General features: G+C 60.5%; 111 protein-coding genes, 1 tRNA gene and 4 pseudogenes (2 of these 116 running past the window's edge). 45 read left to right on the top strand and 71 right to left on the bottom strand.

What is annotated here, in order from left to right; all coding sequences use genetic code 11:
* The 4 genes and pseudogenes from panC to ACRANW_RS03955 all read left to right on the top strand — a co-directional run.
* A protein-coding gene (gene panC, locus ACRANW_RS03970) for a pantoate--beta-alanine ligase (RefSeq protein ID WP_479433243.1) crosses the window boundary here: on the top strand, positions 1-666 show its 3' portion. The gene continues 198 nt to the left of window position 1, outside the view; the window shows 666 of its 864 coding nt (coding positions 199-864); the start codon falls outside the window, past its left edge; the stop codon is at positions 664-666.
* Between the two features lie 55 nt (positions 667-721).
* Positions 722-795: transfer RNA gene (locus tag ACRANW_RS03965), tRNA-Gly, on the top strand.
* A 74-nt stretch (positions 796-869) separates the two neighbouring features.
* Positions 870-1,139, top strand: a pseudogene (locus ACRANW_RS03960) (DUF6538 domain-containing protein); the annotation flags it as partial.
* A gap of 120 nt (positions 1,140-1,259) precedes the next feature.
* Positions 1,260-2,375 carry a site-specific integrase gene (locus ACRANW_RS03955; RefSeq protein ID WP_479434002.1) on the top strand — a complete coding sequence of 372 codons (1,116 nt, stop codon included), beginning with the start codon at positions 1,260-1,262 and terminating at the stop codon, positions 2,373-2,375.
* Here ACRANW_RS03955 and ACRANW_RS03950 read toward each other — a convergent pair.
* Both ACRANW_RS03950 and ACRANW_RS03945 read right to left on the bottom strand, forming a co-directional pair.
* Positions 2,372-3,007: an HNH endonuclease gene (locus ACRANW_RS03950; protein ID WP_479433242.1), complete on the bottom strand. Its 636-nt coding sequence runs from the start codon at positions 3,005-3,007 to the stop codon at positions 2,372-2,374. The two genes, ACRANW_RS03955 and ACRANW_RS03950, sit on opposite strands and share 4 nt — an antisense overlap.
* Positions 3,008-3,410: 403 nt before the next feature.
* Complete coding sequence (locus ACRANW_RS03945) at positions 3,411-4,001, bottom strand: recombinase family protein (protein WP_479433233.1); 591 nt, start codon at positions 3,999-4,001, stop codon at positions 3,411-3,413.
* 103 nt (positions 4,002-4,104) lie between these two features.
* Between ACRANW_RS03945 and ACRANW_RS03940 the strand changes: the two genes are divergently transcribed.
* Complete coding sequence (locus ACRANW_RS03940; RefSeq protein WP_479433234.1) at positions 4,105-4,308, top strand: hypothetical protein; 204 nt, start codon at positions 4,105-4,107, stop codon at positions 4,306-4,308.
* A 3-nt stretch (positions 4,309-4,311) separates the two neighbouring features.
* On the opposite strand, the gene ACRANW_RS03935 is transcribed toward ACRANW_RS03940, so the two are convergent.
* From ACRANW_RS03935 to ACRANW_RS03905, 7 genes and pseudogenes are all read right to left on the bottom strand, one after another.
* On the bottom strand, positions 4,312-4,566 hold the full coding sequence (locus ACRANW_RS03935; RefSeq protein ID WP_479433235.1) for a hypothetical protein: 255 nt from the start codon (positions 4,564-4,566) through the stop codon (positions 4,312-4,314).
* Positions 4,567-4,644: 78 nt separating this feature from the next.
* Complete coding sequence (locus tag ACRANW_RS03930) at positions 4,645-5,118, bottom strand: hypothetical protein (RefSeq protein WP_479433236.1); 474 nt, start codon at positions 5,116-5,118, stop codon at positions 4,645-4,647.
* Between the two features lie 304 nt (positions 5,119-5,422).
* Positions 5,423-5,737 (bottom strand): hypothetical protein, encoded by a 315-nt coding sequence (locus tag ACRANW_RS03925; RefSeq protein WP_479433241.1) that lies wholly within the window; start codon positions 5,735-5,737, stop codon positions 5,423-5,425.
* Positions 5,737-6,717 carry a phage Gp37/Gp68 family protein gene (locus ACRANW_RS03920; protein ID WP_479433240.1) on the bottom strand — a complete coding sequence of 327 codons (981 nt, stop codon included), beginning with the start codon at positions 6,715-6,717 and terminating at the stop codon, positions 5,737-5,739. The genes ACRANW_RS03925 and ACRANW_RS03920 overlap by 1 nt, the downstream gene beginning before the upstream one ends.
* Positions 6,718-7,672: 955 nt before the next feature.
* Entirely contained in the window at positions 7,673-8,884 is a 1,212-nt protein-coding gene (locus tag ACRANW_RS03915; protein WP_479433239.1) for a DEAD/DEAH box helicase, read from the bottom strand.
* 77 nt (positions 8,885-8,961) lie between these two features.
* A complete protein-coding gene (locus ACRANW_RS03910; protein ID WP_479433238.1) occupies positions 8,962-9,804 on the bottom strand; it encodes an NYN domain-containing protein in 843 nt (280 codons plus the stop codon).
* Between the two features lie 154 nt (positions 9,805-9,958).
* Positions 9,959-11,713, bottom strand: a pseudogene (locus ACRANW_RS03905) (class I SAM-dependent DNA methyltransferase); the annotation flags it as partial.
* 6 nt (positions 11,714-11,719) lie between these two features.
* Here ACRANW_RS03905 and ACRANW_RS03900 point away from each other — a divergent pair.
* From ACRANW_RS03900 to ACRANW_RS03890, 3 genes are all read left to right on the top strand, one after another.
* Positions 11,720-12,190, top strand: coding sequence for a hypothetical protein (locus ACRANW_RS03900; protein ID WP_479433237.1), 471 nt, complete (start codon positions 11,720-11,722; stop codon positions 12,188-12,190).
* 208 nt (positions 12,191-12,398) lie between these two features.
* Entirely contained in the window at positions 12,399-12,872 is a 474-nt protein-coding gene (locus tag ACRANW_RS03895; RefSeq protein ID WP_479433236.1) for a hypothetical protein, read from the top strand.
* 78 nt (positions 12,873-12,950) lie between these two features.
* On the top strand, positions 12,951-13,205 hold the full coding sequence (locus tag ACRANW_RS03890; RefSeq protein WP_479433235.1) for a hypothetical protein: 255 nt from the start codon (positions 12,951-12,953) through the stop codon (positions 13,203-13,205).
* Positions 13,206-13,208: 3 nt separating this feature from the next.
* Here ACRANW_RS03890 and ACRANW_RS03885 read toward each other — a convergent pair whose 3' ends face one another.
* Complete coding sequence (locus ACRANW_RS03885) at positions 13,209-13,412, bottom strand: hypothetical protein (RefSeq protein WP_479433234.1); 204 nt, start codon at positions 13,410-13,412, stop codon at positions 13,209-13,211.
* Positions 13,413-13,515: 103 nt separating this feature from the next.
* Here ACRANW_RS03885 and ACRANW_RS03880 point away from each other — a divergent pair, with 103 nt between their 5' ends.
* The 3 genes from ACRANW_RS03880 to ACRANW_RS03870 all read left to right on the top strand — a co-directional run bounded on the left by ACRANW_RS03880 (position 13,516) and on the right by ACRANW_RS03870 (position 15,594).
* Complete coding sequence (locus ACRANW_RS03880) at positions 13,516-14,106, top strand: recombinase family protein (protein WP_479433233.1); 591 nt, start codon at positions 13,516-13,518, stop codon at positions 14,104-14,106.
* A 211-nt stretch (positions 14,107-14,317) separates the two neighbouring features.
* The gene (locus tag ACRANW_RS03875; protein WP_479433232.1) at positions 14,318-15,244 is read left to right on the top strand and encodes a DUF6538 domain-containing protein; all 927 of its coding nucleotides are present in this window, start codon (positions 14,318-14,320) and stop codon (positions 15,242-15,244) included.
* Positions 15,148-15,594, top strand: a complete 447-nt coding sequence (locus ACRANW_RS03870) for a DUF6538 domain-containing protein (protein WP_479433231.1) — start codon at positions 15,148-15,150, stop codon at positions 15,592-15,594. The genes ACRANW_RS03875 and ACRANW_RS03870 overlap by 97 nt, the downstream gene beginning before the upstream one ends.
* A 231-nt stretch (positions 15,595-15,825) precedes the next feature.
* Here the strand turns inward: ACRANW_RS03870 and ACRANW_RS03865 are convergent, their stop codons facing one another.
* Positions 15,826-16,389: a fasciclin domain-containing protein gene (locus ACRANW_RS03865; RefSeq protein ID WP_479433230.1), complete on the bottom strand. Its 564-nt coding sequence runs from the start codon at positions 16,387-16,389 to the stop codon at positions 15,826-15,828.
* A 254-nt stretch (positions 16,390-16,643) separates the two neighbouring features.
* On the opposite strand from ACRANW_RS03865, the pseudogene ACRANW_RS03860 reads away from it, so the two are divergent.
* Positions 16,644-17,425, top strand: a pseudogene (locus tag ACRANW_RS03860) (IS5 family transposase).
* Positions 17,426-18,065: 640 nt separating this feature from the next.
* On the opposite strand, the gene ACRANW_RS03855 reads toward ACRANW_RS03860, so the two are convergent.
* Both ACRANW_RS03855 and ACRANW_RS03850 read right to left on the bottom strand, forming a co-directional pair.
* Complete coding sequence (locus ACRANW_RS03855; RefSeq protein WP_479433229.1) at positions 18,066-19,295, bottom strand: tyrosine-type recombinase/integrase; 1,230 nt, start codon at positions 19,293-19,295, stop codon at positions 18,066-18,068.
* A gap of 263 nt (positions 19,296-19,558) precedes the next feature.
* On the bottom strand, positions 19,559-20,164 hold the full coding sequence (locus ACRANW_RS03850; protein ID WP_479433228.1) for a recombinase family protein: 606 nt from the start codon (positions 20,162-20,164) through the stop codon (positions 19,559-19,561).
* A gap of 169 nt (positions 20,165-20,333) precedes the next feature.
* Between ACRANW_RS03850 and ACRANW_RS03845 the strand changes: the two genes are divergently transcribed.
* The gene (locus ACRANW_RS03845) at positions 20,334-20,567 is read left to right on the top strand and encodes a hypothetical protein (protein ID WP_479433227.1); all 234 of its coding nucleotides are present in this window, start codon (positions 20,334-20,336) and stop codon (positions 20,565-20,567) included.
* Between the two features lie 124 nt (positions 20,568-20,691).
* Here the strand turns inward: ACRANW_RS03845 and ACRANW_RS03840 are convergent, their stop codons facing one another.
* The 3 genes from ACRANW_RS03840 to ACRANW_RS03830 all read right to left on the bottom strand — a co-directional run bounded on the left by ACRANW_RS03840 (position 20,692) and on the right by ACRANW_RS03830 (position 24,446).
* Positions 20,692-21,960, bottom strand: coding sequence for a hemolysin family protein (locus ACRANW_RS03840; RefSeq protein WP_479433226.1), 1,269 nt, complete (start codon positions 21,958-21,960; stop codon positions 20,692-20,694).
* Entirely contained in the window at positions 21,957-23,270 is a 1,314-nt protein-coding gene (locus ACRANW_RS03835; RefSeq protein ID WP_479433225.1) for a hemolysin family protein, read from the bottom strand. Before ACRANW_RS03835 ends, ACRANW_RS03840 begins: the two co-directional genes overlap by 4 nt.
* A gap of 78 nt (positions 23,271-23,348) precedes the next feature.
* Positions 23,349-24,446: an AI-2E family transporter gene (locus ACRANW_RS03830; RefSeq protein ID WP_479433224.1), complete on the bottom strand. Its 1,098-nt coding sequence runs from the start codon at positions 24,444-24,446 to the stop codon at positions 23,349-23,351.
* A 228-nt stretch (positions 24,447-24,674) separates the two neighbouring features.
* On the opposite strand from ACRANW_RS03830, the gene ACRANW_RS03825 reads away from it, so the two are divergent.
* A complete protein-coding gene (locus tag ACRANW_RS03825) occupies positions 24,675-26,477 on the top strand; it encodes an SLC13 family permease (RefSeq protein ID WP_479433223.1) in 1,803 nt (600 codons plus the stop codon).
* Between the two features lie 28 nt (positions 26,478-26,505).
* On the opposite strand, the gene ACRANW_RS03820 is transcribed toward ACRANW_RS03825, so the two are convergent.
* Complete coding sequence (locus tag ACRANW_RS03820) at positions 26,506-27,891, bottom strand: class I SAM-dependent methyltransferase (protein WP_479433222.1); 1,386 nt, start codon at positions 27,889-27,891, stop codon at positions 26,506-26,508.
* A 189-nt stretch (positions 27,892-28,080) separates the two neighbouring features.
* Between ACRANW_RS03820 and otsB the strand changes: the two genes are divergently transcribed.
* From otsB to ACRANW_RS03805, 3 genes are read left to right on the top strand one after another with little or no spacing between them, the layout of a single operon-like run.
* Positions 28,081-28,821 carry a trehalose-phosphatase gene (otsB, locus tag ACRANW_RS03815; protein ID WP_479433221.1) on the top strand — a complete coding sequence of 247 codons (741 nt, stop codon included), beginning with the start codon at positions 28,081-28,083 and terminating at the stop codon, positions 28,819-28,821.
* Complete coding sequence (locus ACRANW_RS03810; RefSeq protein ID WP_479433862.1) at positions 28,818-30,611, top strand: glycoside hydrolase family 15 protein; 1,794 nt, start codon at positions 28,818-28,820, stop codon at positions 30,609-30,611. Before otsB ends, ACRANW_RS03810 begins: the two co-directional genes overlap by 4 nt.
* Positions 30,608-32,029, top strand: a complete 1,422-nt coding sequence (locus ACRANW_RS03805) for an alpha,alpha-trehalose-phosphate synthase (UDP-forming) (RefSeq protein WP_479433861.1) — start codon at positions 30,608-30,610, stop codon at positions 32,027-32,029. The genes ACRANW_RS03810 and ACRANW_RS03805 overlap by 4 nt, the downstream gene beginning before the upstream one ends.
* Here the strand turns inward: ACRANW_RS03805 and ACRANW_RS03800 are convergent.
* The 12 genes from ACRANW_RS03800 to pepN all read right to left on the bottom strand — a co-directional run bounded on the left by ACRANW_RS03800 (position 32,026) and on the right by pepN (position 45,300).
* Positions 32,026-32,451: a Na+/H+ antiporter subunit G gene (locus ACRANW_RS03800; protein ID WP_479433220.1), complete on the bottom strand. Its 426-nt coding sequence runs from the start codon at positions 32,449-32,451 to the stop codon at positions 32,026-32,028. The two genes, ACRANW_RS03805 and ACRANW_RS03800, sit on opposite strands and share 4 nt — an antisense overlap.
* On the bottom strand, positions 32,448-32,717 hold the full coding sequence (locus tag ACRANW_RS03795; protein ID WP_479433219.1) for a K+/H+ antiporter subunit F: 270 nt from the start codon (positions 32,715-32,717) through the stop codon (positions 32,448-32,450). The genes ACRANW_RS03800 and ACRANW_RS03795 overlap by 4 nt, the downstream gene beginning before the upstream one ends.
* A complete protein-coding gene (locus ACRANW_RS03790) occupies positions 32,714-33,202 on the bottom strand; it encodes a Na+/H+ antiporter subunit E (RefSeq protein WP_479433218.1) in 489 nt (162 codons plus the stop codon). The genes ACRANW_RS03795 and ACRANW_RS03790 overlap by 4 nt, the downstream gene beginning before the upstream one ends.
* Entirely contained in the window at positions 33,199-34,716 is a 1,518-nt protein-coding gene (locus tag ACRANW_RS03785; protein WP_479433217.1) for a monovalent cation/H+ antiporter subunit D, read from the bottom strand. Before ACRANW_RS03785 ends, ACRANW_RS03790 begins: the two co-directional genes overlap by 4 nt.
* A complete protein-coding gene (locus tag ACRANW_RS03780; RefSeq protein ID WP_479433216.1) occupies positions 34,713-35,108 on the bottom strand; it encodes a Na+/H+ antiporter subunit C in 396 nt (131 codons plus the stop codon). The genes ACRANW_RS03785 and ACRANW_RS03780 overlap by 4 nt, the downstream gene beginning before the upstream one ends.
* Positions 35,105-37,945 carry a monovalent cation/H+ antiporter subunit A gene (locus ACRANW_RS03775; RefSeq protein ID WP_479433215.1) on the bottom strand — a complete coding sequence of 947 codons (2,841 nt, stop codon included), beginning with the start codon at positions 37,943-37,945 and terminating at the stop codon, positions 35,105-35,107. Before ACRANW_RS03775 ends, ACRANW_RS03780 begins: the two co-directional genes overlap by 4 nt.
* A 152-nt stretch (positions 37,946-38,097) precedes the next feature.
* On the bottom strand, positions 38,098-38,649 hold the full coding sequence (locus tag ACRANW_RS03770) for an adenine phosphoribosyltransferase (protein ID WP_479433214.1): 552 nt from the start codon (positions 38,647-38,649) through the stop codon (positions 38,098-38,100).
* An 87-nt stretch (positions 38,650-38,736) separates the two neighbouring features.
* Positions 38,737-39,594, bottom strand: coding sequence for a cytochrome c1 (locus ACRANW_RS03765; protein ID WP_479433213.1), 858 nt, complete (start codon positions 39,592-39,594; stop codon positions 38,737-38,739).
* A gap of 54 nt (positions 39,595-39,648) precedes the next feature.
* Entirely contained in the window at positions 39,649-41,019 is a 1,371-nt protein-coding gene (locus ACRANW_RS03760; RefSeq protein WP_479433212.1) for a cytochrome b, read from the bottom strand.
* A gap of 67 nt (positions 41,020-41,086) precedes the next feature.
* Positions 41,087-41,650 (bottom strand): ubiquinol-cytochrome c reductase iron-sulfur subunit, encoded by a 564-nt coding sequence (gene petA / locus ACRANW_RS03755; protein WP_479433211.1) that lies wholly within the window; start codon positions 41,648-41,650, stop codon positions 41,087-41,089.
* Positions 41,651-41,879: 229 nt separating this feature from the next.
* The gene (pgeF, locus tag ACRANW_RS03750) at positions 41,880-42,665 is read right to left on the bottom strand and encodes a peptidoglycan editing factor PgeF (RefSeq protein WP_479433210.1); all 786 of its coding nucleotides are present in this window, start codon (positions 42,663-42,665) and stop codon (positions 41,880-41,882) included.
* The gene (gene pepN / locus ACRANW_RS03745) at positions 42,634-45,300 is read right to left on the bottom strand and encodes an aminopeptidase N (protein ID WP_479433209.1); all 2,667 of its coding nucleotides are present in this window, start codon (positions 45,298-45,300) and stop codon (positions 42,634-42,636) included. The genes pgeF and pepN overlap by 32 nt, the downstream gene beginning before the upstream one ends.
* A 52-nt stretch (positions 45,301-45,352) precedes the next feature.
* Here pepN and ACRANW_RS03740 point away from each other — a divergent pair, with 52 nt between their 5' ends.
* Positions 45,353-46,147 carry a Rossmann-fold NAD(P)-binding domain-containing protein gene (locus ACRANW_RS03740; RefSeq protein WP_479433208.1) on the top strand — a complete coding sequence of 265 codons (795 nt, stop codon included), beginning with the start codon at positions 45,353-45,355 and terminating at the stop codon, positions 46,145-46,147.
* Here ACRANW_RS03740 and ACRANW_RS03735 read toward each other — a convergent pair whose 3' ends face one another.
* Together ACRANW_RS03735 and ACRANW_RS03730 are read right to left on the bottom strand one after the other, a co-directional pair.
* The gene (locus tag ACRANW_RS03735) at positions 46,148-47,071 is read right to left on the bottom strand and encodes a DMT family transporter (protein ID WP_479433860.1); all 924 of its coding nucleotides are present in this window, start codon (positions 47,069-47,071) and stop codon (positions 46,148-46,150) included.
* A 20-nt stretch (positions 47,072-47,091) separates the two neighbouring features.
* A complete protein-coding gene (locus ACRANW_RS03730; protein ID WP_479433207.1) occupies positions 47,092-48,111 on the bottom strand; it encodes a threonine aldolase family protein in 1,020 nt (339 codons plus the stop codon).
* A gap of 53 nt (positions 48,112-48,164) precedes the next feature.
* Between ACRANW_RS03730 and ACRANW_RS03725 the strand changes: the two genes are divergently transcribed.
* The gene (locus tag ACRANW_RS03725) at positions 48,165-48,482 is read left to right on the top strand and encodes a GNAT family N-acetyltransferase (RefSeq protein ID WP_479433206.1); all 318 of its coding nucleotides are present in this window, start codon (positions 48,165-48,167) and stop codon (positions 48,480-48,482) included.
* Here ACRANW_RS03725 and ACRANW_RS03720 read toward each other — a convergent pair.
* Positions 48,428-50,005 (bottom strand): PH domain-containing protein, encoded by a 1,578-nt coding sequence (locus ACRANW_RS03720; RefSeq protein ID WP_479433205.1) that lies wholly within the window; start codon positions 50,003-50,005, stop codon positions 48,428-48,430. The two genes, ACRANW_RS03725 and ACRANW_RS03720, sit on opposite strands and share 55 nt — an antisense overlap.
* 10 nt (positions 50,006-50,015) lie before the next feature.
* Positions 50,016-50,573, bottom strand: coding sequence for a PH domain-containing protein (locus ACRANW_RS03715; RefSeq protein WP_479433204.1), 558 nt, complete (start codon positions 50,571-50,573; stop codon positions 50,016-50,018).
* A 141-nt stretch (positions 50,574-50,714) separates the two neighbouring features.
* On the opposite strand from ACRANW_RS03715, the gene ACRANW_RS03710 reads away from it, so the two are divergent.
* The 4 genes from ACRANW_RS03710 to ACRANW_RS03695 are packed head-to-tail and all read left to right on the top strand — an operon-like array spanning position 50,715 to position 55,163.
* Positions 50,715-51,620, top strand: a complete 906-nt coding sequence (locus tag ACRANW_RS03710; RefSeq protein WP_479433203.1) for an ATP-grasp fold amidoligase family protein — start codon at positions 50,715-50,717, stop codon at positions 51,618-51,620.
* A 45-nt stretch (positions 51,621-51,665) separates the two neighbouring features.
* A complete protein-coding gene (locus ACRANW_RS03705) occupies positions 51,666-53,000 on the top strand; it encodes an acyl-CoA dehydrogenase family protein (RefSeq protein ID WP_479433202.1) in 1,335 nt (444 codons plus the stop codon).
* Between the two features lie 29 nt (positions 53,001-53,029).
* A complete protein-coding gene (locus ACRANW_RS03700; protein WP_479433201.1) occupies positions 53,030-54,250 on the top strand; it encodes an acyl-CoA dehydrogenase family protein in 1,221 nt (406 codons plus the stop codon).
* Between the two features lie 13 nt (positions 54,251-54,263).
* Positions 54,264-55,163, top strand: coding sequence for an SDR family oxidoreductase (locus tag ACRANW_RS03695; RefSeq protein ID WP_479433200.1), 900 nt, complete (start codon positions 54,264-54,266; stop codon positions 55,161-55,163).
* A gap of 170 nt (positions 55,164-55,333) precedes the next feature.
* Here ACRANW_RS03695 and kynU read toward each other — a convergent pair whose 3' ends face one another.
* The 6 genes from kynU to dksA all read right to left on the bottom strand — a co-directional run bounded on the left by kynU (position 55,334) and on the right by dksA (position 60,407).
* Positions 55,334-56,569 carry a kynureninase gene (kynU, locus tag ACRANW_RS03690; protein WP_479433199.1) on the bottom strand — a complete coding sequence of 412 codons (1,236 nt, stop codon included), beginning with the start codon at positions 56,567-56,569 and terminating at the stop codon, positions 55,334-55,336.
* Positions 56,566-57,357: a tryptophan 2,3-dioxygenase gene (locus ACRANW_RS03685; RefSeq protein WP_479433859.1), complete on the bottom strand. Its 792-nt coding sequence runs from the start codon at positions 57,355-57,357 to the stop codon at positions 56,566-56,568. Before ACRANW_RS03685 ends, kynU begins: the two co-directional genes overlap by 4 nt.
* 41 nt (positions 57,358-57,398) lie before the next feature.
* Positions 57,399-57,806, bottom strand: coding sequence for a DUF4112 domain-containing protein (locus tag ACRANW_RS03680; protein ID WP_479433198.1), 408 nt, complete (start codon positions 57,804-57,806; stop codon positions 57,399-57,401).
* Between the two features lie 38 nt (positions 57,807-57,844).
* On the bottom strand, positions 57,845-59,308 hold the full coding sequence (locus tag ACRANW_RS03675; RefSeq protein ID WP_479433197.1) for an ABC transporter substrate-binding protein: 1,464 nt from the start codon (positions 59,306-59,308) through the stop codon (positions 57,845-57,847).
* 78 nt (positions 59,309-59,386) lie between these two features.
* Positions 59,387-59,764: a PilZ domain-containing protein gene (locus ACRANW_RS03670; RefSeq protein ID WP_479433196.1), complete on the bottom strand. Its 378-nt coding sequence runs from the start codon at positions 59,762-59,764 to the stop codon at positions 59,387-59,389.
* A 184-nt stretch (positions 59,765-59,948) separates the two neighbouring features.
* Positions 59,949-60,407, bottom strand: coding sequence for an RNA polymerase-binding protein DksA (gene dksA, locus ACRANW_RS03665; protein WP_479433195.1), 459 nt, complete (start codon positions 60,405-60,407; stop codon positions 59,949-59,951).
* Positions 60,408-60,681: 274 nt separating this feature from the next.
* Between dksA and ACRANW_RS03660 the strand changes: the two genes are divergently transcribed.
* Positions 60,682-61,011, top strand: coding sequence for an SEL1-like repeat protein (locus tag ACRANW_RS03660; protein WP_479433194.1), 330 nt, complete (start codon positions 60,682-60,684; stop codon positions 61,009-61,011).
* On the opposite strand, the gene ACRANW_RS03655 is transcribed toward ACRANW_RS03660, so the two are convergent.
* From ACRANW_RS03655 to ACRANW_RS03635, 5 genes are read right to left on the bottom strand one after another with little or no spacing between them, the layout of a single operon-like run.
* Positions 61,008-62,147: a GNAT family N-acetyltransferase gene (locus ACRANW_RS03655; protein ID WP_479433193.1), complete on the bottom strand. Its 1,140-nt coding sequence runs from the start codon at positions 62,145-62,147 to the stop codon at positions 61,008-61,010. The genes ACRANW_RS03660 and ACRANW_RS03655 overlap by 4 nt on opposite strands.
* The gene (locus ACRANW_RS03650; protein ID WP_479433192.1) at positions 62,144-62,872 is read right to left on the bottom strand and encodes a glycerophosphodiester phosphodiesterase family protein; all 729 of its coding nucleotides are present in this window, start codon (positions 62,870-62,872) and stop codon (positions 62,144-62,146) included. Before ACRANW_RS03650 ends, ACRANW_RS03655 begins: the two co-directional genes overlap by 4 nt.
* Positions 62,869-63,324 (bottom strand): RidA family protein, encoded by a 456-nt coding sequence (locus ACRANW_RS03645; RefSeq protein WP_479433191.1) that lies wholly within the window; start codon positions 63,322-63,324, stop codon positions 62,869-62,871. The genes ACRANW_RS03650 and ACRANW_RS03645 overlap by 4 nt, the downstream gene beginning before the upstream one ends.
* Positions 63,325-63,326: 2 nt before the next feature.
* Positions 63,327-63,947 carry an HAD family hydrolase gene (locus ACRANW_RS03640; RefSeq protein WP_479433190.1) on the bottom strand — a complete coding sequence of 207 codons (621 nt, stop codon included), beginning with the start codon at positions 63,945-63,947 and terminating at the stop codon, positions 63,327-63,329.
* Positions 63,944-64,192: a DUF3572 family protein gene (locus tag ACRANW_RS03635; protein WP_479433189.1), complete on the bottom strand. Its 249-nt coding sequence runs from the start codon at positions 64,190-64,192 to the stop codon at positions 63,944-63,946. The genes ACRANW_RS03640 and ACRANW_RS03635 overlap by 4 nt, the downstream gene beginning before the upstream one ends.
* Before the next feature lie 82 nt (positions 64,193-64,274).
* Here ACRANW_RS03635 and ACRANW_RS03630 point away from each other — a divergent pair, with 82 nt between their 5' ends.
* From ACRANW_RS03630 to ACRANW_RS03585, 10 genes and pseudogenes are all read left to right on the top strand, one after another.
* Positions 64,275-64,637 carry a response regulator gene (locus tag ACRANW_RS03630; RefSeq protein ID WP_479433188.1) on the top strand — a complete coding sequence of 121 codons (363 nt, stop codon included), beginning with the start codon at positions 64,275-64,277 and terminating at the stop codon, positions 64,635-64,637.
* Positions 64,638-64,910: 273 nt separating this feature from the next.
* Positions 64,911-65,153, top strand: a complete 243-nt coding sequence (locus ACRANW_RS03625; protein ID WP_479433187.1) for an acyl carrier protein — start codon at positions 64,911-64,913, stop codon at positions 65,151-65,153.
* Positions 65,154-65,155: 2 nt separating this feature from the next.
* Positions 65,156-66,394 (top strand): serine palmitoyltransferase, encoded by a 1,239-nt coding sequence (gene spt, locus ACRANW_RS03620; protein ID WP_479433186.1) that lies wholly within the window; start codon positions 65,156-65,158, stop codon positions 66,392-66,394.
* Positions 66,395-66,546: 152 nt separating this feature from the next.
* Positions 66,547-67,014, top strand: a complete 468-nt coding sequence (locus tag ACRANW_RS03615) for a hypothetical protein (protein WP_479433185.1) — start codon at positions 66,547-66,549, stop codon at positions 67,012-67,014.
* The gene (locus ACRANW_RS03610) at positions 67,014-68,351 is read left to right on the top strand and encodes a DNA-packaging protein (RefSeq protein WP_479433184.1); all 1,338 of its coding nucleotides are present in this window, start codon (positions 67,014-67,016) and stop codon (positions 68,349-68,351) included. The genes ACRANW_RS03615 and ACRANW_RS03610 overlap by 1 nt, the downstream gene beginning before the upstream one ends.
* A gap of 14 nt (positions 68,352-68,365) precedes the next feature.
* Positions 68,366-68,584 (top strand): hypothetical protein, encoded by a 219-nt coding sequence (locus ACRANW_RS03605; RefSeq protein WP_479433183.1) that lies wholly within the window; start codon positions 68,366-68,368, stop codon positions 68,582-68,584.
* A pseudogene (locus ACRANW_RS03600) lies at positions 68,580-68,885 on the top strand (non-contractile tail sheath protein); the annotation flags it as partial. The gene ACRANW_RS03605 and the pseudogene ACRANW_RS03600, both read left to right, overlap by 5 nt.
* A gap of 262 nt (positions 68,886-69,147) precedes the next feature.
* Positions 69,148-71,331 (top strand): phage tail protein, encoded by a 2,184-nt coding sequence (locus ACRANW_RS03595; protein ID WP_479433182.1) that lies wholly within the window; start codon positions 69,148-69,150, stop codon positions 71,329-71,331.
* A 61-nt stretch (positions 71,332-71,392) separates the two neighbouring features.
* Complete coding sequence (locus tag ACRANW_RS03590) at positions 71,393-71,812, top strand: DUF2793 domain-containing protein (RefSeq protein ID WP_479433181.1); 420 nt, start codon at positions 71,393-71,395, stop codon at positions 71,810-71,812.
* Positions 71,813-71,980: 168 nt separating this feature from the next.
* The gene (locus ACRANW_RS03585) at positions 71,981-73,105 is read left to right on the top strand and encodes an OmpA family protein (protein WP_479433180.1); all 1,125 of its coding nucleotides are present in this window, start codon (positions 71,981-71,983) and stop codon (positions 73,103-73,105) included.
* A gap of 296 nt (positions 73,106-73,401) precedes the next feature.
* Here the strand turns inward: ACRANW_RS03585 and ACRANW_RS03580 are convergent, their stop codons facing one another.
* From ACRANW_RS03580 to ACRANW_RS03550, 7 genes are all read right to left on the bottom strand, one after another.
* Positions 73,402-74,958, bottom strand: coding sequence for a spinster family MFS transporter (locus ACRANW_RS03580; RefSeq protein ID WP_479433179.1), 1,557 nt, complete (start codon positions 74,956-74,958; stop codon positions 73,402-73,404).
* Positions 74,959-75,010: 52 nt separating this feature from the next.
* On the bottom strand, positions 75,011-75,709 hold the full coding sequence (queC, locus tag ACRANW_RS03575; protein ID WP_479433178.1) for a 7-cyano-7-deazaguanine synthase QueC: 699 nt from the start codon (positions 75,707-75,709) through the stop codon (positions 75,011-75,013).
* 44 nt (positions 75,710-75,753) lie between these two features.
* A complete protein-coding gene (locus ACRANW_RS03570; RefSeq protein ID WP_479433177.1) occupies positions 75,754-76,173 on the bottom strand; it encodes a DUF3617 domain-containing protein in 420 nt (139 codons plus the stop codon).
* A gap of 85 nt (positions 76,174-76,258) precedes the next feature.
* On the bottom strand, positions 76,259-77,146 hold the full coding sequence (gene hslO, locus ACRANW_RS03565; RefSeq protein WP_479433176.1) for an Hsp33 family molecular chaperone HslO: 888 nt from the start codon (positions 77,144-77,146) through the stop codon (positions 76,259-76,261).
* A gap of 66 nt (positions 77,147-77,212) precedes the next feature.
* Positions 77,213-78,175, bottom strand: coding sequence for an ornithine carbamoyltransferase (gene argF, locus ACRANW_RS03560; RefSeq protein ID WP_479433175.1), 963 nt, complete (start codon positions 78,173-78,175; stop codon positions 77,213-77,215).
* Positions 78,172-79,371: an acetylornithine transaminase gene (locus tag ACRANW_RS03555; RefSeq protein WP_479433174.1), complete on the bottom strand. Its 1,200-nt coding sequence runs from the start codon at positions 79,369-79,371 to the stop codon at positions 78,172-78,174. Before ACRANW_RS03555 ends, argF begins: the two co-directional genes overlap by 4 nt.
* Before the next feature lie 134 nt (positions 79,372-79,505).
* Entirely contained in the window at positions 79,506-80,261 is a 756-nt protein-coding gene (locus ACRANW_RS03550) for a cold-shock protein (protein WP_479433173.1), read from the bottom strand.
* A gap of 259 nt (positions 80,262-80,520) precedes the next feature.
* Between ACRANW_RS03550 and ACRANW_RS03545 the strand changes: the two genes are divergently transcribed.
* From ACRANW_RS03545 to ACRANW_RS03530, 4 genes are read left to right on the top strand one after another with little or no spacing between them, the layout of a single operon-like run.
* Positions 80,521-80,952, top strand: a complete 432-nt coding sequence (locus ACRANW_RS03545; protein ID WP_479433172.1) for a protein tyrosine phosphatase family protein — start codon at positions 80,521-80,523, stop codon at positions 80,950-80,952.
* Between the two features lie 11 nt (positions 80,953-80,963).
* On the top strand, positions 80,964-81,374 hold the full coding sequence (locus ACRANW_RS03540; RefSeq protein WP_479433171.1) for a hypothetical protein: 411 nt from the start codon (positions 80,964-80,966) through the stop codon (positions 81,372-81,374).
* 11 nt (positions 81,375-81,385) lie between these two features.
* Positions 81,386-82,357, top strand: a complete 972-nt coding sequence (locus tag ACRANW_RS03535) for a sterol desaturase family protein (RefSeq protein WP_479433858.1) — start codon at positions 81,386-81,388, stop codon at positions 82,355-82,357.
* Positions 82,358-82,381: 24 nt separating this feature from the next.
* Positions 82,382-83,971 carry a GMC family oxidoreductase gene (locus tag ACRANW_RS03530; RefSeq protein WP_479433170.1) on the top strand — a complete coding sequence of 530 codons (1,590 nt, stop codon included), beginning with the start codon at positions 82,382-82,384 and terminating at the stop codon, positions 83,969-83,971.
* Between the two features lie 253 nt (positions 83,972-84,224).
* On the opposite strand, the gene ACRANW_RS03525 is transcribed toward ACRANW_RS03530, so the two are convergent.
* The 16 genes from ACRANW_RS03525 to ACRANW_RS03450 all read right to left on the bottom strand — a co-directional run bounded on the left by ACRANW_RS03525 (position 84,225) and on the right by ACRANW_RS03450 (position 99,036).
* Positions 84,225-85,592, bottom strand: coding sequence for an ammonium transporter (locus tag ACRANW_RS03525; RefSeq protein WP_479433169.1), 1,368 nt, complete (start codon positions 85,590-85,592; stop codon positions 84,225-84,227).
* Between the two features lie 12 nt (positions 85,593-85,604).
* On the bottom strand, positions 85,605-85,943 hold the full coding sequence (locus tag ACRANW_RS03520; protein WP_479433168.1) for a P-II family nitrogen regulator: 339 nt from the start codon (positions 85,941-85,943) through the stop codon (positions 85,605-85,607).
* Between the two features lie 175 nt (positions 85,944-86,118).
* Entirely contained in the window at positions 86,119-87,000 is an 882-nt protein-coding gene (locus ACRANW_RS03515) for an alpha/beta fold hydrolase (RefSeq protein ID WP_479433167.1), read from the bottom strand.
* A gap of 38 nt (positions 87,001-87,038) precedes the next feature.
* A complete protein-coding gene (locus ACRANW_RS03510; RefSeq protein ID WP_479433166.1) occupies positions 87,039-88,571 on the bottom strand; it encodes a peptide chain release factor 3 in 1,533 nt (510 codons plus the stop codon).
* Positions 88,568-88,933 (bottom strand): hypothetical protein, encoded by a 366-nt coding sequence (locus tag ACRANW_RS03505; RefSeq protein ID WP_479433165.1) that lies wholly within the window; start codon positions 88,931-88,933, stop codon positions 88,568-88,570. The genes ACRANW_RS03510 and ACRANW_RS03505 overlap by 4 nt, the downstream gene beginning before the upstream one ends.
* Positions 88,933-89,679 (bottom strand): SDR family NAD(P)-dependent oxidoreductase, encoded by a 747-nt coding sequence (locus tag ACRANW_RS03500; protein WP_479433164.1) that lies wholly within the window; start codon positions 89,677-89,679, stop codon positions 88,933-88,935. Before ACRANW_RS03500 ends, ACRANW_RS03505 begins: the two co-directional genes overlap by 1 nt.
* Positions 89,676-92,063, bottom strand: a complete 2,388-nt coding sequence (pheT, locus tag ACRANW_RS03495; protein WP_479433163.1) for a phenylalanine--tRNA ligase subunit beta — start codon at positions 92,061-92,063, stop codon at positions 89,676-89,678. The genes ACRANW_RS03500 and pheT overlap by 4 nt, the downstream gene beginning before the upstream one ends.
* Positions 92,060-93,160, bottom strand: a complete 1,101-nt coding sequence (gene pheS / locus ACRANW_RS03490) for a phenylalanine--tRNA ligase subunit alpha (protein WP_479433162.1) — start codon at positions 93,158-93,160, stop codon at positions 92,060-92,062. Before pheS ends, pheT begins: the two co-directional genes overlap by 4 nt.
* A 214-nt stretch (positions 93,161-93,374) precedes the next feature.
* Positions 93,375-93,734 (bottom strand): 50S ribosomal protein L20, encoded by a 360-nt coding sequence (rplT, locus tag ACRANW_RS03485; protein ID WP_479433161.1) that lies wholly within the window; start codon positions 93,732-93,734, stop codon positions 93,375-93,377.
* Positions 93,735-93,781: 47 nt separating this feature from the next.
* Positions 93,782-93,985 carry a 50S ribosomal protein L35 gene (gene rpmI, locus ACRANW_RS03480; protein ID WP_479433160.1) on the bottom strand — a complete coding sequence of 68 codons (204 nt, stop codon included), beginning with the start codon at positions 93,983-93,985 and terminating at the stop codon, positions 93,782-93,784.
* A gap of 238 nt (positions 93,986-94,223) precedes the next feature.
* On the bottom strand, positions 94,224-94,682 hold the full coding sequence (locus tag ACRANW_RS03475; protein WP_479433159.1) for a hypothetical protein: 459 nt from the start codon (positions 94,680-94,682) through the stop codon (positions 94,224-94,226).
* A gap of 92 nt (positions 94,683-94,774) precedes the next feature.
* Positions 94,775-95,545: a histidinol-phosphatase gene (hisN, locus tag ACRANW_RS03470; protein WP_479433158.1), complete on the bottom strand. Its 771-nt coding sequence runs from the start codon at positions 95,543-95,545 to the stop codon at positions 94,775-94,777.
* Positions 95,542-95,889, bottom strand: a complete 348-nt coding sequence (locus ACRANW_RS03465; RefSeq protein WP_479433157.1) for a ribose-phosphate pyrophosphokinase — start codon at positions 95,887-95,889, stop codon at positions 95,542-95,544. Before ACRANW_RS03465 ends, hisN begins: the two co-directional genes overlap by 4 nt.
* Complete coding sequence (locus ACRANW_RS03460) at positions 95,889-96,824, bottom strand: ribose-phosphate pyrophosphokinase (protein WP_479433156.1); 936 nt, start codon at positions 96,822-96,824, stop codon at positions 95,889-95,891. The genes ACRANW_RS03465 and ACRANW_RS03460 overlap by 1 nt, the downstream gene beginning before the upstream one ends.
* 108 nt (positions 96,825-96,932) lie before the next feature.
* Complete coding sequence (locus ACRANW_RS03455; protein ID WP_479433155.1) at positions 96,933-98,183, bottom strand: mechanosensitive ion channel family protein; 1,251 nt, start codon at positions 98,181-98,183, stop codon at positions 96,933-96,935.
* Between the two features lie 244 nt (positions 98,184-98,427).
* Entirely contained in the window at positions 98,428-99,036 is a 609-nt protein-coding gene (locus ACRANW_RS03450) for an HNH endonuclease (RefSeq protein WP_479433857.1), read from the bottom strand.
* Between the two features lie 177 nt (positions 99,037-99,213).
* On the opposite strand from ACRANW_RS03450, the gene gluQRS reads away from it, so the two are divergent.
* From gluQRS to ACRANW_RS03430, 4 genes are read left to right on the top strand one after another with little or no spacing between them, the layout of a single operon-like run.
* Complete coding sequence (gene gluQRS, locus ACRANW_RS03445) at positions 99,214-100,059, top strand: tRNA glutamyl-Q(34) synthetase GluQRS (protein WP_479433154.1); 846 nt, start codon at positions 99,214-99,216, stop codon at positions 100,057-100,059.
* Between the two features lie 25 nt (positions 100,060-100,084).
* A complete protein-coding gene (locus ACRANW_RS03440) occupies positions 100,085-100,327 on the top strand; it encodes a hypothetical protein (RefSeq protein WP_479433153.1) in 243 nt (80 codons plus the stop codon).
* A 27-nt stretch (positions 100,328-100,354) separates the two neighbouring features.
* Positions 100,355-100,921, top strand: a complete 567-nt coding sequence (locus tag ACRANW_RS03435; protein ID WP_479433152.1) for a cob(I)yrinic acid a,c-diamide adenosyltransferase — start codon at positions 100,355-100,357, stop codon at positions 100,919-100,921.
* Positions 100,922-100,980: 59 nt separating this feature from the next.
* Positions 100,981-101,850, top strand: a complete 870-nt coding sequence (locus ACRANW_RS03430) for a 3-hydroxyacyl-CoA dehydrogenase NAD-binding domain-containing protein (protein ID WP_479433151.1) — start codon at positions 100,981-100,983, stop codon at positions 101,848-101,850.
* Positions 101,851-101,854: 4 nt separating this feature from the next.
* On the opposite strand, the gene ACRANW_RS03425 is transcribed toward ACRANW_RS03430, so the two are convergent.
* Positions 101,855-102,286, bottom strand: a complete 432-nt coding sequence (locus ACRANW_RS03425) for a hypothetical protein (RefSeq protein ID WP_479433150.1) — start codon at positions 102,284-102,286, stop codon at positions 101,855-101,857.
* A gap of 129 nt (positions 102,287-102,415) precedes the next feature.
* Here ACRANW_RS03425 and ACRANW_RS03420 point away from each other — a divergent pair, with 129 nt between their 5' ends.
* Positions 102,416-102,793: a hypothetical protein gene (locus tag ACRANW_RS03420; protein WP_479433149.1), complete on the top strand. Its 378-nt coding sequence runs from the start codon at positions 102,416-102,418 to the stop codon at positions 102,791-102,793.
* Positions 102,794-102,819: 26 nt separating this feature from the next.
* Here the strand turns inward: ACRANW_RS03420 and mutS are convergent, their stop codons facing one another.
* Positions 102,820-105,486 (bottom strand): DNA mismatch repair protein MutS, encoded by a 2,667-nt coding sequence (gene mutS / locus ACRANW_RS03415; RefSeq protein WP_479433148.1) that lies wholly within the window; start codon positions 105,484-105,486, stop codon positions 102,820-102,822.
* Positions 105,487-105,636: 150 nt separating this feature from the next.
* On the opposite strand from mutS, the gene ACRANW_RS03410 reads away from it, so the two are divergent.
* On the top strand, positions 105,637-107,898 hold the full coding sequence (locus ACRANW_RS03410; RefSeq protein WP_479433147.1) for an NADP-dependent malic enzyme: 2,262 nt from the start codon (positions 105,637-105,639) through the stop codon (positions 107,896-107,898).
* A gap of 42 nt (positions 107,899-107,940) precedes the next feature.
* Here the strand turns inward: ACRANW_RS03410 and ACRANW_RS03405 are convergent, their stop codons facing one another.
* Positions 107,941-108,441, bottom strand: coding sequence for a YciE/YciF ferroxidase family protein (locus ACRANW_RS03405; RefSeq protein WP_479433146.1), 501 nt, complete (start codon positions 108,439-108,441; stop codon positions 107,941-107,943).
* A gap of 256 nt (positions 108,442-108,697) precedes the next feature.
* Between ACRANW_RS03405 and ACRANW_RS03400 the strand changes: the two genes are divergently transcribed.
* Positions 108,698-110,044 carry a metal-dependent hydrolase family protein gene (locus ACRANW_RS03400; protein WP_479433145.1) on the top strand — a complete coding sequence of 449 codons (1,347 nt, stop codon included), beginning with the start codon at positions 108,698-108,700 and terminating at the stop codon, positions 110,042-110,044.
* 511 nt (positions 110,045-110,555) lie between these two features.
* On the opposite strand, the gene tnpC is transcribed toward ACRANW_RS03400, so the two are convergent.
* Positions 110,556-111,160: the end of an IS66 family transposase gene (gene tnpC, locus ACRANW_RS03395; protein WP_479431270.1), read on the bottom strand. 934 nt of this gene lie beyond the right edge of the window; only the last 605 of its 1,539 coding nucleotides appear in the window; its start codon lies beyond the right edge, outside the window; it ends in the stop codon at positions 110,556-110,558.

Genomic DNA, 111,160 nt, shown 5'->3' with positions numbered 1-111,160 from the left:
GATCTGGACGCCTATCCCCGCCAACTGGCTGACGATGCGGCCATGCTCGCGGCCGAGGGCTGCGCGTTGCTCTGGGCGCCCGACGTTGCGGCGATGTACCCATCCAGATTTGCCACCAATGTCAGCGTGACAGGCGTGAGCGACGGGCTGTGCGGCGCGGCCCGCCCCGGCCATTTCGACGGCGTGGCGACGGTGGTGTGCAAACTGTTCAACCAGGTCGCACCTGACATGGCGTTCTTCGGCGAAAAGGACTTCCAGCAGCTTGCGGTGATCCGCGCCATGGCGCGCGATCTTGATCTCAGTTTCCCGCACGCCGACGCGATCATCGGTGTGCCGACCGTGCGCGAGGCCGATGGATTAGCGATGTCGAGCCGCAATCGCTACCTCGCACCCGATGCTCGCACCGCCGCCGCTGCCCTGCCCCGCGCCATTCGGTCAGCAATCGCTGCGATCGAGGGCGGCGCGGATGTATCAGGCGTGCTGGCCAACGTCGAAGCTGAGCTCATCGCAGAAGGCTTCACAGGGGTCGATTATGCCGTTCTGGCAGACAGCCGCTCGCTTGCGCCACTGACGGACCTGAACGCGCAGCCTGCGCGTCTGCTTGTGGCGGCTCGGATCGGCGGCACCCGGCTGATCGACAACATGGCGGTGAATGCGGCCATCTGATACGGGACGATATTGACGTGCCTGCATTTTCGGTGGCATGGGCCGTGTCGAGCGGGCGGGTATAGCTTAGTGGTAAAGCACCAGCCTTCCAAGCTGGCTATGCGGGTTCGATTCCCGCTACCCGCTCCAAGCCTCAACAAACCCCTGAAATAGCTGCGAAAACTGCCTCACAGCAGGGGGAATCTGGCGCGTGGGTCACAGGAGTGGGTCACAATGGTGCGCCCGATTCGTCGTCAACGCTCTCAAATCGTTCAAGAAATCGTCCTGAACAGTGGGTCACACGGTTGGGTCACAAACGGTCCACACGCGGACTGTCTCAGCGAGGATCGATTTATCAGTTTCGGGTGAGGGTTCCTGCTGATTTGAGGGCGGTTCTGGACAGCACTCACGTGAAGCGCTCACTGGGGACGGACAGCAGATCGCTGGCGATCAGGTTGAGCAGGAAGGTCGCCGCTGAGATCGAAGCTATCTTTGAGGCAAAGCGTCTTGAAATCGGGTTGCGGGCTGAGGGTCGGTTGCTTCCCTTATCATCACCGCCTGCCACGGTTGAGAAGACGATTGAGCGACGATCTGAATCAGCGTCCGCAAAGACGATGGGTCTGACGCTTTCCCAAACATATGACCGATACCTTGCCGACCCGACGAAGCGGCGATCAGCGCGGACAATGCTCGCGCACCATACGACGCGGCGGGTGGTTGAGGATGTCCTCGGGGCTGACACTCCCATCGCCAATATCACGCGCGACCAGTGTCGTGACTTGCTCGAAACCCTGCGCTGGCTGCCCGTCAACATGAACAAGAAGTTCGGCGACGTGCGCGTGCGCGACGCCGCGAAGGCTGCTCGATCAGACCTTTCAATCCGAACGATCAACGCGACGAACCTGAACGCCTACATGGCGCGCTTCGCCACTATGATGAACTGGGCGGTCACTGAGGAACTCATTGGGCGGAATCCTGCGCGAGGACTCCAAGTTGCGGACACGATTCACCCGCAAGATCGCCGCAAGCCTTTCGAGCCATGGCAGTTGCAGCGCATCTTCAACGCACCGATCTACACGGGCTGCAAGGACGAGGAGAACGGCTATTCGGTTGTCGGCTCACACATTGCGGTCGGCGCTCGGTTCTGGGTTCCGCTGATCTGCCTGTTCTCAGGTATGCGGCTCAATGAGGCATGCCAACTGGATGTCACGGATGTCAGGGAGATAGAGGAAGTCCTCTGCTTCGTTATCACCGAGCAGAGTCTTGTCGGCTCGCGGGACAAGTCGCTCAAGACTAAATCCAGCGAGCGGATCGTCCCCGCCCATCCAGAGCTATTGGCGGTTGGGATCGCGGCATTCGTTGAACGGAAACGAAGCGAAGGCTCGACAAAACTGTTCGACGACCTTGCACTAGGTAAGCGCGGCTTCCGATCCGTTGCGTTTTCTCGGTGGTTCACGCGTTTCTTAGTCAGCATCGAAGCAACCTCAGGTCGAACTTGTTTCCACTCTTTCCGTCATGGCTTTCGAGACGCATGCCGCAATGCTCAGATCGACAGGGATGTCGCGCTACGACTGGGCGGTTGGATCACTGGTGGATCACACAGCGAGACCGCCGACGATTATGGGTCTGGCCATCGACCGCAAGTGCTTTACGATGCGATTTCAGAGGTCAGATATGCTGGTGTAGAACTCGTTCACCTAAAGAACTTGCGAACGTGTCAGTATTGTTAGCCTCGGCTCGTCACACGCACCTTGAGCGCATCGATGTCCAATTTCGACCGCACATGATGCATTCTCCGATGACAGTTAGGGCAAAGCGCGACACAATTTTCGATCGTATCACCGCCGCCGTGAGCTAACTGATTGATGTGGTGGCACTCAAGATATGGCCGCCCACCAACCGAAAACGGAGCGCCTTCGCCACAAAGGTCACATTTTCCTTTGGCAAGTGCCTTCACATACGCGCTCACATAAGGTGAGCGTTGAACATACTTGTTGGATTGGCGGGATGTAGCAGGTTTCTGCCTCTGCGTCTCCAACGCTTTTTTCGCTAAGTCAGCCAAGCTAAGTTCTGAAATTTCCCGCTCAATCTCAAGGGCTGCTTCGTCGTATTTCGGCACAATAAAGAAGCCCAATTCGTTAAGTATGTCGTTCGTTGGCCATCCCCCGCCTCTGGACCTCGGATTCTCAAAGCCAGCCTCGATTTCGGCACGCTCGCGGATAACCTTAGGTGGAAATCGATCCCCAGTTACTGGATCGATCACATCCCATTTCTTCGATTTCTTAGAATCCTTAAACCCATGTTTTCTGACGTGAGCAAATGCCAATCTCACGTGCTTCGCTTTAAGCTCCATATAGCTCATGCCCCTGTTTCATTTCGTTTACTTCAAGGAACCCTCACCCGAAACTGATAAATCGATCCTCGCTGAGACAGTCCGCGTGTGGACCGTTTGTGACCCAACCGTGTGACCCACTGTTCAGGACGATTTCTTGAACGATTTGAGAGCGTTGACGACGAATCGGGCGCACCATTGTGACCCACTCCTGTGACCCACGCGCCAGATTCCCCCTGCTGTGAGGCAGTTTTCGCAGCTATTTCAGGGGTTTGTTGAGGCTTGGAGCGGGTAGCGGGAGATTGCCCTGAGGCTCGATTGGATTCCCGATCTGGATGACGGTTTTCTACCGTTTCTGGATCATTTGGATGGGGAGACGGTGAAGGGAACCGAACCGCTGCACGGTCGGTAGCTGGCTGGTTATCGTCGTCGATCATGCGGCTTGAGCCATCTTCGTTTTGATGCGGTGGACGGTTCCAACACCGACCTTGTGACGCTTTGCGGTAGCGTTGATGCTGATCCCTTGGGAGAGCGTCCGCTGGATTTTCTCAACGATGATCGGGGGCAGCGCTGGGCGTCCCGCCTTTTTGTTCGAGCGCGCCAAGCCAGCCATGATGCGGCTGCGGATCATCTCACGCTCAAAATCGGCGAACACGCTCAGCATGCCGAACATGGCGCGACCACTGGGCGTGCTGGTGTCGAGCGCCTGCTGGTGAAGATACAGATCGACCCCCTTGGCATTGATCTCATTGAGGAAGGTCACAAGGTCTTGCAGCGAGCGTCCGAGACGATCCACCGACCAGCTTGCGACCAGATCGATCTCGCGGCGGGCAATGGCTTTCATCAGCGCATCGTAAGCGGGACGCTGATCCCGACCTTTGGCACCGCTGATCCCTTCATCACAAAACTCGGCGACGATCTCCCAGCCATTGCGCTCGGCGACGGCAATGAGTTCGCGGCGTTGGTTTTCGGTCGTTTGGGTATCCTGCGATACGCGCAGATAAAAAGCTGTTCGTTTGCCCATTCCAGAAGATTCTCATATTTCTGCAACGCGTCAAGCAGTTCTTTTAGTTCGTCTTTTTCCTGATCCTGCGATAAATCACGGACTGCACCAGCGGGAGACAAGCATGCCGAAGACGCCGATCTACAACGCCCGCAAGCTCGTCATGGGCTACATCGAGGACGACGGCAAAGGCAGGCAGACCGCTTTCGATGAGAGGATGCTGATCGTCGGATATTATGAAGCGTCCTCGAACCAGACCTTCAACAAGAACCGCACCCTCTACGGGCAGGGCAACCAGTTGATGGCGCTGATTCCGCAGCGACCATAGCCCTCATAACTCGCAGTCGATGATCTCGACGGGCTGGGCGAGATGCTCATCATAAGCATCCCTGACCTGATGCTCGTTGGCACCATCGGGCAAGACCGTCTCAGCCATCATCATGTTCAGATAGCCGATGAGGTCATCGAGGGCATCGCGGCGACTAAACGAAGCAACCACACGGCGGCATGGGGGCAGGTCTCCGACGATGCTGATGTAGATCGTTTGGCAGGCGTGGAAGGTGGACTGGTCGGGGGGATATTCCATGTAATCTCTCAGGATGGATTATGTCCTGAGTTTACCAAAGGGGTGGTCGCGTCCGCATTATTCATCTGATGTGGCGTGCTATTTTCCCAACTCGCCAGCCTGAACAGGGGTGAAGTGCAGGCTTAGGAGTTCGCCATCACCATAGCGGATCGGGGCGAAGCGGGCTTCGATGTGCGTGATCCGACCAGTCTCGATCATCCTCGGGATCGCCCAGAAGGGCGCGGTCGGCATGTAGACCATGCAGCCCCGATAATCCTTGCGCAGGTTCATCATCAGCAGGAACGGACGATCCTTCACGACAGAGGGCTCGCTGTCCTCGAACGCATGCGCGCACCCCAGCGTGATCTCGACCTTCTGCCCGAGGTGCTTCTTGTGGCGCTTGCTGATGTCCTCGATGATCGCGGTGATGTCGATCAGCGCCTCGTCCTGCACTGGCATGTCGTGCGTCCGATTTTGCGCGATGTAATAGGACTGCGTGAAGCTCTCGATCCGCGCGACCAGTAGCTCGGGGTCAGGTGGCGGGATTTTCCTGCGCGCCATGGCGGTGATCATAGCCCGTCTTCGCCATCCGTGCCCCGCACCATTTCAACTGGTTTGCGAACAACCGAACTCGGCATCCCAAAATCGCGCATCAGAGCCATTTCTTGAGCCCAATTGCAGGATGGGTTTTGGAATCCGCGTCCGCAGCCCGACTATCAGAGTGGCGGAACGACTGTGCAGGGTGAGGAGGCGAGGGAAGAGGTCGAACACATCACTTCATTCATCCTCTGCATCAACGCACTGGACCTTCTTCAAAAACCCCGTTCGAGCGGTCAAAAAGCTCCCACCAATAATCCTTCATCATTGTTTTGAAGGTCTAAATTTTGCCTTCATCGTCGGTGACGAGAGCTATTTCGCCACATTCATCATGCCAGACCGTATCAATTCCGATTTTGTGCGCGGCAATCTGAAATTCGTCTACTCCAACTTGTCCTGTGATGATGAAACGCTGTGGACCTTGCAAACGCAAATCATGCTCCGCAAGTGCGTGATCATTATCAAGGAAAGGATCGTCGATCTTTTTCTGAGCTATCTTCTTTGCTGCGGCTCTGATCTTTAAAGCAGCCATTGCTTCGTCAAAATCATTGACCTCGGCTGAGTAGCCATAAGAGGTTTTTTTGAAATCTGCCATCAGACATCCTTCCCGTAAAATGTAAGATTTGTCTTGAAATTTGGATTGTCTGCCAACGGGTCACCACTCCCTCCAACAGCCGCCAAAACCGCGTCGATCTCGTCCTCGAATGCTTGCGAGCCGACCCTGAACGGTGCGCTTGACACCATGTAACGATCCGAAGGCGTCACATGCGCAAGCTCACCCACTCTTTTCCATCGCGGATCAGGGCGCGGCATCTGATCATAGGCGGAGGCGGGCATCTCGAAGATTTCCTCACCGTCGAGAAGGTGACCGTTTAACTTCTTCGAAGCCTTCACACCTCGCGCATCGAAAGACCCCCACTGCTTGAAGAAAAAAGGAACTCCTGCCGCGCGGCAGCGATCTCGAAGGTCTCGAAACCAGTCGATGTTCGGCGCGCGGACACTCCTTGCCACCCCGCTTTCGCCACCCGCGATAACCCAATCGAGTTCGTCAATTGGTAAGCTCGGCAAGGCGCTTAACAGCGGCTCGGCGGAGACGAAACGAACCTTGGCAGGAACTTTCATCAACTCGCGAGATCGGGGGATCGCGTATTTGTCACTTTCGATTGATGTCCCCGCCCACATGTTATCAGCCCAATTCAGACTGAGCTTCCGTGTGAGCTTGACCATACGAGATGGTCTCTTGGTCAAAATCTGGAAAACGTGATGTGGGGATCGATTCATCACATCGAAGTTTTCAACGATCCAATCGTCTTCCATGTCCTCGTGGAACATGTCGCTCATCGAGTTAACGAAGAACACGGTTGGCTTTCTGGTTTTGAGTGGCTTGTTGATGATATGCTCAGGGGCTCGGTTGATCTTGCCTGTCCAGTCCATCTTCTCAACCACCCCCGAATAATGGGGATGATTAAAGCGGCTCGCCATTCTGATCGCGTAGCAATTATCGCATCCCGCACTGATGCGGGAGCAACCAACCTGTGGATTCCAAGTTGCATCTGTCCATTCGATAGTGCTCATTGTTGTGCGTCCTTACTCATTTCGGCTACCCTCTGCTGCCTAAATCGAAATACAATCCGATCACCTGATCGCGCTCTTTGTATTTGGTTGGTAGTTTCGGCTCAAGTCAAACTTACACAGTTCGGCAACCTATGAGTGACGCGTTTCAATTTAGACCACTCTTACAACTTATAATCGATTATAAATTCACAGATGAAAATTAAATTCCGCCAGATGTATTTTATCTCTTGGTGAGCAAGCGACATGAAATGCTTTGTCGTCACTCGGTTAGAGATTTTTTGAATGTTTCAGAAATATTTTGATGACACTGAAATAAGCGAGGTGCAGGATGCGTCTCGACTTGCGTAATACGGTCGGTGGACATCAAGCTTTTCTAAATATTCACACCACTCCTGCGCATGAATATTCATAATCTCGGCAAGTAGCCTGAAAGGTTTTGAAAATTTACGTCTTGATGCGATCAGACAATTAGACTTAGCCCTCACAACGATTTTGTGGTGCTAAGCTCGTATAAATGCGACCGCGCCTCCGCACTGACATCGGAAATGTGGTCTACTTTGACAGAAGTGGTTGCCGTCCAGCGAGGCGGCTGTGATCGGTCGGGTGCCCACAAATCATTGATTGAGTTCATTTTCTGGACAAATCTCGATTTTGTGAGATTTGCTTCTCATGGAACTCGACGACATCACTCAATACCGCTCATTGGGGTGGGATTTTGACATGACCCTGCACGGGCATCCCAAATCTCAGAAGTTCTGGGAATACATCTACGAAAACCCCCACTGCCAAACGCACCACATCGTGACGTTCAGGACTGGGCGGTTGCTCGACCGCATCTGGCGCGATCTGTCCAACGCGGGATGTCGTCTGCTGCCCTTCCAGTTTCGCGGTGTGCATGGCGTGCCCGACGCGCTTTATGAGGCGTGGGTTCACGGATGGGACGGGCGCATGGAATTCATGTTCTGGAAGGGGAAAATCTGCAAAGAACTCGGGATCGAATGCCTAATCGACGACGCGACGTTGGAGGTCTTCGCGGGCTGCTCGGAGCACAGCATTGCCTACGTCCATCCCGACTGCGTGAGCATCGGAGGCTTATAATATGCCCCTCAGATTGGGCGACCTGATGGTTCGTTCTCGAAGGCTTGCGGACATTGCCAGCCTGCCTGAGGATCGTGGCCAAGAGCTTCCATACGTCCAGTTGAGGTGATGGCGGGCGTTCACGGTTGGTGCGATGCGCAGGGTCTTTCAGCGCAGCGAGAACCTTGCCCCGCCGTGCAGGATCGCTGTCATCGACGAGATCGGCGATTCTGACGATCCGACCGTCCGCCAGCTTCACATGGTGGAATCCAGTGTCGGCATCGGCACCCTGCCATTCCCCGAGATTCTCCATGATCTCCTCGACCTCTTTGATCTTGTCCTTCGTGCTTTCGCGCGAATTGACCGAAGGGATGTGGACGATGGTTTTCTTGGCAGGGTCGAGCACAGCCTCAATCGCATTGAGGTAGCGGCCCGTGTAGAAGAAATATCCGATGTTGAGCGCCTTGAGGTGCTCATAGCCGTTCAACTGTTCGTAGTAGGTGTAGGTGACGGTTTCGAACTTCGCCTCGTCTTCGGGCATCAGGACGGGAACGGCATCGCCACGGAAATAGCTCCCTGTCATAGCGACGATGTGCGCCTTGTCGCGGCGCAGGAACTGGGCAAGCTGACTGCCGAGGCGGCTGTCCTCGCTCGCCGACACATGGTGGAATTCGTCCACTGCAATCAGGCGATTATCGAAGGCTTCGACCCCAAGCTGCTCTACAGCGAAACGGAAGGTCGCATGGGTGCAGACGAGCACCTTATCGTCACTGGCGAGAAACTGACCTACGGCTTTGATCTTGGAGGGATCGACGCGCTCTTCATCTGGGCCTGCTGCATTGCAGAGATTCCACTTTGGGCGCACCTCCCAATCGGCCCAGAACCCGAACTTCGATAGCGGTTCATCCATGAAGGAGCCGCCGATCGATTTCTCGGGAACGACGATGATCGCCTGATCCAGCCCCTGATTGTGCAGCTTGTCGAGCGCGATGAACATCAGCGCCCGAGACTTGCCCGAGGCAGGCGGCGATTTGATCAGCAGATATTGCTCACCGCGCTTAGCATAGGCGCGCTCCTGCATCGGGCGCATGCCCATCTCATTGGCATTGGTGGATGCGCCTGTGCGGGCGGTCTGGAATGATACGGCGGGAATGGGCTTGGATGTGGTCATGATGCTGCGCCTCCCACATTTCCGTTAACTGCTTCGTTGAGCGCTGGATTTGCTCGGCGCACCACCTCGCCGGGGCGCGCAAGGACGGTTTGCAATCCATCAATATGCTCGAAGAGTTCCTCGCTTACCTTTTGCCAAAGGGGGTCAAGGATGAACTGGACGCCTTCCCTTCGGGCCAGCTTAGCCGCAGGCACAAAGTCGGCGTCCCCAGCGATCAACACGATCGTATGTGCCAACTTCTTGAGCGTAACCGATGCGATATCCAAACCGATCCGCATATCAACGCCCTTCTGGCGCAAGTCGAGCTTGACCATCCAGTCTTCAAGTTTCGCCCATTCGGCGGCTTCCTTGAGGAGCCCATCTGCGGTTTCCTGATCGAGGATTAGGCTGCCATCCTCAGCACGCGGCAATTCCGCCAGCGTTGCAAGACGCGGCTTCACCCTCAGAAGCTTGGCAAGCATCTTATGATCGAGAGTCCACCCGCTGATATTGCTCAGAGTTCCGAGGCGAAGTGCCATATTCCGCTGCTTTTTCAGATGATGGAAAAGCTCAATCTGGAAGGCGGCCAAATCACTCTTTTTGAAATTGATTTGCTTGCCTGAGATTGGATGGTGAGCCTGTCCCTCGAACGGCGGCGCATCGTAATAGAAGATGCGATAGACGTGCCGATGCCAGTTGCTGTCATCGTCGCCCGTGAGCTTCTGAATATGCTTGCGGCAGATCGAGCGGATTACCCCGCACATCGCGACGGGCGTAAGCTTTTCTGGTTGCTCAACAATTCGGGCAAGGCGTTTCGTGATGAAACCCCCGTCGATCATGATTGCGATGCCGCGATCCATCAGCGCGCACCCGCCATAAACGACGAAGCCCCAAGATTTCGGTAGCACTCTGGATTTCCGAGTGAACCTACTCTCAAGGGGCGGATTACCATTCGATATATGAGAGACATTGCTACTTTGCAAACGGATTGCAGTTTCGTTTCATTTTTTCCGTTCACGCCGCTTTCCCCTTTGTGGTCATCTTGGTGTAGAGTTCGAACAGTTTTTCGAGGCGTTCGGTGTCGTTGCGGAAGCGGCGTCCGATGTAGATGCGTTCGAGGGTTTCGTCGTTCTCATCGTGGGCGCGGCGGAGGTCTGCGGGCATGGTGTCGGGATCGTAGAGATCGGCGATGGTGGCGGGGAAATGCGCCTCGCGCGCGAGCAGGATGTTCTCGGCGCAGCGGGTGAGGTCGGACTTGTTCTGCTCGGTCAGTTTGGGGAGCGGGAAAGTGTTCCAACCGAGGGTGTTTGAGTAACGGAAGCGAGTTTCAAGCTTCCCGCAAACTGTCGAGACCCAGACAAGATGTAATCTAGATGCTATCAGCGCAAGATTCCAAAGTGGAGCATCGTAGATCGCAAACGCACTGTCTGCGACTATTGAACGCTCTGGCAAAAGGCCCACAGGAAGATATTCGCGACGCTCAGAGCTTACCCTTGGAATTATCATCGCTAGGCGATCGGAAACACCCTGAATCTGTCGGAATCTGTGCGGAAACTCAGCCGCTGGCCTTGTTTCAGCAGCCTTGCTCTCCGCTCGAAGACGCCTAACCTGCTCAATCCGCGTTGCAATGGGGTCAATTTGGCCAATGCTCGGCAAATCACAATCTTCGATCCACAGGCAATAGCGTTGTGTTCCTCGGATGAACTCCGCAGAACCGAAGTAGGGACGGATCACCGATGCGGCCTCGCGGTATTCGCCAATGAGTGCGGTCATCGCACCAAAATCGAGAAAAAAATTGCCGCCGTCTGTTGGCTTGTTCCCCCAGACCATCAGCGCTCGGTCACTAGGGCTTCGGTTAACTTTCTCGACAATGAGGTTAGGGCCGCCAACCAAGTATGCGTTAATGCTGTCAGCGGACTTCGCAACCACATCACCATCGTCGCCAACGACGTAAATTGTCTTTCCTGCACTGCTCTGCAACCGCATTCCGATTATCGCAACGGTGACGCCCGCATTGTGGCTCGCGAGATTTTTCCACTTGAAACTGGGATAAACAAAAGAAATTTCAAGATTTTTCTTGAACAATATGGGCCACAAAACTGGGACCTGCTCTCCTTGGCTAATGGAATTGGTTGCCACAAATGCGAATGCCGCTTCTGATTTGTTCAGATAAGCCGCAGCCTGTGCAAACCAACCCGCAACATAATCGAGTGATTTCCAGTTTTTTGTGTAGTCAGAAAAGAGATCAGCAAGGTCAGCTTTTTGCTCTTTGTCTTGCCATGTGCTGCCGAGATACGGCGGGTTGCCACAAATGTAGGTCTCACCGCCTGCGTTCTCAAAATCGATCTCAGACTGGTCGAGCGGCGTTTGAAACAGATCATCCCCACGCACCTTCACACCTGTGCCTGTCGGAGGGCAGATATCCAGCCAATTGAGCCGCAGCGCATTGCCGCAGGTGATCCAATTCTCGTTGTTCAGCGGCAGGAACTCAGCCAGCGCCTCCTTCTGCCCGCGATAGAGCACATCGCACTGATACTCGGCGATAATGAGTGCGAGGCGGGCGATCTCGGCGGGGAAATCGCGCAGTTCGATTCCGCGAAAATTGGTCAACGGAATCTCGGTCTTGCGGTCGGGCTCGCCGCGCCGCTGGTTGATCTCAGCCTCAATCTCCCGCATCGCCTTGTAAGCGATGACGAGGAAGTTGCCGCTACCGCAGGCGGGATCGAACACCCTGATTTTCGCCATGCGGGTGCGGAGATTCAGGAGCTTGACCATGTGGACATCATCATCGCGCTCGGCATGGCGAAGGAAGGGTTCGACTGGATATGGTGCGAGCACGCCCTGACTGTCGGCTATCGGTCGAGCCTCACCGAAATCATCCAGATCATCGGGCGCGCCACTCGTGACGCGCCGGGGAAAGAAAGCGCGACCTTTACTAACCTCATCGCCGAGCCCGACCCATCAGAAGCGGCGGTCGCGGGCGCGATCAACGACACGCTCAAGGCCATCGCTGCCAGTTTATTGATGGAGCAGGTGCTGGCACCCCGCTTCACATTCACGCCGAAGGATTGCGGGCCGCTCGAAGACTTCGACTACGGTCCCGCAGGATACAAGGAAGGCGAGACCAACGTTGGTGTTCGCGAGGGCACCCACCAGAACTGGTTCGAATCCGCGACATCAAGATGTCTCGCCTTCTCCCAGTTCGGATTCGAACGAGTTCAGTTAAGGAAATGGGGGTTTAGATGAATGAAGTGATGTGTTCGACCTCTTCCCTCGCCTCCTCACCCTGCACAGTCGTTCCGCCACTCTGATAGTCGGGCTGCGGACGCGGATTCCAAAACCCATCCTGCAATTGGGCTCAAGAAATGGCTCTGATGCGCGATTTTGGGATGCCGAGTTCGGTTGTTCGCAAACCAGTTGAAATGGTGCGGGGCACGGATGGCGAAGACGGGCTATGATCACCGCCATGGCGCGCAGGAAAATCCCGCCACCTGACCCCGAGCTACTGGTCGCGCGGATCGAGAGCTTCACGCAGTCCTATTACATCGCGCAAAATCGGACGCACGACATGCCAGTGCAGGACGAGGCGCTGATCGACATCACCGCGATCATCGAGGACATCAGCAAGCGCCACAAGAAGCACCTCGGGCAGAAGGTCGAGATCACGCTGGGGTGCGCGCATGCGTTCGAGGACAGCGAGCCCTCTGTCGTGAAGGATCGTCCGTTCCTGCTGATGATGAACCTGCGCAAGGATTATCGGGGCTGCATGGTCTACATGCCGACCGCGCCCTTCTGGGCGATCCCGAGGATGATCGAGACTGGTCGGATCACGCACATCGAAGCCCGCTTCGCCCCGATCCGCTATGGTGATGGCGAACTCCTAAGCCTGCACTTCACCCCTGTTCAGGCTGGCGAGTTGGGAAAATAGCACGCCACATCAGATGAATAATGCGGACGCGACCACCCCTTTGGTAAACTCAGGACATAATCCATCCTGAGAGATTACATGGAATATCCCCCCGACCAGTCCACCTTCCACGCCTGCCAAACGATCTACATCAGCATCGTCGGAGACCTGCCCCCATGCCGCCGTGTGGTTGCTTCGTTTAGTCGCCGCGATGCCCTCGATGACCTCATCGGCTATCTGAACATGATGATGGCTGAGACGGTCTTGCCCGATGGTGCCAACGAGCATCAGGTCAGGGATGCTTATGATGAGCATCTCGCCCAGCCCGTCGAGATCATCGACTGCGAGTTATGAGGGCTATGGTCGCTGCGGAATCAGCGCCATCAACTGGTTGCCCTGCCCGTAGAGGGTGCGGTTCTTGTTGAAGGTCTGGTTCGAGGACGCTTCATAATATCCGACGATCAGCATCCTCTCATCGAAAGCGGTCTGCCTGCCTTTGCCGTCGTCCTCGATGTAGCCCATGACGAGCTTGCGGGCGTTGTAGATCGGCGTCTTCGGCATGCTTGTCTCCCGCTGGTGCAGTCCGTGATTTATCGCAGGATCAGGAAAAAGACGAACTAAAAGAACTGCTTGACGCGTTGCAGAAATATGAGAATCTTCTGGAATGGGCAAACGAACAGCTTTTTATCTGCGCGTATCGCAGGATACCCAAACGACCGAAAACCAACGCCGCGAACTCATTGCCGTCGCCGAGCGCAATGGCTGGGAGATCGTCGCCGAGTTTTGTGATGAAGGGATCAGCGGTGCCAAAGGTCGGGATCAGCGTCCCGCTTACGATGCGCTGATGAAAGCCATTGCCCGCCGCGAGATCGATCTGGTCGCAAGCTGGTCGGTGGATCGTCTCGGACGCTCGCTGCAAGACCTTGTGACCTTCCTCAATGAGATCAATGCCAAGGGGGTCGATCTGTATCTTCACCAGCAGGCGCTCGACACCAGCACGCCCAGTGGTCGCGCCATGTTCGGCATGCTGAGCGTGTTCGCCGATTTTGAGCGTGAGATGATCCGCAGCCGCATCATGGCTGGCTTGGCGCGCTCGAACAAAAAGGCGGGACGCCCAGCGCTGCCCCCGATCATCGTTGAGAAAATCCAGCGGACGCTCTCCCAAGGGATCAGCATCAACGCTACCGCAAAGCGTCACAAGGTCGGTGTTGGAACCGTCCACCGCATCAAAACGAAGATGGCTCAAGCCGCATGATCGACGACGATAACCAGCCAGCTACCGACCGTGCAGCGGTTCGGTTCCCTTCACCGTCTCCCCATCCAAATGATCCAGAAACGGTAGAAAACCGTCATCCAGATCGGGAATCCAATCGAGCCTCAGGGCAATCTCCCGCTACCCGCTCCAAGCCTCAACAAACCCCTGAAATAGCTGCGAAAACTGCCTCACAGCAGGGGGAATCTGGCGCGTGGGTCACACCAAGGTGTCACACTTTGCTGACTCGGAATCCTTATCAACGCTCTCAAATCGTTCGGGAAATCGTTCCCGCGACTGTCACACCGGATCGTCACACCAAAGGTCTGCGCGGGGATTGTGGCTGAGAGGGGCGGTGTATCAATTTCGAGTCAAAGTGCCTGTCGATCTTCGGGAATCTCTGGGGCGGGTTGATGTGAACCGCTCGTTGAGAACTGACAGCAGATCGCTCGCCATCAGGTTAAGCCGCAAGGTCGCTGCGGAGGTTGATGCGATGTTCGAGGCAAAGCGTCTTGAAATCGGGCTGGCGGTTGAGGGTCGGCTGCTCCCCTCATCCAAAGTGCCGTCGCCAGTTGAGAAAACGATTAAGCAACGATCTGAAAGAGCGTCTCCCGCGACGATTGGTCCGACGCTTTCGCAGGTCTACGACCGATACCTTGCCGATCCTACGAAGCGTCGCTCAGCGCGCACAATGCTCGCGCACCAGACAACGCGCCGCGTGGTGGAGGATTTGCTCGGAGCCGATACACCGATTGCGAAGATTACCCGCGACCAGTGCCGAGACCTGCTCGAAACCCTGCGCTGGCTCCCCGTCAATATGGCAAAGAAATTCGGCGGCGTGCGCGTGCGCGATGCCGCGAAGGCTGCGCAATCAGACCCCTCAATCCGAACGATCAACGCGACAAACCTGAATGCCTACATGGCGCGCTTCGCCACCATGATGAACTGGGCGGTCACTGAGGAACTCATAGGGCGCAACCCTGCGCGAGGGCTTCAAGTCGCGGACACGATTCACCCACAAGATCGCCGCAAGCCCTTCGAGCTATGGCAGTTGCAGCGCATCTTCAACGCGCCGATCTACACGGGCTGCAAGGACGAGGAGAATGGCTATTCGGTCGTCGGCTCACACATCTTCGGGTGAAGGTTCCCGTCGATCTCAGGAAGGCATTTGGGCGCGAGCATGTGAATCGTTCCCTGCGAACGGACAGCAGATCGTTGGCGGTCAGGTTGAGCCGCAAGGTCGCTGCTGAGGTTGATGCGATGTTCGAGGCAAAGCGTCTTGAGATCGGCTTGGAGGTGGAGGGTCGGTTGCTCCCCTCAGCCTCAGTGCCCGCGACAGTTGAGAAGTCGATTGAGCGACGATCTCAGGAAGCGTCTCCGAAGACGATCCTTGCCAGTAGGGTGCGTCCGCGCCCCTTGCTGATTGCTGTGGCGATAGTGTTGATCGCGACCAGCAGTTACAGCATCTACCGCGCGTGGCCGATCATCTAGCCCCTTGAAAAGCAGCATAGACACCGATCCGATCGTCATTTGCCAGCTGACCGGTGTAATCAATCTTATTGGCGCGCTTGCCTATGCAGCGCGGATCGCCGGGGTCGGGAGTCCACAAAGCAAAACCCCGCCCGGCCTTGAGGTAGGCCGGACGGGGCAGAAAAAGCGCTGCTCATCTCCGAGGGGGGAAGGGAGATGAAGACGTAGCGGCGCTCGGGGGTTACCAGTTTATCAGCCGGGCATGAACACGCCGTCGGTCACGTGCACGACGCCGTTCGAGGTCATGACGTCAGCCTTGGTCACCATGGTCTTGCCGCCCGCGGCATCGGTGATCACGACGCTTTCGCCTTCAAGCGTGGCGGTGAGGTCGGTGCCGGCCACGGTCGGGATGGTGGCCGAACCGCCGCCTGCGTTGATCTGCTCGATCAGGTCAGCAGCCGTCACCTTTCCTGCCACGGCGTGGTAGGTAAGGATGGTGGTTAGGGTCGCCTTGTTTTCCGGCTTCACCAGTTCATCGACCGTGCCGGCCGGCAATTTGGCGAAAGCGGCATCGGTCGGTGCGAAAACGGTCAGTGGGCCGGGGCCAGAGAGTGTGTCGGCAAGACCGGCAGCTGTCACGGCTGCGACCAGGGTGTTGTGCATGCCAGTGGACTGCGCGGTTTCAACGATGTTGGCTTCGGCCTTGGCAGCGGCATGGCCGGCGTGGTTATCGGCGATTGCAGGTGCGGCAACGAGGCCGGTGGTGGCCATCAGGCCGGCTGCGATAAGCGCGTTGAACGTGATCTTCGAGGTCATTGGAAACTCTCCGTAATGGGGAAATTTAGTTCTGCGTCTCTCATTATTGTGGCGAGTTAATGGGTATCACCCGTCATAGTTTCGCTGGTGCGCGCAATTTTTGGATGAACTGCCGCCCGCACGCGGTGAAGCGACTGGATCAACGAAGTCCGTCACCGTCTAGGCCGTGTTGACAAAAGGGATTCCCAAATTCGCTTTGTTCTGATTGTGCTTTGCACAGCTTCGCTTCCAAGACTGCTTTTTGAGGAGCAGTCATGGGTCGCGGAGACTTGTCGGATGCGGAATGGGAACTGATCGGGCCGCTGCTGCCGCCTGAGCGTGGCCGCTGGGCGCGTCCCGCAGGGGATAATCGGCGCTTTCTCAATGGCATGTTGCACGTGTTGCGGGTCGGCTGCCCTTGGCGCGACATGCATGAGCGATACGGAAAGTGGAACTCGGTCTATGTCCGGTTCCGGCGCTGGGCCGAACAGGGTGTCTGGGATGCGCTGTTGCAAACGCTGGTTGATCTCGGGCTGACCGACGACTGGCAGCACATGATCGACAGCACCAGCGTTCGCGGCCATGTATCGGCGGCGGGCGGAAAAGGGGGGCTTTTGCGAACGCTCTTGGTCGATCACGCGGCGGCTTTACGAGCAAGATCCACGCCCGCTGTGACAATCAGGGACTGCCTCTCGGCTTCATCCTAACCGACGGCGAAGCCTCCGATTACACCGCAGCCGAGCCATTGATGGAGATCCCGGTCGCCGCGCCCAAGGCGCTGCTTGCCGACAAAGGCTACGACGGTGATCGCTTCAGGGAGAGCCTGCTGATCCGGGGCATCCTGCCGATCATCCCGCCCCGTTCGAACCGCAAGGTGCCCGAGCATCCCGACTATCGCCGCTACCGGGACCGCAACCGCGTCGAGCGCATGTTCGGCAAGCTCAAGCAACAGCGCCGTATCGCCACCCGCTACGACAAGACCGTCCTCTCCTTCGAGAGCTTCCTCAACCTCGCCGCCACACGCCTGTGGCTGAAGTCTTTTGTCAACACGGGCTAGGAGAAGCTTTCGGCGCTGGCTTGCCCGTCTCCTCTTGACCTCAACATCTATCATAAAGGTCAAGTGCTCGGTTCGACAAAAGCGGACAGTCGCAAACCCACCCATCTGCGGCCATGAGCGTGGCCAGTGCGCGATCCCAACAGCTGCATGGCGGCTTTCGGTGAAACCAGACTTTGCCGTTGATGCTCGGGAATGACCGGGTCTGGTCGAGAGCTGCCACTTTCGACTGGCTGATCGAGCTGCTGTTGTCTGCCCCGTCCAAGCATTCCATTCGGCAAGTGGCGAATCGCTGACATTTTGCGTGCCGTTCAACCGCCAGAACTCGATCCCGGCTTTTCAGCCCAACCTGCCGGAGGCTCCGTCCTGGGCGAATGTCTGAGAGTTCCGAGCTCAAGGCGTCAGAGGCATTGAATCCGAACCGCGCAATTGAGGAACAGTGAGCACACCCTACCCCGCGAATTCGGGTTGCATATCTCTGATATTTCGATGGAAACACGGTTTGTGCACAAATGATCCGCCTGCGAGTTATGCGGGTTTGCGGCGAGTTGCGGGCAACTCGCTTGGCCATAACAATCTGAATAGAAGTCGAAATTCTTCGATTACATGCGGATCGTAGACGAGTTGCGGTTTTCTTTGCCGATCACCGCTTCCCCGCCTTGATCGGCACGACCTCGGCACCCTTGCGCAGTTGGTCGAGGTGGTCGCTCCACCATTGCGCCATGGCCACGCGCTCCTTCCAGTGTGCGCCCCGGTGGTACGCGGCGCGGATCCTGTCGCTATCGCCATGGGCTAAGGCACGCTCGATCGCGTCGGGGTGCCACTTGCCGCTTTCGTTGAGAAGAGTTGAGGCCATTGCACGGAAGCCATGGGCGGTCATCTCGTCGGTGGAGTAGCCCAAACGGCGCAGGCCTGCGTTGATCGTGTTGTCACTCATCGGGCGCTTGCGGGAGCGGATCGAGGGGAAGACGTAGCCATCGGGACCGGTCAGCGTGCGGAGGTCTTCGAGGATCGCAATGGACTGGCGTGAGAGCGGGACGAGGTGATCCTTGCGTATCTTGGTTTTGCCCGCAGGGATGGTCCACAACGCGCCTTCAAAATCGAATTCGCTCCATTCTGCATGACGAAGTTCGCCGGGGCGGACGAACACATGCGGGGCCAATTGCATTGCAAGCTTGGTGATGGGTTGCCCCTCATAGCCGTCGATGGCGCGCAGCAACTCGCCCACCCGCGCCGGGTCAATGATCGCGCCGTAGTGGGTGACCGTCGGCGCGGTCAGCGCGCCGCGCAGGTCGCGGGTCGGGTCCGAGGCGAGGCGGGCGGTTGCCACCGCATACCGGAACACCGCACCCGCCAGCTGAAGGGTGCGGCGGGCACTTTCTAACTGGCCTTTGCGCTCGATCTTGCGGACGGCAATCAACACGTCGGCAGGTTCGATGTCGGTGATGGGAAGCTTGCCGATCGATCCCTTGAGCAGCGATAGCAGGTATTCGCTGCGCGTGGCCGTGCTCACCGCCCAGGCCTTTTGACCATCGCGCCGCCGTTTCGCACAGAACTCAGCGGCAATAGCGTCAAAGGTCGTTTCGGCCTGAATGCGCGAACGCACCTTCTCGCGTTGCTTTTCGCGACCGGGATCTTTGCCAGCTGCCACTAGCTCACGGGCGGCATCACGCCTCCGCCGCGCCTCCGCGAGCCCGACCTGAGGGTAGATGCCGATCGCCAGCTTCTTCTCCTTGCCGTCGATGCGGTATTTGACCCGCCACAGCTTGCCGCCGGAAGGCTGCACCAGCAGGAATAGGCCTAGAGTGTCGCCTACCTTATAGGGCTTCTCGCGCGGTTTGGCGTTCCGGATCGCAACATCTGTCAGCGGCATGGCCCTCGGTCCTTTCCCAGCAGGTGGCCCCCACGTGGGGGCCAATCCAATTGCCCGAAATGCCTTGGCCCCGCGATGTGGCCCCCAAGGGCCCCGGATGCAGCGGGAAGAATAGGGACATTCTCGGACGACCGAGGGTCCAAATCCCTCGGATTTCCAAGGGTTTTATAGACTTTCTGGGGCTGTTTGGGAAGGGAGGGCTGGAGCGGGTAGCGGGAACCGAACCGCCGCCATATCGGTGGGGGGCTGGCCGTCGTCCTCGATCATGCGGCTTGAGCCATCTTTATCTTGATGCGATGGACGCTTCCGACACCGATCTTCAACGCATTCGCGGTCTCGTTGATGCTCACGCCTTGGCAAAGCGACTGTTCAACCTTGTGGACGATCTTGGGATCGAGGGGTTTGCGCCCGAGCGTCTTCCCCGATGCCCGAACGCGGGCGAGGGAGGTTTTTACACGCTCGCTGATCATGGCTCGTTCGAACTCAGAGAAGACTCCCAACATCTGGAACATCGCCCGCCCGCTCGGCGTGCTGGTGTCGAGGGCTTGGACATGCAGGTAGAGATCGATCCCCCTGACATTGAGGTCTCCAAGCAAGGACACGAGGTGCTGCAATGATCGACCCAAGCGGCACACTGACCATGCCGCGACCATATCGAACTCCTTGCGAGTGATGGCCTTCAACATCGCGTCGAGACCAGCGCGCTGATCCCTGCCCTTCGCGCCACTGATTCCTTCATCGGAGTAATGTGCGACGATTTCCCACCCCATCCTTTCGGCTGCAAGGTTCAGGTCACGAAGCTGGTTGTCGATGGTCTGCTTGCCATCCGAGGTCGAGACTCTGGTGTAAATCGCTACGCGTTTGGTCATCCATACGGACTCCCACAGATCGAGAATCCGTCAATGTTTTTCCAATGACATCCATATCTGGAATGGTCTTTTCGGCTGATTCCAGACCGACCCCGAATGACGGTTTTCCGCCACTTCCACGACCACGATTCCAGCAGGGTTATTGGAATGGGTCGAGGGGTGAAGGTCAGTGGGGGGATTTCGCGATGGTCGTGCCAATCAGGGCGAAGTTGCGTTCGGTGGGCATGCAGAACAAACATTTGCCATCGCTGGCGTCTGCCCAGATGTTTCCGATCATTCGCTTATCACCTTCGCTGGGGTAAAGGTGGCCGCCCTTGTATTCAACGACAAGGATGCGACCATCATGGAGCATCGCCACAAAATCGGGATAGAACTTGTGCTGGGGCAGTTGGAGCCAAAATGACCCACTCTTGCCTTCCACATTCCTAATCCAGAATCGCACCTGATCCATGCGGTCGAGGTGAACAGCGCAATCGAACTCCTCACCACTTGGTTTGAGGTCGCCGATCAGGTGGGTGTAGTGCTTGTTAAACTTCGTAGTGCCCTTCTGTCTGTTCGATGGTCAGATGATATACCGGCAGATCGATTGTCTCGCCTTGTTCCGGGACAATCCCGCGCCGTGCCAGGGCAAGCCCGGCGATGGTAACGATGTCACCTTCTTCCAGCGCGATCGCGTAATCCTCCGCCAGTTCGGCCAGGGTGACTTCTCCGTCGAGCAGGAAACCGCCATCGGCCAATTTGCGAATCCACTCGGAATCCGGTCCCAGATCCTCATCGATCAAATCTTCCACCAGATCGTCCAGCGTCACAAAACCCAGCGTGCCGCCGTGTTCGTTGACGACCAGCGCGGCGTGAATGCGTTGCTTCTTGAACAGGGCCAGCAGCTCAGTCGCCGACGTGGTCGCCGCGACCCGTGGCAGGGGCCGAGTCATGGCCGACAAGGTCTGATCGCTCCCAGATGTACTTGCGCGGATGAAGTCCTTCACATGAAACACGTCGCCGATATCATCCAGCGACGTTGCGTAAACCGGATAGCGGGTTTGCTGTGACGCGGCGATCAGTTCGACCAGATCGGCCAGCGGGGTGCCCAGCGCGATGGCCTTCATGCGCGATCGCGATGTCATCAGTTCTTCGGCGGTGCGGTCTTCCATCTCAAAAATGTTTTCGATCAGAATCCGCTGCCCATCCTCAAACTGGCCACTGGCGGCAACTTCGTCGGTCGCGATTTCCAGCTCCTTGCTGGTGTAGAGTGAGGCGCTTTTGCCGGGATCGGGGATGCCCAGCATCCGCATCAGCGCAAAGGCAATCTGGTTCAACGCGAACACCATTGGCCGGAACAGAAACCCGAAAAAACGCATCACCGGATTAACGGACAGGCTGGTCTGTTCGGGAAGTTGCAGGGCAAGCGCCTTGGGGATCATCTCGCCGAATACGACGTGGAGATAGGTGATGCCGCCCAGCGCGATGATGAACCCGGCCAGGTGCGATTGATCATAGGACATCCCCCAGCGCTCCAGCGCAGGATAGATCCACGCGGCAACGGCTGGCTCGCCGTACATACCCAGTCCAATACTGGCGAGCGTGATGCCCAATTGGGCGATGGCGATGTAGGAATCCTTGCCGCCCTTGCGATCGAACACGCGCACCAGCCAGCCAGCCGCCCCGCTACCGCCCTTGGCGAGCGTGTCCAGGCGGCTGCGGCGCGATCCGACCAAGGCGAACTCGGCGGCCACGAAGACGCCGTTGATCCCGACAAGCACGATGATGATGATGATCGGCAGGAGATATTCGCTCATGTCTCCTGCTCCGCCTGCACGTCCTGGCGAACCAGCACCCGATGAACGGCATAGCCTGCCATCGCCTCGACAGTCAGGGTGTAGCGCGTGCCGGCCAGCGGCACGACGTCGCCAGCCGACGGCAAACGGCCCAGCTCGTGCCAGACCAGCCCGCCGATCGTGTCGGCGCGGTCGTCGGGCAGATCGATATCGTAGCGGTCGGCCAGCGCAGACAGGCTCACATCCCCGCGCACGCTGCGTCCGTCGGCTTTGGCGATGACCGGATCTTCTTCCTGATCGAATTCATCCTGGATCTCACCAAACACCTCTTCCAACGCATCTTCCAGCGTTACCATGCCTGCGACGGATCCGTATTCGTTGACGACGATGGCCGTGCGCCTGCCATTCTGGCGCAGGATTTGCCACAGTTTCGGCACGGTCATCATCTCGGCCACCACAAGCGGTGGCCGTATCACGGTTTCGACCAGCGTAGTCGCATCGCGCTCGAAGGCTGCGAACAGCGCGCGGATATGCACAATGCCGGCAATGTCCTCGGAGCTCGCGCCTGTCACCGGGAACCGCGAAAACGGCTCCTCTGCCACCCGCGACAAGGCTGCACCGACAGTTTCCTTGGCGGCAACCGTGATCATTCGTGTGCGCGGTGTCAGGATTTCGCGCACCGTGCGCCCGCTTACTCCCAGCGCACCGGCCAGCATCTTGCGTTCATCGGCATCGATCAGGCCGCCAGCCGCGCTTTCGCGGTACAGCCCTTCAAGTTCCTCGGGCGAATGGACGTGGGAGTGGCCGTGATCGCCGTTAAGCCGAAACAGGCGCATCACCGCAAAGGCTGTTCCGTTGAACACAAAAACCAGGGGTTTGAACACCAGCAGGCTGATGGTCATCGGCCACATCGTCGCCATTGCCAGCTGCTCGGGATACCGCAGCGCCACAGTCTTGGGCAAAAGCTCGCCAAACAGGACCTGCAGCACTGTGACCACCATCAACACGATGACAATCGCGGCCACAGCCCCGCCGATCAGGCCGAGCCAGGGAGTCAGCAAGGGCGTAAGCTGCGCCTGCCCGTAGGCACCGGCAATCAGGCTGCTGAGCGTGATGCCCACCTGGCAACCGGCCACATAATTGTCCAGCCGCTTGGGATCCTGCAGGATGGCCAGCAAAGCAATGGCCGAATGGTTACCATTGGCGGCGATTTCCTGCACCCGCGACTTGCGCGAGCCGACCGTGGCAAATTCTGCCGCGACATACAGGGCATTGGCCGCCACCATCAGCATGATGACAGCCAGTGGTAGCAAGACGTCAGCGATACTCATCAAGATCCATTCACATATCGCGCGGCAGCGGGACAGGTTCTACAGGTCTGCATAACGCCTTGCTGGCCTCAAGCCTGTCTATTCCGTTTCATCCAGCGGCATAGGCTTAGCCAAGATCGCTCTGACATACACCCGCTGAACGAACACGAAGGTGACAATCGTCAGCGGCGCTGCGAGCAGCACCCCGAGAAATCCGAACAGCAACCCGAACGCCAAGACCGCAAACAGCAGCACCGCCGGCGGGATATCGACGGCGTGTTTCTGGATCATCGGTTGCAGGACATTGCCCTGCAATTGCTGAACGCCAAGAAACAGCAGCAATGTCCACAAAGCGGTGATCGGCGAAACCGTGAAGGCCAGAAGAACCGCCGGAACGCCGGCAATGATCGGGCCGACCATCGGGATAATGTCAAGCAATCCGGCAATCGTGCCAAGCCCGCCGGCAGCCGGCACGCCCAATAAGGCCAGGCCCGCCCAGGTCAACGCGGCCACCACCAGCGACGAAATCGCCTGTCCCATCATCCATCCGCGCAGGCCCGCTGCCGCATCATCCAGTGCCTGTGCCGCAACCGGTTCAGCCTTTGCCGGAACCAGCAGCAAAAAGCCGCGCCGATAGACATCCGGGTTGGCAGCCATGAAAATCGCCCCGACAAGCACCAGCACAAAATCCGCAAGGCCATTGCCCGCAGCCACGGCAAACCCGCCCGCCTGGCTCACCAGGCGCGACATATCATCGCTGCCGATCTGGGCCAGCTCGTCCAGACTGGTGCCCGGAATGTAACGTTCCACAAAACCGCGAAGCCCTTCGATGGCCTGGGGCAGGGTTTGCCGGATCGTGTCGAACTCATAGGCGATCTGCGTGCCGAACAACGCAAAGGCGCCAATAAACACGCCGAGAAAAGTGAAGATCGCCAGCGCCAGCCCGAGCGAGCGGCCCATTCCGGTTGCACGGCAAATCCGGCCCGTGATCGCATCGAACACAGCGCCCAGAACGATGCTCGCGAAAACCAGCAAGAAAAAGCGGTTGAGCTCGACAACAAGCCAGCCCAATCCCGCGATCAAAAGCACTATCACGGCAGCCAGCGCAACAGCGCCGGGCCTGAGGACGAAAGGTTGTGCCTCGCCCAGGTGGGAGCGCGCCGTGTCGATGGGCGGCTGATTGGTCGGGTGATCCATCCCGAGTTAATAGCCTGCGCAACATCGCTTGGGGAGGCGCGATTTGCAGGCGCGACCGTCGGATCACGAATCTAGACGGTTTGCTTATCCAGACTAATAACCCTTGTTGGTAGCAATGGAGCGCTCCGTGTGCCGTGCGAAAAAAGACATGCCCTGTTGCGGCAGAATTTATCTCCGGCTCCGAAACGCCTTGTGTTTTCGTGCCGATTTGCCGAATCGTAGGCATCCATGATGCCCGGTATCCCCAACCCGCACGCGATCGCGGCGCTCGTCGTCACCGCCGCCATGTTCATCGCTTTTGCGCGCGGCCGGTTATCGGTCGAGATCGTCTCGCTTGTCACGATCGCGGTGATCGCGGTCGGACTTTATTTCTTCCCCTTGCCTGGCGCCAGCCAGACAGACGGCCTGACGCTCGCCTTCGCCGGCTTTGGCCATTACGCACTGATCACCATTTGTGCCTTGATGATCATGGGCCGCGGACTGGTGGTGACCGGGGCGCTTGAGCCTGCAGCGCGGTTTCTTGAGCAGGTGTTCAAATACAATCTCCAACTTGGTCTGCTGGTTTCGCTAGTGCTCGCGATGCTGCTGTCGATGGCGGTCAATGACACGCCGGTGCTGGTGTTGCTGCTGCCGATCTTCGTCACGCTGGCAGCGCGGGGCGCGATGCCGGCATCCAAGACCCTCATTCCACTGAACGCGGCGGTCCTGATCGGAGGAATGGCCACCACGATCGGCACATCGACCAATATCCTGGTTGTCTCCATCGCGACCGATCTTGGGATGCGCCCGATCGGTGTCTTCGATTACACCCCGATCGTGGCGGTCGCAGCGCTTGTCGCGCTGCCCTATATCTGGCTGGTCATGCCGCGCCTGCTGCGCGACAATTCCGCTGACGAGGCGGGCATCAAGCGTCGCTTTCTGGCGCGGATGACCATCAATGAAGACAGTATCCTGAGTGGCAAGGAACTGTCCGAGATCCTTCCCCGCCTGCCTGACGACATCGAGTTTCACGATCCGCCAACGGGCCCGATCCGGCCGCTGCAACGCCTGCGCATCTCAGGGCCGCATGAGGCGCTGGAAGAAGCCTTGCGGCTGCTGAAGGGCGAAGCCGCGCCGGCCTGGGTGCTCGATCAAATCAAGCGCAAAGGGCAGGAAGGCGGCCAGGACATTGTGGTGGTCGAGATGGCCGTTACCAGCGATTCGCGCCTGATCAATCGCTCGCTTCCCGATGCAGGGATCGCCGATCTTTACGGTGTTGCGGTAATCGGCGTCCATCGATCAGACCGCCGGAGCGCCGAAAAAGCCCGCGATGGTGAAGGCGCAGACCTGCGCTTTTCCGAAGGAGACGTGCTGCTGGTGACGGGGCTGCCGGCTGAGTTGCAGTTGTTTGCGCAAGCCGATGGCCTGCTGGTGCTGGAGGGCATGAAAGAGCTGCCGCGCCGCTCAAAAGCGATCCTCGCCGGAGCGATCATGCTGGGATCGGTCGGCACCGCTTCGGTTGGCCTGTTGCCGATCGCCATCGCATCACTGGGCGGCGCGATCCTGATGTTCCTGACAGGATGTGTCAAATTCGACCGGGTCGGGCGGGCGCTTTCGGCCACTGTCATCGTACTGGTCGCTGCCAGCATCGCGATCGGGCGGATCGTTGATGAAAGCGGCGCGGCCATGTGGCTGGGGCAATTGCTATCTTTCGGGTTGCAATATCTTCCCACGGCTGGCGTGCTGGCCGCAATCATGCTGTTCGTGGCCTTGCTCACGAATTTCGCGTCGAATGCCACGGCGGCAACCGTCGGCACGCCAATTTCCTTCGCCATTGCGAGCCAGCTCGGCCTGCCGCCCGAGCCTCTGGTTCTCGCGGTGCTGTTCGGCGCAAACCTGTGTTACGCAACGCCGATGGCCTATCAGACCAACATGCTCATCATGGCGTCAGGATCGTACGAGTTTCGCGACTACATGCGAACCGGCGTCCCGCTGGTGGCGATCATGGTGACGACGCTTTCGATTCTGCTGGTGCTGACCTACAAACTGTAGTTGCCTGGCAGCACAACAAATCCCGCGATCAGGCGACCCGCGCTTGCGCTGCTGCGGCGGTCACGCCCACTGGGCGCAGGATCAGAGTCACGCGGTCGTGACCCACGGCGACATTCAACACATCCCCCGCCTGCACTGCGACCGGATGGGGGAAGGTGTGCAGCACTTGCAGCCAGCCGCCATCTGTATAGCCGTCCGGGTGATTATCGAATGTGATCCCGTCAGCCAGATCAACATGCATCCACTGGACGATACCCGCTGCGATGCCATCCGCCATGACATCGATGCTGAGCAGTTGCAGATCGCTGGGGTGGCGCGTGCGAGTGAGATCGATCCGCAGCAACTCAACGTCACCAGACAGACGCCTCCAGTCGGTCATGGTACCGTGGATCGGCAGCTTCTGCGCCGCCAGCGCGCCAAAACGCGAGACATCGAAACCCGATACCGTTTCAACGAAGACATAATCGGCCAGCACCCGGCTTTCGACCAGGCAGCCAATCGCCGAAGCCGCACGCGGAATAACGATGGCGCCGGGCTTGAGCAGCCGCGCATGGGCATCTTCAAAGGTATCGATCACGCGTTCGGTCAGCAGCTCGCTGGAGAGGATCTCCGAGACCAGAATATCGGCACGTGCGTCCAGATGTTCGCCCACCTGCAATTCGTTGGACGCGGCGGTGTGAACGGTGATGCGATCGGGATAACCGTTGTCCGCGATGATCCTGCGGGCCATCTGCGCGATGATCGGCACCATTTCGCAAGCGGTGACGCGCTGCGCCGCGGCGCGGGCGGCCATCATCGAAAGCAGACCGCTGCCGGTGCCGATATCCAGCACCCTGACGTCCGGTCCGGCGGCGGCAACGGCAGCGACGATTGCGGCCTCAAAGGCATCGTTGCGCCGCGTGTCGTTGAGCATCGGGATATGCCAGAAAGGCACCAGTTCGGCGCTCAATCGGCGGATTTGGTGCTCGATATGGATATTGCCCGGCTGCAACCCCAGTGCATGCGTGAATTGCTCCAGCGCCTCGTTCTTGCGTCCGGCATCGGCCAGCATCACTGCGAGGTTATTCGCGGCGACAGGATTGTCAGGATCGGCCGCGCAGCTGGCTCGCAAGGCCTTGATCGCATAGTCATAGCGGCCGAAAGTGCCATGGATCAGGCCCATTTCGTGATGCGCGACCGCATGATCGGGAACCAGCGCCAGCAACCTTGCCCACACCGCCAGCGCTTCGTCATGATCGCCGCGCTGGCCCAGGATCCCTGCAAGGATCGGAAGGACTTCGCCTACGCGATAATCCTGATCGATAACCATCCGGTAACGCAGCTGCGCCGCATCAAGATTGCCGGCTTCGTGCAATTGCATCGCTTCTTCCAGCAAAATGCGGGCGGCTGCAACGTCTGGCGAAAGTTCAGTCATGTGGTTCCCCCGACGAGCGTGATCGCCCGGCTAGCCAGGAATATTAACCATAAATGTAAAAGTCAGATCGCGCCTGCCTAAGGGCCTTTCCGGAGCAACGTGGCGCTGCTGTTCGGTGAACGGCCAAAGTTTGCTGCATCTGCGAAGACGCCGTTTGACGCATCGACTTCTAGGCTTATGGTCGCGCGGATGGGATTGCGCCTTCGCCTGCCTGACCCGCCACCGCTTGCCAGCCTGATGACGGCCGGACCCGTGGCGCTGTTCCTCGATTTTGACGGAACCCTTGTCGAGATCGCCGATGATCCCGATGCCGTGGCTGTCCCCACACGCTTGGCCGAGCGGCTTGAACGCCTCGCGAGGCGCCTCAATGGGGCACTCGCCGTCGTATCGGGCCGCAGCATTGCCAATCTGCACGATTTCCTTGGGCCGGCGGCGCTGCATTTCGCCGGATCGCACGGCGCTGATGTGCGCGCAGCATCAGGCGCGGCGTTGCGCGTGGCCGAACCCCTGCCCATCGCGGTCGCGGACAAGCTGCGCGCCTTCGCGGGCAAAGCCGGGCTCCTTTACGAACACAAGGCGCATGGCGCCGCGCTGCATTTTCGCGCGCACCCCGATCTGGAGGACAGCGCGCACGATTTCGCGGCCAAGCTGGTCAAAGCACACGGCCTTGCGATCAAGACCGGCAAATGCGTGGTCGAGCTGGTCTGGCCCGGCGCGGACAAGGGCGGCGCTGTTGATCTTTTCCTGACACAACCCGCTTTCGCTGGTGCCATGCCGGTGTTTATCGGCGATGATGTCACGGATGAAGATGGCTTTGCCGCCTGCCAGCGGCACGGCGGCTTCGGGATCGCGGTAGGCGAGAGGCCCGCCGCCGCAGCCCGCTATTCCCTTGAAACAGTAAAGGACGTGCACGCGTGGCTGGAGATATGACGCCCGATCTGGAACTCTGGCCGATCGGCAATTGCCAGGTCAGCGCGCTGATTGACCGTGAGGCTGCGATTGTGTGGTCATGCGTTCCACGGGTCGATGGCGATCCGGTGTTCTGCGCGCTGCTCAACGATGACAACCGTGATGATGGCATCTGGCGGTTCGAATTGGTCGGCCAGGTCAGCGCAACACAAGAATACATCCGCAACACGCCTATCCTTGTGACCCGGCTGGAGGCGGCGGATGGCAGCGCGGTTGAAGTGCTCGATTTCTGCCCCCGCCATGAAGGCAAGGGACGAATGTACCGCCCGGTTGCGATCAGCCGGATTGTCCGCCCCGTGGCGGGCAGTCCGCGCATCCGTGCTGTCCTGCGTCCAATGCGCGATTTCGGCGCGGCGCGGGCAGAGAGCACGCATGGTTCCAACCACATCCGCTTCCTGATCGGCCCGCAGGCGCTGCGCCTCAGCACCGACGCGCCGGTCGGCTACATCCTCGAACAGCGCAGCTTTCGGGTAGAACACGATCTGCACTTCTTCCTCGGCCCGGACGAACCTTTCGATGGCAACCTGCGCGAAGAAATCCGCCGGATGGAGCAGGCCACCCGCAGCTATTGGCAGCATTGGGTGCGCAGCCTGGCCACGCCGGTCCAGTGGCAACAGGAGGTCATCCGCTGCGCCATCACGCTGAAACTGTGCCAACATGAAGAAACGGGCGCGATTGTCGCGGCGCTGACGACCTCGATCCCCGAAGCCCTGCATTCGGAACGCAACTGGGATTACCGCTACTGCTGGATCCGCGATTCCTATTACACCGTGCAGGCGCTGAACCGGCTGGGTGCGCTTGATGTGCTGGAGAAATATCTCGCCTATCTGCGCAATATCGTCGACGGGGCCAAGGGCGGGCAGATCCAGCCGCTTTATTCAGTTATGGGGGTGGCCGAGCTCAATGAAACCACTGCGCCCGCGCTTTCCGGTTATCGCGGCATGGGGCCGGTGCGGGTCGGCAATGCGGCCTACAAGCAGATCCAGCATGATTGTTACGGCCAGATCGTGCTGCCGACTGTGCAGAGCTTCATCGACCAGCGGTTGCTGCGGATCGCCGACGACTGCGATTTCGAAAGCCTGGAACAGGTGGGCGAAATGGCCTGGGCAATGCACGACCAGCCTGACGCGGGCCTGTGGGAATTTCGCACCCGGCAGGAAGTCCACACCTATTCCGCCGTGATGAGCTGGGCCGCCTGTGACCGGCTGGCGATGGCGGCCAATTGGCTCGGCAAGGCAAGCCGCGCACAATTGTGGCAGGAGCGCGCCGACGCGATCCGGGCCAAGATCGAAGCGGAAGCCTGGGTCGAAAACGGCGCAGAAGGCGGGCATTACGGGGCCAGCTTCGAAAGCGACTATCTTGATGCAAGCCTGCTTCAAATGGTTGAATTGCGCTTTCTTGCGCCGGACAATCCGCGCTTCCTGTCGACCTTCGCGGCGGTCGAACAGCAGCTGCGGCGCGGCGATTTCATGCTGCGCTACGCGGCAGAGGACGATTTCGGCGCGCCCGAAACGGCGTTCAACGTCTGCACTTTCTGGCTGATCGAAGCGCTCCATCTGGTCGGCCGCACCGATGAAGCGCGGCGTTTGTTCGAGACGATGCTCAGCCATACGACCCGTTCAGGCCTGCTGAGCGAAGACCTCGATTACAAAGATGATGAGCTGTGGGGGAACTTTCCACAGACCTACTCACTAGTCGGTATCATTAACTGCGCCGGACTTTTGTCCAAACCATGGAGTGATGTCCGATAGCCCGCCTGATTATCATATCAAACCGCGTGGCCGTGCCCAAGGCGCGGGGCGCCGCCGGCGCGCAAGGCGGCCTTGCCGGCGCGCTGAATTCCGCGCTCAAGGACAATGGCGGGATCTGGTTCGGGTGGTCAGGGCAGGAAAATGACGATCCGGCCAATTCCATCCACCTTGAACGCGAAGACGGCGTGACGACAGCCACAGTCGATTTGTCCGGCCGCGATATTCATGAATATTATAACGGCTATGCCAATGCGACGCTGTGGCCGCTTTTCCATTACCGGCTCGATCTGACGCAATACGAGCGTGAGACCGCCAAGGGCTATGAGCGCGTCAACGAACATTTCGCCGAACGCGTCTCACCGCTGATCGAGCCTGACGATCTGGTGTGGGTGCATGATTATCACCTCCTGCCGCTGGGTGAACGCCTGCGCGCGCGCGGCGTGACCAATCGCATCGGATTTTTCCTCCATATCCCCTGGCCGCCGACGCGGCTGTTCGTGTCCCTGCCCTTCCATGAACGGCTGGTGCGCACGATGCTCGATTACGACCTCATCGGCTTCCAGACCGATGAATGGCGTGAGAGCTTTCTGCATTACTGCCGCGAGGAGCTGGGCGCACAGGTCGACGGCGCGACAGGCACGATCCAGTTCGAAGGCAAGACGGCGATCGCCCGCGCCTATCCAATCGGGATCGATTGGGATCATTTCCAGGCCCAAGGCGCAACCGACGAAGCCCGCATCGCCGAGCAGCGGCTGATCGAATCCACCCGTCACCGCACAGCCATGATCGGGGTCGACCGGCTCGACTATTCCAAGGGCCTGCCGGAACGCATTGATGGCATTTCGCGCTTCTTCGACCAGAATCCCGAACGTATCCGCGACCTCGTGTTCATTCAGATTGCCCCGCCCAGCCGTGAGGACGTGAAGAGCTATCAGGATATCCGGATGCTGCTGGAACAGAAGACCGGGCAGATCAACGGCGCACAAAGCGAGGTCGATCTGGTGCCGATCCGTTACGTCAACCGCGGCTATTCTCACGCTGAACTGTACGGATTTTTCCGCGCATCCAAGATCGGTCTGGTCACGCCGCTGCGGGACGGGATGAACCTTGTCGCCAAGGAGTATGTCGCAGCGCAGGACCCCGAGGATCCCGGCGTGCTTATCCTGTCGCGCTTTGCTGGCGCGGTGCAGCAGTTGGGTGTGGAGGATCGCGGCGCCGTGCTGGTCAATTCCTACAGCCCGGATGATATATCCCACGCGATCCGCGTGGCGCTCGACATGCCACTGGCCGAGCGCAAGGCGCGCTACGAAACGATGATCACAACGATCCGGGATGATAATGTGCAGGCCTGGACCAGCCGCTTTTGCGCCGATCTCGCCGCCACGCGGTCGGATCGCTGCAAGCTGGCATTGAGCTAGTCCCCGACGAAATCGCCCGGTGTCCCTTCGTGTGGGGCTTCGTGCGTGGCCCAATCGGCGCGGCCGGGGGGCCGCACCGGGGTACCGGCCGGCCCATCACCCTCAATCGCTTCGCCTTGCCGAAGCCGGTGCAGGTGAACCTTGGCAATCATGTTGGCGGTGATCGGTGCGGTGACAAACAGAAAGACCGAGACCAGCAGTTCATGCGTGGACCATACGTCCCCGACCAGATAAAACCAGGCGACCGATGCCACCAGCATCGCGCCAATACCCAAGGTTGTCGCCTTGGTCGGACCGTGCAGGCGTTCCATCAGCGTGGGCAGACGCACCAGACCCCAGCTGCCAATCAGCGCAAAGGCACTGCCGAGCACGATTAGCCCGCTGACGACCAGATCGGCCATAGAAAGCGCCGTGCCGCTCATTCGATCACATCCCCGCGCAACACGAACTTGGCGTAGGCTGCCGTTCCGACAAAGCCGACCATTGCCAGCAACAATGCCGCCTCGAACGACGCTCCGCTGCCTTCGGCAATGCCGGTCAGTACGATGATCCCGATGACGTTGATAACCATCGTATCGAGGGCCAGAATACGATCTGCTACCCCCGGACCTTTGAACAGACGCCACAGGTTCAGCGCAAGCGCAAGGCCAAGCGCACCAAAGCCGAAGGCGAGCGCGTATCCGATCATCGGAACACCTCCTTCAGTCGCGCCTCATACCGTGTTTTGACCTGCGTTATCGCGGCCTCTGGATCAGGCGCGTGAAGCGCATGGACGAGAAGGTAATTGCCACATGCGGAAATATCGGACGACACCGTCCCCGGCGTTAGGCTGATCGTGCCGGCAAACACCGTAATCGCTTCGGGCGAAGTCAGTTCAAGTGGAACGACCAGCCATGCAGGGCGCAAGGCGCGGTTCGGCTTGAACAGAATGATCGCGGCAACCTCGAAATTGGCGACCACGACATCCCACAGCACAATCCCGAGATAAACCATGGCGGGCACGAACCGCACCGGCGGTCGCTCCGGCCACCACGGCGCGGTGAAGATGGGTACAAGAACGCCGAACACCAGCCCAAGGAACAGCGTGCCGAAGGTGAAATCGCTCACCATCACCACCCACATGAGCACAAGCAGCACACTAAGACCGGGATGCGGCAGAAGGCGGTTCATCATGGCGCAGCCTCCCCCAGCACAGCGCGGGCGGTTTGGGCTGGATCAAGCACCTGCGCGGCGGCGGCATCAGCATAGGCGCTCACCCAGCCTGCTCCAACCGACAGCGCGGCGAGCAACGCGAGCGCAATGGCCGGCGCGGCGAGATCAGCGCGGGTGGCAGGCCCAGCGGGAACCTCGCACTCGGCCGATTTCCAGAACACCGCGCTCCCCACCCGCGCAAAGCCGACGACCCCGATGAAAGTGGTCCCAAGAATGACGCCCCACGCCCACCCCCAGTTTGGCAGGGACGCGACCGAATTCAGGATCAGCAATTTGCCGATGAAGCCCGACAAGGGCGGCAGGCCGGTGGTTGCGATTGCGGTGGCCATGAACAGCAAAGCCACCCCGCCGCGCCCCGGAAAGGCCGGACCGGGCACTGCGTTATCGCCAAAAGCCCCGCGCCGCCGTGCCGTGGCATCTGCCACCATGAACAGCGCCGCAGCCGCCAAGGTCGAATGGACAAGGTAGTAAAGGCCTGCGCCAAGGCTCCCCGCGCTCCACCCCGCGACCGCGATCAGCAGCGTGCCGGTTGATCCGATAACGGCGTAGGCCGCCTGTTCGGACATGCTACGGGCGACGAACACGCCAGCAAAACCGATGATCGCACTCCCGATCGCCGCGGGAAGCAGGTAAGGCGCAGGCACCCAGGCCGCCGCGCCCGCGCCCTCACCAAACACCTGCGGCACCACCCGGATCAGCGAATAGACGCCGACCTTGGTCATGATCGCAAACAGCGCCGCGACCGCCGGGGTCGATACCGCATAGGTCCGCGCCAGCCACAGGTGGAGCGGGGCGACGGCGGCCTTCAACGCAAACACGCTCACCAGCAGCAACGCCGCGATCCGCAGCAGACCCTGATCCGCCGGCGCGATGGCGGCCACCCGCGCGCCCATGTCCGCCATGTTGAGCGTGCCGGTCAGTGCATAGAGAATCCCCAGCGCGATCAGGAACAGCGATGATCCTACCAGGTTGACGACGACATATTGCACCCCGGCTTTCAGCCGCGCCGGCCCTTGGCCATGCAGCATCAGACCGTAGGACGCGATCAGCAGGACTTCAAAGAACACGAAGAGATTGAACAAGTCTCCTGTCAGAAATGCGCCGTTGAGGCCCATCAGCTGAAATTGGAACAGGGCATGAAAATGCCATCCCTTGCGATCCGCCCGCGTGAGCACGGCGTGCAACAATACGACCAATGCCAGGCACGCTGTCAGAACCAGCATCATCGCCGCCAGCCGGTCTGCCACCAACACGATACCGAACGGCGCGGGCCATTCACCCAGCGCATAGGCAATCACGGTGCCATCGCTGACCCAACCCATCAGCGTCAGTGCGCATCCCAGCAAGGCGAGGCACGAGATCAAGGCAATTGCGACGCCCAGCATTGGTCGACGCCGCATGACCAGCAGCACAATCGGAGCCGCGAGCGCAGGAATAACAACCGGCAGGATCGGAAGATGAACGGCGAGCGTCACGGGGGACCCTCCTTCCCGTCATCATCGGGCGCGTTGGCCAACCCGTCCTGCGCGTCGCACGAAACCGTATCGCCATCGACATGGTCGCTGCCGGTTTCAAGGAAGCTGCGAAGGGCCAGGATCACCACGAAGGCGGTCATGCCGAAGGTGATCACGATGGCGGTCAACACCAGCGCCTGCGGCAGGGGATCGGCATACTCGCTGACCGCTGCATCCCAGATCGCAGGCCGGCCTATCACCAGCCGGCCCGAAGCGAACAGGAACAGGTTAACCGCATAGGAGAACAGCGTAAGGCCGAGCACTACCTGAAACGTACGCGCCCGCAACGCAAGGAAGATGCCGCCTGCGACCAGTACGCCAATCGCGCTGGCCATCAGAAATTCATAGCTCATGTCCGGCCCTCACCCGTCTGGCGCGACGCATGAGCGCGTGCGGCGCGCTGCGCGATGTGGCTCAATTGCGCCAGTGCCAGCATCACTGCGCCGAACACGGTCAGGAACACCCCGATATCAAACAGCAGCGCGCTGGCGAGTTCGAATTTGCCGATCAGCGGCAGATAGAAATAGCCGAATGTCGATGTGAGGAAATTAGCCCCGAACACCAAGGCACCCAGTCCGGTTGCCATGGCGACGAGCACACCCCAGGCGATCAGTTGATGCTCGCCAAAGCGCTTGCGTTCATTGGACCAGTCGAACCCGGCGGCGAGATATTGGATTAGAAACGCAATCGCGACCACAAGTGCGGAGATGAATCCGCCGCCCGGCTGATTGTGGCCACGCAGAAACAGGTAGATCCCCACGGTTAGCGTCAGCGGCAGGACGATCCGGCTGGCCACGACCAGCATGATCGGGTGGCGTTCGGGCGAGTGAGTCATGTCTTCGCGCCACGCCCGAAGCCGCGCACCCGCCGCGCCCACTGCTGTACTGTCTAGCAGCGCAAAAATGCCAAGCCCGGCGATGCCCAGCACGATGATCTCGCCCAGCGTGTCAAAGGCGCGAAAATCAACCAGCGTGACGTTGACAACATTGGTTCCGCCACCGCCAGACTTGGCATTGGCGAGGTGGTAAGCAGCGATGCTTGGCCCCGGATCACGGGTCAGCATCGCCCACGCGATCCCGCCTATCAGAACGCCGCCGCTTATGGCCAGCGCGCCATCCCGCCACTTGCGCGGCGCAGTCGACAGCAGCGGCGGGCTTTTTGGCAGAAGGTTCAGCGCGAGCAGCAGCAGCAGGATCGTCACCACCTCGACGGAGATCTGGGTAAGCGCGAGATCGGGTGCAGAAAATTGCACGAAGGCGAGACTGATGATGAGGCCGATGACGCTGACATAGATCAACACCCGAAAGCGATTGCGCAAATCATTCACCACCGCCGCGGTCGCCGCGATCAGCAGCACCCAGGCAACAATGGCGACAGGGTTGGCCGGCAGAAGCGTCCTGTCGCCGGTAAGAACGCCGCCGGCCTGCGCGCCGTCGATCACGAGCAGCACGATCACAACAAAGCTCATCAGCAGCATCCGCTGCAGCGATGGCGTATGCGTAGCAACCATCGCCTTCCTCACCCACGTGTCGGTGAAGGCGAAGACCCGTTCGAACATGCGCTTGGCGTCAGGCAGAACGGCGCGCTCCCACACGGAGAGAAGCGGCCGATGCTGCCACAACAGCAACGCCCCGCCTGCTACCGCGATCAGGCTGAGGATCAGCGCGAGATTGACGCCGTGCCACAATGCCAGATCAAAGTCCGGTACGGGCGCTCCGGTCACCGACGCTGTCACCGCGCCAACCAGCGGCCCGGCCAGCAGCATCGGGATCAGGCCCAGCAGCACCGCCAGAATAGTCAGAAAGGCCGGCGCCGCCCACATGCCTGGGCCGGGATCATGCGCGCGAGCGAAAGGCTCAGCCTCGCGAGGGCGCCCAAAAAACAGGTGTACCGCGAGACGCAATGAATAGCCGACCGAAAAGGTTGCGCCCAGCGTCGCCAGCACAGGCAACAACCACGGCAGGCCAAACAGCGTAAGCTTGGGCGTTTCGTAGAGCATGAGCTCCTTGGAAATGAAGCCGCCCAAGGGCGGAAGCCCCGCCATCGAGGCCGCCGCGAGCGTTGCGACCAGCGCCGTGATCGGCATCGCCTTGGCAAGGCCGCCCAGCCGCCGGATGTCACGCGTGCCGGTTTCGTGTTCAACGATCCCGGCGCTCATGAACAAGGCGGCCTTGAACGCGGCGTGGTTGAGGATGTGGAGCACGGCAGCCAGGGCGGCTGCCTTAAGCGAAAAGCCGAGCAGCATCACCAGCATTCCCAATTGGGAGATGGTTGAATAGGCAAGAATGCTTTTCAGATCATGCCGGAACAGCGCAACCACCGCGCCGAAGATCATTGTCGTCAAACCAACGGTTGTGACGATCACCGTATAAAGCTCGGTTCCCGCCAGCACCGGCCACAGGCGGGCAAGCAGGAACATACCGGCCTTCACCATGGTCGCAGAATGCAGATAGGCGCTGACAGGGGTGGGTGCGGCCATCGCGTGGGGAAGCCAGAAGTGGAATGGAAACTGCGCGGACTTGGTGAAACATCCCAGCAGGATCAGCCCAAGGGCGGCGGGATAAAGCGGAGAGGCGCGCACCACGTCTCCGCGTTCCAGAATTGTTGCCAGATCGAACGAGCCGGCCACCGATCCCAGCAGCACCATGCCCCCGATCAGCGCAAGGCCGCCGCCACCAGTAACTGCCAGCGCCATCCGCGCCCCCTGCCGGGCTTCAGCCTTGTGCTTCCAGAACCCGATCAACAGGAATGAAGCCAAGCTGGTCATCTCCCAGAAGACCAGCAGCAACAATACATTTCCGGCAATCACGATGCCCAGCATCGCGCCTTGAAACAGCATCAGGCTGGCAAAGAAACGGCCTGTCGCTTCGCTCGCGTCGAGATAGAAATGCCCGAAGATCACAACCAGGAGGCCAATGCCGAGGATCAATCCGGCGAACATCAGTCCAAGAGGATCGACCATCAGCGTCAGATCAAGGCCCAGGGCCGGTACCCAAGCCCAATTTGCCGAAGGGACATCACCGGCAATGACAGGCGACGCCAGCGTTGCCAGCAGCGCAAGCCCGCCCGCACTTGCCCCGGCCGCAAGGCCCGAATGCACCGCACGGTGTGACCGGTGAAGCAGCGCGATCGCTAGCGCGGCGACAAAGGGGAGCGCCACCAGCATCAAAAGCGTCAAGGCATTAGCCATTGGCGGTCCCGGCGGTCCTTCTTGAGGTGAATTGACGTTGTGACACCGCCCTTATCGACGCCCCTGAGCGGCATAGACGAGGGCGTGACGGGAACACAACCCCAACCCACCGCCCTGACGCATTGCCCCGCCTTGAGAAGCATGCAGCGGCGTTAATCGCCCTCGAATTGCATGAGCGCATTGACCACAATCCCTGCATCGCGCAACCGCGCTGCCCCGCCAAGATCGGGCAGATCGATGACAAACAGCGCCTGCGTCACCACTGCCCCGGCCATTCGCAACAGTTCGGCCGAGGCCAGTGCAGTTCCACCGGTGGCGATCAGATCGTCAACCATCACGACATTTTGTCCCGGTTCAATCGCGCAAGGGTCCATTTCAAGCCGGTCGGTCCCGTATTCGAGCGCATAGTCAATGCCGATGGTGTCGATGGGGAGCTTGCCGGGCTTGCGCACCGGCACAAAGCCAATGCCGAGTTGCACCGCAACGGCCGCGCCGAAAATAAACCCGCGGGCCTCCATGCCCGCAATTTTGTGCGCAGTCGCCGCCTTGGCCAGAATGGCGAGATGATGCACGCTTGCCGCCATTCCCTGATGATGGCCGATCAGCGTGGTGATATCCCGAAACTGGATACCGGGCTGTGGAAAGTCCGGCACCGTCCGTACCAAGGCCTTGAGCTGGTCGGGAGAGAGATGCTGCGTGGTCATAAGAGCCCCTTCGGGCCCCTCAAAGCAGAGCGCCCCGCCATCCGCAAGGGATGACGGGGCGCCAAAGCGTACTCAAAACAACAAGACCTAGCTCTTCTTCGGCTTCAAACCTGCCCAAATCTGTTTGTAGGACAGGAAGGCCAGCACGGTTGCAAACAGCAGAAAGCCTATGACGAACCAACCCGTCTGCTTGCGCTGGACCAATGAAGGTTCTGCAGTCCATGTCAGGAAAGCGGCAACGTCAGCGGACATCTGCGAAATCGTCGCATTCGTACCGTCGGCGTAGGTCACCTGATCATCCACTACGATCGGGGGAGCCATGGCGATGTTCACATTTGAAAAGTGCTTGTTGAAATACAAGCCTTCGGGCGTTTCAAATCCAGTCTTCGCCGCCAATTCCGGATCGGCCTCGCCATAGCCAGTCAGCAACGAATAGACATAATTCGACCCATCATGGCGTGCCTTGGTCATCAACGACAGGTCTGGTGGAATTGCATTGTTGTTGGCCGCCGCCGCTGCAATCGCGTTGGGGAACGGCATCGGGAAGTAGTCGGTCGGGCTACCGGGCCGGGTTGTCGTCTCACCGGTGCCCGGATCGATGCCCGGCACGGTCCAGCTTGCCGCTTCGGCATCAACTTCGGCCTCGGAATAGCCAAGCTGCTGCAAATTGCGAAACGCCACAAACTTCAGGCTGTGGCAACCCGAGCAGACTTCCTTGTAGACCTGATATCCGCGTTGCAGCTGGGCATAGTCCCACTTGCCAAAGGCACCATCGAACGAAAAACCGTTCGCAGGGCCTTCGCCATGCTCGTAAAAGGCATAGGACGGCTGCTTTTCTGGCGCCGGACCGAAAGCGTAATTGTAAGCACCGGGCGCAAGCGACCAGAATACCAGCACCATGGTGATGGCAAGGCCTGCAATGATGCCGCCAAGACGAATAGACATAACCGAACTCTTTCTCGTTATCGGTTCAAAGTGCTTTGGGACTGCCCCGGCCGATTACTCGGCAGGTTGCAGCGATCCATCGGTGGCATTGCCCGGGAGATCATTAATGACCGCCTTCGGCTTCACTTTACCACCACCAGACGTTCCGCCTGGCTTGTCCCCACCGACCACCGCTTCGGTGATCGAGAAAGGAAGCGGCTTGGGCACTTCAATCTGGCTGATGATCGGCAGGATCACCAGGAAGTGCATGAAGTAGTACGCAGTCGCAAGCTGGCTCAGCACCACATAGGGTTCTTCTGCCGGCGCACCGCCGCAGATCGTCAGAACGATCATTGTCGGGATCAGCCCAAACCAGAAGAACTTCCGGAACATCGGACGATAGTGGCCCGAACGCACCGGGCTCTTATCCAGCCAGGGAAGGAAGAACCACACGAGGATCGAAGCAAACATCGCGATCACGCCGAGCAGCTTTGCCGGAACAAGCGTGAACCCGAAGACGGCAAGATCACCCGTAAATGCGCGCAGAATGGCGTAGAACGGGAGGAAGTACCATTCCGGAACGATGTGCGCCGGGGTCGAGAGCGGGTTGGCTTCGATGTAATTGTCCGGGTGACCAAGAGCGTTCGGAAGGAAGAACACCATAGTGGTGAACGCGATCAGGAACACGCCAAGCCCAAACCCGTCCTTCGACGTGTAATAGGGGTGGAACGGAACGGTGTCCGATTCCTGCTTCACTTCGACGCCGGTCGGGTTCGACGAGCCCGGTATGTGCAGCGCCCAGATGTGCAGGATCACAACACCGGCAATCACGAACGGCATCAGGAAGTGCAGCGAGAAGAAACGGTTCAGCGCGGCGTTGTCCGGCGCAAATCCGCCCAGCAACCAGACCTGAAGCGGCTCACCCACAAGCGGAATGGCGCTGAACAGGCCGGTAATCACCTGCGCGCCCCAGAAGCTCATCTGGCCCCACGGAAGCACGTAGCCCATGAAGGCGGTCGCCATCATAAGCAGGAAGATCACCACGCCCAGCAACCAGATCATCTCGCGCGGCGCCTTGTACGACGAATAGAACAAGCCGCGGAAAATGTGCAGATAGATGACGATAAAGAAGAAGCTCGCCCCGTTGGCATGGGCGTAACGCATCATCCAACCGTAATTGACGTTGCGCATGATGTGCTCAACCGTCCCGAACGCAACTTGCGCGTTGGCGGCGTAGTGCATTGCTAACACGACACCGGTGACGATCTGCAACATCAAGCAGAAACCGGCCAGAACGCCGAAATTCCACATATAGTTGAGATTGCGCGGCACCGGATAACCGGCCCCGATCGCGTTGTAGACAAGCCGCGGAAACGGCAATTTTTCATCAAGCCACTGTGTGAAAGCGGACTTTGGTTCATACTGCTTGGCCCAGGCGAAACTCATAGCGTTCTCTCGGCTTTTTCGAAGTTAAAGGACAGGACGGTTATCATTATCATACAGCTACGAAAGATTATCCGACCCGGACGACCGTGTCAGACGTAAAAGCATATTCCGGCACCATCAGGTTGAGCGGCGCAGGACCTTTGCGGATGCGTCCGGCCACATCATAGTGCGAACCGTGACAGGGGCAGAAATACCCGCCAAACTCACCCTTGTTCTCACCTTCGGCCGCACCCAGCGGCACGCAGCCGAGGTGGGTGCACACGCCCATGGTGATCAGAATATCCTCGTGACCTTCCTTGGTGCGCGATGCCAGCGTGGCGGGATCGCGCATGTCCACTGCGTCATCGGCCTTGGCAGCCGCAATTTCCTGCGGTGTCAGGCGCTTCACAAACAGCGGCTGCTTGCGGAATGTCGTCTTGATGCTCTGACCCGGCGCAATCGCACTCACATCGACATCAGTGCTGCTTGCAGCGAGCACGTCTGCAGAAGGAGCCATCTGGCTCACCAGCGGAAACAGCAGCGTTGCGCCGCCGACGCCCGCTGTGCTGAGTGCGGCAATATGGATCCAGTCACGGCGGCGTACGCCATCGTCCGTGCTCAGTGCGCTGGTATCGGCTGTGTTGATAGCCATTTCGTCTTACCCTGCTCGTTCGGCCGCAGCGGGATCAAACCCGCGCAGCGTGGTGTTCCAACGACGGGGTCTGTGCCCCGTCTTCCTTCCGTCGATTGATCCCCGTTTCGGGCTCGATCGCGCCCACAGACGCGCCTCACCTAAAACTTACGCAGGGCCATTAACGGCAATCGTCAGTAAATCCAATAGCGTTTTCAACAAGCCGCATTCGCCTGCATGCAAGCCCTTGTCATGGCAAGGCGATCATACTGATCTGTCTGCCATAATTGGCCTCACCCGCCTGGCTGGCGCGTCGATAGGAGTGATAACGCGCGACATCGGAAAATGTATCCCGGCCGATATCCGCAATTTTGCTGAGCCCGGCCATTGACAGCCTGTAGGCGATAAAACCCGGAAGATCGAAATGCCAGCGCGCCGTGCCATTGCGTGCCGAAGCGGGCGCAAAGAACGACGCGGCCTCAGCAGGGAACTGCGCGCAAAAAGGCGCATCCACTTCATAGCTGGCCTGCGCAATCGTCGGACCGATCACGGCGGCAATATCGGCCCGGCACGCGCCGAGGGTCTTCATGGCGGCGATGGTATTTTCCAGCACGCCGCCCACCGCGCCGCGCCAGCCGGCATGCGCGGCGCCGATCACGCCCGCCCTGGAATCAGCGAGCAGAATCGGTCCGCAATCAGCTGTCACGATGCCCAGCACGGTGCCAGGTATCGCCGTCACCACGGCGTCCGCCACCGGGCGTCCTTTGGCAACATCGTCCCACACATCGCTCACCACGACCACATCGGGCGAATGAACCTGATGCGGCGCAGCCAGCCGCCCACCGCTACGAATCGCATCAGCCGCTGCTGCGCGCACAGCCTGCACGTCAGCGGTGTCCCCCGGACCACCAAAGCCGAATTGATATTGCCCCCCTGCGCTGCCAAAAAAGCCATGCGCGAAACCTGCAAGCAACGCCGACCGCTCGACCTGAAAGTCCACGCCGTCAGCCTTCCAGACTGCGGCTGACCTGTTCATAGGTGTCGCGTGACAAGTTGCCCGCCGCCATGATCCGTTCCAATTCGGCCTTCATCAGCGCCGCCCGGCCCGGTTCGATCCGCCGCCAGCGGCCAAGCGCAGGCACAAACCGCGCGGCGGTCTGGGGGTTGATCGGATCAAGCGCGAGAATCACGTCGGCAACCATCCGATAGCCTTCACCCGTCGCGGCATGAAAGCCCTTGGGATTGCCCGAAAACGCCATGTGGAGCGCACGCACACGGTTGGGGTTCTTGAGCGTGAAGTCGGGATGCTCTGCCAGCTTGCGCACATGCTGGATCACATCCGGGTGAAGCGACAGCGCCTGCAACGTGAACCACTTGTCCACCACCAGAGCATTGTCACGGTAGCGCGTGTAGAAATCGGCAATCCGGTCCTCTCGCGCCTGCCCGTCGAGACCGCACAGCACCATCAGCGCGCCCTGCCGATCGGTCATATTGTCCGCCGCGTCATACTGCGCTGCGGCGAGCGTGCCTGCGCGAACCGGATCAGCGGCGGCGATGAGGCCCAGCGCGATCGTCTTGACCTTGCGCGCCCCGCGTCCGGCCGGATCACCCAGCGCAAGCGCCGATGTGCGCGCATGAAGCGCCGCCAGTTCTGTGGCCAGCGCGGTGCCGATGGCCGCCTTCAGCTTCTCGCGCGCAGCATGAATTGCGCCTGGATCGGCCTTGCGATCCCCTGTCGCCATGACCTCGAACAGATAGGTTTCCGATGGCAGCACCATCAACTCGCCGCGCATCGCGTCATTGAGGGCATCATCCGCAAGGCTTGAGCGGAAGGCGCCGATGATCGCCGCCTCGCCTGCGGCCATTTCGTCATCCGACACCGATCCGCTGGCCACGCCAACGAGATGCCCGACCGCAAGCTCCTGCAAGGCTTCGGAACGCGCGAAGGGATCATCATCATGCGCAGCAAGAAACACCAGATCCTCGCGCGCCAATTGCCGATCAATCACCACCGGAGCGGTGAAGCCACGGTTGATGGAAATCACCGGATCAGGGCCAGTCAGTGGCAGAGTGAAGCTCTGCTCGGCCTCGCTCAGCACGATCAGCTGCTCTGTCCCCAGTGCACCGTTCTGGCGCGCGTGCACCGCCACGCGTAGCGGGATCGGCATGGGGTGCTTGTCCAGCTGGCCGGGTGTTGCAGGCACTGTCTGCCTGAGCGTCAGTGTCAGCGTATCACCGTCGACCGCTTGCGAAACAGCCACGCGCGGCGTTCCGGCCTGCGAATACCAGCGACGGAACTGCGTGAGATCGGTGTTCGCCCCGTCCTCGATCGCGCGCACGAAATCCTCGCAGGTCGCCGCTTCGCCATCGTGACGATCAAAATAGAGGTCGGTGCCCGCACGGAAGCGTTCGGCGCCCACCATGGAGCGCATCATGCGGATCACCTCGGCGCCCTTGTTATAGACCGTGGCGGTGTAGAAATTGCTGATTTCACGATAGGAATCCGGCCGGATCGGGTGCGCGAGCGGCCCGGCATCTTCGGGGAACTGGGCCGCACGCAGGATGCGCACATCCTCGATCCGCTTGACCGCCTCACCCCGCATATCCTGGCTGAACAACTGGTCGCGCAGCACCGTGAAGCCTTCCTTCAACGACAGCTGGAACCAGTCGCGGCAGGTGATGCGGTTGCCTGACCAGTTGTGGAAATATTCGTGCGCGATCACGCCTTCGACCGCGTCAAAATCGCCATCGGTGGCGGTGTCGGGGTCGGCCAGCACGTATTTGGTGTTGAAGACGTTGAGACCCTTGTTCTCCATCGCCCCCATGTTGAAATCGCTGACCGCGACGATGTTGAAAAGATCGAGATCATATTCGCGGCCGAACACCTGTTCGTCCCACGTCATCGAGCGATGGAGCGATTCGAGCGCGTGGTCGGTGCGGCCAAGATCTTCCGCGCGCACCCAGACATTGCATTCAACCTTGCGGCCCGAGCGGGTGGTGAAGGGCTTGGAATTTGCCACCAGATCGCCCGCGACCAGCGCGAACAGATAAGACGGTTTGGGCCAGGGATCGTGCCATTCGGCCCAATGGGTGCCGTTTTCACGCGTGCCTTCTGCCACCTTGTTGCCATTGCACAGCAGGATCGGGAAGGCAGCCGGATCGCCCTCCATCTGCACCTGATACACCGACAGCACATCGGGCCGGTCGGGGAAGAAGGTTATGCGCCGGAAGCCTTCCGATTCGCATTGGGTGCACAGCATCCCGTTCGAGGCATACAGGCCCATCAACTGCGTATTGGCGCTCGGCAGAACCGCGTTGAGGATGCTTACTTCATGCGGCGCGTTGCTGAGGGGGATGACGAGATCGGGGCCATCCATCTCCCACGCGTCGCAGTCCGCCCCGTCAACCGCCACGGCCAACGGCACGATCCCGTCGCCGTTCAGCCGCAGCGTGCCCACAGGCTCGCTCGCGGGGTTGGGTTCGACGGTCAGCGTTGCGGACACGCGGGTTTCCTCAAGGCCAAGGTTGAAGGCCAGTTTGGTTGTCGGAACAAGCCACGGGTAGGGCCGGTAATCGGCGCGCTGGATCACCGGCGGCGCGTGCGGCGTGGGGGCGGCGTCGGCAAGTTCGGGGTTGCCGCCGGGCGTGGTGGGGTTGGTTGCAATATCCATACACGCCGATTTAGGTTGCTTTGGGCGAAGGTCCAATGGTTAGGTTTACGTCATGGCGCATTTGCTGATCTTTGGACTGGGTTACACGGCAGGGCGGATCGCCGATGCGATGCGCGCTAATGGCTGGCAGGTGAATGCCACGGGAAGCGCGGGCGACATCGCCTTTGCCGATCGGGACGCCGTGCTGGCCGCGCTAAGCGGGGCGACGCATATTCTCTCGTCTGTCCCGCCGGACCGTTCCACCGGCGGTGACCCGGTGCTCGATCATTATGGCGATGCCTTGCAGGATAAGTCGCTGTTCTACCTGTCCTCGACCGGCGTCTATGGCGACCAGGCCGGCGCATGGGTGGACGAAGCCACGCCAACCATCGCGCAGTCAGGAGAAGGCCGCCGCAATGCGCGGGCAGACGCGGATTTCGCCTGGCTGGACAGGGGCGCAAGAGTGTTCCGCCTGCCCGGAATCTACGGACCGGGTCGCAGCGCGCTTGACCGTGTCAAGGAAGGTAAGGCGCGGCGGATTGACCTGCCGGATCAGGTGTTCAGCCGCGTTCATGTCGACGATATTGTCAGCGGTGTGGTCGCCGCGTTGGAGCGCAACGCGGCGCCAGGAGCCTATAATCTGGGCGATGATTGGCCGTGCAGCGGCAATGACGTTACTGAACACGCCAGCCGCCTGCTGGGCTTGGCGCTGCCGCCGCTGGAAAGCCTCGAAGAGGCCAACCTTTCCGATATGGCGCGTGGTTTCTATGCCGAGAACCGCCGGGTCGCGAACGGCAAGGCCAAGCGGGTACTGGGCTGGCACCTGCGCTATCCGACCTATGTTGAAGGCCTTGCCGCGCTGCTGTGATCAGCGCCGCAGCGCGCCCGACTGTTGCACCTGCACGGCCTTCACGCGCCGCGCCCGCAGCGCCAGCCCCATGCCCAGCAGCGCCAGTGCCATGCCGCCCATCGACAGCGCATCCCATTTGAAATCTTCAAACAGGGTCGACAGCAGCATCGCCACACACACTGTCACGATCCCGTTATAGGCCGTCTTGCCTGCGCCGATCTCGCGCACCAGATTGTAATGCAACGGGAATGTCACCACCGAGCCGATCAGCGCGAGGTAAGCCGTCCCCGCCCAGAACTGCCACGCCGTTGGCAGCGACGGCGGACCTGCGGTGGCAAGGGCATAACAGAAGTCGAAGATCGTCCCGTACAGCATGGCCCACGCCAGCAGGCTCACCATCTGGACCCCGCGCCCCGTGGGATTGGCCTGCACCACGTTGGCAATCGAAGCCGCCAGCATCCCGCCAATCGCCAGCACGATCCCGAGGCCGACATTCCCGCCCAGCGGCGCGGCATTCCATTCGTGCACCAGCAGCATGGCCACGCCCGCAATCGCGACAAGGCTGCCTCCGATGAAGCCGCCCTGCACCTTTTCGCCGATGAAGATTTTCGCAAAGATCGCGTTGGGCACCATCAGCAGCGCGAACATCACCGCGACAATGCCGGATGTGATGTGCCCTTCGGCGTGGTAGACGAACAGGAAATTGCCGCTGAACTGCGCGATGCCGACGCCGATGGCCAACAGGTGCTCGGGCCGGGTGAGGCGCAGCCGATTGCCCATCACCAGCGCCAGCGCGAATAGCGCGGGCGTCGCCAGCATGAAACGGAAGAATACACTCCAGGCCGCTGGCACGCCGTCGATCTGGCCGGTGATGACGAACCAGGTCGACCCCCAGATCGTGCCGGTCAGCATGAAGGGGATCAGCACGCGGGGGCTGAGCATGGACGGAGCGGCGGGCGTGGTCACAACGCGACGATCGCCTTGCCCAGCGCGGCTGCGTCTTCGGCGCGGGTGTTCCAGGCGGTCACGAAGCGGGCCGAATCGCTGCCCCAATCGTAAAAGGCGAAATCTTGGGCGCGCAGCGCTGCGCGCTCCGCCTCGGTCAGGCGGACAAACAGCTCGTTGGCCTCGACCGGGTGCATCAGCCGATCCCCGCAGCCCGCCGCCACTTCGCGTGCCGCCGCATTGGCGTGCTCAGCATTGGCGAGCCACAGCCCGTCATCCAGCATCGCGAGGATCTGCGCCGCCAGATAGCGGCCCTTGCATTGCAGATGGCCTGCCCGCTTGCGGCGATAGCGCACCTGCATCGCCGATTCGGGATCGAACAGCACCACGGCTTCGGCCCCCATCCCGCCGTTCTTGATGAAACCAAAGGCGAGGCTGTCCACCGGGCCACTGGCGGCGCGGGCGGCATCTTCAGGCGTGCCGCCAAGGAAGGCGGCGGCATTGGCGAACCGCGCCCCGTCCATGTGCAGGCCGAGGCGGCGTTGCTTGGCAAAAGCAGCCAGCGCGGCAAGTTCATCGGGCGCATAGGAACGGCCATATTCGGACGCCTGCGTGATCGCGATTGCGTGCGGCTGCACCTGATGCACATCGTTGCGCACCGGGTCGATCAGCGCCGCGATGCCCTGCGGTGTCAGCTTTGCGCCCTCACCCTGGGCGTGCATCAGCTTGGCACCGTGCAGAAAAAAGCCCGGCGCGCCGCCTTCATCCACCTCGATATGGGCTTCGGTGTGGCACACGACCCCGCCATGCGGCGCACACATCGTGGCCAGCGCGAGGCAATTTGCCGCGGTCCCCGTTGCCACCCACAAGGCGGCACATTCGCGCCCGAACAAGGCGGTAAAGCGCGCATCGAGTTCCTGCGACAGCGCATCTCCGTCGTAAGGATTGTCCGGTTCGTCGGCCTTGCGCATCGCCTCCCACAGGCGGGGGTGGACGGCTGCGGCGTTGTCGGACAGAAAAGGCTTGAACATCGTCATCAACCATCGCCTCTAGCCGCACATTCCGGCGTGACAAGCGGGAGCAGACAAACGTGAGCGAACAAACCCCGAAGCTGACCATCACCCACCACGTCGCCGGCCAGGGCGGACGCTATGTCGCGGCGCTCGAAGATGCAGCCGAAGAAGGCTATCTTGAATGGGAGCCAGCCCCTGCGCAAGACGACAAGGAGGTTCGCATCGCCGCCCACACAATCGTGCCGCGCGCAATCAGCGGACGCGGCGTGGCAGCGGCGCTGGTGGACCGGCTGGTCGAAGACGCGCAGCGGCAGGGCTTCCTGATCCGCCCCGATTGCTCCTACGTGGCCAAGAGGTTTGCGGAAAATCCGGATTGGGCGCCGCTCAAAGCCTGATCGCCGGGTGCATCTTGGCTGCGCGCCTGATCCAGCCGCGAATAGTCTGTCCCGGCGATCGTCTCGACCACTGCGGCGCGTAAGGCACGGGCTTCGCCCAGCGAGACGCCGTGCATGGCAAACTGCCCGCCGGCTAGCCCCAGATGAACTGTCGCGTAGCCCCTGAGCCGTGCCAGCGGGTTCTGCGCGATTTCAACCGAGTGCAGCTTCATCCGCGTCGCGATCATCTGCGTCGGCGAAAGAAAGCCGTGGCTGGCATAGACCTGCGCTGCATCAATCGCGTGACGCCGGAATTCCCACGCATACAGATTTGCGCCGACCGAAAGCACCGCTGCGCCGAGCGGGATCAGGAACAGACCGGTGGGAGCGACGGCTGCAGCGACAATCGCCAGGACAAGAAAGATCGCGGCATCACGAATCGTCTGGTCATTGCGGTGACGCTTGCTCGCACGATGCCAGGCTGTGCGGTCGTCCGGCAGCCGGAAGCCCCCCGCCGCGACGATCGGCGCGATTTCCGCCATCTTGGCAAAGGGTGCGACCTCATGGCTTGCGCTCTCGGAATCCTGCGCGAGGCTGACAAAGCTGAGCCCGTGCCAGCCGAAGCGGTAGCGCACGAGGCCAGTGCCGATCACAAGCCCCTGCACCCGGTGGACCGGCATGACGACATCGGTGCGGGTCAGCAACCCGCGCTGGCGCCGGAAGCCGCGCGACGAGCGAGTCAGTGTGAACCCCCAGTCACGCAAGACCGTGCGCACCACGCCCGTCACCATGCCGACCAGGATCAGCCCGAACAGCCCGGCAACAGCAGCAGCGGCCTGCACATAGGGACCAAGCCGTGCGACTGTGCTGCCCTGCTCGTCCAGCCAATCGCGCCACAGATCGAAGTTCCAGATATCCAGATTGGTCACATTGTCGGCATATTGCAGCAGGCCGCCCAAGACCGCGAAGACCGCCAGCGAAAACTCGAACAGACCGTAAGTCAGCAGACGAGGCGCGGTCAGCGAAAAAAGCACCTCATCGGGATCGTCGGCCAGGCCTGTGTCCGATGCTTGCGAATCGGCCGTGCTGGCCGCCGCTTCGTCATCGCGGCGCTGGCGCACCAGTTGGCGCAGGCGCTCCCCCTCGGCCGCCGAGAGGTATTGCAGCGCCAGGTCTTCCCCTCCCCCGGCTCCGGTCTCGAACTTCACCGCCACCAGCCCGAACAGGCGCGGCAAGGGCTTGGCTTCGATGCTGACATCCTGAATGCGCTCAAACGGCACGGACCGCGCCGTGCGGCTCATCACGCCGCTTTCGACCCGGATATCCGTTTCGCCAATCGTGTAGGTCAGACGGCGCCAGCCGAGGTAGGTGATGACCGTGCCGATCACTGCAGCCGCCAAGCCGACGCCCAGTGCGACCCAGATCCGGCCACCCCCGCCAACGCCGGAAAAGGCGATGGCAATGGCAGGCACAATGGCGCTGCGAAGCGCGCCAAGTGCGCCCAGCACGACGCTGATCGGGGCCGTGCGTTGGGGATCGTTCACGCTGGGATGCTCACACAGTTTCGCGGCGAATGTGCGCACGGATGCTTTCGCGCATTTCGCGCGCCAGCGGCTCTCCCAGGCCCGGCAGAGTGACGCTGGCATTGTGATTGCCGGCCGTGTGCACCGTCAGCGTGGCGATTCCGAAGAACCGTTCAAGCGGCCCTTGTTCGACATCAATGTGCTGCACCCGGCCAAACGGCACCACCGTATCCGACCGGAAGAGCAATCCACGTACCACCCGCAGCCGGTCGGCACTGATCTGATAACCACGCGCATTGTACCGGCGCGCGGGCACCCGGATGATCAACGCCAGCGCAATCACCAGCACCGTGCCCGCGATGATGCCGGTCGGCAGCCCGAAGGACGCCGGCGCCTTGTCGCGCAGAATCAGTTCCAGAACCAAGGCGCCAAACAGCACCGGGATCGCCATCAGCGTCGTCTGCACCCGCAAGGCGTGGGCGTAATTGGGGTGAAGCTTGGTCAGCGCCTCGGCATCAGACACAGCGGCACCGCCTATCGGGTCGTTAGCCAACGAAGTGGCGGGTGCAAAAGCAGGGGGCTGATCCATAGGGTATCACTGGCGCAATGCAGGCTTTTCGCGCAAGCGATTTTCCTGCGCAGGTTGATGCATGTAAACGGGCACGACCCTTTGCCTGATAAGCAAGCGCCGCGCCGAGGAACGGTCGTCGTCCGCGCAGGTTGAGGTGCCATGATCCTGTCGAATACCGCAGCGCTGGCTGTTCTGGTTCCGTCCGCGGTATGGGCGCGCATCCGCGTGACGCTGACTTACCTCTGGCGGCACCGCCGCTTGCCCCGGATCGACAGGCCCGTGCAGTTTACGGAATGGGTGCAGTGGCGCAAGCTGCATGACCGCGATCGCGGCCTTGCGATGTTGACCGACAAGATCTTTGCCAAAGCGCTCGCCACGGACACAATCGGCCAGCAGCATGTCATCCCGATCCTTTGGCAAGGCGATGTCCTGCCGCGCCAGGCGCCGTGGCCACGGCCGTTCATCGTCAAAGCCAATCACGGCTGCAACCAATTCATCGTAGTTCGCACCGATGCCGATTGGCAGACCGCACTGCGGCAAGCCCCGCGTTGGTTGCGCAAGCCTTATGGGGGCTGGCTCGATGAATGGCACTACACGCAGGCGCGCAGGATGCTGCTGGTGGAGCCGTTCATCGGAACCGCCGATAGACTGCCCGTGGATTACAAGGTCTACGTTTTTGGCGGCGTTGCCCGATGTGTTCAGGTGCATGTCGACCGGGGGGCTAATCACCGCTGGGTGCAGTTTGATCGACAATGGCAGCGGCTTTCGGACCCTGCCGTGACAGGCTGCCTTGACCGACCTCAAACCCTGACGCAAATGCTCGCGGCGGCCGAGGCCATTGCAGGCCCAAGAGATTTCCTGCGCGTGGACTTCTACGAGGTGGACGGCGCCTTGTTGTTTGGGGAAACCTGTCTGTTTCCAGGGTCCGGCCTCGATCCCTTCAGCCCCGCTTCGCTCGATAGCGAACTGGGCCAGCACTGGCACAACGCGAGACAGCGGGACGAAGGACCGGCGCTGTATGGACTGGGGCTAGGCACTCCCAGACCCCTGCTAGACCCCCGCTAGCTGCCTTTTGCACCTGTGCGCGTTGGCGCTGCCACAATGTTTCACGTGGAACATTGGGTAAATTGCAGCCAGCGGGGCGGCTCTTGCGGCGGCGCGGCGGGTGACGCTTCCCGCACCGCTCATGAACATCAATCGGCGGGAGGATTTGCCAAGCGCGGGACCTCGTTTTTCCGCGAGTTTGGCGAATGGCTTGATAATTTTGCAGTCGCGTATGAAGATGCGACCGGCGCTTTGCCTCGTCGTTTGCGCGGCGTGATCCAGCCGCCGAACACCATTTCGTGGAAAGCCCGAGCCGCCATGAACTTCGACCTTTCCGACGAACAACAGATGTTCGTGACTGCGATTGAACGCTTTGCTACGCCGATCGATGTGGCGGCTCGGCGACGGTTGCGGCTTTCGCCCGCAGGCTATGACCGGGCGCGCTGGACGCAATTGGCCGACATGGGTCTGATCGCGCTCGCAGCCGGCACGGATACAGGTGGCCTTGGCGGCTCGGCGGTGGATCTGGCGCTGGTCGCCCAAGCCGTCGGCGCGGCCAATGCGCCCGACCCGCTGCTCGAACACGGCATCTTGCCCGCGCTGCTTCTGGAACGCGGGCAAGCGGGCGAGGCATTGGCCGGCGTGCTGGCTGGCAAAACCATCGCCACCTTGGCATGGACCGAGCGCGATCAGCGCTACAGCCTGAAAGCCAGGGGCATGAAGGCCGCGCAGGACGCGGACGGCTTCGTCCTTACCGGCGAAAAGACGATGGTGATGGGCGCGCTGCTGGCGGACCTGTTCATCGTCACCGCCGACGTCGGCGGCGAAACTGCCTGCTTCCTCGTTCCCAAGGGTGCCCCCGGTCTGGCGGTGCGGGCCTACCGTCTCGCCGATGGCAGCATCGCGGGCGAAATCACGCTGGCCCGCACACCTGCTGCAGCCAGACTGGCTGTCGATGAAGCCGGATTGACGGCGATTTCCGCGGAAATGCGCCTTTATGCCGCCGCGGAGATGCTGGGCCTCGGCCAATGCTTGCTTGATGACACGCTGGCTTACGTGAAGCAGCGCGAGCAGTTCGGCGTTGCCATTGGCAGTTTTCAGGCGCTCCAGCATCGTCTCGTCGATTGCTATGCGCGTCAGGAACAGTCCCGATCGATGCTATACCGCGCCATACTGACCGACCGCGCAGGCGCTGCGACATGGCAGCGTGCAGCGGCGGGGGCGAAGGCTTTTATCGGCGAAAACAGCCACGCCATCGCGCGCGAAGCGGTGCAGATGCACGGCGGCATGGGGATCACCGATGAGCTTGCCATCGGGCACGCACTGAAGCGCGTGCTGGTGCTGGATCGCCTGTTTGGCGATGTTGATACGGCGCTGGCCGACTATGCTCTGGCCGCGTGATGGGGACCAGGACATGAGGCGCGACTGACATGGACATGGACTTCTCGCCCCAGGATGCCGCCTTTCGCGAAGAAGTGCGGGCGTTTCTGAAGGAAAACCTGACAAACCGGTTGCGCGAGGGCGCGCGCCGAACGCCCAGTGTGTTTGTCGAACCCGATATCGGGATGGAATGGCACCGCATTCTGTATCGCCAGGGCTGGGTCGCGCCGCACTGGCCGAAGGCGGATGGCGGCACGGGCTGGAGCCCGACACAAAAGTTCATCTTCGAAAGGGAATGCGCGCTGGCCGGTGCACCGGCGCTGTCGATCCTCGGCCTGCGTCTTGTCGGCCCGGTGATCTGCGCCTTCGGGACACCGGAACAAAAAGCGCGGTTTCTGCCCCGCATTCTGTCAGGTGAGGATTACTGGTGCCAAGGCTATTCCGAGCCCGGCAGCGGCTCTGATCTGGCCAGCCTCAAGACCTCGGCCCGGCGCGCCAATGGGCCTGAGCGCGACGAATACATTATCAACGGATCGAAGATCTGGACCACCCATGCGCATCACGCCGACTGGATCTTTGCGCTGGTGCGCACCGACGCCACCGTGAAAAAGCAGGCCGGGATCACCTTTTTGCTCGTGCCGATGGATCAGCCCGGCATTTCGGTCACGCCGATCCCCTCAATGTCGGGCGATCATGAGGTCAATGCGGTGTTCTTCACCGATGCGCGCACGGCAGCGGACAATCGGATTGGCGCGGAAGGGCAAGGCTGGAGCATTGCCAAGTTCCTGCTGGAAAACGAACGCGGCGGTTCGTGCTACGCCCCGCGCCTGCTCCAGAGCATCGACCATCTGGAGCGGATGGCGCAAACGCAACCCACAGGCGTCGGCGGGATGATCGGGCACGATCCGCGCTGGCGCGACCGGCTGGCCCGCGTGCGACTGGAGGCCGAAGCGCTCGAAATCACTGAACTGCGCATTCTGGCGGAACTCACCAAAGGCCGCGCGCCCGGCCCGCAGACCTCGCTGGTCAAGCTGCTGGGGTCCTATATCGGCCAGCAGATCGACACGCTCCGCCTCGAACTGCTTGGCCCCGACGCGCTGCAATTGCCCTTGGAACGCCCCCTTTACGGCAACGAAGCGCCCGAACCTGTGGGCAGCGAGGACGCGCAGATCGCGATGATCCAGTACCTTAACAATCGCGCCGCCACGATTTTCGGCGGATCGGATGAAGTGCAGAAGAACATCATCGCCAAGACCGTGCTGGGTCTTTGAAAGGATAAAGCCCATGGACGTATCGAAGCTGATGTTCCGCGAAGGCCTGATGTCAGGCGAGCGTGTTCTGGTGACCGGCGGCGGAACCGGACTGGGGCGCGAGATGGCCGAGGCCTTTCTGAAGCTGGGCGCGACGGTCTATATCTGCGGGCGACGGCAGAACAAGCTGGACGAAACGGCGACAGAATTGACCACGCGCCATGGCGGCAAGATTGTCGGCATGGCCTGCGATATTCGTGATGCCGACGCAATCCACGCGATGGTCGATAAAATCTGGGCCGATGGCGGCGCGTTGACCGGGGTGGTCAACAATGCGGCGGGCAACTTCGTCAGCCGCACTGAAGATCTTTCGATCAATGGGTTCAACGCCATTGCCGACATCGTGATGCGCGGCACGTTCTACGTCACGCTCGACATCGGAAAGCGGCTGATTGCCGAAAAGAAACGCGCCAGCTTCCTCTCGATCCTCACCACCTGGGTCTGGTCAGGCAGCGCCTTCGTGGTGCCTTCGGCCATGAGCAAGACCGCAATCAACGCCATGACGCAAAGCTTGGCGACCGAATGGGGGCGCTATGGCCTGCGGTTCAACGCGATTGCGCCCGGCCTTTTCCCGACCAAGGGGATGAGCGCACGGCTGCATCCGGACGGCGCGGGCGGCAATTCGAACAATGCAATGAATCCGATGGGCCGGGCGGGCGAAATGCACGAGCTTGCCAACCTTGCCGTGTTTCTGATGGGGCCGGGCGCGGAGTACGTGAACGGACAGACCATCGCGATCGACGGCGCAGGCTATCAGGCTACCGGCGGCACATTTTATCCAATGCTGCAGGCGCTGGGCGATGCCGAGTGGGAGCAGATGCGTGATATGATCAAGAGCACCAATGCGCAGGACAAGGCCGAACGCTCGGTCTGATTGGCAGGGCGCGCCCGCGCTTTCCTACTCGCGGGCGCAGTGCCATCGCCCCGCGCATGAACCACCGCCCTCGCTTTCAGGATCGCGCGTATGCAAAGCGGTTAGCGGCGGCGGATTTTTGGCTTCTGGACAGTGTCTCATGTGTCTCCAACAGCGCGCGGTCCGGCGAATCAGGTCACCGCTGCGCGCTGACTGAACTCGGCGCGCTGCCATTCTTCACTCACCAGCACTTCGGACAGGTGACGGGCCGCCGCAGCGATGTCGGAAAAGCTGAGATAGGCCGGCGCAAAGCCCAGCCGCAGCACATCAGGTGCGCGAAAATCACCGATCACGCCGCGCGCAATCAGCGCCTGACAGATGGCATAGGCTTCCGGGTGGCGGAACGAGAGCTGGCTGCCGCGGTCGGCACTGCGCGCTGGGCTGACCAGTTCGATTTCTACCCCATGCGCCATAAGGCATTCGAGGAAGAACTCGGACAGCGCCTGCGATTTGCCATAGAGCCGCTCGACCCCGATTTCCGCAATCAGGTCGACCCCCACCTCCAGCGCCGCCAATCCCAGCACCGCAGGCGTACCGCATTGCAGCCGGTCGATACCGGGGGCGCCATGGTAATCATCGGTAAAGGCGAAAGGCTCGGCGTGGCCGAACCAGCCGGTCAGCGGTTGTTGCAGGTCTGCATGATGCCGCTCGGCCACAAAGGCGAAGGCCGGGGCGCCCGGCCCGCCGCACAGGTATTTGTAGCCGCAGCCCACGGCGAAATCCGCGTTTACGCCGTTCAGATCGACCGGCAGTGCTCCGGTAGAATGCGACAGATCCCACAGCACCAGCGCGCCCGCTTCATGCGCTGCTTGGGTGAGCGCCGCCATATCGTGCACAGCGCCGGTCTTGTAGTGCACGTGGGTCAGCATCAGCAGCGCCACATCATCATCAAGCCCCGCCCCCATCGTGTCACGCTCCGCCAGCCGCCGCGTGGCCAGCCCTTGCGCTTCAAGCCCTGCAATCATGTAGAGATCGGTCGGGAAATTGCCCGGCTCTGACAACACCACCTTGCGGCCCGGCCTCATCGCCAATGCAGCGGCAATAAGCTTGAACAGGTTCACACTGGTCGAATCACAGGCGATCACTTCATGCGGCGCAGCACCGATCAGCGGCGCAATCTTGCCTCCGATCCGGCCAGCCATTTCAAACCAGCCCGGCCCAAAGGCAGAGGCGTTCCAGGACCGGATCAGACCCTCCCCCCACGCCTGCTCGACCACCTCTTGCACCCGGCCAGGGGTCGCCTTGGGGAGCGCTCCCAGCGAGTTGCCGTCAAGGTAGATCACGCCCGGCGGCAACGTGAACCGCTCGCGATAATCCGCCAAGGGATCGGCGGTGTCGAATTCGGCAGCGCGCTGTTCGGGGGTCATATCGCAGTCCTGACGCTGAGCAATTCGGGGAAGAAGGCCTGCTTCAACACCCCTTCGAGATAGGGCACACCGGGGGTTCCTCCGGTGCCGCGCTTGAAGCCGATGATGCGCTCGACGGTCTTGAGATGGCCGAAGCGCCAGCGTTGGAAGTGGTATTCGAGATCGACCAGCTTTTCGGCCAGTTCATACAAATCCCAATGCGGTTGAGGATCACGGTAAATCGCCGCCCAGGCTGTTTCGACACTGGCATTGTGAATATAGGCGCTGGCCAGATCGCGGTCTAGCGCTGCGGCATCAATCGCAAAGCCGCGCCGTGCAAGCAGCCCAATGGCCGCATCGTAAAGGCTCGCACGGCGGCATTCAGCCTCAAGCCGACCGGCCCAGTCGGCGTTGCTCTTGTGCAGACGCACATGCTTGCCATCGCGCCCGCCGAGCATGAATTCCATCATCCGGTACTGCGCCGATTGAAACCCGCTCGACCCGCCCAGATGCGGGCGCACGGCGGAATAATCGTGCGGCGTCATGGTGCTGAGCACATCCCAGCTCTGGATCATCTGGGTTTGCGCGCGCGCCACCCGCGCCAACATCTTGAAAGCCGGGCGCAGATCGTCCGCCTCGATACATTCACGCGCGGCGGTCAGTTCATGCAGGCAGAGCTTCAGCCACAGCTCGCTTGCCTGATGGACGATGATGAACAACAGCTCGTCATGCGCCTCGGATGCAGGGTGTTGGGCAGCGAGGATCCGATCGAGATCGAGGTAGCTGGCATAGGTGACATCGGCGCTCATCATCCGATCCTAACGCACAGGCAAAATCAAGCAAACTCTCCCTAGCTCCGGCTCCTGATCTGACCTTCGATCACGCGGGCTTCAGGGTGGTGTTTGTCGATATGCTTCAGGATTATCCGGAGGTTTTTTGTATTCGACCGGAACGCGACGTCAAATGCATCGCCGACCAGAGGGATCGCGCCAATGGCGGTGTCAAACAACACGTTCGCGCCCATGCGCGCGAGCTTCCATTTCGAGAGGCCGAGGTTGCGCGCCTCCCAGATAATGTAGGCGCCCATCGCCGCTGTCACGATATCACCAACCACCGGGATAAGGCCCACCAAGGCGTCGAGCCCAATCGGCACATTGGTGCCCGGAATAACGAAACTGCGTTCCAGCAGCCTTTCCATCACAATGACCCTAGCACGCACCGACGCAGCATCAGTGCCGGTCGGGAGGGTGATGATCATCGGCTCAGGGCGGAGGGGCGCGGGCTTTTCCATCCTCTCTATCTGGTGGGTTCCGACAAGGGGAACAAGGGGTGCGTGCCCCAAGCGTTCGGCAGATAATTGCGGATCGTTCCTCGCACGATCGACCATCGCACCGGCGCACCGATCGGAATATAGACTTCGTTTGCGACAAGCGCAGCGTGCGCTTCGATCAGCAGCTGCTCACGCACGGCGGGATCCCGCTCGGTGAGAGACTGACGCACCAGCCTGTCGGCCTCCGCCGAACAGAGCCCATTTCGGACATTGCAATGAAACTGGTTCAGATACCACCGCGGCGAGGTGTAACGCGCCAAGGTGTCGCGAAGTTCGAGATCAGCCGCTTCGTCCTTGCCCGCCCGCCTGACCGAAACGCCGATTGCGGCCCACGCCGAGGCAAGTTCGCGAAACAGAAGATCCCCCCCTGGCCCATCTGGCAAGGCAATCACCACCGACGCCTCGCGCTCAGGGCCCGCCCATGCCTGCACCCGAGCGGCTGCGACCCGGCGGCGATCATCGATCGGCGCGCCGTTCCAGCGATCCTGAGGATAGGGCCCTACGGTAAAGCTTTCGGGAGGGACGATCCAACTGCTTTCACGCCAGCCGGCCAACCCGAAGCTGCGAATAAGCGCCGTTCTGTCAATTGCCATCGACAAGGCCTCGCGCCGAGAAGGTTCTGCAAGGAACGGCGTCTCTCGGCGCACCGTCAGTCCCAGCAGACCGAGCGCTGGATCGACCTGGATCGTGCCACGTGACAACGGGCCGACCTCGGCCAGCGGAAAATCGATGATACTGCCGCCCAAAACCAGATCGACATCCCCCCGCGAAAAGGCCGCCACTGCCGCAGGCGCCGACAAGGCGCGCACCGCCACAGGACGCGCAATGGCCTCCCAATCTTCGCGAGCGGGCAACCCGCGTGCCTCGGGCGGCAAGGCGGTAAGGCGGGCGCTTGCAGTCGCGTCATCGCGTGACATCGCCATAGGCCCCGCCCCACTGCCGTTGCGCGTCAATCCAAGTTCGGGTTGAGCCAGCAGGCGCAGGAAATCGGGCATCGGAGAGAATAATCGCACCTCGATCACGCGTCCGGTCATCGCCCGGATATCGCGCACCTTGTCCAGATCGAGCCCAAGCGAGGTACCGCGCAGCCCTCTGAGCGCGGCACGAAGTTGCTGCCGGACGTCGGCGGCGGCAATTTCTTCGTCGTCCGGCCAGGTGCTGTCACGCAAGCGGAAAATATAGCTGAGGCCGTCTTCGGTCACGATCCAACGCTCGGCTATGGCCGGAACCACCTGCCCTGCGGGATCGAGCGCGACCAGCCCTTCGGTCGTGGCAGCGCGCATGGCTTGCGCCGCTGGAGAAAGACGCAAGCCAGATTCGAACGGATCGCCGGGCGCGCCGATCACCGCAACCTCAAGCGGGCCACTGCTGCCGGAGGGGCTGCACGACCAAGTCGTCAGCGCAGCAATCAAAGGGAACCAGAATCGCATTGGATTCTGTCTAGCAGGTTGAACCGCGCCGGTCAGCTTGTGGCAAAGCACCAGGTAGCAAAGACGCCGGGTCGCCGATCAGATCTTGCGCAGCGTGGTGTGTCCCGGCGGCTGCGGTGCTCGGTGAGCCCAAGAGGGCTGGGAAGCGACAGAGGACGGTTCGTCGCCGCTAAGAAGTGGGCGGCGCGCTTTTTGCGAGTCGATTTCTTCGTCAAACGCCACGCCGAAGCGGTTGTCCTGCACCCAGGCCACTGTGCCATTCACTACGCCGATATTGCGCAGTTCGACAGTGACGCGGTGGCCGCGCTGAACGCGTAACTGACCTTCGCCCATCATCCCGCCATCGGAAAGGTTGCGCACCCGCGCCCGATGCACATCGGTGCTCTGCTCGACCCGAATATCTGCCAGCAAAAACAGGCTGTCGCGCGCGACGCTGCGTGTTTCAACACCCGTCATTTTTTGCTCGCCTCCTCAGCCAGGTTTGACCATGCGGCAGGAGTGTCTCGCATAATGGAGCCAATTCCGCACGCCATGTCGTGTGCCGCATTCGCAGTTAATGCGAAGTAAATTACTGTCGCGAATGTCGCGCTTTCGCGGGTTCGTCCCACGGCGGCACAAGATTCGCGAACTCCGTTTACATTTAGTCGTCGCGGGAGATTTTCTCGCGCCGTTCGTGAGCTTCCTGCGCTTCGACGGTCATGGTTGCGACAGGGCGCGCAATCAAGCGCCTGAGACCGATCGGATCGCCGGTCACCTCGCAGTAACCGTAATCACCCGAATCGATCCGTCGCAGCGCAGAGTCGATCTTGGCAACAAGCTTGCGCTGCCGATCGCGGGTGCGCAATTCTATACCCCAGTCGGTTTCGCTCGACGCGCGGTCCGTGAGATCGGCTTCCCGGATCGGACCATCCTGCAGCGATTGTAGCGTTTGCCCGGCGGCAGAGTGGATCGAACGTTTCCATTCCAACAGCAGCATCCGGAAATAGGCCTGCTGCCGGTCGTTCATGTAGTCCTCGTCTTCGGTCGGAACGTAGTCCGGCGCGAGCAGCCGCTTGGCTTTTTCGAGGATATCGATGTCGTCAGACGCGGTGGTTGGCATCAAGCTTTCTCATCCCGTGAGCCGCTGGGAAGACCATCGCGTCCTGACGCCTTTAATCTTTTCATTGGCTCACTTGGTCCCAGCAAGCTGAAGCAATGGGCGCCCTATAGGGAAGGCCCCAAGTGCACACAAGCGGGTTTGGGAATGAAAGGAGGAGGAAATGGGCGAACGCCACAAAGTGGTAAACGCGTTAACTAATTTTTGACCATGAATGCGGCACTTCTTTGTCACGGAAGGTCGCCTGGGGGGCGATCCGGTGATCAGGGGACCACACATGCACATCATCGCCACGACCGCACAGACCAAGAATGTTTCACGCGAAACATCCACCGAAGGGATACTTGGCGCATGGCTGGCGGCCGCAAACCGGGGGCAGGCGGGCGCCTGCTTCGATCTGGGTGTCGCATTTTCCACCGGCAGCAACGGCGCCGTCTGCGATCTGATCGAAGCGCACAAATGGTTCAACCTTGCCGCTGCCCGTGGCCATGAAGAAGCCGCCTATTGCCGCGCCGATATCTCTGACGAGATGACCGCGCGCGACATCGCGGAAGCCCAGCGCCGTGCGCGACAATGGTTAGCCGAAGGCCACCAGCGGGCCGCCTAATCGTCCTTGCGGAACGGGGTGCGGGTGCCGAGATACATCTGGTCGGTGGTCACACCTTCACGTTCATGCGTGAGAAAGTCGGCGACCGCACTGCGGAATCCGGGATCGGCGATCCAGTGGGCAGACAGCGTCTGCACCGGCTCGTACCCACGCGCCAGCTTATGCCCGCCTTGGGCTCCCGCCTCCACACAGGGCAGGCCGCGCGCAATCGCAATGTCGATCGCCTGATAATAGCACAATTCGAAATGCAGAAATCGCACCTCACGGGTGCAGCCCCAGTAGCGGCCGTAAAGCGCGTCGCGTCCCGCAAAATTGAGCGCGCCAGCAATCGGCTGATCCCCGTCATAGGCGAAGATCAGGATGATCCGGTCCCCCAGCCGTTCGCCCAACAGGCTGAAGGCTTCGCGCGTCAGATAGGGCTGCCCCCATTTGCGCGCGCCTGTATCCTGATAAAAGATCCAGAACGCGTCCCAATGCGCCTCGGTAATGTCGCTGCCGATCAAATGGCGGATCGTCAGGCCTTCCACCGCGCTGCTGCGTTCTTTGCGCAAATCCTTGCGCTTGCGCGATGACAGGGCGGCGAGAAAATCGTCAAAGCTCTGATAGCCCCGGTTGAACCAGTGGAACTGGATATCGGCGCGCGGCAGCCAGCCTGCCTCTTCGAACATGGGCAACTGCTCGGGCGTGATGAAGGTCGCGTGGGCGGAGGACATCTTGTTTTGAAGGCAGACCGCCTCCGCACCTTTCAGCAGATGCGGTGCCAACGCCGGATCGCTCAGCAACAGGCGCGGGCCGCTGGCGGGGGTAAACGGCGCGGCAATCTGAAGCTTGGGGTAATAGCGCCCGCCCGCCCTGTGCCAGGCGTCCGCCCAGGCATGGTCGAACACATATTCGCCCTGGCTATGCCCCTTGACATAGGACGGCATTGCGGCCAGCAACTTGCCTGCATCGTCCGTGATGGCAATTGGCGCAGGCTCCCAGCCAGTACCGGGACCAACCGAGCCGGAATCCTCCATCGCGGTGAGAAACTCATGAGAGACGAACGGATTGTCGTTCCCGCCGAGCGCGTTCCATTCGTCCCGATCGAAAGACCCCACCGATGATGCGATGCGGACGGTCAGACCCTGATCGTTCATACGAGCCCTGCCCCTTCAGCAATCAGCGCATCGGCATGCGCCATGGCACAGGCACGGGTTTCGGGCGAAGTGACCGTCCAGGTCAGCACCGGCAAACCCTTGGCACGCAGGCTTGCAACCCATCGGCTGGGTAGCGCGGCAATATGGTAAGCGAGAAAATCGGGCCTTGCGATCCATAGCGCCAGTCGCCGCTGCCAGCCCTTCTGGGTGTGGCCATGTGCATCTTCTCGCATCACCAACCCACATGGGGTTTCGGGCGAGTGATTGCGAAACCATCGCGCAACCCGGGGATCGAAGCTCATCACGGCATGATCGCCCACGTAATCCGTCAGGAGATTACTGATGGAATTGCATGTCCATTCAACGTCATAGCCCGGGCGCGATTTGATCTCGATAAGCACGGGTACACGGCCAGCAATCATATGGAGAAACGTTGCCAACCGCATAGGCCGCTGGTCGGTGCCAAGCAGACAGAGCGTTTCAAGTTCGTCGGCAACGCGATGTTCGGTTTCGCCGTCCTGTCCGGTCAGACGCACCAAATCCCAATCGTGAAACACCATCGGGTGATCATCGGCGCTGCGCTGGACATCGCATTCGATCCCCATACCCTCTGCAATTGCGGCTTCAGCTGCCGCCAGTGAGTTCTCCGGCACGCCCTCACCATGAAGACCGCGATGGGCATATTCCCACCGAGTCAGCCAATCCGGAGTGCGGCGTTCGCTCATGCGGTCAGAGCGATGACCGCATCAACCTCAACCGCCGCTCCGCGCGGCAACGCGGGCACACCGACAGCGGCGCGGGCGTGCTTGCCGGCATCACCGAACACCTGCTCCATCAAATCCGACGCGCCATTAGCGACTTCGGGCTGATCGGTGAATTCGGCGGTGCAATTGATGAAGGCGCCCAGCTTCACAATCCGTTCGACCCGTTCAAGCAGGCCTGCCGCGTCCAACTGCGCGATAATCATCAGCGCGCAAGCGCGCGCGGCGGCCTGACCGCCTTCGACCGAGACATCATCACCCAACCGGCCCTTGACCACGGCCCCGTCAACGAACGGCAACTGGCCCGAAATGTGGGCAAAGCCGCCGTGCACCACTAGTGGCACATAGCTTGCCACAGGGGCTGCAGCCTTGGGCAGGGTGACACCGAGTTCGGCAAGTTTGGCAGCGATCGTCATCTTCAATTCTCCAACCGTTCCAACAGCCACGGCAAGGCTTCGTTCCAGGTATCGATCCGGGCTTCGGCATGGCCGGCCTTGTGGGCGCAATCAATCGCATGGGCGATCATCGGTTCACCGCACAGATGCAGCCGCGTGACCTGCGGCGTGATGTCCGCGACAGAGGCGTGGTGCTGCGCGAGATCATCGATGAACACTGCGCGGCTCGGCGCATACTCATCCATGATGGCCTTCAGCGCCGGGCCCTTCGGCCCCTGATTGGTGAACACGCGGGCATTGATGCCGACCTTGGCAAGCTGGGCCGCGCGCGCATCACGATGGGCATCGACCAGATTGGTCAGGATTACCACGTCGGCTTTCTCGGCCAGCGTGTTGATCCCCTCGACGGCGCCTGCGATCGGCATCTGCGAATCCATTTCGTTATCGAAGAACTTGCCCAGCATCCGCCAGATATCGGGCGGCGCAAGCAATTCACCGCTTTCCTGCCAGCGCAGGGCTTCAGCGAAATTGTGGCCTTCGAGATGGAAGTTGACGCCTTCACTCGCCTCCAGCCAGTCCTTGAAAGGCGCAACCATGTGCAGCAGCACTTCGTCGCAGTCGGAGATAATCAACGGTCGGTTCATGCTTGCAAAGCGTCCTTGGCGGCAACCAGTTCCTCGGGCGTGACAGCCAGTGCCTCGGCGGCGCGGATCAGATCGGGTTCGTGATTGGCGAGAAATTCAAGCGCGGAGGAAAGGATCATCGAATCGCCCAGCCCTGTCCGCAAAGAATCGGGATCAAGGCCGGTCAATTCAAGATAGCGCGCCGCGCGGTCCTCGTCTTCCAGCACCCAGCCGAGCGCCGCCAGCGCCAGCACCTGCGGGTTCATCGGCGCGGATGAGGGGTGATGCGGGATTGTCCTGTCCTTTAACCGGGGTTAGTCGTAGAGCGGGTGGTATGCGGGGCGTTCAGTGACAAAGCGGATCATGGTTGTCGAGGATAATGACCTCAACCGGAAGCTGTTCTGCGATGTCTTGCGCGCCAACGGCTTCAACGTTGATCCGGTGGCTGACGGCAATCTGGTGCTGCAAACCGCACGCGACACTGCGCCCGATCTCATCATCATGGATATCCAGCTTGGCGGCATATCAGGCGTCGACCTGATCGAAGCGGCCAAGCGCGATCGTGGGCTGGCAGGCATTCCGGTGCTGGCGGTGACGGCCTTCGCGGCCAAGGGTGACGAGGAACGCATCCGCGCAGCGGGGGCAGAAGGTTATCTGTCCAAGCCCGTGTCGATCGGCCCGTTCATGAACGCAGTGAACGCGCTGGTGTGACAGGCGCCCTGCGACGGAAAGAAAAGCCCTGCTCGGAGGGGCACTCTTTTTTCTGCAAGGCCCCGTCGCCGGGGAATAACAATGCCTCGGTTTGTTCAGGAAGCATTGGGTGCACGGTCATCATACCCCTTAACGCAACAGCCGCCTCACTCCTTGCGGCTCGCCGAAAACTTGACAAGCTGCATCATCGCACGCTTTGGAGTCGTAATATCAGGGCGTATTCCGGCTCGCAACTGACGCCCAGTCACTGACCTAACGAAAGCATCACCGCCCATGACCCCCGCTGAAGTCGACGATCAGATCCGAACTTTGGTCGAACCTTTCAACAAAAAGGGTGTCGCCATTGCGGATTCCACTACTTTTGCCGGCGATCTCGAATTTGACAGTCTGACCATCATGGATTTCGTCGCTGAAATCGAGGACGCTTTCGATATTATCATATCGATGAACCAGCAGGCCGAGATCGAAAACTGGGGTCAGCTCATCGCGGCCGTCCACACAATGCAGGATAGCTGATAATGGCAACCGTCATGACCGAAACGCTAACCACCACCCAGCCTGTCGATCTGCTGGCGAAGTTCGATCCGATCATCCAGACCCGCGAGACACTGCTCGCCGCCGGGGTGGAAGATCCGTTCAATCTGGTGATGGAAGAAGTTCTGTCACCGACACGGGCGATCTGCAACGGGCGCGATACGATTCTGCTCGGCACCTATAATTACATGGGCATGACTTTCGATCCCGATGTGATCGCGGCCGGGCAAGCCGCGATGCAGGATTTCGGAGCAGGCACCACCGGCAGCCGCGTGCTCAACGGAACCTTCCGCGATCACCGCGATGTCGAAACCGCCCTGCGCGAGTTCTACGACATGGATCACGCGATGGTCTTCTCGACCGGGTATCAGGCCAATCTCGGCATCATTTCCACGCTCGCGGGCAAGGGCGATTACATCATCCTTGACATCGATAGCCATGCCTCGATCTGGGATGGCTGCGCGATGGGCAACGCCGAAGTGGTGCCATTCAAGCATAACGACGTTGAAGCGCTTGAAAAGCGGCTGAAGCGCGTACCCGACGGCGCCGGTAAGCTGGTCATCCTCGAGGGCGTCTATTCGATGATGGGTGATGTCGCGCCGTTGAAGGAGATGGTGCGCGTTTGCAAGGAACACGGCGCGACAGTGCTGGTCGATGAGGCGCATTCGATGGGCTTCATCGGTGAACATGGCCGCGGCGTGGCTGAAGAACAGGGCGTGCTGGATGATGTCGATTTCATCATCGGCACCTTTTCCAAAAGCGTTGGCACCGTCGGCGGCTTTTGCGTGTCGAACCACCCGAAGTTCGAAGTGCTCCGCCTGGTGTGCCGCCCTTATGTCTTCACCGCCGCGCTTCCGCCTGCCGTGATGGCGTCCTCTGCCACCTCGATCCGCAAGCTGATGCACGGCGGCAACAAGCGCGCGCATCTGTGGGAGAACAGCCGCACGCTGCACGGCGGCCTCAAGGCGTTAGGTTTCAAGCTTGGCACAGAAACCCCGCAAAGCGCGATCATCGCGGTGATCATGCCCGATCTGGAAAAGGGCGCGATGATGTGGGAGGCGCTGCTCAAGGAAGGCCTCTATGTCAATCTCGCCCGGCCGCCGGCAACACCCGCAGGCATGACCCTGCTGCGCTGTTCGCTGTGTGCAGAACACACTGCTGAACAGGTGCAAACCATTCTCGGCATGTTCGAACGTGCGGGCCGCGCAATCGGAATTATCTGATACTTGCAATTTAACCCTTTTGGTTATTTTTGTTGACATCGTGACGCTCTGAGGTTAACAAAGGGCATAGTCGAAAAATTGCGATTCGCCAGAAGGCGGCCTTCCCCGTGGGGATCGCCGCCATTTTGCTGTCCGCAGTGGGAGGATTGTCGATGGCCAAGCGTAACCCTGCGCGACTTGATACCACACATGCCAACCGCGCCGTGGCAAGCATCGACCGCCATTGGTGCACCCGCTTTCTGGATCACCTGGCCGAAACCTCCAACGTGACACGGGCAGCGGCCCATGCCGGGATAGAGATCAGCCGGGTCTACCGCCTGCGCCGCGCCCAGCCCGATTTTGCCGAACAGTGGCAGACCGCGCTCGCCGAAGGCTATGCGCATCTCGAAATGGAAGTGCTGCGTCGCCTGCGCGAAGGCGACTTCAAAACCGAAGACGGGGAAAAGTTCGACTTTGCCAACGCCATCCGTCTGCTCGCTGCGCATCGCGATAGCGCCGCTGCCAGCCAGCCGTACGAACGCAATGTCAGCCCTGCCGAAGTGCGCGCCTCGATCGACCGCAAGATCGACGAAATCCGGCGGCGGATGAGCAAGGCCAAGGCCAACGAGGCCACCGCCTGATGGCAAAGCCATTCGACTGGCTTACACAAGACACCGAAGCCGCGACAAAAGCGAAGCGCAAGCTTTCAACCGCATTGAGCAGCGGCGAGCGCAACCGGTTCGATTATGTCTGGGAATATTTTGCCCGACCCAGCCAGTTGCCTCCTGAAGGCGACTGGCGGATCTGGATGATCATGGCGGGCCGTGGCTTTGGCAAGACTCGCGCAGGCGCCGAATGGGTAAAGATGATCGCCGATCAAAATCCGGGCGCACGAATCGCGCTGATCTCGGCCTCGCTGGCCGAAGCACGCGCGGTCATGGTGGAAGGCGAAAGCGGACTGCTGGCCATCTACCCAGCTGCGGACCGGCCACGTTTCGAACCTTCGCGCCGCCGCATCAGGTTCAGCAACGGCGCGCAAGCGGAATTGTTTTCAGCCGCCGAGCCCGAAAGCATGCGCGGGCCGCAACATAGCCACGCTTGGTGCGACGAGATCGGCAAATGGCCGCTGTCCCACGGACGCGCCATACGCTGCTGGGACAATCTGCTGCTCGGGCTGAGACTCGGGGGCGATCCGCGCATCCTCGTCACCACAACGCCGCGTGCGGTGCCGCTGGTGCAACGGCTGATGAAACAGCACCAGAGCGCCGGCGATATCGTCATCACACGCGGCGCGACCAACGAGAACGAAAGCAATCTGCCCGAACGCTTTATGCAGGCAATCAGCAGCGAATTTGCCGGAACCCAGCTTGAACGCCAGGAGATCGGCGGCGAACTGATCGAGGATATCGAAGGCGCGCTGTGGACACGGTCCATGCTGGAGGCCGCTCGCGAGATCGGACCTATGCCGCTGCTGTCTAGGGTGGTGGTGGCGGTCGATCCGCCCGCCAGCGCAACCGGGGACGAATGCGGGATCATTGTTGCTGGGCTGGGCAATGACGGAATCGTTCGGGTGCTAGCCGATTGTTCGATCAGCGGCGCGGCGCCAGCTGAATGGGCGCAACGCGTCGCTGATGCAGCACGCGAATGGGATGCGGACCGGGTCGTAGCCGAGGCCAACCAGGGCGGCGCCATGGTGGAAAGCGTGCTGCGCGCCGCAGATCAGGCACTTCCCGTGAAGCTGGTGCACGCCAGCCGCGGCAAGGTCGCCCGCGCCGAGCCGGTGGCAGCGCTCTACGCCGCTGGGCGCGTGCGCCACACTGCGATGTTCGCGCAGCTGGAGGATCAATTGTGCGGGCTCGTGGCCGGCGGGGCTTATGCCGGGCCGGGCCGCAGCCCGGACCGCGCCGATGCAGCCGTGTGGGCGCTGACCGAATTGCTGCTGGGGCGACACTCGCGCCCTTGCGTACGGCAGATGTAATCAAAGGAAATGACATGGTTTGGCTCGATACTCTTCGCTCCGCCTTCAAGGGCGGGGAGCGTACCCGCGTGCCGCTCGCTTCCGGCGCCATGCAAGGCTGGCTTGCCTGCTTCGACGCGGGCAGCGGGCCACGCAGTTATGAATATTCTCGAGCCATTGCCGAGGGGTTTCTCGCCAACCCGGTTGCCCAGCGCTCGGTGCGGCTGCTGGCCGAGGGGATTGGTCACCCCTGAACTCTATCGCGCCAATCTTCCCACAGGCTGGGCCGCGCCTGCTTTCGACCGACTGCAGCTGGAAGATTACGATTGGCTCACCGCAGGCGCAGATGCTGCGCGGCGGGCGGCATACGCCTTGGTTGATGATCGACTGGGCTATGCTCTTGCCGATCAGGACTACCTAGCAGGCTTCGTGCTCGACCCTGCCGATGCCGAGCTGTTTTGGGCACGCATCGACGGCGGACTGGACGAAGCGGCCATGCGCGGCGTCACGCGCCGCTATGTCTGGGCGCTGCCACAGGTCAACCGCGACGGCTATGCGTTTCGCAATCTCGATATCGCTCACTGGTTACCGTTGGCGCGACAATCCGGACTGCTGCCGTCTCGGGGACCGATCCGCGCGGGCGATGTGCTGCTAATCGCGCTTGCCCACTGCCAGCACCACATTGCGATCGCGGTCGATGCATCATGTGTCGTCCACGCTCATGCCGGGCTTCGGCGGGTCGTGCTCCAACCGCGTGATCCCGCTTGGCAGATCAATGCCAAATGGCATTTCGCACCACAGACGTAAGGGTAATTTCATGGCAACTCTTGTCCTGACCGCGCTTGGCTCTGCGATTGGTGGGCCACTCGGCGGCGCCATTGGCGGGTTGATCGGGCAGCAGATCGATACGCGCATTTTCACGCCGGGCGGACGGGAAGGCCCGCGCCTGCGTGAATTAGCCATCAGTACCTCAAGCTATGGTCAGCCGATCCCGCGCCAGTTCGGGCGGATGCGCGTGCCGGGCACGGTTATCTGGTCCACCGACCTCGTCGAAAGCAAACGCAAAGACAAAGGGCGCAAGGGCCAGCCTTCGACTACGATCTATGCCTATTCTGCTTCATTTGCGGTGGCAGTGTCGAGCACACCGATTGCGCGCATCGGCCGGATATGGGCCGATGGCAACCTGTTGCGCGGGGAACAGGGGGATCTTAAGGTTGGCGGCGCGATACGCATGTATCGCGGATTTGGTGATGATCCCGTCGACCCGCTGATCGCCGCAGCCAAGGGCGGCACCGCGCCCGCATTTCGCGACTGCGCCTATGTCGTTTTCGAGGATCTCGAACTGGGCGATTACGGCAACCGCATTCCAGCGCTCAGCTTCGAGGTCTTTGCAGAGGGAGGCGAACAGAGCGTAACACTCGCTCAAATCGTGCCTGATGCCGCCTCGATGGCCCTCCCGGCGCCGCTCGCCTATGCACGAGGCTTTGCCGACGAGGGCGGCCCTCTGGCTTCGACGCTTGCCGCGATTGATCAGGTGATCCCCCTGGTCTGCATGTCGGGAAGCGACGGCCTCACCATCACTGCACGCGACAATGCCAGTGAATCCATCGTGACCCTTCCGAGCCCACTCGCGCGAAGCGATCGCGCACAAGATGATGCACGCAACAAGCAGCGTGCAGGAATGCCGGCGCGCGCGCCTGCTGCCCTTCGTTATTATGACGAGGAGCGCGATTACCAGACCGGTGTGCAGCGGGCGGCAGGTGGGAGGCAGGCTGGACGCGAATTGATGATCGACCTGCCAGCAACCATGACAGCCAGCGGCGCCAGACAGCTTGCGAATGATAGCGCCAACCGGGCGCGCTGGCAGCACGAAACCGTCACTTGGCGAATTGGTGAACTCGACCCGCGGATCGCTCCAGGCTGCATCGTGCGCTTGCCCGGTGCCCCCGGAAACTGGCTACTGCGTAGCTGGGAGTGGCTGGATCGCGGCATTGTGCTCGAACTGGAACGTCTTGCACCAGCCGGCAGCACGCCGCGCCAGAGTGATCCGGGCGAAAACCTTGCTCCCGTTGATCTCGTGGTTCCGCAAACGCAACTCGCGGTGACGGAACTCCCGCCAGACGAAAGCGCCAATCTCGCTAGTCCTCTGATTTTCGCCGCCGCCTCAGCGACGAACAGAGCCTGGCGGGGCGCCGCACTGTTTGCGGTTCAAGGCACAGCGCTTGTCGATCTCGGCACGACTGGGGCCCAGCGCGCTATGGTGGGGACGCTTGCCGCACCGTTGGCGCCGTCGTCATCTTTGCTGTTTGAGCCAGCGGCCACGGCGACGATCGATATGTTTGCAGAGGATCTTGGTTTCACTGACACCGATATTTCCGGCATCGCCAATGGGGCAAACCGCGTGCTGATCGGTGGCGAGCTTATGCAGTTTTTGCGCGCCGAGCCTTTGGGAAGCGGACGCTGGCGGCTTGCCGGGCTGTTACGCGGACGCGGCGGCACAGAACCTGACGCAGCCCTTGGCCATCCGGCTCAAACGCCAGTCATCGTGGTTGACGACCGCTTGATCGCTTTGGATCCACTCCTGCTTCCGCCGCTCGCCAGCTCCCGTGTCGCGGCGATCGGGACTGGCGACGCCGAACCCGTTATCGCTACGCTGGCAAATTCTGGTCTTTCGCGCCGCCCTCCTTGCCCTGTTCACGCGCGGACGCGGTTGGAGGCCGACCAGGCAATCCATTACTCCTGGACCCGGCGTGGGCGAGGCCAGTGGCGATGGAGCGATAGCGTTGAAGTGCCGCTCGTCGAAGAGCGCGAAGCCTATCTTGTGGGCTACGGATCGACCGAGGCCCCTTTTGTTACGTGGCAACGTAACGCTGCATGGTTGCGCCTTACGCTACCCGAACGCGGAGCACTTGCCGCCATTCATGGCCCCGCCGCGCTCTGGGTCAGGCAGATCGGCACCTTCGATCATTCCACCGCGTTGTTGCTCGCCGAAATTTCATGATCGCCTGGAGTATGTTATGTCAGATCCGATAACTTTCCCGAGTTCAACTCCCCTTCTTGGCATGCCCTTGCTTATCGCGGGTCAGGCGCAAAAGGAGTTTTTCGTCAATCAAGCCCTCTGTGTGCTCGATGCGATATGTTCGCGAACTGTTGTTGCCTCACAGTCCATTCCGCCCGAAACGGCAGCGGAAGGCGACTGCTTTCGCGTTACGGACCCAGCGCAAGCGGCTTGGGCCGGGCGCGAAGATGCCCTTGCACTGCGCATTGGCGGAACTTGGCATTTCATCACCCCACGCGAAGGAATGCAGGTGTTTGATAGCACCACTGGTCACGTACTGGTGTTTAGAAGCTTGTGGGAGCGCGCCGTTGCACCTGAAAACCCCACAGGCGGAACGGTGATTGACACTGAAGCCCGAGACGCAATTGCAACACTGTCGCTATCGCTGCAAACCCTTGGCCTTTTGTCTTCTTCAGTCCTCTAGACGCCTTAGCCGACAGTTTAACACCAGTTTGCAGATTGCATTTTTTTCCACGAGTGGGTCATCGCGACATTCTTGCAACACCAATCGTCTATTGATTGCTTGCCTGATGTAGGTCGAAAAGATAGAGAGCCTTACTGCCTCAAGTCCAATTCAAAGGGGAATTTTAGAATGCGCAAACTCGTCATTGGGATGGCGATGGCTTCGACCGCGCTGACCACACCCGCCATGGCTCGTGAAGGGCAATGGTATATTCAGGGTGACGGCGGCGTGATGATCGTCGAAGACCAAAGCCTCGATGTGAACGGTGCCGCCGATAGTGCGGTTGCCAACTACGATGTTGGTTATGATTTCGGCGGCATGGTTGGTTACGATTTCGGGGTTTTCCGCCTTGAAGCAGAAGCCAGCTACCGCGCCGCGGACCTTTCAGACGTGCAGGCCGGTAGTGAGGGCCTTGTGCTGAATCCCTCTGCGGGAGGTTTCAACACGTTCACCGGAAATCGTGAAGCCTTTGGCGAAGTGAACGCACTTAGCTTCATGCTGAATGGCCTGTTTGATTTTGGGTCGGACAATGGCCTTCAAGGCTTTGCCGGCGGCGGCGTCGGTGTGGCCCGTGTCGACATGGAAGGCATCGTCAACGCAAACGGTCCGGGCATCTGGGATGATTCGGACACTGGCTTTGCATGGCAGCTGCTGGCAGGCGTTCGCGCCCCAATCAGCGACTCCTGGGATGTCGGCTTGAAGTATCGTTACTTCAATGTGCCTGATGTTAACTTGATCGACCCGTTGGGGCGTACGCTTGAGACCAAGCTTTCCAGCCACTCGATTTTGGGTTCGATCACTTACAACTTCGGTGGTGCAGTAGCACCGCCGCCTCCGCCGCCGCCGCCGCCGCCGCCGCCGCCTCCGCCGCCTCCGGCGCCTCCGCCGCCGCCGCAGGCTGCGTGCAACACGGGTCCGTATGTGGTGTTCTTCGATTTTGACAAGTCGGACATCACACCGCAGGCTGCGAGCATCCTTAACAGCGCCGTAACTGCCTATGCGAACTGCGGTTCGGCAAGCGTCATGCTCGCTGGCCACACAGACCGTGCAGGGAGCACAGCCTACAACGTTGGTCTTGCCCAACGTCGTAACGCGGCGGTCAACTCCTACCTGACCGGCCGTGGCGTCCCCGGCGCGCGCATCAACAGCGAAGCGTTTGGTGAAACCCAGCCGCGTGTACCCACCGCCGACGGTGTGCGTGAAGCACAGAACCGCCGCGTGGAAGTGACCTATGGTCCGGGTTCAGGCATGTAAGCGACTGTTCGAAGGAACATGAGAGAGGGGCCGGCGCAATCCGGCCCCTTTTTTATTGCCTGCTGTTTGAGAACCCGGCTGAAGGCGCCAAGAACAAAGCCGCGTAACGCAAGCCGATCTTGCGCTCAAACCTCAAACGACGCATCGCGAGGGTCGAAAGAGTATGCCAGATATTTGCAAGGCAGCCTGTGATCGCACCCAAAGGTTGAACAATCGCAACGCATAAGCCTGTCTAGTAGATGAGCATCACTTTAACAGAACACCCAATTCTCAGAGATTTGCTGCGTCGCATTGCACTATTCGCCTGCGGCTGCGCGAGCTCTTTCTGCGATCGTAGCTTCGGCGTTCGGTAGGGTTCGGTACGCGTAGACGAGCAAGACCAGCGAAATCGGCGCAACCCCTATAAGAGAGAGCATGCCAATTCGCATGCTTCCGGTCAGTTCCGAAATCTGCCCCACCATATAAGGACCAAGCCCAAGGCCCACCAAAGTGGTCGCCAAGAAAAACGAAGCCGTCGCTGTGCCCCGCATCCGCGGCAACACTAGGTCTTGTGTGGTTGCTGCGGCCGCCCCAAGAGCTGTCGCCGCAAACAGCCCAGCGAGAAAATTCATCACGTAAAACAGAGCCGCATTATCGGTCGTAAAGCCGATCCAGATCGGGATGACAGGCGCGACGATCCCGAACATAATTACAAGAATGCGTCCGGAAGGGTTGCGGGCGCGAAGCCAATCCGACAGCCGCCCGCCTAGAATGACGCCAAGAAACCCTGACACAGCGCCGCTACCCCCAAGTATGAATGCAAGCTCGTCCTTCGGCAATTTCAGCACAGTCTCGGCATAAGGCGCCGACCAAAACGCCAGTGCATAAGCGCCAAGCGATACCAGTCCATATCCCAACGCCGTGCAGATGAAGGCCGGAGTACCCCAGATCAAGCTGAAGGTTGCAGGATCATGCCGGCGCAATGTCGATGCCCAAGAAAAAACCGCGTAATATCCAAACGCAATCGCCGACCATTGCGGGATATTGCCGGTAAGTTCGATCATGATGATGGCAACCCCTGTCATTGCAGCCGCCATTGCCACATTTACCAACGCCGCCATCGGACCGCGGCGCATCGCGTGGTACAACGTAAAGGGCGGCAACAACATCGACAGATCGACGAAGAAATCGATCAGCGGGTGACGCGTATGCGCCGTTTCAGCTGCCGGACGCGCGGGTTCGCGCAGGGTCGCCACCCAGAACGCAAGCAACACACCAGGTATCCCGACTGCCAGAAAAGCTGCCTGCCAACCAACCAGTCCAGCCATGCCGCCGCCCGGATAAGCCGCATCCCAAACCTTCGAAATCTTGGCCCCAATCAGGAGCGATACGCCGCCACCGAGATAAAGCCCTGACGAATAAATCGCCAAAGCCGTAGCGCGCTTTCGTGCCGGGAAATAATCGGAAATCAGCGAATATGCAGTCGGGCTCGCAGTGGCTTCACCGACGCCGACACCCATACGCGCAAGCGACAGCGAAAAATAATTGCGGGCGAACCCGGAAAGCGCTGTCATCGTTGACCATAGCAGAAGACCGATGGTCAACAGCCGCACGCGGTGCCACCGGTCAGCGAGACGCCCTAGTGGAACGCCGAACAACGCATAAAAAACCGCAAATGCCGCACCGCCAAGGAACCCGAGCTGGCCATCGGTCAAATCAAGATCGCGCTTGATATCAACCGCTAAGATAGAAAGAATCTGCCGATCAATGAAGTTGAGGATATAGACGACAACTAAGACGCCCAACACGTACCAACTGTATGCCGGGACAGAATCCTCACTGCGGTCATCGACCACTTCGGCTTTATCGCTCAACGCTGATCCCCTATCCCGGATGCTTTGATTAAGTGCCTGCGCTCAGCGCCGTTCAGACCTTATAAAGCGTGCTATCGACAATACCGGCCTCGGCAAAACCCTTTTTCCGCAAGCGACAGGAATCACACAGACCGCAGGCGGCCCCTTCTGGCGTCGGATCATAGCACGACCAGCTCCACGCCGGATCTAGGCCCAGCCGCGCGCACTCTCGAGCGATATCGGCTTTGGTCATGTGCTGGAGCGGGGCGTGGATCGTGAAGGGCGCGCCTTCAACGCCCGCCTTGGTGCCAAGCCGAGCGGTTTCAGCAAAGCTGGCGATGAATTCGGGCCGGCAGTCTGGATAGCCCGAATAGTCGAGTGCGTTGACTCCGATAAACACGTCGCGCGCGCCGGCCGCTTCGGCGCAGGCGGTCGTCAAAGCGAGAAAAACCAAATTACGCGCTGGCACGTACGTGACCGGAATGCCGCCGCCCACCCCTAACTTGGGCACGGCGATTGCGTCGGTTAGCGCGGACCCGCCAAACGCGCTCAGATCAAGCGCGATCTGGGTATGACGCGCCAATCCCAATCGCTCGGCAATTCGCGCGGCAGATTCCAATTCGACCCGATGACGCTGCCCGTAATCAACCGTCAAGGCATGGATCCTAAATCCAGCCTCTTGCGCCAACGCAGTGGTAACCATCGAATCCAGCCCGCCCGATAGCAACACGATGGCCAAAGGCTGTGCAGAAGTTTCTTCCGATCCGGTCATGGCGCCCAACTAACACGCGCGCGGATAAAGGCAATGTGGGCGGCTCAGCAAGCGCCTGTGCGGCGGGCCTCGGCTGTCAACTGGAAGGGGACGCCGCCATGTATACCCTGGCTTTCCAATTGCACGAGCGTGCCGGTCTCTCGGCGAATGCTGGTGCGGCCATACCCATTGCTGGGGCAGGTATACTGAACCGTTACCCGCGCTGTGCCATCCTCAACCACAAATTGATTGCACCCGCTCTCACGATGCACGAGCTGGATCAGTTCTTCGCCAGATTTCACACAGACTTTCCGATCCCGCGCAACACCGCGCTGTTTGACGCTCCATTCGCCCTTGGTCAGCGTTCCAAGCATTGCGAGGCCATTGCCCTGCGCAAGAGTCGGCACGGCCGACCACAGCGCCACCCCTGCGGCGAGCGCACCCAGCCCCAAGACACCGATGCTACGATAAGTTCGATTGGTCATGACGTCCTCTTGCCAGAGTATGGCTCCAGCGGATTGCATTTTTTAGCCGAATTGGACTGAGATTGCCGAAATTCTCGACGAAGCGTTAAAGCGCTAGCGTAAACGTCCGTGAACAAAAGGCGCAGTCGACTGCAATTGTTCCATCCGGCCCCCGCATCTCCTCGCGCTCATCTACGGGGAATCGCGCAACGATCGCCTCATAATGCGAAGCACTGCAACGGCAGCCTTGCGACAAGGGTGCGCCCGTTTGGACCCGAACCTCGTCCTCTTCGTGGAACAGCCGCCACGCAATCGCTTCGAGCGATAGTGCAGGGTCGAGCAACTCATCATGGCTTACCGAGCCTGCCATGACCGCGATATGCTCCCAATCGGGGTGATCCAGCCGGACATGCAGCCGCTCGCGACCCTCTTCGCCATCCGCCAAGTGCTGAACCAACAATCCAGCCGCCTTGCGGCCACCTGCGCCTGCACGACTGGCGACCCGGATCAATGTCGGGATCTGTTCAGACTGACTGAAATAGCTCTCACACGCCTCCGCCAGGCTATCGCCTTCCAGCGGAACGATGCCCTGATAGCGTTGCTTCACCTCGGTTTCGAAAGTGATGGCAAGATAGCCTTCGCCGAACAGGGCCTTCAGGGTGGGGTTAGCCCCCAGTGAGGCGAGCCGTTCGCCGTCGAAATCGACGTAGCCGCGCATCGCGCCCGCGCGAAAATCAACCACCAGTAGCTTGACCACGCCGCCCTGTGTCTGCGCCTGTAGGGTAAGCTGCGCTTCCGCACCCTTCAACAAACCGCCCATCAGTGCGCCGAGCACCAGTGCCTCGCTCAGCAGATGCGTAATTGGCGCGGGGTAATCATGCGCCGAAAGCACCTGTTCCAGCACGCTATCGAGGCGCACAAAGCGACCCCGGGCGCTGCGGTGCGGGAGGATAAAGCCCATCAAGGCATCGGAATAGGTCTCGGTCGTTTTCATCGTATCAGCCATGGCGCGAGATATGGGTACGGCAAGGCTCGTACAAAAGACCCTTGCGGCTCCGGCTCAGCCTCCGAGCAGCCCGAAACCCCACAGGAGCACAGATTTTTGCGCGTGGATGCGATTTTCGGCCTCGTCGAAAACGACCGATTGCGACCCCGCGAACACGTCCTCACTGACCTCTTCGCCAACGTGCGCCGGAAGACAGTGGAGAAAAACTGCATCCGGCTTTGCCAAGGCCATCAGTGTGGCGTTGACCTGGTATGGGGCCATAGCCGCAAGTTTCTCGTCAGCATGGGCCTGCCCCATTGAGACCCATGTATCGGTGACGATCACGTCCGCTCCACGTGCCGCAGCTTGCGCGTCCTGCGTTATTGTGACGGTCGCGCCACCTGCGCGCGCTGATTCAACGAAGATCGTATCGGGTTCATAACCTTTCGGCACCGCCACGCGGACGTTGAACTTCATCAGCCCCGCCGCTTCAAGGATCGAATGCAGCACGTTGTTGCCATCTCCGAACCAAGCCACTTCAAGACCGGGAAGCGCCTTGCCATGTTCGATCACGGTTAGGAGATCAGCGACAATTTGGCACGGATGCGACATGTCGGTCAGTCCATTGATGACAGGCACTGTGGCATGGCGCGCCATTTCCTCGATCTTGGCGTGATCGTCGGTGCGCAACATGATGGCATCGACCATCCGGCTGAGCACCCGAGCGGTATCAGCAATGCTCTCGCCCCGCCCGATTTGGCTTGAGGCCGAATCAAGCAGCAGCACGCTCCCGCCGAGTTGGCGCATTGCGATGTCGAAGCTGACCCGCGTGCGGGTGGAGCTTTTCTCGAACACGAGCGCCAGCACCTTTCCGAAAAGCGGCACATCGGTATCGACTGCGCCTTTGGGTTTGCCCGCTCGCGCCGCCTTGCGATCAATCGCATCGTTGATCATGGCTGCGATGTCATCGCCGCCTGCATCGCCAAGGTCGAGAAAATGGCGATACTGCCCGCCGCCTTCGATATTTGAGCCAGTCATGCCAGTTCCGGCACCTTGAAGCTCGCCGCACCCGCCGACAGTTTGTCGAAAAACTCGTCGATCTCCGCATCGCCGATGACCAGCGGCGGAATGATGCGGATGGTATTGTCGCCTGCCGCCACCGTTAGCAACTGGTGGTGATCGCGCAGGTGTACGTAAAACGGGCGGCATTCGACTTTCATCTTGAGGCCGAGCATCAGCCCCTTGCCGCGTACCAGTTCGAACAATTCAGGATAATTGCCGATAAACTGTTCAAGTCGCGAGCGCAGCCGCTCGCCTTTATCAGCCACGGAGGCAAGAAACGCGTCGTTCGCGACGGCGTCCATCACTGCCATTCCAGCTGCCATTGCTAGTGGATTTCCACCATACGTCGACCCGTGCGTGCCGAATGTCATGCCGCGCGCGGCCTTTTCGGTAGCCACGCAAGCGCCCAGCGGAAAACCTCCGCCAATGCCCTTGGCAGTTGCCATGATGTCCGGCGCAACCCCGTAATGTTCATAGGCATAAAGCTTGCCAGTGCGCGCAACGCCGCATTGCACCTCATCCAGAACCAGCATCAAACCATGCTCATCACACAGCGCGCGTAGGCCCTCCATAAACTCATGCGTAGCGGGGCGGATGCCGCCTTCGCCCTGGATCGGTTCCACCAAAATCGCTGCCGTCTTCGGGCCGATGAGCGCTTTGACGGCTTCCAGGTCATCAAAGGGGGCGTACTTGAATCCATCGAGCAGCGGCGCGAAGCCGTGGTGCATCTTGGTCTGGTTCGAGGCGCTGATTGTCGCCATCGTCCGCCCGTGAAAAGCATTGTGGAAGGTGATGATTTCAAACCGGTTGGTGTCGCCCTCTTCCCCTGCGTTCTGGTGATACGCACGTGCGACCTTGATGGCGCACTCGACCGCTTCGGCGCCCGAATTGGTGAAGAAAACCGTATCACCGAAGGTTGTATCGACCAGCATTTGCGCCAATCGTTCGCCTTGCGGGCTGCCATACAGGTTCGATACGTGCATCAGCGTTGCCGCTTGTTGCTGGATCGCGGCAATCAGCCCCTCATGCGAATGCCCGAGCAGGTTCACGGCGATGCCGCTGGCAAAATCCAGATAGCGGGTACCGTTCTCATCGATGAGGTGGCAGTGTTCGCCGCGCACCGGCCGGACACCGCTGCGCGGATAGACGGGCATAAGCGGGGTAATCGACATCGGCATTGTCCTGATTTGCAAAGAGGCAAAAGACTAAAATGCAAATGGCGGCCCTGCACCAGAGCCGCCATCTGCAATCTGTGTTTATCGTCTACCAACCCTGCGTGGAACCCCAGAGGCGGTTGGGGCTACGTTCAGCCTTCGATCGGCGCCAGATTGACGGCGGAATGTTTCCCGCGTCGATCAACCTCTAGATCGAATTCATAACGCTCGCCTTCGTTCAGAGCGGAAAGCCCCGAACGCTCGACCGCGCTGATGTGGACGAAGGCATCAGGCTCGCCGTCATCACGAACAAGAAAGCCAAAGCCCTTCATTCCGTTGAAGAACTTGACCGTGCCCTTAACCCGTTCACCTGTTAGCTCGCGCTGAGGTGCAGTTGGCTTGGCCGCCACCGCGATCACATCGCCGACCACCTGAAGGTCTTGCGCCGACACCTTGCCGCCGCGGTCAACGAGGTTATATTGAAGCTCTTGGCCTTCGGCGAGCCCTTCAAATCCGGCGCGCTCAACCGCGCTGATGTGAACGAACACATCTTCACCGCCGGTTTCCTGTTGGATGAAGCCAAAGCCCTTCTGCGTGTTGAAGAACTTCACAGTGCCCTTGCCGGTGCCAACGATCTGCGCGGGCATCCGCGGCGCGCCGCCAAACCCTCCGCCACCGCCGCTGCCGCCGCCGGGACCGCGCGGCCCACCGCTAAAGCCGCCGCCCCGAGGAGCGCCGCCACTGCCGCCGCTGTAGCGATCACCGCCGCCGCCGCCGAAACGGTCACCGCTGCCAAAATCTCGCGCGGGCGGAAAACCGTCGTTCCCACCGCCAAACGGATCGAAACCTTCTTCGCCGAAACCGTCGCGCTTATCGCGTCCGCGCCGGCGTCCCCTATCGTAACCCATAGATCAGTACGTACCTTGCCACACTGCCCGGCTTCCATTGTGCCGATGTCGTGGACAGTGAGCCGCACCGGACACAGGCGCGAAGGGCTTGCGGTCCATCGCGCGCGCAGCGCAGGACATAGCGCATAAAAGCTTGCTTTGCGAATGAATTTACTGCGGTCGCATGAGTGGAAGCACAGCATGTTACTGCCGCGCTTGTGCCATAACGCCACCTTGGGCATGAGTGGAGCCGAAGCTGCCGAGGAATACAGAACTGACCATGAGTGATTTTCGCCAATTGACCGAAAATATGATTGTAAGCCAACAGCTTACTCTTAATGATGTGGCCGCCGCAGCAGCAATTGGTGTGGGTCTTATCGTCAACAACCGCCCTGATGGCGAAGACCCTTCGGCGCCACAGGGCGAAGAAATTGCAGCCGCTGCGGCCGCCGCCGGCATGAATTACGCTGCCATCCCGATTGGTCATTCCGGGTTCAGCGAACCGCAGGTCAATGCCATGATCGATGCGATGGAGCAGGCCGAAGGCCCGATTCTCGCCTATTGCCGATCGGGCACCCGCTCGACCTTCCTGTGGGCGTTGGCCGCCGCAAAGCAGGGTGTTGAGCCGCAAGCCATCGCGCAAACAGCCGCGCAGGCCGGGTATGATGTCAGTCCAATTCGCGCGATGATCGACATGCTCGCGGCGCGTTGAAGCGTCTTGTTGTGACCATATCGCCCCTACTGGTCCAGACCGCCGGTTCGCTTGCCGCGATTCTCGCGCTTTATGGGCTAACACGGTGGATGAAACTGGGCGGCACCCCGAAACTCGATAGTGAAGATGCCGTGCGGCGTGCGGTGGGCGAGGTCGAAGACGGCTTTACGCCGACTGATGTTGTTTGCGATGCCGAAGGCGCAGGCGCGCTAGCCCGCGATGCGGCCGGCCGGATCATGCTGGTTCGGCGGCACGGAACGCGTTTTGCCGGAAGGTTGCTCACGCCGCAGGCGAGCGCATCGCTTTCAGCGGAAAAAGACCAACCCAGTTTGACGATCGACACAGGTGAAGCGCGGTTCGGCAAGACCATCCTCAACATCGCTGATCCCGCGACTTGGGCCAATGCGATCAATCGTATATGATGGCCCACGAGATGCCCGATTTTAATCCCACGCAATACGCCGTACCACTGTTTGTGGTTGCAGTGCTGGCCGAAATGATCTGGGCCAAGCTGCGGGCGCCTGACGCTTACGAGCCCAAAGACACCCTTATCAGCCTATCCTTCGGCCTTGGTTCAACGGTCGCAGGGGCGTTACTGGGCGGGTTCGCTGTCACCTTAATGCTACTCGCCTATAACTGGCGGGTGGCGGATTTTGGCTCGGAATGGTGGGCCGTGTGGTGGGCCTGGCCTGCGTGCTTCGTGCTCGACGATCTCAAATATTACTGGGTTCACCGCGCCGGACACCGCATCCGCTGGATGTGGGCGAGCCATGTGAACCACCATTCGAGCCAGCATTACAACTTGTCGACTGCGCTCCGGCAGACTTGGACTGGGCCTTTCACCTTTGGGGTGCTTTTCACCATCCCGCTCGTATTGCTTGGTTTTCACCCAGCGATGATCGCGATCTGTGGCGGGTTTAACCTGATTTACCAGTTCTGGATCCACACCGAGGCAATCAAGCGGATGCCGCGCTGGTTCGAAGCGGTGATGAACACGCCATCGCATCACCGCGTCCATCACGCCACCAACCCACGCTATCTTGACAAGAATTACGCCGGTGTCTTTGTCGTCTGGGATCGGATGTTCGGCACCTTCGAAGCGGAGGTGGATGTAGAAGATGAGCCGATTCGCTACGGCATCGTCAAACAACTGGGCAGCTTCAATCTCTTGTGGGCAGTGTTCCACGAGTGGGCCGGGATGCTGAGTGATATCTGGCACGCCCCTTGGAAGCACAAGCTGTCCTACCTGCTGCGTGAACCCGGCTGGAGCCACGATGGCAGCCGCGAGACCTCCGCTATGATCCGCGCAAAATGGGAGGCCAGAACAAGCACCGCCGACGTTGCGCCTCACGCAACATCAGTGGCTGATCGAAACCGGATTGCGGACCTCGGCGAAGCCGCTTAGTCTCCCTTTCAAAAGGGAGAGATCATGGAAAGCTTCGACTACATCGTCATCGGCGGTGGTAGCGCCGGCAGTGCTGTCGCAGGGCGGCTCGCCGTTGACGGCTCGCGACGGATTTGCCTGTTGGAAGCGGGGGGACGAAACGACAATATCCTGGTAAAAACACCGGGATTCATGCCGTTTTTGCTCAAGAACGCCAATTACCGTTTCGAAACTGTCCCGCAGAAGGGCCTGAATGGCCGCACCGGATATCAACCCCGCGGCAAGGGTCTTGGCGGTTCTTCGGCCATCAACGCAATGGTCTATATCCGCGGCAATCGCTGGGATTACGACAATTGGGAAGCGATGGGTTGCGGCGGCTGGGCCTATGATGACGTGCTTCCCTACTTCAAACGCGCCGAAGGCAACGAGCGCGGCGGCGACGAATATCATGGTCACGGCGGTCCGCTGTTTGTCGAAGATCAGAAATACGCCAACCCGTCTTCTCACGCCTTTGTCGAGGCAGCCGCGGCGTTGCAGCTGCGCACCAACAACGATTTCAATGGCGAGCGCCAGGAGGGCTTCGGTCTTTATCAGGTAACGCAGCATAAGGGTGAACGCTGGTCAGCCGCGCGCGCCTACGTCGAGCCGATCCGGGATGCAGGCAACTTTACTGTCCGCACCGATACGCTGGTAGAAAAGCTCGTGATAGAAGAGGGGCGTGTCACTGGCGTCCAGATAAGGCGTGCTGGCCAGAGCGAAACGCTACTCGCCCGCCGGGGCGTGGTGCTGAGCGCGGGCACATTCAACACCCCCCAAATCCTGATGCTGTCAGGCATCGGCCCGGCTGACCATCTCAAAGCTCAAGGCATCGAGGTTGCGCTGGATCGTCCGGCGGTCGGCACCAATCTCCAAGACCATATCGACTATGTCTCAGGCTGGGAAACCGACAGCGACGTTCCCATCGGCAGCACGCTGAAAGGTACGCTTCGGATGGCGGCAGCGGTTGTCGAGCATCGTCGTAAGCGTACCGGGGTGATGACCACGCCCTATGCCGAAGCGGGAGGGTTCTGGACCGTGATGGCGGATAGCCCTGCGCCCGATGTGCAATGGCACTTCGTTCCAGCGGTGCTGGAAGACCATGGCCGCGAGAAGGTGACAGCGCACGGCTTTTCGCTTCATGCCTGTGTGCTGCGGCCCGAAAGCCGTGGCACGGTACGACTAGGCAGCAACGATGCGGCCGCAGCCCCGGTGATCGACCCCAACTTCCTTGCTGATGATCGCGACATGGCCGTGCTGCGCGGCGGTGTGCGCCTGTCGCACCGGATCGCGGAGGCGCCGCCAATGCAGGCCTTTGGTCCAAAGGATCGCCACCCGGTTGATCTCAATGACGATGCCGCGCTGGACGAACTGATCCGCAACCGTTCGGACTCAGTCTATCACCCAGTCGGAACTTGCCGGATGGGTTCAGACGCGGATGCGGTAGTCGATCCGACACTGAGGCTAAAGGGGCTGGAAGGTCTTTGGGTAGCCGATGCGAGTATCATGCCCAAGCTCGTCAGTGGCAACACCAATGCGCCAAGCATCATGATTGGCGAGCGGTGTGCCGATTTCGTGATGGCGGCGGAAAACGCCTGACTTGTACAATAACCGGGCGCTCTGTTCTGGCCCATAGGGCCGCTCAGGGCAACCGGCCGGCCATGCACGGCGTTAGCAGCAGCCAGATCGGGGCCACCGAAGACTAGGCCGCAAAACCACAAATTAAAAAATGGGCCGGAGGGTTTCACCGCTCCGGCCCGTGTTCAGTTTGTTCGTTCGCAGGAGGAACGCGGTGAGGCGGAGGGAGAGGAGACGGAGAGAGACCTCCCCCCGCCAAGCTTGTTGGGTGCGCTCAGCTGTAGGCGCGCTCCCCATGTTCGGAGATGTCGAGCCCGTTGACCTCGGCTTCTTCATCGACCCGCAGGCCAATGGTCAGCTTGACAAGGAAGCCCGCAATTAACGTGCCGATACCGGCCCACGCGATCGTCACCAGGACGCTGAAGACCTGCACGCCGAGCTGGTCGCCTAGCGCGGTCGAACCGTCACCGGGGCCGCCAAGGAACGGCTGGTAGACCACCGCTGTGCCAATCGCGCCGACAATGCCGCCCACACCGTGAATACCAAAGGCGTCGAGCGAGTCGTCGTAGCCGAACTTGGCTTTCACCTTGGCAACGAAGATATAGCAGATCAACGAGGCAATGATGCCGAGCAGGATCGCGCCAAACGGGCCGCTATTACCTGCCGCGGGGGTCACCGCGACAAGACCAGCGATCACGCCCGAGCAGAAGCCCAGCGCCGATCCTTTGTGCCCCGCTGCCCGCTCCGCCACCATCCAGGTCAGCGCCCCGGCTGCGGTGGCGACGAAGGTGTTGATCATGGCAAGGCCAGCGGAACCATCGGCCTCCAGCGCCGAACCGGCGTTGAACCCGAACCAGCCCACCCACAGAAGGCCGGTGCCGATCATGGTCATCACGAGGCTGTGCGGAGGCATCGGTTCGGAGGGATAACCCCGACGCTTGCCGAGCAGGTAGGCAAGAACAAGACCCGACACACCGGCGTTGATGTGCACCACAGTGCCGCCAGCAAAGTCGAGCGCGCCGTCTTCGAACAACAGGCCGCCGCCAGCCCACACCATGTGCGCGATCGGGAAATAGACAATCGTCAGCCAGATCGGCACAAACGCCATCACCGCACTGAACTTCATCCGCTCCGCCGTTGCCCCTAGAATCAGCGCGGCGGTGATTGCGGCGAAGGTCATCTGGAAGCTGATGAAGACATATTTGCTGATGACCTCGTCGGTGAAGGTCGCCGCCGTGCTGCTCGCATCCGTTCCGGACAGGAAATAGCTCCCTCCGCTGAAGAACAGGCCCAGCGTGCCTTCATATACGGTGTCGCCAAACGCGAGGCTGTAACCCCACATCACCCACACCAACATGGCAAGACACGCGGTCGCCCCGATCTGTGTCATGGTGGAAAGCATGTTCTTGGAACGGGTCAGGCCGCCGTAGAACAATGCAAGACCCGGCAAGATCATGAGCATCACCAAAACGGTCGCGGTCATCATCCAGGCGTTGTTGCCCGGATTGGGAACGGCCGGTGCAGCTTCCGCCGCAGCCGTTACGGCTTCGGCAACGTCTGCTACGGGCGCGGCAAAAGCAGGACCGGCCAGCAAGGCCGCCCCGGTCATCAGCGCCGCAGCATTGAGGAAATTACGCTTCATTGCATGGCCCCTTTAAAGCGCGGTTTCGCCGGTCTCGCCGGTCCGGATGCGGGTGGCAGACGCGAGATCGAACACGAAAATCTTGCCGTCGCCGATCGCCCCGGTGTTGGCGGTGGTTTGAATGGTTTCCACCACTTGCGCAGCGACATCGTCGCTGGCAGCAATCTCAAGCTTCACCTTGGGAAGCATGTTGGTGGAGTATTCCGCACCCCGGTAAATCTCGGTCTGACCTTTCTGGCGACCAAAGCCCTTGACCTCGGTTACGGTCATTCCCGCGATACCGATCCCGCTCAACGCTTCGCGCACAGTGTCGAGCTTGAACGGTTTGATGATGGCGATGATGAATTTCATCTGTGGCCCCTGTTGCGCCGGATTATTCCGGTCAGCAAAGTCACAGCAACAAGCGTGCCACATTTGTGTAACGCGGGCGACGCAACGGAATCCCCACGTTTCTTCGCAACTGCGGAAAATTACATGCCTAAAAGTTAATCGTGTGATTATATTTTGGGCAGAATTCCGGATCGACTTACAGAAAATTGCGCAAGGTAGCGATGAAGCGGTCGAACTGGTCGTGGTGCAGCCAGTGTCCCGCTTTCTCAAACTCAATCACGCGCGCGGTGTTGAAATGCGCAATCCGCCCGTCTTTCTCCGGGTTCGACGCCCAACTGCCCGCGCCGTAAAGCAGCAGCGTCGGACAAGTAATCGCACCCCACAGGTCCGCGATGAACTCATCGCCGACATCCTCGACCGGCCACACGTTGAGGTGGGGATCAAACTTCCAGCTGTAGGTGCCGTCCTCGTTACGGTTGACGCCGTGGACAGTCAGGTGCCGCGCCTGGTCCTCAGTGAGATAGGCGTTTTCCTCGATCATCCGCGCGAAGGCGGCTTCGATGCTTTCGTATTTGCGCGGCGACCGCCCGGCCGCTTTGCGCTTCTTCTCGATCCAATCGGCCAAGCGTTCGCCATAAGGTACCGCCCGCTGCTTGGCACGCGATTCGGGCGAAGGGCCGAGACCTTCGATCGCCACCAGTTTCGTGACCATATCGGGGAAAGCGCCCGCATAACGCAGCGCAACATTGCCGCCCATTGAATGCGCCACCATCCGCACCGGGCCGACGCCCAGTTGATGGATCAGTTGCGCCAGATCATAGACCATGTCGGCAGCCGAATAGACTCCGTCCGACACCCAGTCGCTATCGCCGTGGCCGCGATGGTCCATCGCGATCACATGGTAATCCGCGCTGAGCGCTTCGGCGGTCCAGTCCCACGACCGCGCGTGATCGCGCCCACCATGCACAAGCACCAGCGGCGGCTTGGCCCCACGTTCACTCGGCCCGCCCCATTCGAGAAAATTCAGGCGAAGGCGTTGGGAAATGAAGGTCTGCGAGGTCGGGCCGGTTTCGTGCATGTCTCACGCCATGCCGTGAACGTCGCCCTGTCGCAAGACTACCGTTCCTTCGTGGCGGAGAAGGTCAGCTGCGGGTTCTTTTCGACTTGATAGCTGACATCCCAAGGGCTCTTGGCCATGAACACATAATCGCCATCACGGTCGCGGGCGAGATTGGCGCGGTTGAAGCCAGCAAACTCTTCCAACGCCTTTTCATCGCCCTTGATCCAGCGTGCCGTGGCAAAGGGAGAAGGTTCAAGCACAGCTTCTACCTTGTATTCGGCCTCCAACCGCGAAATCAGCACTTCAAGCTGCAATTGCCCGACGACGCCCACGATATGGGCCGAGCCGATGTCCGGGTAGAACACTTGAATCACGCCTTCTTCGCTGAGGTCATCCAGAGCCTTGCGCAATTGCTTGGTCTTGGTCGGGTCGCGCAGTTGCACGCGGCGCAGGATTTCCGGCGCGAAGTTGGGCAGGCCGGTGAAGCGTACCTGATTGCGTTCAGACAGCGTGTCGCCCACCCGCAGCGTGCCGTGATTGGGGATGCCGATAATGTCGCCCGCTTCCGCCGTGTCCGCCAACTCGCGATCCTGCGCAAAAAACAGGATCGGGGAGTGCACCGCAATCGGTTTGCCGAGGCCTGACGGCGTCAACTTCATCCCGCGTTTAAAGGTGCCCGAGACCTGTCGCATGAAGGCGATGCGGTCACGGTGATTGGGGTCCATATTGGCCTGCACCTTGAAGATGAACCCGGTGACCTCGTCACGCGACGGGTCGATCTGCTCCTCGCCCGCAGGCTGCGGCCGGGGCGGCGGGGCGTAGCGGGAAATGGCGTCGATCAGCTCAATCACACCAAAGTTCTTGAGCGCCGAACCGAAATAGACAGGTGTAAGATCGCCATTGCGGAACGCCTCGAGGTCGAACTCCGGGTATCCGCCGCGCGCTAGCTCGATTTCGTCAACAAAACGCTGGGGGATCGCGGCCGTATCACGGGTGCCGAGGAATTCGCGGCTGGGGCCTTCGGGGCGACTGACGGTTTCGGTTGCGAAGTCGAGAATACCCTCGAACTCGCCGCCCATCCCGATCGGCCACATCTGCGGACTGACATCGAGCGCCAGCATATCGGCGACCTCATCCAGCGTCTCGAACGGGTCACGCCCTTCGCGGTCAACCTTGTTGACGAAGGTGATGATCGGCACGCTGCGCAAGCGGCAGACCTCGAACAGTTTGCGCGTCTGCGGCTCGATGCCTTTCGCGGCGTCGATCACCATCACGGCCGAATCGACGGCGGTGAGCGTGCGGTAGGTGTCTTCCGAGAAATCCTCGTGCCCCGGCGTGTCGAGCAGGTTGAAAACGATCCCGTCACGCTCAAAGGTCATCACTGAGGACGTAACCGAGATCCCGCGTTGCTGCTCGATCTTCATCCAGTCCGACCGCGCACGTCGCGCTTGCCCGCGCGCCTTGACCTCGCCAGCCAAGTGAATCGCGCCGCCTTGCAGCAGCAGCTTTTCAGTGAGTGTGGTCTTGCCCGCGTCAGGGTGCGAGATGATCGCGAAGGTGCGGCGGTTGCTCTTGGGGTCGGAGGTCATTGCAGGGAGCTCTTGATGATCAGCTTGCGCAGCCCGACGGCGGCAAGTCCGTAAATGACAAGGACGGCGTCGACCAGCAGGATGATAAAGCCGTACAAGGCGTCCTCTCCGGAACTGATCATCAGCGAGCCCCCCCAGATGCCGAGCAGCACCACAACCCCGCCCAGGGTGGCGAATGCCACACGCAGCCGGAACGTAACGAGCAGGGCCGGAAAGCCGCCGAGCACCACCGTGAACACAGCGAGCGTCGCATGCGTGTCTGCGTAGGCCGGATTAAGGCCGAGCAGCACGAACACGACCAAGCAGGCCACCGCCACGCCAGTGAGCAAAATGCCGATCACGAGGAGCCCCTTGCGGCTCATCACCCCTCGCGCGCAACGCGGAAGCCCGCGAAGTCCTGGTTGACCGGCATCAGCTCGATCCGGTTGATGTTGAGATGCGGCGGTAGAGTGGCGATCCATAGGATCGTATCGGCAATGTCCTGACCGGTCATCGGGTGGACTCCGCGATAGAGGCTGTCGGAAGCCTCCTGACTGCCAGTGCGCACCACGGTGAATTCGGTTTCGACCATCCCCGGCTCGATGCTGGTGACGCGCACCCCGGTGCCATGGAGATCGGCGCGCAAGGCCAGCGTGAAGTGGTTGGCGAAGGCCTTGGACCCGGCATAGACATTGCCGCCCGGATAGACATAGCTGCCCGCCACCGAGCCAATGGCGATGATCGCGCCTTTGCGCGCGATCAGGCCCGGCAGCAGCTTGCGGGTCAGCACCACCATCGCGGTGATGTTGGTCTCGATCATGGTGTGCCAATCATCGAGATTGGCGTCTTGCGCGGGCGAGAGGCCTTGGGCCAGCCCCGCGTTGTTCACCAGCAGATCGATGTCGCGAAAAGCCTCGGGCAGCTCGGCCAGTGTAGCGTCCAGCGCATCAGTGTCGCGCACGTCGAAGCAGGCCGGGTGGACCTTGTCCGGGCCCAGTTCCGCGACCAGCGCATCCAGCCGTTCCTGCCGGCGCCCGGTCGCCACGCAGCGCCATCCATTCGCGACGAGCGTGCGGGCCGTGGCAAGGCCGATCCCGGCTGTGGCACCGGTGACAAAAGCGGTTTTCATCCGCGCAACTCTCCGCCCTGCCTCGCCGCTGCTGCCACGACCTTCTCCGCAATCGCCTTGAGATCCGCGTCCTTGAAGCTGGCTTCACCCGGCTGAAGTGTGACTTCGACAGCGATAGACTTGTGGCCTTCGGGCACGCCCTGTCCGGCAAAAACATCGAACACACGCACGCTGGCAATGTTCGCTTTGTCTGCGCCTTGCACGGCGCGCACCAGATCGCCCGCTGCCAGCGTTGCCGGAACGAGGAAGGCAAAGTCACGGGTTACGGCCTGAAGCGCAGGCGGAGCGAAGCCGGGCCGCGCGAAGGCTGCATTCTTCCTAGCCGGGATCGCATCAAGGAAGAGTTCGATCGCCGCAATCGGCCCTTCGACATCAAAGGTCTTGAGCGTTGCGGGATGCACCATGCCGAAGCGGGCCAATACCGTCTTGGGACCAAGCCGCAAAGTGGCAGACTGGCCAGGGTGGAACTGCGCGCCTGCCTCGCCCATGACCATCAGGTTCGTGATGGGAGCACCCGCTGCTTCGAGCAGTTGTAACGCAAGCGCCTTGGCATCGAAGGCGTCAAACGCCTTGGTCTTGCCCGTCTGCCAGCTGCGGGCAGCCTTCTCGCCCGCCAACACGATGCCCAGCGTTGGCTTTTCGTCGCTAAGGCCATTGCTTGCGCGAAAATAGCGCCGCCCGATTTCGAAGAGCCGTGATGCGGGCGCACCGCGATCGGCGTTTCGTTTGGCCGCCATCAACAGACCCGGCAACAGCGAAGGACGCATGGTTTTCATGTCCTCGCTGATCGGATTGGCGAGCAGCCAGAGCGATTGATCGCCCGCGAAATGCGCCGCCGCCTTTTCAGGCAGGAAGCTCCAGGTGATCGCCTCGTTCAATCCGACAGCAGCGGAAGCACGGCGCAGGCCGCGCTCGAGCGTCTGTTGCGGCGTCGCGGTCGGCCTTGCCACCCCTTCGACCCGGGGTAGAGGCACGCTAGCCACCGCGTCGAGCCCGTAAATGCGGACGATTTCCTCGACCAGATCGGCCGGGCCCTCGACATCGTGGCGACGCAGCGGGCAGGTAACGATAAAGTCTGCATCCACACCAAAGCCGAGGCTTTCGAGAATGCGCTGCTGTTCGTCGCGCGCCACATTCACTCCGCCCAAGCGGAGCGTCAGGCCGGGATCGAAAGCGATGATCTTAGCGGCACGCGGCGGTGAACCGGCGCGCACCACTTCGCTAGGCATGCCACCTGCCAATTCCACGATCAGTCCGGTCAGCAGAGCGAGGCCATCGTCCAGAAACTCCGGATCGACGCCGCGTTCAAACCGCGTGCGCGCGTCCGAAGACAGGCCCAGCTTACGCCCAGTGGCGCCGATGCGAGCGGGATCGAAGTAGGCAATTTCGAGCAGCACGTCGGTGGTGCTCCCCGAAACACCCGAATGTTCGCCGCCCATGAGCCCGGCAATGTCGTGCACGTGGCTATCATCCGCGATCACCACCATCTCGCTATCAAGCGTGTAGGTCTTCTCGTTCAGCGCCAGCACCTGCTCGCCGTCCTTGGCCCGTCGCGCGACCACCGCACCCGAAAGCTTGGCAAGGTCATAGACATGGGCGGGCCGGCCATAGGCCAGCACCAGGTAATTGGTCAGATCGACCAGCAGCGAAATCGGACGCTGGCCCGCGCTCTTGAGCCGCGCCTGCAACCAATCGGGCGACGCACCGTTAGTCACGCCAGTAATGACGCGGCCGTAGAAGGCGGGGCAGCCCTCGACGTCATCGGTGCGGATTCCGACCGGAGATGGTCCGCTGGCAGTGAACGCGGGCATCGCGATCGGCTTCAACGTCCCCAACCCCTTCGCCGCCAGATCGCGGGCAATGCCATAGACGCCCATGCAATCGGGACGGTTGGGCGTCACGGCGACTTCGATTACCGGGCTTGAGCCATGATAATCCGCAAAGTTTTTGCCGACCGGCGCATCAGCGGGCAATTCGATGATCCCGTCGTGATCCTCGCCCAGCTCCAACTCGCGAACTGAGCACATCATGCCGTTGCTCTCGACACCCCGGATCGCGCTCTTCTTCAGCACCATGCCGTTGGCTGGAACGACCGCGCCCGGAAGGCCCAGCACGCCCTTCATGCCAGCGCGCGCATTGGGCGCGCCGCACACGACTTGCAGTGGCGCACCCTCGCCTGTGTCCACGGTGAGGACTTGCAGCTTGTCGGCATCCGGGTGACGCGCGGCAGTAAGCACGTTGGCGACGCGGAAACCAGCCAGCTTTTGCGCCGGGTCTTCGACGCCCTCAACCTCAAGCCCGATGGCGTTGAGCGCGTCGCAGATTTCAGCCACGGTCGCAGTCGTCTCGAGATGATCCTTGAGCCAGGTCAGCGAGAACTTCATGCCCTCGCTCCTACACCGGCGGATAATGTGGGCTGATCGAACGGCGAGAAACCGTAATGTGCCAGCCAGCGCGGGTCCCCGTCGAAGAAGGCGCGCAAATCGTTCATCCCGTATTTGAGCATGGCAATGCGGTCGATCCCCAAGCCAAAGGCAAAGCCTTGCCATTCGGCGGGATCAAGCCCGGCGAACTCCAGCACGCGGGCGTTGACCATCCCGCTGCCGCCCAATTCCATCCACGCATGACCCGGCGCATCGCCGTGCCCACCGACGACGCGCCGGCCTCCTTCGCTGGAATAACCAACGTCAACCTCGACACTGGGCTCAGTGAAGGGAAAGTAGCTCGGGCGCAGCCGCAGCACGATGTCCTCGCGCTCGAAGAAGGCCTTGAAGAAGGTTTCGAGCGTCCACTTGAGATGGCCCAGGTGAATATCCCGATCGATCACCAGCCCTTCGACCTGATGGAACATCGGCGTGTGGGTGGCATCACTGTCAGAGCGATAGACTCGGCCTGGCGCGATAAGACGAATTGGCGCGCCTTGCGCCAGCATCGCTCGGATCTGCACCGGCGAGGTGTGGGTGCGGAGGAGAATATCCTTTCCGTCGCCCGTTTTGTCCGGGAAGTAGAACGTGTCGTGCATCGCCCGCGCCGGGTGGGTTTCGTCCATGTTGAGCGCGGTGAAATTGTGCCAGTCGTCTTCAATCTCCGGTCCGGTGGCGACAGCGAAGCCGAGGTCGGCAAAGATTTCGGCAAGCTCGTCCATCACTTGGCTGACGGGATGGACAGAGCCCTTCGGCGCCGCCTGCGCAGGCAGCGTCAGGTCGATTGTCTCGCGCGCCAGCTGTGCTTCGAGTTCGGCTAACTCAAGCGCGGCCTTCTTGGCCTCCAGCGCACCGGCTATACTCGCCCGGGCAGCCTGAATTGCGGGCGCGGCGGCTGTACGCTCATCGGGAGTCATGCCCCCGAGAGTCTTCAAGGCAAGGCTCACCCACCCCTTCTTGCCGAGCGTTTCGAGCCGCTGCGCTTCAAGCGTGTCGAGGCTATGCGAGGCCGCGATCGCGACCAGTGCTGCCTCAGTCTGGGATGTGATGTCGTTCATGGCCTCAGGTGGTCTGCTCAGGGATACGTGCCGCTGCCCGCTAGCGGCAAATGATCCGTTTTGCAAAGCAGCTGTCAGGCCATGTCAGCTCGCACATCATCAGTCGCGCACAGGTTCAGGACGCGCGCGTTTGCCGCCACCACAACAGAAAGGGGCGGGTTCCTGCAAAGGAACCCGCCCCTGATCTGTCGTTCGGGCCGAAGCCGCGAATGCCTTATGCCGGCAGAGCAGCCTTCGCCTGAGCGATCACGGCCTTGAAGGCGCCGCCTTCGTTCATGGCGAGATCGGCCATCGCCTTGCGGTCGAGCTCGATGCCGGCCAGCTTGATGCCGTGCATGAACTGCGAGTAGGTCAGGCCTTCCATGCGGACAGCAGCATTGATGCGCTGGATCCACAGACCACGGAAGGTGCGCTTTTTGATCTTGCGGTCACGGTACGCGTACTGGCCGGCCTTTTCGACCGCCTGACGCGCGACGCGGATGGTGTTCTTGCGGCGACCGCGATAGCCCTTGGCCTGTTCGAGAAGCCGCTTGTGTTTGGTGCGGGTGGTGACACCGCGTTTGATGCGAGGCATTTCAGTATATCCTTATTGTGAGACGGCGAGGCGCAAGGCCCTGCGCATCAATCCAGCCCGTAGGGCGCCCATTTCTTGATCGTCGGCGTATCGTGCGACGACAGAACCGAGGTGCCGCGGTTGGTGCGGATATACTTCGCATTGTGGCTCATCAAACGGTGACGCTTGCCAGCGACGCCGTGCTTGACCTTGCCGGTGGCGGTGAACTTGAAGCGTTTCTTCACACCGCTCTTGGTCTTCAGCTTGGGCATTTTCATCTCCTGATTGAGACACGTCGGAACCGGCCCTGGCAGCCCTTGTCGCCAGGCAGGCTGATTGATTCGTGTCAGTGAAGTACGCGCGGATAGGCGGGACGGCGCGAATTGGCAAGAGGATTGGCTTGCGTATGGAAGCCGGGTGTCCGCTTTTATGTGGCGAACGTTGTGCGTCAATATGAGCTGGATTGGGTGCAAAGGCGAATGACTGCTTTCCAAGCCCGATTTGTTGGTATCATGTGCGAAGCGCAGGCTCAGAATAGGGTCTCAACTCCCAGTCGATCCGGCATCCTCGCAGCGAATTTCTTGGCACAGCATCTTGAGCCGCCTCAGGCGTAATTACAGAGATGGGTAGCTCACGTTCACCTATCCAAGTCGTTTCCTTGAAAGTCTTGATATCTCTTGCGCCCGGCATCTGAAAGATCAATTTATCCTTCTGCAATTCAGCGACTGGCGCGAAGCCGTCTTTGTAGGAAGCTACTGCGGAACAGCCTCTCGCAGGATGGCACAACTGCAGAACATAGACATCATCAGATGGTACGCCGACCGAATACCGGCTTACCCTTGTCCAAAATTCAGGAGCGAGCTCCTCGCCCCCGCAGTGCTGGACTGTCGCGGCAATACCTGCTGCGCTATCGTTACCGCTGCACCCAATCAAGCAGAGCGCGCCAACAAGACTAAGCCATTTCTTCATTGCAAAACTATCGCATTGACAAGGAACGGCGGCAACAAGATCGCTTCCCAACGCGCATTTCTAGCAAACGACCGGCCGAAAGCTGCGGCCCCCTATCCCATCGCATCGAGCACATCTTCTAGTCGCGCCGGATCGCCCAGCGCGATCACGGTGCCATCGGACCCAGCATCCAGCGGATTGCCCTGCCAGTCCGCCATAATGCCGCCTGCGCCTTCAAGCACCGGAACCAGCGCGGCGTAATCATACAGCTTCAGACCTGCCTCGATCACCACATCAACATGACCGCTCGCCACAAGCCCGTAATTGTAGCAGTCTCCTCCGAAAACGATCTTCTTTTCCGCCACCTGTTTGGCCACCGCCATGAACGCGTCGGCCTCTTCATTGGTGAACAGATGCGGGCTGGTGGTGGCGAGCACCGCATCGCCCAGGTCTTTGAGCGGGCGCGCCTGTGCAGGCTTGCCATTGAACAGCGTTGGCTGGCCAATGCGCCCGACCCAGCGTTCGCCCGCAATCGGTTGGTCGATGACCCCCAGCACCGGCCAGCCATCCTGCAACAAAGCGATCAGCGTACCGAAGATCGGCCGCCCCGCGATAAAGCTTGTGGTGCCGTCGATCGGATCGAGCACCCATAGACGGCCTGCGCCTTCGTTGCGGGTGCCGTACTCCTCGCCGATGATGCCATCGCGCGGGAATTCGGCCTCGATCAGGCGGCGCATCGCGGCTTCGGCGGCGCGGTCGGCTTCGGTGACGAAGCTGTGGTCGGATTTTTTCTCTTCACTCCACTGGCCTCGGAACAACGGACGGATCGCCGCGCCAGCGAGATCGGCAAGGCGCATGGCGAGAGCGAAGTCTTTATCGGTCATGCGATTTCCCAATAATCGAAGGCTTGCTTCTGTCGAGCCTCGGTGTAGCGGCGCGCCTGCGGCCCCACCCATTCCTGCGGCAGATCGTCGTAAATGCCCGAGCGAGTCACGAACCAGCCCTGTCCCGGCAACCCATCCGATTGGCGCACCACCAACACGGCAAGGCCGGGCTCGCCACAAGCGCGCCCATCTTCATCAATTCGGTCCAGAACCTTGCACAGCTGCCGCATCAGTGGGCGGGTGAATGCGTGGCCCAGGATGCCCAGCAGGACAGAATATGTATAGGGTGCACGGGCACGGGCCGCTGCGATTAGCAGGCCGCGCACTTGCGCCGGATCAAACATCAGTCGAACAGCGAACTGACCGAGCTTTCGTCTGCAATCCGCCGGATCGCCTCGCCCACCAGCGGCGCGATCGGCAGCACTCGGATGATGTTCGATGCCTCGGCAGCTTCGGTCGGCCGGATCGAATCGGTGATCACCAGCTCTTTCAGGCTTGATCCGTTGATCCGCGCCACCGCACCGCCGGACAGGACGCCGTGCGTGATGTAGGCCGCGACCGATTTTGCCCCGCCTTCCAGCAATGCCTCAGCCGCGTTGCACAAGGTTCCACCGGAATCGATGATGTCATCAATGAGGATGCAGTGCCGCCCTTCGACATCGCCGATAATGTTCATCACTTCGGACTCGCCCGGCCGGTCGCGGCGCTTGTCGACGATGGCCAGCGGCGCGTTATCCAGGCGCTTGGCCAGCGATCGGGCGCGCACCACACCGCCGACGTCGGGCGAGACAACCATCAGATTCTGGTCGCCGTAACGCGTCTGAATATCTGCCGCCATGACGGGCGCGGCATAGAGATTGTCGGTCGGGATATCGAAGAAGCCCTGAATCTGGCCAGCGTGCAGATCCACCGCCAGCATCCGATCAGCCCCTGCCTCGGTGATCAGGTTTGCCACCAGCTTGGCCGAAATCGGCGTGCGCGGGCCGGGTTTACGGTCCTGCCGGGCATAGCCGAAATAGGGCACCACCGCCGTGATCCGCTTGGCCGAGGCGCGGCGCAGCGCATCAATGCAGATCAGCAATTCCATCAGGTTATCGTTGGCCGGAAAATTGGTCGGCTGGACGACGAACACGTCCTCCCCGCGTACGTTCTCGTGGATTTCCACGAAGACTTCCTCGTCCGAGAAGCGCCGCACGCTGGCATCGGTAAGGGGGATTTCCAGATAGGCCGCAATGGCCCGAGCCAGCGGCAAGTTCGAATTGCCGGACATGATCTTCATGATGCGCGAATCCCCGCAAAAGCCGTGACGCCCCCGCCTAGCGCCGCGTCATGGAATTGCAACGCAGCGCAGGCGCGTTCTCGTTAGCAACGGCGATATGTCTTACCGCTATTCGATCGGGCGACGCGTATCGAGCAGGTCTTCCTCACCGGTGCCGCGTTCCTGACTGACGAGGTGTTCAATCGTGCGATCACGCAGTGCATGATCGTCAACCGGCAGCGCGGCAGACGCAGCTGTTTCAGTCCGGACAGGCTTGGGCGCGCCCGCCTTGGGCAATTTGGCGAAGTCTTCCACGCGGATGCGATAGATTGGTTCAGGCAATTCATAGCCCGCTTCCTCGAGCGCGGATTTCGCCGACTGAATCGCAAGGCTTCGGCCCTTTAGGAACTCGGTCGCTTCCTGATCGACCCACGCAAAGAAACGCAGAACGATGCTGGAGTCCCCCACCGCCTGGATGATCGCATGACTGGCCGGATCGCTCAGCACGAACGGCAGCGCCCGGATCGCTTCGAGGCCGACACGCATCGCTGCCAGCGGATCGTCGGCTGAATCCACCCCAAGATCGAACTCAAAGCGGCGCTGCGGATTGCGGGTGAAGTTGAGGATAATGGCTTTGAACACCGTGGAGTTGGGGATCCGCAGATGGTTGCCATCCAGCGTCATCAGCACCGTAGCACGCGATGTCAGGCGAATGACATGGCCCTCTGATGTGTCGATGATGACATGATCATTGGCTCTGAAAGGCTGCCTCAGGCTCAGCATCAGGCTCGAGACATAGTTGTCGACTGTATCGCGCACGGCAAATCCCAGCGCGATGCCGATGATCCCGGCGCTACCGAGCACCAAACCTAAAAGCGCGGTAGCGTCAAGGATCTGCAAGGCGATGATAAGCCCAGCAATAATCGCCAAGACGCGGATCGCGCCCGCCACCAGCTCGGCCAAAAATCCGTTGGGCGTCACCCACGTCCACAATCGGCGCTGACCCGCGACAAGGTATCCGACTGCAATGATCAGCAGGGCCGCCAGTACCGCAACACCAAACAGCGGCAACCCTCTGACCAGCCCGCGCATATCATCGGATAGCGATGCGAGCGCAGGCGAAAGGTTGCTATCCACTTCCAGTGATCGTTCGATGCTGTTCTCAACCGTAACGACCCCGGCGATACGCTGCGCGATCGCCAAGGCTTTTTCACGGTCTGCCTGATTGTTCACCGTACCGGAAAGGCGAACCACGCCCGATTGCACCGCAACTTCAACCCCGGTGAGCCCGTCAACCTGCGAAAAAATCTGCCTAAGCCCCGCTTTGATGGCGCGATCCGTCTGTTCGGTTAGCGCAGCGACATCGATTGTATCGGCCACCGACGCCTCGGCGTTTTCGGCCGCAGCAGAGCCAGTAGGATCAGTAAGCGTTTGAGCGTGTGAGGTTCCGGCGCAGCACAACGAAAATATCGCCACAAGTGCAGGCAGCATTTTGCGGCTAGTGATGATCGCTCTTACCTTTTGGCCATAGAACCGCCCACAACGCTCGGTTCGGGCGGGCCGATTGGTTAAGTGAAACCGACGCAGCATGTTCCAATCTGCGCGCAGCCAGCCACCCAACCCATCACGCTTCGAGTTCGATGTCCCAATACAGCCAGTCACGCCATGTTTCGTGCAGGTAATTGGGCGGAAATTGCTTGCCGTGCTGTTGTAATTGCCAGCTTGTCGGACGAATCGGGGCCTGGTGTACGGGCATCGCCGCTTGCTTGGGCGTGCGGCCGCCCTTCTTCATGTTGCAGGGCGCGCAGGCCGTGATAATGTTTTCCCACGTGGTGCGCCCGCCCAATCGGCGCGGGGTGACGTGATCGAAGGTCAGATGCTCCATGCTGCCGCAATACTGACATTGGAAGCGGTCACGCAGAAAGACGTTGAAGCGAGTAAAGGCGGGAAACTCGCTGTGCTTCACATATTGCCTGAGAGCGATAACACTTGGAATTTTCATGTCAAAATTAGGCGAATGAACTTCGCGGTCATAGCTCGCCACGATGTCGACGCGATCAAGAAACACTGCCTTGATCGCGGTCTGCCACGGCCACAGGCTTAGCGGATAATAGGACAAAGGCGTGTAGTCGGCGTTGAGCACAAGCGCCGGGCAAGCCGACAGGTTGCGCGTCGGGTCCTCATCGATCCCGCGAAAACGGGCCGCTCTTTCGATCAGTTCGGCTTTAAGCACGGTGAGCATTACTCCCTGATTGCTTCTATTCTGACGTGGCAAATCAAAGAGTCAAACCCGTGACAGGATGGCTATCCACAGGGTCAGGCTGGTGCCCCCCTGTGGAAAGGCTGTGGCCAAGTCTGGGGCCAAGTCTGGGGATGACGCAAGAAGACGCCGTGTGTCATAAACAGCGCGATGGCCAAGAACGTTCCTCTCACGACCCGTTTTGCTCCGAGTCCCAATGGACGACTGCATCTTGGCCATGCGTTCAGCGCCATCATCGCACATGATCTGGCCCAAAAAAATGGGGGGCGGTTCCTTCTGCGGATCGAAGATATCGACGGGCCACGCTCCCGCCCGGACTTGGCCGACGAGTTCCGCCGCGATCTGGAATGGCTCGGGCTGGAGTGGCACGAGGTGCCCGCGCAATCGACCCGGATCGAAGACTACGCCGCCACTGTCGAAAAGTTGAAGGCGTCCGGGCTGCTTTATCCGTGCACCTGCACCCGCACGGACATCGCGGCCACGGGTGCGGCGCAAGGGTTGGAAGGCTTGATCTATCCGGGTACCTGCAAGCCGGGTGCCTCCATGCATCGTATGCCTGACCTCGCGAACCCGGCCGCATGGCGGCTGGATGCGGCGGGGGCATTGGCGGTGACCGGGCCGCTCATCTGGCACGACAATGTAGCAGGGCCGCAGGCGGTCGATCTGGCCGGGCTCGGCGATGTAGTGCTGGTGCGTAAGAACTTGCCGGGAAGCTACCACTTGGCGGTGACCCTCGACGATGCAGAAGACGGCGTGACATTGGTGACGCGCGGCGCCGATTTGTTTGCGGCAAGCCACATACACCGCACGCTGCAAGCCTTGCTCGGCCTTCCCGTCCCGCGCTGGCATCATCACCGGTTGCTGAATGACATAAACGGGGAAAAACTCGCCAAACGGCGCGGGTCGCCAGCCTTGGCAGAGCGGCGGGAGGCGGGTGAAGACGGGCTCATGCTTGCCGCACAACTGCGCTTGCAACATTTACGACTTGGAACCTAAGGGCCGTGCGTCCATTGGAAACAGTATGAACTATTTTTTGATCATCGTATTGCTCGTTTTGATGGGTCTTGTCGCCTTTTCACTGGTCAAGGGGATTGTGGCGTTCCTCAAAACCACCAAGATTGATCTTGAAACCGGCGAAGGCTCGACGGCCACCGATATGCAGCTTGCCCAGAACAAGGCAATGTTTGCGCGCATCAAGTATCAGGCGCTAGCGATTGCTGTTGTGTTCGTGATTGGAATTTTTGCTGCCAACGGCGGGAACTGACCCGCGAGACGCTGCGGAAAACCTGCAATGGTGAAGCTCAACAAAATCTACACCCGCACCGGGGATGATGGCACGACAGGCCTTGTCGATGGCTCGCGCTGTTCCAAAAATGCTGCCCGCATCATGGCGATGGGCGTAGTGGATGAAGCCAACAGTGCGATCGGGTTGGCCGCTGTCCTGATGTCCGGCTCTCCAGGCGCCGAGATTACCCGTGTCCAGAATGATTTGTTCGATCTTGGCGCTGATCTGGCGACACCGGGAGGTGATTTCGCGCCGTCAGAAATGGTGCTGCGGATGGTCCCGTCGCAAGCGGAATGGCTGGAACAACGCATTGATGCCTGCAACGAAAAACTTCAGCCGCTTACCAGCTTCATCTTGCCGGGAGGCACCGAACTTGCCGCGCGCCTGCACGTCGCGCGCGCAACGACTCGCGCGGCGGAACGTGCAATGGTTGCGCTTGCCGCCGAAGTGCCGGTCAATCCGGCCGCACTGGCTTATATCAACCGATTGTCAGACTACCTGTTCGTACTTGCCCGTGTGGTCAATGATAATGGCAAGCGCGATGTGAAGTGGGTTCCGGGCGCTAACCGCTAGTCAGGCGACGGCTTCGCGGCTAGGGCGGCGGGATTGCTGCACTTGCGAAGGATTAGACCATGCGCACCATCGCCGTCATCGGAGCCGGACAAATGGGCACCGGCATTGCCCAAACTGTTGCAGCCAATGGCATGGCCGTGATGTTGGCCGATGTTGATCTGGCCCGCGCACAAGCTGGGAAGGCGGCAGTAGAAAAGGCGCTCGTCAAGCTAATGGGACGCGGCAAGATCGAGGCTGCCGATGCCGAGGCGCTGCTCGCGCGCATCACTCCCGTCGCCGATTACACCCCCTTTGCCGAAGCCGATCTCATCATCGAAGCCGCGACCGAGCGCGAAGAGATCAAGAACGCGATTTTTGATGCAGCCGGCAAGGTGTTGCGCGCGGACGCGATCCTTTCGTCCAACACATCCTCGATCCCGATCACGCGGATGGCCAACCATTCCCCCGATCCGGCGCGCTTCATCGGGTTGCACTTCTTCAACCCGGTGCCGGTCATGGGCCTCATCGAAGTGATCCCCGGTCTGGCCACGGCGCAAGATACCACCGACCGGGTCACGGCCTTTGCACAAGGGCTCGGCAAGGAAGTGGTGCTGAGCCAGGACGAACCCGGTTTCGTCGTCAACCGCATCCTGCTGCCGATGATCAATGAAGCAGTCTTCGTGCTGGGCCAGTCCACTGCGGGGATCGCGGATATCGACAAGGGCTGCCGCCTAGGTCTCAATCACCCGATGGGCCCGCTGCAACTGGCCGATTTTGTCGGTCTGGACACCTGCCTCGACATCATCAATGTGCTCTACAGGACCACGCGCGACAGCAAGTATCGCCCGGCGCCGCTGTTGGTAAAATATGTCGAAGCGGGCTGGTTAGGCCGCAAGTCAGGCCGCGGCTTTTACGATTACACAGGTGAGGCGCCAGTTCCGACCCGCTAGGATCTTACTTGATTTCGATCACCAATTCGCGGTCGGAAATATACGGCGCCGGCTTCGGCGGAAGCTGGTTGTCAGATGGCCCGACTATGGCACCGGGTGATAACGGCGCATTGGCCGGATCATAGCCTCCAGGGTTGGGGGCCGGCGCCGGATTTGGAATCGCGGCGGGCGTGCTACCAGTGCTGTATGTACCAAAGACGCTGGGTTCCTGGCCCCATCCCGCATCGGCGTTGCTGGGCCTGTCACCGACGCTTTGCCCGCCGGCAAATGCCTGCGCTGTATCGGCGAACTTGGCACGTTCGGCGCCCAGAATATCAGCGGCCTTGACGACCACGCCGCTGTCTTCCGGCGTGCCAACCATTACCACGGCGCCAAACAGGGTCATCCCCGCAAAAGCGAGCGCGGCTTTGCTGTTCTGTAAAACGGTCTTGAACATGGCGCGAGCCTAACGGAACCGCAGTTAAAACTTCGTGCAAAGCGGTTTGGCGTATCGCGCAGCCGGACTGTCGTCGCCGATGAAACATATCTCGGTTGGCTGCCTTTGTTCTTGGCAAGGAGAACATTCATGTCCGATCGCAATATCCCCGCACCCAGCCCTTCCGAAGGGATGGCCCCTGAAATACATAACGCCGAACAAGATAAGCGCGGCGAACAGGCGCAGGATGTAGCCGTTGATGCGCGCAAGGAAGAAAATGTCACCGCTGGCGGAACAGAAAGCCGCAAAGCCCCCTCGCCTGGCGTTGATAATGTCGCTGGCCATGAAACCGATCTGATCGACGTGATGCGCAAGATGGAAAATACCGGCATGATCGACAATTCGGCTTTTTCAGGCGAACCCGACCACGACGACGAACCCCAAATCTACCGTGACAGCGGCATCGAAGCCGGCGTGATTCCTGACGATGCCGACCCCGATCAATTGCGGGGAACCAAACAGCCCTGACGAAGTGCCGTCAGGAGCGTGTCCGCTCACCGACGCGACTGGGAAAACGCGCGTTTCCATTCATAGAGCAGATCGAGCGCCTCACGCGGCGTGAGAGCATCGAGATCGGTCGACCGCAGAGTTTCGGCCAATTTCTGTTCCGGCGTGTCCTTTGCCGGTTCCGCAGCGACTGCGGCAAATAACGGCAGATCGCCGAGCCCTGTCGCAATGCCGCCGGTCTCCTTCCGCGTTGCCTCGAGCTTTTCGAGCACGGCCTTGGCACGGGCTACCACTGATGCCGGCACACCCGCCAACCGCGCAACTGCGAGCCCATAGGATCGGTCCGCCGGGCCCTCGGCTAGCTCATGCAGCAAGACCAGATGGCCCTGCCATTCGCGCGCACGGACATGGTGCAGCGAGAGTGCCTCGCACGTTTCCGCCAGGCGTGAGAGCTCATGATAATGCGTTGCGAACAGACACCGGCAGGCGATCTTTGAATGCACCGCCTCAGCCACGGCCCAGGCGAGCGCAAGTCCATCATAGGTCGATGTCCCGCGGCCGACTTCATCAAGGATCACAAAACTGCGCTTGGTGGCTTGCGCCAGAATAGCGGCGGTTTCGACCATTTCGACCATGAAAGTCGATTGCCCGCGCGCAAGGTTATCCGCTGCGCCCACGCGGCTGAACAATCGGTCAACAAGCCCGATATGCGCAGACGACGCCGGCACAAAGCAACCCGCCTGTGCCAACAGCACGATCAGCGCATTTTGACGCAGGAAAGTCGATTTGCCTCCCATATTCGGCCCGCCGATGAGCCAAAGTCGGTCATCGGCGGCAAGGCGGCAATCATTGGCCACGAACCGATCGCCTGCCTTGGCTAACGCAGCCTCGACCACCGGGTGCCGTCCGCCGGTAATGGCAAGGGCGCTATCCTCGGTCATCACCGGGCGGCACCAGTCGGCTTCGCTCGCGCGCTCTGCATTGCCGACAGCGACGTCGAGCCGGGCAAGAGCGGCAGCGGTCGACGCAATGGCTTCACGCGCAGCCGCCACAGCAGCCACAAGTTCTCCGAAATGCGCCTCTTCTGCGGCAAGCGCATGGCCACCTGCCTCTGCAATGCGCGCAGCCTCGGCGTGCAGCTTCACGGAATTGAACCGCACAGCGTCCTTCATGGTCTGGCGATGCGTGAAGCCGCTATCGGGTGCCAGCAGCCGATCAGCATGACGTGCAGCGACCTCTATGAAGTAGCCTAGCACGCCGTTATGCCGGATCTTGAGTGTCGCAATGCCGGTCTCATCGCGATAGCGCGCCTCCATCGCGGCAATCGCACGGCGCGCATCGCCGGATGTCGCGCGCAGTTCGTCAAGCGCGGCGTCGTACCCGTCAGAAACATAGCCCCCGCCTGATCGCTCGGTGGGCGGCGAGGGTACCAGCGCGCGCGCTAGCCAATCGGTGAGCGCGCCGTGGCCGGTGAGGCGAGCGAGCGTCTCATCCAGCAGAGCAGGCCGGTCAGGCGCGCCGGCCAGCCAGTGGTGAAGCCGCATTGCCCCTGCCAGCCCATCACGCAGCTGCCCAAGATCGCGGGGGGATCCCCGGCCCGCTGCCACTCGGCCCAGTGCACGGCCCAGATCGGGGATGGCGCGCAAAGCTTCACGCAGCCGCGCCCGCTCAATTGGGCGGTCACGCCAGAACTGCACCAACGCCAGCCGTGACTCAATCTGCATGGCATTCATCAAGGGCGCAGACAGGTCTTCAGCCAGCAACCGCGAGCCTGCACCCGTAACGCAGCGGTCCACCGCGCCGATCAGACTGCCTGCCCGGCCACCAAGGGTGCTTTCGAGAATTTCGAGGCTGGCGCGGGTCGCCGCGTCCATCGCCATTCCGGCCTCGCCCAACCGCACCACCGGGGGTAACAACAGCGGCAGCTTGCCGCGACCGGCGTGCTCGAGATAGGCAATCAGGCCCGCCGCCGCACTCAACATGGCGCGGGAGAATGCGCCGAATGCATCAAGGGTCGCGACGGAGTGCACCACCTTGAGCCGTTCGGCTCCTGAATCGCTGGCGAAGGTGCTGCGCGGGCGGCGGATCACGTCGCCGGAGGGGTCAAAATCCTTGCGGTCCCAATCTTCCGGCACGACCACTTCACTGGGTGAAAGGCGCGCAAGCGCGGCGCCCAATTGATCGGCTGCACATTCCTCCAGCACCATTGCGCCAGTGGACACATCGCAGGCAGCGATCCCAATGGACCCGCGCAATTCTACCAGTGCCGCCAGCACATTGGCACGGCGCGGTTCGAGCAAGGCTTCCTCGGTCAGCGTCCCTGCCGTCACCAACCGCACAATGGCACGGCCGACCAGCGCCTTGGATGATGGCGTGCCTTCGCGCTTGGCCCGCGCCTTGGCCTCGTCCGGCGTTTCCACCTGTTCGGCAATCGCCACCCGGCAGCCGGCCTTGATCAGGCGCGCCAGATAGCCTTCGGATGAATGCACCGGAACTCCGCACATCGGGATCGGCGCGCCTTGATGCTCGCCCCGGGTTGTCAGCGCAATGTCGAGAATTTGCGCCGCTGTACGCGCATCATCAAAGAACAATTCGAAGAAATCGCCCATGCGGTAAAACATCAGCGCATCGCCCGCCTCTTCGCGAAGCGCGAGGTATTGCGCCATCATCGGCGTAAGCTTGCCGGGGGACTGGGGTTCAGAGGGCGCTGGCATCGCCAAAGCCTTGCCCCATCACCTGCGATTCGGAAATGTCCGGTGGGCAGCCTTTCCCCCGGCCTGCGCCATTTCCGGCCTATCGCATTGCGCCGCGCAAGGCTAAGCGGAGCACGATTTACCGGACGAACAAGCAGAGGAATCTGGCACATGACAGAAGAGAACAAGGGCGGCTTCACCGCACGTGAGGCGCTGTTCTATCATGAGACCATTCGCCCCGGTAAGCTGGAAATCGTAGCGACCAAGCCGATGACGTCGCAGCGCGACTTGAGCCTCGCCTATTCGCCGGGCGTCGCCGTGCCAGTGGAAGCCATTGCAGCCGACCCGTCACTGGCCGCGCGCTACACCGCCAAGGCCAACCTTGTTGCGGTGATTTCCAACGGCACCGCCATTCTTGGTCTCGGCAATCTGGGCGCGCTTGCGTCCAAGCCGGTGATGGAAGGCAAGGCGGTGCTGTTCAAGCGGTTCGCCGACGTCGATTCCATCGATATCGAGCTCGACACGGAAGACCCCGAGGCCTTCATCAACGCGGTTGCGCTGATGGAGCCGACCTTTGGCGGCATCAACCTCGAAGACATCAAGGCGCCCGAATGCTTCATAATCGAAGCCGCCCTGCGTGAACGCATGAAGATCCCCGTGATGCATGATGACCAGCATGGCACGGCCATCATTACGGCGGCTGGCCTGCTCAACGCCTGCCACATCACAGGCCGCGATTTTCGTGACGTGAAGGTGGTCGTCAACGGTGCGGGCGCGGCGGCGATTGCTTGCACCGCGCTGATCAAAGCGATGGGCGTGCGGCATGAAAACGTGATTTTGTGTGATCGCTCCGGCCCGATTACGCCTGGCCGCGAAGGCGTGGACCAATGGAAAAGCGCCCACGCGGTCGCCACCACCGCGACCAATCTGGAAGAGGCACTGACCGGGGCCGACATTTTCCTCGGCCTTTCGGCAGCAGGCGCCTTGAAGCCGGAATGGATCACGCGAATGGCGGACAGGCCGATCATCTTTGCGATGGCCAATCCTGTGCCTGAAATCATGCCGGACGCAGCCAAGGCTGTTCGCCCAGATGCGATCATTGCCACCGGACGCAGCGATTTTCCCAACCAAGTCAACAATGTGCTGGGCTTCCCCTTCATCTTCCGCGGCGCACTGGATGTTCAGGCGACCACGATCAATGAAGAAATGAAGGTCGCGGCGGCCAAGGCCATCGCGGAACTTGCCCGCCAGCAAGTGCCGGAAGAGGTGGCCGCCGCCTATGGCAAGAACCACAAGTTCGGTACGGATTACATTATTCCCGCCCCGTTCGATCCGCGTCTGATCGAAGTCGTCTCCTCCGCTGTCGCCAAGGCGGCGATGGATTCGGGCGTGGCCCGTGCACGCATCGAAGATTTTGATGCCTACCGCGTCCAATTGCGATCACGCCTCAATCCCACCACTTCTGTGCTGTCGGGCGTCTATGAAGTCGCCAAGGCGAACCCCAAGCGGATGGTGTTTGCCGAAGCGGAAGAAGAAGTGGTGCTGCGCGCCGCGATCCAGTTCCGCGATTTCGGCTACGGCACACCTATTCTTGTCGGCCGCACAAAGGCTGTGCTGGACAAGTTGCACCAACTTTCAGTGAGCGATCCGAGCAGCTTCGAAATCCAGAACTCCGCCGATAGCGAACACGTACCTGCGATGGTCGATTATTTGTACAATCGACTGCAGCGGCGCGGCTACACCGAACGCGATGTGCGCCGCATGGTCAATCAGGAACGCAACGTCTTTGCGGCATTGCTGGTTGCGCTGGGACATGGTGACGGGATGATTACCGGCATGACTCGCACCTTTGCGCAAACCGTGCGTGAAGTGAACCTGGTGTTCGATCACAAGGAAGGCGCGCTGCCGTTCGGCATCCACATGATGATCGGCAAAAATCACACCACGTTTCTGGCTGATACCACGATCAACGAACGCCCCAACGCGGTGGAACTTGCGCATATCGCCAAGGAAACTGCCGCTGTCGCCCGGCGCATGGGTCATGAGCCACGGGTCGCATTCCTCAGCTATTCGACCTTTGGCAATCCATCAGGCCAGTGGCTTGGTGCAATCCGTGAGGCGGTCGCGATTCTGGATCGGGAAGAGCCCGGATTTGAATATGAGGGCGAAATGGCTCCTGATGCAGCGCTCAACCCCAAGGTGATGGCGCTTTACCCCTTCAGCCGTTTGTCGGGGCCTGCGAATGTTCTGATCATGCCAGGGCTGCAATCAGCCAATCTTTCAGCCAAGTTGCTGCGAGAGCTCGGCAGCAATGCCACTATCGGTCCGATGATGATCGGGGTGGAAAAGCCGGTCCAGATCGTGCCGATGACAGCGAGCGTCCCCGATGTGTTGACGCTGGCGGTGCTGGCGAGTGCCGGGGTGGTCGGCTAAGTGACAAAAAGCCCGGCCGATGAGGCCGGGCTTCTTTTGCTTTTAAGCTTCGGCGGCGGCTGGATTGACTTCGCCCGACGCGATTGTGGTCATGTGGCGATCACCACCGCGCGTTTCTTCCAGACAATTGGCAAGTACGCCGGCATCCTCCGTGAGGCCCAAGCGTGTGGCGAAGGCACGGGCCGTTCCATAACCGGATATGCCGTAATGCGTCATGCGTTGGTATTGCGCGATGATCGAGGCATCGCGAACGTCCCCATCGGCGAAATCGGCTTCAATCCCATGCGCGCGCGCTTCGGCTGCCAAACCTTCCATGCCCTTGCAATGCTCACCGCGCGGATTGGCCTTGTGATTTTCAATGAGAGTTTTGAGATCACTCATCCCCTGCTCAATACCATCGGCGCCAGCGTCCAACGCTTTGCGCAAATCACTGGAATGGGATGCGTCCTTGAGTTCGCGAGTGACCTTCAGCGCCTGGCGGTTTGCGCTGTAAAGATCCTGCAGCTGGTCAACATAAAGGTCTTTGAGCGTGGTAATAGTCATCGCGGTAATCTCCGGTTTGATTGTTGTTACAGACAATGACCAAAACCAGCGGCACTATGTTCCGAACGTCTCACCGGGATAGGGCAAGATGCGGCGCGGGTGGGGCAAGACGAGGCGCGGTGATGGCACAGCGCATCGTCAGGGCGATTGAATGGCGCAACGACGCATTGGCAACCCAGCCAAGCCATGCAATCATTTGCTCGCTATAGAGTGTGCCCGAAACGTAGACCAACGGGCCGCAAGTCAGGGGAACACGATGATTGGAAAGCACCTTCGCGCCGCACTGACTGCATGTCTGGGCCTGCTGCTGACGCTGGCAGCTCCGCTTGCCGCACAGCAAGGCACGACCGAAGTCGTATTCACCAATGTCCGGATCTTCGATGGCACCTCGGATGCGTTGTCAGCGCCGACCACCGTCGTGGTGCGTGGCAATCTGATTGTGGCGATCGGGGCCGATGCGAAGCCAGCCTCGGCCAATGCGACAGTGATAAACGGGCGCGGACAGACGCTGATGCCGGGCATGATCGACAACCACGTCCACACTATGTTCAACAGCCTTTCTCCGGCGCAGATGGCGTCGCCCGACATGAGCCTTGAAAAGGTGATGCAGTTGTCCGCCGCGCAATCACAAGCGATGCTTTTGCGTGGCTTCACCTCGGTTCGCGATGTCGGCGGGCCTTCATTTCAGCTCAAGAGGCTTGTTGATAGCGGCAAGGTGTTGGGCCCGCGCATCTGGCCATCGGGGCCGATGATCTCGCAAACCTCAGGTCATGCCGATCTGCGCGGACCCGACGAACCTTCGCGTCGCTTTTCGGGCACAATGTCAAAGGCTGAGCAAATCTGGGCAAGCGTAATCGCTGATGGGCGGGCCGAGGTCCTCACCGCCGTGCGCGAGAATCTGCGGATGGGGGCCAGCCAGATCAAGATCGCGGCCGGTGGAGGCACAAGTTCAGAATATGATCCGCTCGATGTTACGCAATACACGCTTGATGAGATGAAGGCGGCGGTTGACGCAGCCTCGGACTGGAACACCTATGTCACCGTCCATGCCTACCACCCCAAATCCGTGCGCCGCGCGATTGAGGCTGGCGTGAAGGTGATCGAACACGGCAATCTCTTGGACGAAGACACACTCAAATTGATGGCGGACAAGGGCATTTGGCTATCAGGCCAGATGCTGGTCGATTCGACCGATGCGATGGACCCCAAGCGGCGCGAAAAACGCAAACCGGTGATCGAAGGGCAACGGCAGGTTTGGCCGATGGCCAAGCGGCTGGGCGTCAAGCTCGCCTGGGGCACGGACTTCTTGTTCGAGCCTGATCTCAACGCCCAGCAGAACGCCTATATTCTTCGGCTGAAGCCCTATTTCACGGCTGCTGAATTGCTCAAGCTGGTGACATCGGGCAACGCCGAATTGTTGGCCCTGTCCGGCCCGCGAACACCCTACGAAGGTCGGCTTGGCGTGGTCGAACCAGGGGCGCTTGCAGATCTCATTCTGGTGCGCGGCGATCCACTGGCCGATATTGACCTGATCGGTGATCCCGAGCGTAATTTCACCGTTATCATGAAGGATGGGATAATGGTGAAGGGCCCTGAGCAGTAAGCGGAAGGCCCTTCGGGCTTTCGAAGACCCGCCTTATTACGATGCGTGTCGGTGCGTAATGGCCCGATAGGAACATCAACCGGGACGAATACGCAAAGTCTGGAACCCCGGCGCCATTCCCAAACGGCGTGTCGAATGACCGGTTTTACCGTAAGCCAACACGATTTTTGTCAGTTTCAGGAGAGCGGTTAGTCAAGATTTTTATCCCGCAGCCCAAAACACGGGCTGTGCCCAAGGCGAAAGCGTGTTCGCGGCAGAAGGCGGAAACCGCAAAAGCGCCACGTTTGCGAAATCTGTTTTTACGTCCCACAAGCGTTACCATCATCGTCTGCTATTGACTGGCAGCGCAACCCAAGAGGCAGGCGCAAAGGTATCGTGACGATATAGGCATCATGGTCGGACAGGCGTCTTCCGGCGTCGTCACCATCAAACCAAGCCTCGATCCTCATCGGACGCAGCGCAATGCGAATACCATCATCGTAAATCTGGAGGCCCTGGGTAAGCGGTGTTTTCAGCCCACGTGAGCGTGCGGCAGGAGCTCTTCGATGCGCGATGCGGGATGACCATTGGCGAGGCTGGTTAGCGTTGCGGTCAGCCAGGTGTGCGGGTTGATGCCGGTGAGTTTGCAGTTTTCGATCAGCGTGGCGATCACCGCCCAGTTGTCGCCGCCCTCGTCGGAGCCGGCGAACAGCGCGTTCTTGCGGTTGAGAGCCAGCGGGCGGATGGCGCGCTCGACGACGTTGTTGTCGAGATCGATGCGGCCATCGTCGAGGAAGCGTGTCAGCCCATCCCAGCGTTTGAGGGCGTAGCTGATCGCTTCGCCGAGCTTCGCCTTGGCGCTGACCTGCCGACCGCGTGCTTCGAGGAACCTGTGCAGGTCGTCGATGATCGGACGGCTGCGCTGATCGCGGACGTCGCGACGTTCGTCAGCAGGTAGCCCGCGGATATCGTCTTCGATGGCGTAGAGGGAAGCAATGTGGCGCAGCACGTCGGCGGCCACGGGCGAGCTCTCGGCCAGCTCATAGAACTTGCGGCGCACGTGCGCCCAGCAGAAGGCGAGGCGGATCTGTTGATGACGCCGGGCAAGCGCGGTGTAGGCGCCATAGCCATCGACCT

The sequence above is a fragment of the Erythrobacter sp. 'gip.4 top 5' genome, from assembly GCF_056495765.1.
This window is presented reverse-complemented; position numbering and strand designations above follow the sequence as displayed.

What these genes read in the sequence shown, in the direction of transcription:
- ACRANW_RS03910 (WP_479433238.1), bottom strand. Translation starts at nt 9,804, where the DNA reads ATGGATCGCGGCATCGCAATCATGATCGACGGGGGTTTCATCACGAAA.
- ACRANW_RS03505 (WP_479433165.1), bottom strand. Translation starts at nt 88,933, where the DNA reads ATGAGCCGCAAGGGGCTCCTCGTGATCGGCATTTTGCTCACTGGCGTG.
- ACRANW_RS03730 (WP_479433207.1), bottom strand. Translation starts at nt 48,111, where the DNA reads ATGACGATGTTCAAGCCTTTTCTGTCCGACAACGCCGCAGCCGTCCAC.
- ACRANW_RS03640 (WP_479433190.1), bottom strand. Translation starts at nt 63,947, where the DNA reads ATGAACCGACCGTTGATTATCTCCGACTGCGACGAAGTGCTGCTGCAC.
- ACRANW_RS03780 (WP_479433216.1), bottom strand. Translation starts at nt 35,108, where the DNA reads ATGAGCTATGAATTTCTGATGGCCAGCGCGATTGGCGTACTGGTCGCA.
- hslO (WP_479433176.1), bottom strand. Translation starts at nt 77,146, where the DNA reads ATGAAAACGACCGAGACCTATTCCGATGCCTTGATGGGCTTTATCCTC.
- ACRANW_RS03530 (WP_479433170.1), top strand. Translation starts at nt 82,382, where the DNA reads ATGGAAAGCTTCGACTACATCGTCATCGGCGGTGGTAGCGCCGGCAGT.
- ACRANW_RS03605 (WP_479433183.1), top strand. Translation starts at nt 68,366, where the DNA reads ATGGTTTGGCTCGATACTCTTCGCTCCGCCTTCAAGGGCGGGGAGCGT.
- ACRANW_RS03775 (WP_479433215.1), bottom strand. Translation starts at nt 37,945, where the DNA reads ATGGCTAATGCCTTGACGCTTTTGATGCTGGTGGCGCTCCCCTTTGTC.
- ACRANW_RS03850 (WP_479433228.1), bottom strand. Translation starts at nt 20,164, where the DNA reads ATGACCAAACGCGTAGCGATTTACACCAGAGTCTCGACCTCGGATGGC.
- ACRANW_RS03400 (WP_479433145.1), top strand. Translation starts at nt 108,698, where the DNA reads ATGATTGGAAAGCACCTTCGCGCCGCACTGACTGCATGTCTGGGCCTG.
- ACRANW_RS03740 (WP_479433208.1), top strand. Translation starts at nt 45,353, where the DNA reads ATGGCGCATTTGCTGATCTTTGGACTGGGTTACACGGCAGGGCGGATC.
- ACRANW_RS03840 (WP_479433226.1), bottom strand. Translation starts at nt 21,960, where the DNA reads ATGAGCGAATATCTCCTGCCGATCATCATCATCATCGTGCTTGTCGGG.
- ACRANW_RS03610 (WP_479433184.1), top strand. Translation starts at nt 67,014, where the DNA reads ATGGCAAAGCCATTCGACTGGCTTACACAAGACACCGAAGCCGCGACA.
- hisN (WP_479433158.1), bottom strand. Translation starts at nt 95,545, where the DNA reads ATGACCGATAAAGACTTCGCTCTCGCCATGCGCCTTGCCGATCTCGCT.
- ACRANW_RS03680 (WP_479433198.1), bottom strand. Translation starts at nt 57,806, where the DNA reads ATGATCATCACCCTCCCGACCGGCACTGATGCTGCGTCGGTGCGTGCT.
- dksA (WP_479433195.1), bottom strand. Translation starts at nt 60,407, where the DNA reads ATGCCAACCACCGCGTCTGACGACATCGATATCCTCGAAAAAGCCAAG.
- ACRANW_RS03525 (WP_479433169.1), bottom strand. Translation starts at nt 85,592, where the DNA reads ATGAAGCGTAATTTCCTCAATGCTGCGGCGCTGATGACCGGGGCGGCC.
- mutS (WP_479433148.1), bottom strand. Translation starts at nt 105,486, where the DNA reads ATGCCAGCGCCCTCTGAACCCCAGTCCCCCGGCAAGCTTACGCCGATG.
- ACRANW_RS03770 (WP_479433214.1), bottom strand. Translation starts at nt 38,649, where the DNA reads ATGACCACGCAGCATCTCTCTCCCGACCAGCTCAAGGCCTTGGTACGG.
- ACRANW_RS03695 (WP_479433200.1), top strand. Translation starts at nt 54,264, where the DNA reads ATGGACGTATCGAAGCTGATGTTCCGCGAAGGCCTGATGTCAGGCGAG.
- petA (WP_479433211.1), bottom strand. Translation starts at nt 41,650, where the DNA reads ATGGCTATCAACACAGCCGATACCAGCGCACTGAGCACGGACGATGGC.
- ACRANW_RS03945 (WP_479433233.1), bottom strand. Translation starts at nt 4,001, where the DNA reads ATGGGCAAACGAACAGCTTTTTATCTGCGCGTATCGCAGGATACCCAA.
- ACRANW_RS03655 (WP_479433193.1), bottom strand. Translation starts at nt 62,147, where the DNA reads ATGAACGATCAGGGTCTGACCGTCCGCATCGCATCATCGGTGGGGTCT.
- ACRANW_RS03765 (WP_479433213.1), bottom strand. Translation starts at nt 39,594, where the DNA reads ATGTCTATTCGTCTTGGCGGCATCATTGCAGGCCTTGCCATCACCATG.
- ACRANW_RS03555 (WP_479433174.1), bottom strand. Translation starts at nt 79,371, where the DNA reads ATGTCGATTACCCCGCTTATGCCCGTCTATCCGCGCAGCGGTGTCCGG.
- ACRANW_RS03955 (WP_479434002.1), top strand. Translation starts at nt 1,260, where the DNA reads ATGGGTCTGACGCTTTCCCAAACATATGACCGATACCTTGCCGACCCG.
- ACRANW_RS03935 (WP_479433235.1), bottom strand. Translation starts at nt 4,566, where the DNA reads ATGGAATATCCCCCCGACCAGTCCACCTTCCACGCCTGCCAAACGATC.
- rpmI (WP_479433160.1), bottom strand. Translation starts at nt 93,985, where the DNA reads ATGCCCAAGCTGAAGACCAAGAGCGGTGTGAAGAAACGCTTCAAGTTC.
- ACRANW_RS03660 (WP_479433194.1), top strand. Translation starts at nt 60,682, where the DNA reads ATGCACATCATCGCCACGACCGCACAGACCAAGAATGTTTCACGCGAA.
- ACRANW_RS03615 (WP_479433185.1), top strand. Translation starts at nt 66,547, where the DNA reads ATGGCCAAGCGTAACCCTGCGCGACTTGATACCACACATGCCAACCGC.
- ACRANW_RS03535 (WP_479433858.1), top strand. Translation starts at nt 81,386, where the DNA reads ATGCCCGATTTTAATCCCACGCAATACGCCGTACCACTGTTTGTGGTT.
- ACRANW_RS03500 (WP_479433164.1), bottom strand. Translation starts at nt 89,679, where the DNA reads ATGAAAACCGCTTTTGTCACCGGTGCCACAGCCGGGATCGGCCTTGCC.
- pheS (WP_479433162.1), bottom strand. Translation starts at nt 93,160, where the DNA reads ATGAACGACATCACATCCCAGACTGAGGCAGCACTGGTCGCGATCGCG.
- pheT (WP_479433163.1), bottom strand. Translation starts at nt 92,063, where the DNA reads ATGAAGTTCTCGCTGACCTGGCTCAAGGATCATCTCGAGACGACTGCG.
- ACRANW_RS03920 (WP_479433240.1), bottom strand. Translation starts at nt 6,717, where the DNA reads ATGAGCACTATCGAATGGACAGATGCAACTTGGAATCCACAGGTTGGT.
- ACRANW_RS03430 (WP_479433151.1), top strand. Translation starts at nt 100,981, where the DNA reads ATGCGCACCATCGCCGTCATCGGAGCCGGACAAATGGGCACCGGCATT.
- ACRANW_RS03545 (WP_479433172.1), top strand. Translation starts at nt 80,521, where the DNA reads ATGAGTGATTTTCGCCAATTGACCGAAAATATGATTGTAAGCCAACAG.
- gluQRS (WP_479433154.1), top strand. Translation starts at nt 99,214, where the DNA reads ATGGCCAAGAACGTTCCTCTCACGACCCGTTTTGCTCCGAGTCCCAAT.
- ACRANW_RS03520 (WP_479433168.1), bottom strand. Translation starts at nt 85,943, where the DNA reads ATGAAATTCATCATCGCCATCATCAAACCGTTCAAGCTCGACACTGTG.
- ACRANW_RS03820 (WP_479433222.1), bottom strand. Translation starts at nt 27,891, where the DNA reads ATGACTGAACTTTCGCCAGACGTTGCAGCCGCCCGCATTTTGCTGGAA.
- ACRANW_RS03885 (WP_479433234.1), bottom strand. Translation starts at nt 13,412, where the DNA reads ATGCCGAAGACGCCGATCTACAACGCCCGCAAGCTCGTCATGGGCTAC.
- ACRANW_RS03515 (WP_479433167.1), bottom strand. Translation starts at nt 87,000, where the DNA reads ATGCACGAAACCGGCCCGACCTCGCAGACCTTCATTTCCCAACGCCTT.
- pepN (WP_479433209.1), bottom strand. Translation starts at nt 45,300, where the DNA reads ATGGATATTGCAACCAACCCCACCACGCCCGGCGGCAACCCCGAACTT.
- pgeF (WP_479433210.1), bottom strand. Translation starts at nt 42,665, where the DNA reads ATGAACAGGTCAGCCGCAGTCTGGAAGGCTGACGGCGTGGACTTTCAG.
- ACRANW_RS03410 (WP_479433147.1), top strand. Translation starts at nt 105,637, where the DNA reads ATGACAGAAGAGAACAAGGGCGGCTTCACCGCACGTGAGGCGCTGTTC.
- argF (WP_479433175.1), bottom strand. Translation starts at nt 78,175, where the DNA reads ATGACTGGCTCAAATATCGAAGGCGGCGGGCAGTATCGCCATTTTCTC.
- ACRANW_RS03460 (WP_479433156.1), bottom strand. Translation starts at nt 96,824, where the DNA reads ATGAAGATCATGTCCGGCAATTCGAACTTGCCGCTGGCTCGGGCCATT.
- ACRANW_RS03830 (WP_479433224.1), bottom strand. Translation starts at nt 24,446, where the DNA reads ATGGATCACCCGACCAATCAGCCGCCCATCGACACGGCGCGCTCCCAC.
- ACRANW_RS03675 (WP_479433197.1), bottom strand. Translation starts at nt 59,308, where the DNA reads ATGCGATTCTGGTTCCCTTTGATTGCTGCGCTGACGACTTGGTCGTGC.
- ACRANW_RS03760 (WP_479433212.1), bottom strand. Translation starts at nt 41,019, where the DNA reads ATGAGTTTCGCCTGGGCCAAGCAGTATGAACCAAAGTCCGCTTTCACA.
- ACRANW_RS03590 (WP_479433181.1), top strand. Translation starts at nt 71,393, where the DNA reads ATGCCCTTGCTTATCGCGGGTCAGGCGCAAAAGGAGTTTTTCGTCAAT.
- ACRANW_RS03625 (WP_479433187.1), top strand. Translation starts at nt 64,911, where the DNA reads ATGACCCCCGCTGAAGTCGACGATCAGATCCGAACTTTGGTCGAACCT.
- ACRANW_RS03880 (WP_479433233.1), top strand. Translation starts at nt 13,516, where the DNA reads ATGGGCAAACGAACAGCTTTTTATCTGCGCGTATCGCAGGATACCCAA.
- ACRANW_RS03715 (WP_479433204.1), bottom strand. Translation starts at nt 50,573, where the DNA reads ATGGATCAGCCCCCTGCTTTTGCACCCGCCACTTCGTTGGCTAACGAC.
- ACRANW_RS03425 (WP_479433150.1), bottom strand. Translation starts at nt 102,286, where the DNA reads ATGTTCAAGACCGTTTTACAGAACAGCAAAGCCGCGCTCGCTTTTGCG.
- ACRANW_RS03895 (WP_479433236.1), top strand. Translation starts at nt 12,399, where the DNA reads ATGATCACCGCCATGGCGCGCAGGAAAATCCCGCCACCTGACCCCGAG.
- ACRANW_RS03950 (WP_479433242.1), bottom strand. Translation starts at nt 3,007, where the DNA reads ATGAGCTATATGGAGCTTAAAGCGAAGCACGTGAGATTGGCATTTGCT.
- ACRANW_RS03685 (WP_479433859.1), bottom strand. Translation starts at nt 57,357, where the DNA reads ATGAGCGCCGATGTCACCTATGCCAGCTACCTCGATCTCGATCGGATC.
- otsB (WP_479433221.1), top strand. Translation starts at nt 28,081, where the DNA reads ATGGGATTGCGCCTTCGCCTGCCTGACCCGCCACCGCTTGCCAGCCTG.
- kynU (WP_479433199.1), bottom strand. Translation starts at nt 56,569, where the DNA reads ATGACCCCCGAACAGCGCGCTGCCGAATTCGACACCGCCGATCCCTTG.
- ACRANW_RS03890 (WP_479433235.1), top strand. Translation starts at nt 12,951, where the DNA reads ATGGAATATCCCCCCGACCAGTCCACCTTCCACGCCTGCCAAACGATC.
- ACRANW_RS03800 (WP_479433220.1), bottom strand. Translation starts at nt 32,451, where the DNA reads ATGAGCGGCACGGCGCTTTCTATGGCCGATCTGGTCGTCAGCGGGCTA.
- ACRANW_RS03550 (WP_479433173.1), bottom strand. Translation starts at nt 80,261, where the DNA reads ATGGGTTACGATAGGGGACGCCGGCGCGGACGCGATAAGCGCGACGGT.
- ACRANW_RS03670 (WP_479433196.1), bottom strand. Translation starts at nt 59,764, where the DNA reads ATGACGGGTGTTGAAACACGCAGCGTCGCGCGCGACAGCCTGTTTTTG.
- rplT (WP_479433161.1), bottom strand. Translation starts at nt 93,734, where the DNA reads ATGCCTCGCATCAAACGCGGTGTCACCACCCGCACCAAACACAAGCGG.
- ACRANW_RS03465 (WP_479433157.1), bottom strand. Translation starts at nt 95,889, where the DNA reads ATGTTTGATCCGGCGCAAGTGCGCGGCCTGCTAATCGCAGCGGCCCGT.
- ACRANW_RS03645 (WP_479433191.1), bottom strand. Translation starts at nt 63,324, where the DNA reads ATGACGATCGCTGCCAAACTTGCCGAACTCGGTGTCACCCTGCCCAAG.
- ACRANW_RS03735 (WP_479433860.1), bottom strand. Translation starts at nt 47,071, where the DNA reads ATGCTCAGCCCCCGCGTGCTGATCCCCTTCATGCTGACCGGCACGATC.
- ACRANW_RS03595 (WP_479433182.1), top strand. Translation starts at nt 69,148, where the DNA reads ATGGCAACTCTTGTCCTGACCGCGCTTGGCTCTGCGATTGGTGGGCCA.
- ACRANW_RS03635 (WP_479433189.1), bottom strand. Translation starts at nt 64,192, where the DNA reads ATGAACCCGCAGGTGCTGGCGCTGGCGGCGCTCGGCTGGGTGCTGGAA.
- ACRANW_RS03865 (WP_479433230.1), bottom strand. Translation starts at nt 16,389, where the DNA reads ATGACCTCGAAGATCACGTTCAACGCGCTTATCGCAGCCGGCCTGATG.
- ACRANW_RS03710 (WP_479433203.1), top strand. Translation starts at nt 50,715, where the DNA reads ATGATCCTGTCGAATACCGCAGCGCTGGCTGTTCTGGTTCCGTCCGCG.
- ACRANW_RS03790 (WP_479433218.1), bottom strand. Translation starts at nt 33,202, where the DNA reads ATGATGAACCGCCTTCTGCCGCATCCCGGTCTTAGTGTGCTGCTTGTG.
- ACRANW_RS03795 (WP_479433219.1), bottom strand. Translation starts at nt 32,717, where the DNA reads ATGATCGGATACGCGCTCGCCTTCGGCTTTGGTGCGCTTGGCCTTGCG.
- spt (WP_479433186.1), top strand. Translation starts at nt 65,156, where the DNA reads ATGGCAACCGTCATGACCGAAACGCTAACCACCACCCAGCCTGTCGAT.
- ACRANW_RS03915 (WP_479433239.1), bottom strand. Translation starts at nt 8,884, where the DNA reads ATGCGCCCGATGCAGGAGCGCGCCTATGCTAAGCGCGGTGAGCAATAT.
- ACRANW_RS03835 (WP_479433225.1), bottom strand. Translation starts at nt 23,270, where the DNA reads ATGAGTATCGCTGACGTCTTGCTACCACTGGCTGTCATCATGCTGATG.
- ACRANW_RS03810 (WP_479433862.1), top strand. Translation starts at nt 28,818, where the DNA reads ATGACGCCCGATCTGGAACTCTGGCCGATCGGCAATTGCCAGGTCAGC.
- ACRANW_RS03435 (WP_479433152.1), top strand. Translation starts at nt 100,355, where the DNA reads ATGGTGAAGCTCAACAAAATCTACACCCGCACCGGGGATGATGGCACG.
- ACRANW_RS03700 (WP_479433201.1), top strand. Translation starts at nt 53,030, where the DNA reads ATGGACATGGACTTCTCGCCCCAGGATGCCGCCTTTCGCGAAGAAGTG.
- ACRANW_RS03930 (WP_479433236.1), bottom strand. Translation starts at nt 5,118, where the DNA reads ATGATCACCGCCATGGCGCGCAGGAAAATCCCGCCACCTGACCCCGAG.
- ACRANW_RS03510 (WP_479433166.1), bottom strand. Translation starts at nt 88,571, where the DNA reads ATGACCTCCGACCCCAAGAGCAACCGCCGCACCTTCGCGATCATCTCG.
- ACRANW_RS03870 (WP_479433231.1), top strand. Translation starts at nt 15,148, where the DNA reads ATGGCAGTTGCAGCGCATCTTCAACGCGCCGATCTACACGGGCTGCAA.
- queC (WP_479433178.1), bottom strand. Translation starts at nt 75,709, where the DNA reads ATGACCGGATCGGAAGAAACTTCTGCACAGCCTTTGGCCATCGTGTTG.
- ACRANW_RS03940 (WP_479433234.1), top strand. Translation starts at nt 4,105, where the DNA reads ATGCCGAAGACGCCGATCTACAACGCCCGCAAGCTCGTCATGGGCTAC.
- ACRANW_RS03585 (WP_479433180.1), top strand. Translation starts at nt 71,981, where the DNA reads ATGCGCAAACTCGTCATTGGGATGGCGATGGCTTCGACCGCGCTGACC.
- ACRANW_RS03420 (WP_479433149.1), top strand. Translation starts at nt 102,416, where the DNA reads ATGTCCGATCGCAATATCCCCGCACCCAGCCCTTCCGAAGGGATGGCC.
- ACRANW_RS03650 (WP_479433192.1), bottom strand. Translation starts at nt 62,872, where the DNA reads ATGAGCGAACGCCGCACTCCGGATTGGCTGACTCGGTGGGAATATGCC.
- ACRANW_RS03825 (WP_479433223.1), top strand. Translation starts at nt 24,675, where the DNA reads ATGATGCCCGGTATCCCCAACCCGCACGCGATCGCGGCGCTCGTCGTC.
- ACRANW_RS03475 (WP_479433159.1), bottom strand. Translation starts at nt 94,682, where the DNA reads ATGAAGAAATGGCTTAGTCTTGTTGGCGCGCTCTGCTTGATTGGGTGC.
- ACRANW_RS03405 (WP_479433146.1), bottom strand. Translation starts at nt 108,441, where the DNA reads ATGACTATTACCACGCTCAAAGACCTTTATGTTGACCAGCTGCAGGAT.
- ACRANW_RS03440 (WP_479433153.1), top strand. Translation starts at nt 100,085, where the DNA reads ATGAACTATTTTTTGATCATCGTATTGCTCGTTTTGATGGGTCTTGTC.
- ACRANW_RS03925 (WP_479433241.1), bottom strand. Translation starts at nt 5,737, where the DNA reads ATGGCAGATTTCAAAAAAACCTCTTATGGCTACTCAGCCGAGGTCAAT.
- ACRANW_RS03570 (WP_479433177.1), bottom strand. Translation starts at nt 76,173, where the DNA reads ATGACCAATCGAACTTATCGTAGCATCGGTGTCTTGGGGCTGGGTGCG.
- ACRANW_RS03855 (WP_479433229.1), bottom strand. Translation starts at nt 19,295, where the DNA reads ATGCCGCTGACAGATGTTGCGATCCGGAACGCCAAACCGCGCGAGAAG.